This window comes from Roseobacter sp. OBYS 0001 (assembly GCF_019654895.1).
In the GTDB taxonomy this organism is placed as follows: Bacteria; Pseudomonadota; Alphaproteobacteria; order Rhodobacterales; family Rhodobacteraceae; genus Roseobacter; species Roseobacter litoralis.
The window spans coordinates 171055-286397 of sequence record NZ_BPES01000004.1; the positions used below are offsets into that span (position 1 = coordinate 171055).

A 115343-nucleotide genomic window follows, 5' to 3' on the forward strand; every position below is an offset into this window, starting at 1 on the left:
GCGCAACTCGGCGCGGTTGGCTACACGCGCGTGCCCATTCTGGCGATCGCCCCGGCGAGCGAAGGCAACGCGGGGCTTGCGGTTTTTCGCGTGCGCATGGCGGCGGCCGAACACATCCTGAACGTGCTGCCGGGCGATACCGGCGGCTTTGCGGTGGCGGTCACGACGGGCGCGCGATCTGCCATCAGCCAGCAGGCGCTCGATGATCTCAGGGCATCGAATCTTGCGCACTTGCTGGCAATTTCGGGGTTGCACATGGGGCTGTTGACAGCCTTCGTCTTTGGTCTCATCCGAAGCATTCTGGCACTGATCCCGCCGATTGCGCTGCGCTGGCCGACGCGTAAACTCGCGGCGGGTGGCGCGTTGATTGTCGCCAGCGGATACCTCGCCCTGTCCGGTGGCAATGTCGCGACCGAGCGTGCCTTTGTCATGGTCGCCGTGGCGCTCTGTGCCATCATGGTCAACCGGCGCGCGATCAGCCTGCGCTCCGTCGCGATTGCGGCAATCATCGTGCTAGTTCTGCGCCCCGAAGCCTTGCTGGGGCCGGGTTTTCAGATGTCATTCGCCGCGACCACGGCGCTGGTGGCTGTCTTTGGCTTTATGCGGGATTACAAGATCATGATCGGGCCGAAATGGGTGCAGCCGGTCGTGGCCGTTTTGCTGGCATCGGGCATTTCAGGACTGGCCACAGCGCCCGTTGGCGCGGCGCATTTCAACACGATTTCACACTATGGGTTGATCGCGAACCTGCTGTCCGTCCCGGTGATGGGCAGCGTCGTGGTCCCGGCTGCGGTTCTGGCACTGTGCCTTGCACCGCTTGGATTGGATTGGCTGGGCCTGTGGATCATGGGCGTTGGGCTACGCTGGATCCTTGAAGTCGGCGCTTTCGTGGCGGCGCTTGATGGCGCGCGCTCATATGTTGCTGGTCCCGGAGCCGTCGTGCTGCCGATGATCGCGCTGGGGTTCTTGTGGCTGGTTCTGTGGCAGGGACGCGCCCGGCTGATCGGTGTCGTCCCGGTGATCCTCGCCTTTTTGCTCTGGCAGGGGACCGTGCGTCCGATGGGCCTGATCGCGGAAAACGGCACCCTTGTCGGTGTCATGACCGTAAACGGCCGCGCGCTCAGCAAACCAAAGGGGGCAGGGTTCATTGCGCGCAACTGGCTGGAAAACGATGGCGATGCGACTGGGCAGGTGGATGCCGCCGGGCGTTGGAATTCCGGCGCGGCGGGCCTGTTGCCGGACGGGGGTAAGTTAATGCACCTTTCAGGCAAACGGGCCGCAGCCGCATTTGAGGGATGTGGCAAACAGGATATCCTCGTCAGCTCAGTTGAATTAAGCCCATCCTCGTTCGATTGTGATGTGTTTGACCCCATACGCCTGCGCAGTGTCGGAGCCGTCGCCATCCACCATGACAAGGCCGGTTTGCGCCTTGTCTCGGTTCGGGATGTCACGGGCACGCGCCTCTGGACCAGATGGCGCGCACCCAAGGAGCGTAATCAGTAGGTGCGGATCAGACCGACCAGTTTACCCTGCACTTTTACTTTGTCTTCGGTAAATACGCGCGTCTCATAGGCCGGGTTGGCGGCTTCGAGCGCAATAGAACTGCCCCGGCGCATATAACGTTTCAGCGTCGCCTCGTGGTCCTCGATCAGGGCCACAACAATGTCGCCGTTATCGGCTGCGGAGGTTTCGCGAATAACCACCACATCGCCGTCATTGATCCCGGCGTCGATCATCGAATCGCCTTTGACCTCAAGCGCATAGTGATCGCCCTTGCCCGAAAGCATCTGGCCCGGAACGGCCACGCTGGCGGAATTCTGGTTGATCGCCTCAATCGGTAAACCGGCCGCAATGCGACCCACCAGAGGCAGGGACACCGCGTCTGCGCTGCTCACGGCCTGCGCACCTGCGGGCAGTGGCGCATCGGGTTTGTCGCCTTCGATCACCCGTGGGGTAAATCCGCCTTGCGCCGCTCCGCCCAAGGCTTCGGGCAGTTTCACGATCTCAATCGCGCGGGCACGGTGGGCGAGGCGGCGGATAAAGCCGCGTTCTTCAAGGGCGGTGATCAAACGGTGAATGCCGGATTTGGACCGCAGGTCCAGCGCCTCTTTCATTTCGTCAAAACTTGGGGGAACGCCGTCCCGCTGCACGCGTTTGTGAATGAATTCCAGCAAATCCAACTGCTTCTTGGTGAGCATCTTCTTTGGTCCTCCGAGGCCTGATTTGCTTTTGTTCTATTCATGTTCCTGTTTTGTGTCAACAAAACCTTTACAGATCGATGTACTCCACAAGAGCACCTATTGGCTGTGCCGGCGCATGCGGGGGCCTGACCAACAAGGCATCCGCGCTCGACAGAATGCTCAACAGGGAGCTGTCTTGCCGGTCAAATGCGATCAACCCTTCGGCAGTTATGCAGGCGCGCATATAATGCTCGCGTGGCCCGTTGGGCGAAAGCGCTTGTGCAAGCTGCATGCGGCGTCGCGGGGCCGCTGCACGACCCAGCCCAAGCATGGCGCGCAGAAGGGGTACGACAAAAATCGTGCCGCACACCATCGCTGACACCGGGTTTCCGGGCAAACCAACCATCGCCGCCGCGCCAAGCCGTCCGGCCATCAGCGGTTTACCGGGGCGCATGGCGACTTTGTAAAAGGCGCGTTCCATGCCCATTTTCTCCGCCACCGGCGCAACCAGATCATGATCGCCGACAGACGCGCCGCCAATGGTGATGATCAGATCAGCGGATGCAGCAAGCTCAAGGACTGCCGTCAGGCTTTCCTCAGTGTCTCGCGCAATTGGCAACAGGCGGCATGTCGCACCATGTTTTTCCAGCAAAGCGGCCAGCCCATAGCTGTTTGAGGCGATGATCTGATCCGGGCCGGGGTCCTCGCCGGGGGCGACCAGTTCATCGCCCGTCGCAACGATCGCCACCGTGGGCGCGCGCGCCACCGGCACCTCAGCGATGTTCATCGACGCGAGCAATGCAATGTCGGAGGGGGACAGCACACGCGGCGCCTTCAGCGTGTCGCCGGTTTCGAAATCACCACCCGCAGGTCGGATGTTGGATTTCGCCTCCACCTTGTGGCCCAGCGTGATCAGATCGCCGCGCCGGGTCACATCCTCTTGCAGGACGACCTGATCTGCCCCTTCGGGAACGGGCGCACCAGTAAAAATGCGCGCACATTGGCCGGGTCCGACGCGACCATCAAACGCATGTCCCGCCGCCGCTTCACCGATGACCTTGAACATGGCGTCCGGTTCAACTTCAGTCGCGCGCAGGGCATAGCCATCCATGGCGGAGGCGGCAAACGGAGGCTGCGTGCGCGCCGCGACGGCGTCCTTGGCCAGCACCCTGCCAGCAGCGTTGCGCAGCGGTACGATCTCGCTGTCGACCTCTTCCACCAGCGCGAACAACTGCTCCAGCGCCTCAGCGACAGAGATCATGGTGCCTCGTATCGGCCGGATTTGCCGCCATCTTTCAAAACGACATGCAGACCACCGATCTCCATGCCCTTATCAACCGCCTTGCACATGTCATAGACGGTGAGGGCGGCGATATTGGCGGCGGTCAGCGCCTCCATTTCGACGCCGGTCTGTCCCGTTGTTTTGACGGTAGCCTCAATCTGCACGCCCGGCAATTGCGCATCAGGCATAAGCTCCACGGCAACCTTGGTGATCGGCAGCGGATGGCACAGGGGGATCAGGTCAGATGTCCGTTTGGCCGCCATGATCCCTGCCAAACGCGCGACCCCGAGCACATCGCCTTTCTTTGCGCGTCCTTCTGTAATAATATCATGGGTTTCCGGCTTCATCTTAATGTAGCAAGATGCCACCGCAATGCGATCTGTGACTGCCTTATCCCCGACATCCACCATTTGGGCATCGCCCTTCCCATCAAAATGGGTCAGCTTGCCGGTCACGCTACATTCCCCCCGCCATTGCGGGTCTTTCGAGCAGCTTTTTCGTTGCCAGCGCAACATCATCCTGCCGCATCAGGCTTTCCCCAATCAGGAAGATACGCGCGCCATAACGTGCGATATCGGCCAGCTCTTCGGGCGTGTTCAGCCCAGACTCAGACACGATCAACCGGTCGGCCGGAACTGATTTCGACAACTGCCGCGTTGTGTCCAGAGAGGTTTCAAAGGTCTTGAGATCGCGGTTGTTGATGCCCATCAACCGGCTTTTCAGAAAGCTCGCGCGTTCGAGCTCTTCGGCGTCGTGCACCTCAAGCAGGCAATCCATGCCCCATTCCGATGCGGCATCCTCAAGTTCCTGCGCCTGCGCATCACTGACAGAGGCAAGGATGATCAAAATGCAATCGGCACCCAGACTGCGCGCTTCGGCCACCTGATAAGGGTCATACATGAAATCCTTGCGCAGCACCGGCAAATCGCAAGCCGCGCGCGCCGCCACAAGATATTCCTTGGCCCCTTGAAAACTTGGCGTATCCGTCAGAACGGACAAACAGGTTGCCCCGCCTTCTGCATATGCAGCCGCGAGCACGGCGGGATCAAAATCAGCCCGGATCAGTCCCTTGGAGGGGCTGGCCTTTTTGATCTCGGCGATCAATCCATAGCCTTCGGTCGAGGCCCGAAAAAGAGCCTCGGCAAAGGGTCTGACAGGGCTGGCCTCGCGGGCCATGGCCTCCACGGCTTCAAGCGGTGTTTCGGCCTTGTCACTGGCGATCTCTTCGAGTTTGTAGGCTTTGATTTTATCAAGGATGGTCTGGGTCATGGTGCCTCCGGCGGATTGCTCCAGTTTATGGCCTGATGGCCCTGCGCCTGCAACCAGTCATTCACGCGACTGAAGGGACGTGAGCCGAAAAAGCCACGCCGCGCAGACAGGGGCGAGGGATGCGCGGTCTCTAGCTTCAGATGACGGATCGGATCAACATCGCGCGCCGCTTTTTGCGCATGCGCGCCCCAGAGCAGAAAAGCGCGCGGCTGATCATCAAGATGTGCGAGCACCTGTTGCGTCAGGATATGCCATCCGATTCTTGCATGTGACCCGGCATCATGGGCGCGGACGCTCAGCGCCGTGTTCAAAAGCAAAACGCCCTGATCGGCCCAAAACCTCAGATCGGCATGCGGGGGCGCGGCACCGAGGTCCGCTTCCATCTCTTTGAAAATGTTGGACAGCGATCTGGGCAAGGGGCGCGTCCGGGCGCTGGCGGAAAAGGCAAACCCATGGGCGTGACCGGGTGTCGGATAGGGGTCCTGCCCAAGGATCACGACGCGCGTTTGCTGCGGCTGGGTGCGCGCAAAAGCGGCAAAGGTGTCATCTGCAGGCGGTAATACCGGCGCGGTCTCATTCTTGAGAACGTCGCATATGTCCGGCCATGTATCTGTAAAAAAGGGCAGCGCGCGCCATGCCCCCAGTCTCTTCAAGGAACGCTCGCTCACGCGGCTTGCGTGATCTTTGCGACGGCGTCGATCTTTTGCGCAGCGGCACCGCTGTCGATAGATGTCGCGGCCATTTCAACACCGTCTTTCAGGTTGTTTGCCACGTCAGCCACCACCAGTGCCGCAGCTGCATTCAGCAAGACCGCATCGCGATACGCGGATGCTTTTCCTGCAAGCAGTGCTTTGAAATCCGCTGCATTCTCTGCGGGCGTTCCGCCAACAATAGCTTCGAACGGATGGACGGGCAGGCCAGCATCCTCCGGGTGAACTTCCATCTCTGTCACGGTGCCATCCAGACCGAGTGCCGCAACCCAGCTCACGCCTGTAATGGTCAACTCATCGGTCCCATCGGATCCATGCACCAGCCACGCCTTGTCCGATCCCAACTCTCCCAGCGTCTGCGCCATGGGGCGGATCAGGTCGCGTGAGAAGGCACCCGTCAGCTGGCGTTTGACACCTGCGGGGTTTGTCAGCGGACCAAGGATATTAAAGATGGTGCGGGTGCCAAGTTCGGCGCGCGTCGGCATCACATGTGCGATGGCCGGGTGATGCATGGGGGCCATCATGAAACCGATGCCAGCCTCGGCCAGCGCTTTTTCAACGACATCCGGGCCGACCATGACGTTCAGGCCCATCTGGGTCAACGCATCCGCCGCACCGGATTTGGAACTGAGGTTGCGATTGCCATGTTTGGCCACCACGACGCCCGCGCCTGCCACGACAAAGGCCGTCGCAGTTGAAATATTGAGGGTTCCCTTGCCATCACCGCCCGTGCCGACGATGTCCATAGCTCCATCAGGGGCTTTGACCGCGTGGCATTTTGCGCGCATCACGGAGGCCGCAGCTGCGTATTCGGCAACGGTTTCGCCACGCGTGCGCAGCGCCATCAGAAACCCGCCAATCTGGCTGGGTGTTGCTTCGCCCTCGAACAGGATCTTGAAGGCTTCTTCCGCTTCGCTGCGGCTCAGGGCCCGGTCCGCCGCAGCCCCGATCAACGGTTTCAATGCATCGCTCATGCCGGAACCTTCATGTCATTCAAAAAGTTCTGCAACAGCGCATGCCCGTGTTCGGACCGTATGGATTCGGGGTGAAACTGCACGCCGTGAATGGGCAGTTCGCGATGTTGCAGCCCCATGATCGTGCCATCGCTGAGCGCTGCCGTTACCATCAGGCTGTCGGGCAGGCTGTCCTTCTCAACGACCAGCGAATGATACCGGGTCGCAGCAAAAGGGGTCGGCAGCCCCTGAAATAGACCCTTGCCGGTGTGCTTGATTTCACCCAGTTTGCCATGCACGATTTCGTCGGCGCGCACGACCTTGCCGCCAAAGGCCTGCCCGATCGTTTGATGGCCCAGACAAACACCCATGAGCGGCGTTTTTGTTTCGGCGGCTGCAAGCGTCAAGGCGAGACAGATTCCCGCCTGATCCGGGTCGCAAGGACCGGGCGATAAGAGGATTCCCGCCGGATTCATCGCCATTGCGTCCTGAACAGTCAGCGCATCGTTGCGCCTGATCTCGACATCGGCGCCTAAACTGCCCAAATAGTGCAATAAATTGTAGGTAAAACTGTCGTAGTTGTCGATCAGCAGCAACATGGTCAAAACTTTGCAATCAGGGCTGGAGACCTCGGCCTCGCGCGCGGTATATGTCGGGCATACTTGTTCAGGGTTGGCTGGCTGCGTCAAGAGGCAGCGACAGGGCCGATGACTGAGATGACCGCTTTGGCCGGCCAATGAGCTGGATCAGAGCGCGTTTAGCAAAGAGGGTGGGCACAGATTGGCCAGAGGGTTTATCAAGGGCGTGGTGTCGGGGGCTGGTGTGAGCCTTGGTGCGGTGGCGGTGCTTTCCATCATGAGCGACTTGCCGGGAACGGTGTCGCAGCAGGATGCAGGTTTGGCAGGCGGCCCAAGTGTAACGCCCGAGGTGATCGCACCGCAATCAGGCGCCACCACGACAGCTGCGACCGGATTGATACCGCCCGATCTTGAAGGGCCGACGCCGGATACATTGACGGGGCTGCTGCCAGATATGATGGCCCCTGCGGCTGTGCCACAAACCGGGTCTATTGCGGATATGCAAGCGGCACAGGCCCCGGATGCCTTGTCCGAAACGGGCATTCAACCGCCCCGGACCGCGACACCGCGAACGGCATTGGGGCAGGGCGGTTCCTTGCAGGCCCCCTTGGCAGAAACGGGTGTTTCGGTGAGCACCGACCCCGCGCCACAATCGAGCGTGGCACAAGGGGAACCCGCGCGCGCGCCGCAAGATACGGCAGCGGCGGATGTTCGCGATCAGGCGCCCGACGTCACGACAGATATTATTGCGTTGGAGGCACCTGTGCTGGTCGGGCCGCAGGGGACGATTTCCAGTGATCCTGCCCAGCCGCCGATCCCGGATATCCCGCACACATCCGGGGCCTTTGGACCGGATGCCGGGCTTGAACGTGACGCGAAAGAATCGGACGCGGCCGCGGCCGTCCCCCAGCCAACCCCTGCCAATACGTCCCAAAAGAGTGCGCAACAGCCGCCAGAGGTCGCGCCCGCGCCGACCCAGCCCGCCCAGACAGCCGTGGTTTCAAACGCGCCTGATCTGGTCAGCCCGCAGGCGGATCACAGTGTCGATACAACGGGTGCCGAGGGTTTGCAAAAACCGGAACCGCAACGCCGCGCGACGCTGCCGGGCGATAGTGCGGACGCTCAGGTGGACGCAGATCAGTCAGTTGAGGCACCCGCGCGCGTCGCTCTCCCTGAAAACACTGTGGCAGTGCCGCTATCAATAAAACCTGTCCCAATGCCCTCCAATGTGCAGCCTTTGGAGGGTGTGGCACTGGCGGACAGTGCTGCGATGGTGTCCGAGACACCCGCGCCACCAGCCAAAGCGCGCTTCGGACAAGATGTTCGTGTGAACCAGTTGCCATCTCTCGGGGCGGCACCACAGGAGGTGGAGACAAAGACCCCTGACGGGACTGCGCCGGAACCGGAAACAATAGCACCCGAAGCAGCGCTGACACCCTTTGAGATGTTCGCCACGGATTTTGAGAACCCGGATGCGAAACCGCTGATGGCGGTCGTCCTGATGGACACAGGGTCTGATCTGACGTCTGGCGCGGCGGGACTTGCCGCTTTGAAGCAGCTGCCCTTTCCTGTCAGTTTTGCAGTGGATGCGCTGCGCCCGGATGCGGCAGCCCGTATGAAGGCCTTTCGCGAGGCTGGTTTCGAAGTGCTTGCAGCCGTGAACCTGCCGTCCGGGGCAACCGCTGCGGATGCCGAGGTAAACCTCTCGGTGGCATTACAAACCCTGCCGGAGGTGCTGGGTGTTCTGGAAGGGGTCGACACCGGCGTGCAGACGACTGTGGATGCCGGGCGGCAGGTGGCTCGGATCCTCGCCCAGACGGGACATGGATTTGTTACACAAAACCGGGGTCTCAACACGGTACAGAAACTTGCGGCCCGCGAAGGTGTGCCTTCGGGCGTCGTTTTTCGTGACTTTGATGCGGAAGATCAGAGTGCCTTGTTGATACGGCGTTTTCTGGATCAGGCCGCTTTTCGGGCGGCACAGGAGGGTGAGGTTATCATGCTGGGCCGTATGAGAGAAGAAACGCTGGCCGCTCTGATGAAGTGGACACTGCAAGACCGGGCGTCGACCGTAGCCATGGCCCCTGTGTCGGCTGTGTTGGCGATCAAGTGAACAGAGCTATGGGTTTCAGCCAGCACGCTTTTGCTGCGCGGTATATTCATTGTACCATTCAATCAACGCCTGCTGCGGCATTGGCCTGCCAATACCGAAACCCTGAACCACATCACAGCCCAGTCGCTTAACGGTTTCGAAATGTGCAGGTGTTTCGACCCCTTCGGCGACCACTCTCATGTTCAAATTGCTCGACAGGGTGACCAGCGCTGAAATAATACTATCCGCTCTTGGCTCAGGCACAGGCAAAACCAGAGACTGGTCGAGCTTGATGCCATTGAGCCGCAGCCGCGACAGGTTCGACATCGAAGCATAGCCGGTCCCAAAATCATCCAGCACCACTGAAAAACCAGCCTCAGACAGGTTCTCGATGGTGAGCAGCGCCACATCGTCATCGTTTTCAATCAATGTGCTCTCGAGCACTTCGACAGTCAAAACGCTGGGTGGTAAATGCCGCGCATGCACAGCCTGCAAAAGCCGGTCTGTCAAATGTGGGTCGCGCAGCGTGGGCGGCGAGGCATTCACAGAGATTGCCGGTACGTTCATGCCCAATTCCATGAACACCTCAAGCGCATCGAGACCTTTTTCAACCATGATCTGATCAATCTGGTGGATCATACCCGCTTCTTCGGCAGCGGCGATAAAGGTCGCAGGGGGCACGATCCCGCGTTCAGGGTGGCGCCACCGTGCAAGAACCTCGCAGCCATAGATTTCGCCGGTTTCAGTGTAGACCTGAGGCTGAAAATAGGGCTCGAACTGATCCTCTTCCAAGGCGGCGTTTATCTCGTTGAACAGAATTCTTCGCGTCTCGATTTCTTCTGCCAATGCATTCGAATAGGCGCAGACCTGGCTGCGCCCGCCACGTTTGGCTTCATAAAGGGCGAGGTCAGCCTCGATCAGCAACTGATCCGGCGTGGCATCTGATGATGCAGCAATCGTGAACCCGATACTGGCCCCGATTTTTGTCTGGATCCTATCCAATTCGATTGGTTTGCCAACAGCTGTGACGATCCGTTGCGCCAAGTCCTGGATCATCTTCAGGTCCTTGGGGTTATCGATGAGGATCACGAATTCGTCGCCACCGATACGGCCGACGAAATCACCCGGTCGTGTCAATTCCTGTAGAATTTTTGCCACACGCACCAGAACGCGGTCACCCGCATCATGCCCGAGGCTGTCATTGACCTGCTTGAAAAGATCCAGATCGAGTTTCAGAATACACCGGGTAAAGTCACCGCCTTGCGCCGAATTGCCGGAACCACTCATGTGCTCATAGACCGCGCGCCGGTTGAAAAGCCCGGTGAGCGCGTCGTGATTGGCCGCGCGCATCAATGCCTGGCGGGCGGCTACAAGTTCATCGTTTTTTGCCCGAAGTGTTTTCATCGAAGTTTTGAGCCGCTTTTTACTGCGTTCAAGGCGGTGGATCGTCCGGTTGACGGATAGCTGCGCGGGCAAGAAAATCAGAATTGCCTCGATCAACAACACGGTCAACGCCGAGATCAACGTCGCTTTTTGAATGATTTGCAACCGTTTGATCCGCGCTTCGGAGCTTTGCCGGAACAAATCAGAAGCAGTCGCCAGAGAGGTCAGCAATTCATGCGTGCCCCAACGGGTGAGGACCTCGTGCAATTCTTCGGCCTGTTCACCCTGCGCACTTGACGCAATTCCCACCATCTGCACGAATCGCCGCGAGAAGGCGTCCAGCGAGATTGGTTTCTTCTCAAAATAGAGCGCTTGCAACTCCGGGGATAAATCCTCGCGTGATACCAATGCGTTATGTGACGCCTCAAACACATCCAATGCGTCTTCGAGACTGCTTTCGATGTGAGCGTCGTGGCCGTGGCTTGCCTCCGTCATCAGGAACATGATGCGTTGGCTCAGCATCCTTTGTCGGCTGCTGACAGACAGGACTTCTGCATCATCCTCGGCGGCAGTGATGGTTGCGAGAGACGCCCAATGCGATACGGAAATGGTTGCAAAGATGAAGATAAAGCCGAGGATATACCGCTTCCAAAGTGCCTGAGGGCGGCTGATGCAAAACCGATGCATCGCGCGGAGCATGCGTTTTCTGAGTGATCCCATAAGTGCGCAATCCAGTTGGCGTCGCAGGCCGAGAATGTTCGAGCCGCTTGAACCACGCAGATCACAATCCACGCAGCGCTCATCCAAGATGCAGGAAATGGTTTAAGAGAGTGTGTGAAAGCCACCATCTTCCGACATTCACGCCATGTTTGTCGTGACAATTTATCGGACATCTGCTGAAAATTTGTCGAAACCACCGCTCGAATCCGGGCGTCAGATAATTTCGTCCTCATCGAAAAGCGGGTCGGTTTCCAGTTGCAGCGCAAGGCCTTCAACCGTGTCCTCGGCGGCTTCCGGGCTGAGTTGTGCAAGGTGAAAAACCGCATCACCTTCGTTGACGACGGGCAAAATCGCCCTGCCAATCAGGATACCGGATGAGGGCGAGATGATATCCGTCTCAACCTCGCCAAAGGGGTCAGACACGCATGCAAGGGTTTCGCCTTTTTCGACAGTTTCCCCTTCGGCGCGGAAGGTTCTGAGCAACCCACCCGCAGGTGCGCGCACCCATGACGAGGATTTGCACATGTAGGGCGCAACCCTGGCCTTGGCGATCCCTTTGGCAGGCAGCATGCCAAGGCTGCGCATGACGCGCAGAATACCGGCAACACCGGCGCGCACGGCAAGTTCGTCAAACCGCAGACCCTCACCCGCCTCATACAATAAAACAGAAGTGCCCCGCTCGGCGGCTTCAGCGCGCAGCGACCCTGCCCGCAGGGAGGATTGCAGCACAACCGGTGTTCCGAATGCGATGGCCATGGCGCGCGTCGCTGGATCACCGGATGAGATGCGGATCTGTGGCAGATTGGTGCGGTGAATGGCCGCCGAATGCAGGTCAATGCCGGTATCACAGCGCAAGACCACATCGTGCAGAAAGATATGCGCAAGCCGCGCACCCAAGGACCCCGATCGATGCCCCGGAAAGCACCGGTTCAGATCCCGTCGATCCGGCAGATACCGCGAGCGGTTCAGAAAGCCAAAGGCGTTGACAATCGGAACCACCAAGAGCGTCCCCCGCAAGGCCGACAGTTGCGGCGCACGCAGCAGACGCCGCACGATCTCCACACCGATGACCTCATCCCCATGCACGGCGGCCGAGACAAACATCGTTGGGCCGGCACGTTTACCGTGATGGACCTGAACCGACAGGGTAACGGGCGTGTGATCGGGCAGGATCGAGACCGGCAAATGAACGGTTTGCGAGGTCCCGGCAAGGACCGTTTTCCCCGCAATTTCAAAAGGCGCGCGGGGCATTCCCTATCTGTTACCTTCGCCGCTAAAGCGCGCAGCATCCGCCGCCGCCCGTCGGATCGCGTTCGATTTATGAACCGTTTCCTGATATTCCGCCTCGGGGTCGCTGTCATAGACAACGCCGCCTCCGGCCTGAATGTATAGCTTTTGGTCCTGCACGACGGCGGTCCGCAGGGCGATGCACATGTCCATATCGCCCCCGGCGCTGAAATAGCCGACACCGCCGCCATAGACGCCGCGTTTTTCAGGCTCCAGCTCGTCAATGATTTCCATCGCGCGCACTTTGGGTGCCCCCGACACGGTGCCCGCGGGCATGCCTGCGAAGAACGCATCCAGCGCATCCGCGTCTTCCCGCAACTCACCCACCACATTGGACACGATATGCATCACGTGGCTGTAACGCTCGACAATGAACTCTTCGGTGGGGCGGACAGTGCCGATCTTGGCCACGCGGCCCACGTCGTTGCGGCCCAGATCAAGCAGCATCAGATGTTCTGCCAGTTCTTTCTTGTCGGCCAGCAGGTCCGCTTCGAGCGCGTTGTCCTCTTCCGGCGTTTTTCCACGGGGACGGGTGCCTGCGATGGGGCGGATCGTGACCTCATTGCCAAAGACGCGCACGAGGATTTCGGGGCTGGCCCCGATCACCTGAAAACCGCCAAAATTGAAATAGAACATGAAAGGCGAGGGGTTCGTGCGCCGCAGACTGCGGTAAAGCGCGAAAGGGTCCTGCGCGAAATCCTGCGTCCAGCGCTGTGCCGGGACCACCTGAAAAATATCACCCGCACAGATGTAATCGCGCGCCTTTTCCACGGCGGCCTTGTAGCCTTCGTGGGTGAAGTTGCTGACCGGCGCGCCGGGTGCATCCGCGTCACCCAGATCGCGGGTGGCCATGGGCATCGCGCGTTCCAGATCGCGCACGGCGTCCATCACGCGTTCGGCGGCCTGCGCATAAGCCGCGCGGGCGGTTTGTCCGTCAGACACCCAAGCGGGCGATACCACCGTGACCTCGCCCTTGACGCCGTCCAGCACCGCAATCACGGAAGGGCGCAGCATGATCGCATCAGGCAGGCCCAGCGGGTCGGGGTTGATGTCGGGCAGATGTTCGACCAGCCGCACCATATCATAGCCGAGATAGCCGAACAGACCCGCAGCAGCCTGCGGTAAATCAAGCGGCAGGTCGATCTTGCTCTCTGCGATCAGATCACGCAGCCTGTCCAGCGGGTTGCCCTCCAGCGGCTCAAACGCATCAGCGTCATAGCGCGCGGCGCGGTTTATCTCGCTGGTCTTGCCCTGACAGCGCCAGATCAGATCGGGTTTCATCCCGATGATCGAATAGCGCCCGCGCACCTCGCCTCCGGTCACGGATTCCAGCACAAAGGCATCTTTCTGCGCGCCCGTCAGCTTGAGCATCAGGGAGACCGGCGTGTCGAGGTCAGCCGCCAGTCTGGTGTAAACGATCTGGTTCAGGCCCGTGCTATAGGCCTGCTCAAATGCATCAAAATCAGGTGTGAGTGCCATGGCGGATCAGGGGAAATTCACATGCACCGCTTGCAGCGCCTGTTGGTTGATCTGCGGGTCTGCGCGCAAGACGACATCATTCGCGAAAACCTCAAAGACATCGCGCGCCAATTGCTGGCTGGCCTGTTGCTCAAGCTGCGCGCGCAGGGCTGCCGCATCGCCATCCGCTGCGGGCGGGGCGATGGCATCCAGCCGCACAAGGATCACGGCGGCGTCACTTTCGATGACCTGCGCCTTGCCCACTTCCATGTCGAAAACCTCTTCCAAAAAGCCCGGTGGGGTGCGTGGCACAAAGCCCGAACGGATCAGGTTTTCCTCAACGATGGCATCCAGACCAAGGTCGGCAAAGCTGCTGCCGTTTTCCAGCAGGCCCACTTGGCCTGCAACCTGCTCGGCCAGACGTTTCGCGGTCTCGGCGGCCTCCCAATGGGCAATGATCTCTTCACGTATCTCGTCAAAGGGGGCCGGGCGGGGCGGCAGGACCGTATCGAGGCGCAGCGCAAACAACCCGCCATCATCCAGTGACGCGATCTCGGGGAAATCACGCGGCCCGACAGAGGCGGCCGCCTGACGGAAAGTGGGGTAGGCGGCGATCTCCTCGGTGCTCCCGGCGGTCCAGTCGATTTGTGCCACGACCATATCCGTCTCGGACGCCAGATCTTCGAGGGTGGCACCCCCGGCGAGCAGATCATCAAAACTCTCCGCCTGTGCTGCGACCAGACGGCTGGCGCGGTCGGCGGCAAGTTGGGGGCGCAGCACGTCGATGGCTTCTTCAAACGGGGTTTCCTGTGCGGCCAGGACGGCGTTCACACGAAACAGCGCCGGGCCAAGCGTGCTGGGGAAGGGGCCGACAACCGCACCCACATCCGCCGCAAAAACACCCGCGCCCGCCGCGCCCAGTTCCGCTTCGCTCACATCGCCCAGATCGATATCCTCAAGCGCCAGCCCGCGCCCGCGCACCAGATCATCAAAGGAATCGCCCGCCGCCAGCGCATCCGCCGCCTGCTGCGCGCTTTGTGTGTCCAGAAACGCGAGGCGTTCCACAAGGCGGCGTTCGGGCTGGTTGAACTCGGCGGACTGTTCGGCATAGGCCTCGCGCAGCGCTTCCTCATCGACCTCTACCGAGTCAAGCAACATATCCGGCGTGAGCCAGGCATAGGTAATCTGCTTGGTTTCGGGCAGCGTAAAGACATCGATGTTGTCATCATAATGCGCGCGCAAAACCGCATCATCCGGCGCGCCCAGAGGCGTGGCAAGGTCGCTCGCATCCAGCAGCGACCACGTGAAACTTCGCTGCTCGCCGATGTAATTCACCAAGGTATCCACATAGGTTTCAGGCATCGCGATCCCGCCCAGAACCGCGCCCTGAACGATGGTGCGCGCCACTTCTTCGCGCAGTTGCGTTTCGAATTCCGCTTCGCTCAGGCCGGTCTGTTCCAGCGCAAAACGGTATCCCTCGCGGTCAAATTCGCCGTTGATCCCCTGAAACGCGCTGATCTGCAGGATACGCGTGCGTAGTTCCTCGTCCCCAATGGACAGGCCCAGTTCGGACGTTTCGTGATCCAGTGAGCGCGTCGCCACAAGGCGCTGCAGCACGGCGCGGTCCAGACCCATTTGCTGCGCCTGCTGAAAGGGCAGCACTTCGCGGGTTTGCTGTTCCACCGCGCGGATTTCCTGCTGCAGCTGGCGGAAGTAATCATCGACCGGGATAGGTTTGTCCCCGGCGGTTCCGATGGTGCGGATGTTGCCCGACAAATTCGTGGCCCCGAACCCGGCGAGGCCAAGGATCAGCAGACCCATCAAAATCCAGATTGCCGTCTTGGAGAGGCTGAAACCTTTGATCATGATCGTCCCTTGTATCGCGCTATGTTAAATTGGTTTCAGCTTATCTATGCGGTGGCGCGCGCAGGAGCAAGAGCCAGCGCACCCTAGCCAGAGATCGCCGCGAGCCGCTTGAAAAGCACGCCAATCCCATCCGCGTCCAGATTGGCAAATGCGATGCGCAATTGTCGCGCGCCCGTGGGGTCATCATCGGGCGTGAACATCGTGCCGGGCAGGCATAAAATTCCACTGTCTGCGACCATGCGCTTGGCCAGATCGGCTGAGCTTTCCGCAAAGGGATGCTGGAAATATGCAAAATAGGCCCCCAGTCCCAAAAGCTGCCAGCCTTGAAGTTGCGGCGCTCCCGCAGCGATTGCGCCGCGTCTGGTCAGAATTTCCGCGCGTTCCCCGGCAAGCCAGCCATCAAGATTCTCTATCCCCCAAAGCGCACCGTGCTGGCCCAGCTGACCGGGGCAGATCGCCACCGTGTCAAGGAATTTCTCAACCTCCGCCAACCGCGCAGCAGAGGTGATGATCGCACCAACCCGGTGCCCCGTCAGACGATAGGCTTTGGAAAAGGAATAAAGATGGATCAGCGTGTCGTGCCAGTCCGGGTCCTGAAACAGCACATGCGGCGGGCCGGGCTGGCTGTGAAAATCGCGGTAGGTCTCATCCACAATCAGCGCGATTCCATGCGCGCGCGCCAGCGCCATGAAGGCGGAAATCAGCTCTGACGGATACTCCACACCGGCGGGGTTGTTCGGGGTGACCAGCGCAATGGCGCGGGTGCGGGGGGTGATGCTTTGGCGTGCTACTTCCGGGTCGGGCAAGAGGTCCGGCCCCGTCGGCAGGGGGACGGCAGCAACACCAGCCATGTCCAGCCACATCTTGTGATTGAAATACCATGGCGTGGGCAGAATTACCTCGTCGCCTTCGGAACACAACGTGGCGATGGCGGCGGCAAAGGCTTGATTGCAGCCCGAGGTGATCGCGACCTGATCGGGGCTCACAGTGCCACCATAAATCTGCGAGGTGCGCCGTGCCAGTGCGGTGCGCAGGTCCGGCAGGCCCAGCACCGGCCCGTATAGATGCACGTCATCGCGGGTCAGTGCTGCATCCGCCAGCGCACGGCGCAACCCGTCTGGGGGTGGGTCTACCGGGGCGGCCTGACTGACATTGATCAAGGGTCGTTCGGGCGGAAAGGTCACATCCGCCAACCAGCGTCGCGCCTCCATCACCGGGGGCATGAAGGTCATTTCCGTGCGTGTTGGGCTCATCTGACTGTCATCCCGTCCAGCTTCCAGTTTTTTCCGTCGGTAGAGACACGCACCCGCGCCTCAATCCGTGCCGCGATAAGGTTCCACATATTGCAGCGCCATATCCCAGGGAAAGAATATCCAAGTGTCTTGGCTCACCCCGGTGATGAACGTGTTCACCTGCGGCTCGCCCTGCGGCTTGGCATAGACGGTGGCGAAATGCGCATTCGGGTATTGCGCGCGCACCAGTTCCAATGTCTTGCCGCTGTCCACCAGATCATCGACGATCAGAATGCCCGTCCCGTCGCCCATCATTTCCGCATCCGGTGCCTTGAGCACCTTTGCATCGCGGCGCTGATCGGCCTTGCCGCCGCCCGAATGATAGGAGACCACAGAAATCGTATCGACGACGCGGATGTCCAACTCGCGCGCGACGATCATCGCAGGAGCCATGCCGCCGCGCGTGATCGCGACAACCGCCCGCCATGCGCCCTCATCGGGGCCTTGCCCATCCAGTCGCCACGCAAGCGCGCGACTGTCGCGGTGGATCTGATCCCAGCTGATATGGAACCCCTTTTCATGGGGCAGGCGGCTTTGGTCTTTGGAACTCATGTTCGTTACCTTTCGAAAAGCAGGCGCATCCCAAGCGCGCCCAGCACAGCAGCGGCGATACGATCCGCCCAAGACTTGATGCGCACATAGGCCGCACGGGCAGGGGCCGTCGACAACCCGAAGGCCATTGCTGCATAGACGCAAAGCTCAACCGCCAGATGGTTGGCGACGATCAGCACGCTGTCCGTCAGTGACAACCCCGCCGGAAAGATCACAACGATCACGGCTCCGGCAAAGAGGACGGATTTCGGATTGGTCAGGTTGACCAGCAGCCCTGCGCGAAAGGCGCGCCGACTGGCGTGATCGGATGCCGCCTTGAGAGGCTGCGCCGCCCCGCGCCACATACCCCATGCCAGATAGATCAGGTAGAGCGCACCGATGGTCTTCATCGCGGCATAGGCCCAGGGCACAAGATCGAAAAGTGCGGCCAGCCCGGCAAGCGCCGCCGCCGTCCAGATCGCGGCCATCACGCCCAGACCCACACCGGTCATGACACCCGCGCGCCGTCCAAGCGCGATGCTGTTGCGCAACACCAGCAGAAACGCCGGACCCGGTGCCGCCATCGCCACCAAAAGTGTGATGTTGAAAGCGGCAAGCTGGGCCCAGGACAGATCGCTCACCGCGTTATTCCTTGCTCATGTCGGGGGCGTCCACCGCCTTCATGCCGACCACATGATAGCCCGCATCCACATGCAGGTTCTCTCCCGTGGTGCCGGAGCCGAGGTCAGACAACAGGAACAAGGCCGCCTTGCCCACGTCATCAATCGTCACATTGCGCCGCAGGGGTGAGTTATACTCGTTCCATTTCATGATATAGCGGAAATCGCCAATTCCGCTCGCGGCCAGCGTCTTGATGGGCCCGGCGGAAATCGCATTCACGCGAATGCCATCCTTGCCAAGGTCTTCGGCCAGATACTGCACCGATGCCTCAAGCGCCGCCTTGGCCACACCCATGACGTTATAATGCGGCATGACTTTTTCCGCGCCATAATAGGTCATCGTCAGGCAGGACCCGCCCGGGTTCATCATCTTTTCCGCGCGTTGCACGACCGAGGTGAAGGAATAGACCGAAATATCCATCGTCATCGCGAAATTGCCGCGCGTGGTGTCCACATAGCGCCCGCGCAATTCACCCTTGTCGGAAAAACCGATGGCATGGACGATAAAATCCAGCGTGCCCCATTTTTCCTTGAGCGCGTCAAACAGCGCATCCATCGAGGCTTCATCGCTCACATCGCAGGGCAGGACGATATCACTGCCCAGCTTTTCCGCCAGCGGGCCGACCCGTTTCTTCAGTGCCTCCCCCTGATAGGAAAAGGCAAGTTCCGCCCCGGCATCGGCACAGGTCTTGGCAATACCCCAGGCGATGGACTTGTCGTTGGCAAGACCCATGATAAGGCCGCGTTTTCCCGCCAGAAGCTCGTTTCCCATGAAAATTCCCTTGGTAACTGAATGGTTGCTCTCTCGCCTTTGGTCTTTAGGCGATTGCGCGATGGCCATCAAGGCTGCTCGCGGCAGTCAACTTGCGCAGTCCCTCTTGACCTTTGGCGTCTTTCGGCCACCTGTGCCAGTATCGGGACAAAGCTAAAGGTGCATCATGACGGAACGGACGGGAAAATTCGCGGGTGACAACCCCTTCAGGATTGCCGAAAGCTGGCTCGCCGAAGCGCAGGACGCCGAAACCAATGATCCCAACGCCATCGCACTCAGCACCGTGGACGCCGATGGGATGCCCAACGCGCGTATGGTTCTGCTCAAAGGCGTGGAGGCGGATGCCTTCGTCTTTTACACAAACTACGAAAGTGCGAAGGCGCGCGAACTGGACAACGCGGGCAAAGCCGCCTTTGTAATGCATTGGAAAAGCCTGCGCCGTCAGGTCCGGGTGCGGGGACACGTCAGTCGTGAAGATGGCGATGCGGCCGATGCCTATTATGCCTCGCGCTCACTGAAAAGCCGCCTCGGGGCGTGGGCGTCCAAGCAATCGCGCCCGCTCAGCAGCCGCGCCGCGCTCATGGCCGAGGTGGCCAAGATGACGGCAACGCATGGAACGAATCCCAAGCGCCCGCCGTTTTGGGGGGGATTCCGGATTACACCTATCGAGATCGAATTTTGGGCAGACGGCGACTTCAGGTTGCACGATCGATTTGTGTGGCGCCGAGAGACTCCGTTATCCGAGTGGAGCGTCACCAGACTTAACCCCTAGGCTGCGCAAAAGTGTAAAAAATAAGTTAAAATCTCCTGTTAATTCTTGCACAGGCCCTGTGCATCAGATATGTTTGCGCATATATTTCAACTGCTTATTGCAACTATTAGCCAAGAAAAGCGCCATTGAACTACACTCTATTCATCGTGATACTGCTTCAATGCGCGTACGGTCTGATCAAAACGCTAAACATGAGATTTCTCAATCTTTTGGCTTGATTAGGGAAGGCATGATCGCGCAAGAGTGTTTAGGGATGTTTTGGGATCCGGGTTATAAAGTACGTGAACGATACTTCTGAGATAACAGACCCAGTGATCGGGGTTGTAAAGTGGTTTGACCCTGTTAAGGGATTTGGCTTCGTCGTCGCGGATGCGGGCGGACCTGATATTCTATTACATGTCAATGTGTTGCGAAATTTCGGGCAAAGCTCGGTCGCCGATGGTGCGCGGGTTGAACTGGAAGTTCAGCGCACCGACCGGGGCGTTCAGGCAACGCAGGTTTTGTCATTGCTCCCACCCGACAGCGATGATTCCGTTGGTCTGTCCGATATTGCGGCACTGGATCCAAAGATCGTGGCAGAGGCACCGCTGGAACCTGCACGCGTCAAATGGTTCGACAAAGGCAAGGGTTTTGGCTTTGCGAATGTTTTCGGGCGTCGGGACGACATATTCTTGCACATGGAGGTGCTGCGCCGCTCCGGTCTGTCTGATCTGGCGCCGGGCGAGGCACTTGCATTGCGCGTGATTGAGGGGAAGCGCGGCCATATGGCTGCGGAGGTTTTTGCATGGGAAGCCGCACTCGAACCCCTGGATACATGAAAGCGCTGCTCGCCGTTGTTCTCGCAGTCTTCGCACAGGGGGCTGTTGCCCAAGGCTGTGACGAAAACGCGGTCTATCTCAAGGGCGACTGGGGTCAGGCGCGGTTTTCTGTCGAAATTGCCGATGATGCCGAAGAGCGCGCCCGCGGCCTGATGCACCGTACTGAAATGGCCAGTTCCGCCGGCATGCTTTTTGTGTACCCGCGCCCGCAGGCCCTGTCGTTCTGGATGCGTAACACGCTGATCGAGCTGGATATGCTGTTCATCGACCCCGAAGGGGTGGTGCAGCACGTGCATCACCGGGCGAAACCGCTCGATGAAACCCCTGTTTTTGGCGGGCGTGATTTGACCCATGTGCTGGAAATCAACGGCGGTCTGTCGGAAAAGCTGGGAATTGATGCAGGAACGGTGCTGAAACACTCAAGTTTTTCGCAAGCTGAGGCGGCTTGGCCCTGTTAAGGGGTTTTCAAACCCAAAAAGGCGGTCTAAAGAGGCGCAAGTCGGAGCGTGGCGCAGCCTGGTAGCGCACCTGTTTTGGGTACAGGGGGTCGGAGGTTCGAATCCTCTCGCTCCGACCACTTTCATCACCAATATCAAGATCGTGTCGGTTTGATTTGCCCTGTGTGGGGCGTCACGCCATGGATGCTGGTCGGACCGCGCGCACGGCGCATCTGAACTGAGTCGCGCCATGCACCATATTCAGTGTATCCGCACAGTTTCTCGCCCACTACATTTAGTGGACCAATCGGCCGATGCGGGCGTTCCCTCCCCATATATAGCGATGCAGCTGTGCTCTTATGGGTACGTTTCAGCCGCGCGTGCCCCCTCGAATGAAAAATAATCATCGTCCGGGCAGTCACATTGTTTTCGCAGCACGTAGCAGCGTTAATCTTGATGAATTCTCGTGTGACACCTCAGGTTTTTGGTCTAAATTCCTCTATCCATTCATGTTTCGAGTTTTGCGGTGTCGCGGCGCTTTCCCCGCTGGCCTGTGGATATTAACCGCTGGTTAATCTCTTGAATCACCTGCGCGCCGACAGCCTTCAAAAATACCCGCCCGTCAAGATGAATACTGGTAAAAAAAGTATAAAAACAGCGTTGACCGAATAGGTGGAAATACGTCACTTTGTATGAGCCGACAGTGACGCCACAAGATGTAGTGGTTAAACGCTCCAAAGGGCGTCACGACGGGACAGAGGCAAACGACGGTCACATATATGATCCGAATGCAGATGTGAAAGGCGCAGACGCGGTTTTCACATACGCATATTTCTCTCTGCCCTTGGGCAAGTAGCGGGGGCGGTGCTGCAATGACAGCCTGCTTCATAAGTGACAAAGCTGAATATGAGGCAGCGAAAATGAAAATTGAACGCAAATTCACCAAAGCCGACCAAGACGCCTATGCTGATCTCGACTTTATCACCACCGTGTCGGAAATCCGGAACCCGGATGGCACAGTTGTGTTCAAGCTGGACAATGTCGAAGTGCCCAATTCGTGGAGCCAGGTTGCCAGCGACGTCATCGCACAGAAATATTTCCGCAAAGCCGGCGTGCCCACCAAAACCCGTCGGGTAAAAGAAAAAGGCGTTCCGGAATTCCTGTGGCGCTCGGTCCCGGCGGAAGGGGCCGAGATGATCGGCGAAACCTCCTCCAAACAGGTCTTTGACCGTTTGGCCGGTGCCTGGACCTACTGGGGTTGGAAGGGTGGATATTTCACCACCGAAGAAGACGCCGCTGCCTATTTCGACGAAATGCGCCACATGCTGGCCAGCCAGCGCGCGGCCCCCAACAGCCCGCAGTGGTTCAACACGGGCCTGCACTGGGCCTACGGCATCGACGGCCCGGCACAGGGTCACCACTATGTGGATTACAAGACCGGCAAACTGACACGGTCGAAATCCTCCTACGAGCATCCACAGCCACACGCCTGCTTCATCCAGTCGGTCTCCGATGATCTGGTGAACGAAGGTGGCATCATGGATCTCTGGGTGCGCGAAGCACGCCTGTTCAAATACGGCTCCGGCACCGGCACCAACTTTTCCAGCCTGCGCGCGGCGGGCGAGGGGCTTTCGGGTGGTGGTAAATCTTCCGGCCTCATGGGCTTTTTGAAGATCGGCGACCGGGCGGCCGGTGCGATCAAATCGGGCGGCACCACACGGCGTGCAGCCAAGATGGTCATCGTTGATGCAGATCACCCCGACATCGAGGATTTCATCAACTGGAAAGTGGTCGAAGAGCAAAAGGTCGCCAGCATCGTCGCAGGCTCCAAGATGCACGAGCAAAAACTGAACCTGCTGTTTGATGCGATCAAAACATGGGACGGCGCCGAGGAAGACGCCTACGACCCCAGCAAGAACGCAGCCCTCAAGCAAGCCATTCGCGAAGCAAAAAAGGTCGCGATCCCCGAAACCTATGTCAAACGTGTGCTCGATTACGCAAAGCAGGGCCATACATCGATCGAATTCCCGACCTATGACACGGACTGGGATTCCGAGGCCTATAGCTCCGTCTCCGGTCAGAACTCGAACAATTCGATCCGCGTCACCAACGCTTTCCTCAAGGCGGTCGAGGATGACGCCGACTGGGAATTGATCAACCGCGTGGATGGCAAGGTCACCAAGACCATCAAGGCGCGCGATCTGTGGGAAAAAGTCGGCCACGCGGCATGGGCCTGCGCGGATCCGGGCATCCAGTACCACGACACGGTCAACGACTGGCACACTTGCCCGGCGGATGGCGCAATTCGCGGCTCCAACCCCTGCTCGGAATATATGTTCCTTGATGATACGGCCTGTAACCTCGCGTCGATGAACCTGCTGACCTTCCTCAAGGACGGTGAGTTCCAGATCGAAGACTACATGCATGCGTCACGTCTCTGGACCGTGACGCTGGAAATCTCGGTGATGATGGCGCAATTCCCCTCCAAGGAAATCGCACAACGCTCCTATGACTTCCGCACGCTGGGTCTGGGCTATGCCAATATCGGCGGTCTGCTGATGAACATGGGCTACAGCTACGACAGCACCGAGGGCCGTGCCATCTGCGGGGCGCTTACAGCGATCATGACCGGTGTGTCCTATGCGACCTCTGCCGAAATGGCGGGCGAACTTGGACCCTTCCCGGGCTATGCGAAAAACGCCGACAACATGCTGCGGGTGATCCGCAACCACCGCACTGCCGCCTATGGCAAGGTCGGTGGCTACGAAGACCTCGCCGTGAACCCTGTGCCGCTGGATTACAAAAGCTGCCCGGACGCGCGGATGATCGACGTGGCACGCGGGGCCTGGGATCAGGCGCTGGAACTCGGCCAACGTCATGGCTATCGCAACGCGCAAGCCACGGTGATTGCGCCGACAGGCACCATCGGTCTGGTGATGGATTGTGACACCACCGGTATCGAGCCCGATTTCGCGCTGGTGAAATTCAAGAAACTCGCTGGCGGTGGGTACTTCAAGATCATCAACCAATCCGTCCCCGGTGCGCTTGAAAAACTCGGCTATGGCTCAGCCCAGATCGAGGAAATCGTGTCCTATGCGGTCGGTCACGCCACCATCGGCAACGCACCCGGCATCAACCACACCTCGCTGGCGGGTCACGGGTTTGGCCCGAACGAACTGGCCAAGGTGGACGCGGCATTGGCCTCGGCCTTTGACATCCGCTTTGTCTTCAACCAGTGGACGCTGGGCGAAGAGTTCTGCACGCAGGTTCTGGGTATCCCGGCTGAAAAGCTGAATGATCCGTCCTTTGATCTGCTGCGTCACCTTGGGTTCTCCAAAAAGGACATCGACGCGGCCAACGATCACGTCTGTGGCACCATGACCCTCGAAGGGGCGCCTTTCCTCAAGGACGAGCATCTGTCGATCTTCGACTGTGCCAACCCCTGCGGCAAGAAAGGCAAACGTTTCCTCTCCGTGGACAGCCACATCCATATGATGGCGGCAGCGCAATCCTTCATCTCGGGTGCGATCTCCAAAACGATCAACATGCCCAACGATGCCACCATCGAGGACTGCCAGAAGGCCTATGAACTCAGCTGGTCGCTCGGGGTGAAAGCCAACGCGCTCTATCGTGACGGCTCGAAACTCAGCCAGCCGCTGGCCGCATCTCTGGTCGAAGACGACGAGGAAGCCGCCGATATTCTGGAAAGCGGCAACGCCCATGAAAAGGCAACTGTGCTGGCCGAAAAGATCGTCGAAAAGATCATCGTCAAGGAGATCGTGAAGTCGCATCGTGAAAAGATGCCGCAACGCCGCAAGGGCTACACCCAGAAAGCCATCGTGGGCGGGCACAAGGTCTATCTGCGCACCGGCGAGTATGAAGACGGCAAGATCGGCGAAATCTTCATCGACATGCACAAAGAGGGTGCGGGTTTCCGGGCGATGATGAACAACTTTGCCATCGCGGTATCGGTGGGCCTGCAATACGGGGTCCCGCTGGAGGAATTCGTGGATGCCTTCACCTTCACCAAGTTCGAACCCGCAGGCATGGTGCAGGGCAACGAGACGATCAAGAACGCAACTTCGATCCTTGATTACGTGTTCCGCGAACTGGCCGTGTCCTATCTGGACCGGACGGACCTCGCACATGTCCAACCGGCAGGTCACAGCTTTGACGATCTGGGCGCGGGCGAGAAAGAAGGCGTCAGCGATGTATCAGAACTGAGCGAAACGGCCGCGTCCAAATCCCTCGAAGTGCTGAAACAAATCAGCTCGACAGGCTATCTGCGCAACCGCATGCCACAGGAACTGGTCGTGTTGCAGGGCGGGCAGGCCTCGGCCATCGCCTATGACAACATCGCGCCCCTTGAGGGTGGCGGGAACGTTGCGGTCGCCATGGCCTCAACGGCAGTGACCTCCGGCACGGTCGAAATGGACGCGCGCACCAAAGCCAAGATGCAAGGCTACGAGGGCGAAGCCTGCGGTGAATGCGGCAACTACACCCTCGTGCGCAACGGCACCTGCATGAAGTGCAACACCTGCGGCGGGACATCTGGCTGTAGCTGAGGAGATTGAGGGTTGGGGATCAGCGCTGCAACGCTGATCCCCGCTCGCCCCAAGCCTAAACAGCGTGGGCAAAGGGCAAAGCTGTTCGGTCCAAAATGGCCGATGAAAGGAGCAAATACACGGAACGCGACGGCAATCAACGACGCGCTGCTAACTCACAGGAAATACATGGTTTATCCACGAGCTGCCTGTGGAAAAGAGGAGTGATACACATGTCACGACGCAAGAATTCGGAGGTTACAAGTGCGAAGGCTGCATCTGCTGCATCAAAAGTGCTTAGAAACCCGAAGTCCTCGAAAGCTGCTAAAACCGCAGCCGCGTCGGCGCTAACACAGCGACCGAACAGGAAGAAGTAACAGTCTTCCATGAAAACGCGCCCCCAAGGGGTGTGTAGGGGTCGCGGTCTGCTCAGGCAGGCCGCACCCCGACGAGACAGCGAGCAGCCGGATGTATCGGCTTCTCAAAAACAAGCGGGTGAGACTCCGCAGAAAACGAAGATGTTTTCCGCTCTGTCTCACGCGTCGGAAATCCACAGGATTTCCAACGAAATTGGGGACGGGCAGGGTGGGACCTTGGCCTCTCTGATATCCGGAACGGATGCGTTCGTTCCAGACGACGTTCAGGCCGCAGGCAAAAAAATACCGAGCGGTTAACAAACTGAGCCTGAACATCGAAACTAACAGGGGTCCTTCGGGGCCCCTTTTTTCTGTCGGCTTGCACGGTAACGCATGCGTTGACCATCGAAGTACAGCAGGTTTACCCTCTCGCGACCGGGCGGGGGAAAAACAGTGATCAGCCAGTTTGTCATCAGGAAAGCGCGCAAAGAAGATGAAACCGCTGTCCGACACTGTGCGGAACACGCCTATGCACAATATGTGGCGGCCATCGGAAAGAAGCCCGCGCCGATGGTTGCGGATTTTTCGTCTTTGATCACGTTGGGCCGGGTGCATGTTGCGATTGATGCCAAAGACCGCTTTTGCGGTTTCATTGTCTTTTATGAAAAGGGCGACTGTTTCTTTCTGGAAAATGTGGCCGTGCACCCGGACATGGCAGGCAAGGGTATCGGAAAACAATTGATCCTGTTTTGTGAGCGCATGGCAAAACACGCAGATACGACATCCGTCAGGCTTTACACAAACGCGAAAATGACGGCGAACCTGTCGCTCTACCCCCATCTGGGATATCGCGAAACAGAACGCAGACATGAAGACGGATTCGATCGTGTCTTTTTGGAAAGCCCGTGTGAGAAAGCCACGTGTGGCCCGCACACAATGCCGGGCGGCCAAGATCGGCGGTATAGTGCCTCATCCATCGGCGGATCGGTCACAGACCGCCGAAAACACGCTCAGCGGGATTTTGCCCGGCAGAGACTCACCTACGCAAAAGCCCCATTTGTGCGTTGAAGTGCCCGTTTCTGGCCCAAGACATCAGGGGTGATGGCTTTCGTTTCCGGGCATGTCATCCCTGTTCTTGCGGAGATGTTCCGCTTTTACTTGGGAGTAAGAAAATGACTAAAGTTAGCCTACCTGCAATTCTCTTCACTGTTGCTTTTGCCGGTGCCGTTTCAGCCGCCACAGCTGCGGATGTGAATGGCGATGGCGTTCTGACCATTGATGAGGTTCAAGCCGTGATGCCGGACATCACAGCTGAAGACTTCAGCGCAATGGATCTGAACTCCGATGGCGCGCTCGACGAAGCAGAAGTGCAATCTGCGCAAGACGCGGGCCTGATGCCGGCCTAACGTCACCTGCCTGAGCGGAGCAATGCCCTGGCTCCGCTCAGGCACCTCACCAACGTTGTGCACATCCGGCGCTATGCAGGCAGATGGATGGTAAAGCGCGCTCGGATCCGGGCATCCAGTTCCGGATCAAAACGCGCAGCTGAGCGTTGGCTCAAAATCTCTTCCTTACGTGCCTTGGCCTTGGCGATCAGATTGGGTTTGCCCTTCTCCTCCCACTCTTTAGGGGAACTGCGATCGCCAAGGGTGGGGTACACATGATCTGCCTCCATCCGGCCCAGTGTCTGCTGCGTGCCCAGATAATGCCCCGGACCGTCCATGCAGACTGCGCGCATCTGATCCAGCGCCATGGTTTCGTCCGTGACCTCGATCCCACGCACGCAGCGCATGGCCTGTCCCAGCAAATCATCCCCTAAAATCAGCGATTCGTGACAGAACCCCAGCAGCGAGGCATGCATCCCCGCGGCCTCATAAACCATGTTCAACCCCGCAAGCCCGGCCATCACGTTGGAGCACATCTGCTCCCAGCCCGCCTGCATGTCAGGCAGCTTGCTGTCGGCGATCCCTGCGGCTGCCCCACCGGGCAGGTCGTAGAATTTGTGCATCTGCGCGCATCCAGCCGTCAGCAACGCCTGCTCTCCGGAGCCTCCCGTCATGGCCCCACTGCGCAGATCGAGCCCAAAGGGCCAGGTGCCAAAGACCACGGGATGTCCCGGTTTGATCGCCTGAACATAGACCAGACCGGCCAGACATTCCGCCGTGGCCTGCACAATCGCGCCCGCAACCGTAGAGGGCGCGGTTGCCCCTGCCATCCCCGCAGACAGGAGCAGAACAGGCATGCCGTGTTTGATGCACTCTTCCATGACCTGACAGGATTCAGTGGCGAACTTCATGGGCGGGACAACAAAACAGTTTGAGTTCAGCACGAAGGGCCGCGCGCGCCATGCGGCTTCACCCCCCGCGATCATATGCAGCATTTCTATGGCCGGGGCGACATGGGCCGGATCGGTAAAGGATGTGCCGATATGCTTGGTCGTGCCCGAGCAGGTCGCATAGATCGTATTGAGGTCCATCTCAAGGTTGTCGGCAATATCGCGGCACACCATGGGGCGTTGCAGGAAATGGATGTTTTGCAGCACATCCGTGATGCGCGCCGCGTCATGCAAATCCTGCACGCCACATTCGCGGTAGTTGCACCCTTCGGCGTCTACCAGATGGACCGCTGCGCCTGCGGTTCCATAATGCACACGCGTCCCCGTCAGATCCAGATCATGTGCCGGGTCGCGCGCACACAGCGTCACCGTGCGGTTGGCAGAGGCGATCACATCTTCGACCAGCGCGCGCGGGAACCGGATGCGGCCATCCGCCCCCAGAACCGCGCCCGCCTTCGTAAGATACGCCACACCGCTGTCGGGGGCATCTGCCAGACCGATGGTTTCAAGCGCCTCAAGGGCGGCGTTGTGAATGCGATCCACGTCCGTTGGGCTGAGCGGCTCATAGCGTCCACCCTCCATACCGGGACGTATGGGGCGCAGATGATCCGCAAGTGGCGCAGCGCGTGCCGCGCGCCGGGCAGAGCGGCCACCGGCTCGAATTTTGGTTTTTTGTGTCATGGTTCAGATCCTGAAAATAGCAATAGAAAAGGGCTCTATCGCCTTTCAGGTCGGCCACGCGCCGCACGTCCGCGTTCAGCACCGATTGTGCGGATTACCAGATTTATCTTGATCCGGTCTGCTTTCATGCGTCCTCCGTTTTACCGGATCGTGCAAACCAATCAGCCCCGCGTCTGTCTCATTTGCGACGGGGGGTCGTTTTCGAGCAATCGCGGGTGTCGGGCTTACTGCGCCGCCGCGCGCTCAGCGGAGCGCAGGGCCGCATGGTCCAAAAGTGTCCGCAGGGCGTGGGCGAAAACGTCATCCGCAACCGTCATGGCAACGCGGATATGTCCCGTGGCTGAGGCGCCAAAGCTCTCTCCTGGCATCACGGCGATATGATGGCTCTCAAGCAGATCATAGGCAAACGCTTTGCCGGTCATCCCCGTCGCGCGCATGTCCAGCATCAGATACATCGCCCCCTGCGCGGGAACGAGACCGACGATATTCTGCCCTGCAAATATGTCCTGTGCCAATGCGCGGCGCCGCCGGAAAGGGGCTGCGACCTCTTCTTCAAAGGCATCGCCCTGCGCCAACGCAAAGCAGCTTGCATCCTGAATGAAACCGGGCACGCCATAGGTCGTATGTGTCGCAAGGTTGGTCAGATGCGCAATCGCGTCTTGGGGCCCAATGATCCAGCCACAGCGCGACCCGGTCATCGCATGGGATTTCGACATCGACCCCACCACCAAGGTCCGCTCGGCCATGCCGGGCAGGGCGCGCGGGCTCAGATGCGCACCTTCCCAGACCTGCGTGTCATAGACCTCATCCGAAATCAGCCACATGTCTTCTGCGATGCAAAGGCTGGCGATGCCCTCCAGTGTGGCGCGGGAATAGACGACGCCTGTTGGATTGTTGGGCGTATTGATCAACAGCGACCGCGCCTTGCCCGCGTGGGGTGCGATATCCTCAACACGCGGCTGGAACGCGTCTTCGGCGTGCGTGCCAATGACCTGCGGGATCGCCCCCGCACCGCGCAGTGTTCCGGGGTAGGTGGCATAATAAGGGTCAACATATAGCGCGATGTCGCCGGGATCACAGACCGCCATATGGGCTGCAAACAGGGCCGCCTGACCGCCGGGTGTGATCAACACGTTGTCCCTTGTGGTTGCAACACCCGTGCGCGCCGCAACCCGGGCCGCCACCCTATCGCGCAGCGCATCCGTGCCGGGCACGGCGGCATATCCGGTGTGACCGCCAAGCGCTGTGCGGTGCATCTCCTGCAGAACGGGCGCTGCGGTGCGGATGTCATGCTCGCCAATGGTCAGCTCCGTGACCGCGACCCCTTGCGCAATCATCCGACGTGCCTTCAAGAATACGTCCCACCCGTCTGAGCCGCCGCCCGTGATGCCCGTGATACGCTCGGAGAGTTGCATGGCCGTTCCTCTGTCTGACTGTCCGCAGAGAGGTCAGAGGGCACCTGATTCGTCAATCACCCTTGACGCAAGGCCGCTGAACCGCGTAGGTCTGGCCTATGACCCAAATACCGCCCCTTTGCTGTATTATTTGCTGATCCCCACCTGCGGGCGCACTTAGGTCGTTTTCATCCCTGATCGAGATTGCTATGCCCGCGCCATCCCTGCGCAAGGACGCCTGTCATGACGATCAAGCTTTACAACACCAAGACCCGCCGCAAAGAGGACTTTGAGCCGATCAACAAAGACGACGTGCGCATGTATGTCTGCGGCCCCACTGTCTATGACCGCGCGCATCTGGGCAATGCGCGGCCCGTGATCGTCTTTGACGTGCTCTATCGGTTGCTGCGCCACACATATGGGCCGGAACATGTGACGTATGTGCGCAATTTCACGGATGTGGATGACAAGATCAACGCGCGCGCCGCCGAAAGCGGGCGTTCCATCGGCGAGATCACCGCCGAGACGACGCAGTGGTTTCTCGATGACATGGCGGCGGTCGGCGCGCTGGAACCCTCCATCAAGGACAGGGATCATCAACGCGCGATGCCCCGCGCCACGCAGTATATCGCGCAGATGGTCACGATGATCGAAGACCTGATCGCCAAGGGGCACGCCTATGCCGCAGAGGGCCATGTGCTCTTTGCGGTGGAGAGTTATTCGAAATATGGCGCGCTCTCGGGTCGCTCGATTGACGACATGATTGCAGGCGCGCGGGTTGAGGTCGCCCCCTACAAACGCAACCCCATGGATTTTGTGCTGTGGAAGCCCTCTGATGATGCGACACCGGGCTGGGCAGGGCCGGTCGTGGGAGGCAAAAGTATTGGCAGGGGCCGTCCCGGCTGGCACATCGAATGCTCCGCCATGGCGCATGATCTGCTGGGCGCGACGTTTGATATCCACGGCGGCGGCAACGACCTGATGTTCCCCCATCACGAAAACGAAATCGCCCAAAGCACCTGCGCAGGCCATGATTTCGCCAACGTCTGGATGCACAACGAGATGCTGCAGGTCGAAGGCAAGAAGATGTCCAAGTCCTTGGGCAATTTCTTCACCGTCCGCGATCTGCTCGACCAGGGCGTGCCGGGCGAAGTGATCCGTTTCGTGATGCTGAGCACCCACTACCGCAAACCGATGGACTGGACAGGGAAGAAGTCATTAGAAGCCAATAGAACGCTCAGAAAGTGGTTCGACCTCACCGAAGACGCTGACAGTGCGGAGGTGCTTCCCAAAGCACTGGTTGACGCGATAGCCGATGACCTAAATTCCCCCAACGCGATATCAGTACTACACGAACTAGCCAAACGCGGTGCATATACTGACCTAAAGGCTGGGGCTCAATTCCTCGGTTTGTTGTCACCAAAAACGTCGGACTGGGTGAGACGCCCTGGCCAGTTATTGGACGCTCTGACCCAGAAACTGTCTGAGTTGCGAAAAGAGGCAGTTCAGACCAAGGATTTTTCGAAGGTGGATGACCTAAAGGTACAGCTACAAGCGGCCGGTGTGGAAGTTCAGATTAGTAGAGAAGGTATAGTTCTGGGCGCAGGGCCGGAAGTTGACGACGCCAAACTGGAAGCACTCAAATGATCCGGTTCCCAACACAGGACAGCGCCCGAGCCTGGGGGGGCGTGAAGCGCCCTCCCGGGGGGAGGGTCGGGCGCAGTCCGGGCCGCAAGCGACCCGGACCGGATCAAGCTGCGCCGGGGCCGTTCAAAACCGTCACGACACCGCCTGATGCGCGATGCTACGACGGTTACCACAGTGTCACCCGACCGCGCGCCACGCACCGACGTGATACCGACACGATACCGACGCCCTGCCGACGTGCCAAAACAGCGGAATTTCACCTATGACCCGTGAGCGCCTTTACCTCTATGACACCACCCTGCGCGACGGGCAGCAGACGCAGGGCGTGCAGTTTTCGACCGAGGAAAAACGCACCATCGCCGAAAGCCTCGACGCGCTGGGCGTGGATTATATCGAGGGCGGCTGGCCCGGTACCAACCCCACCGACAGCGCGTTTTTCGACACCGCCCCCAAGACCCGCGCGACCATGACCGCCTTTGGCATGACCAAGCGCGCGGGCCTCTCGGCTGAAAACGACGACGTGCTCGCCGCCGTTTTGAACGCGGGCACATCCGCCGTCTGTCTGGTCGGCAAAACCCATGATTTCCACGTGCGCGCCGCCCTCGGGATCAGCCTTGAGGACAACCTCGATAACATTTCGAAATCCGTCAAACACCTTAAAAACATGGGCCGTGAGGCGCTGTTTGATGCCGAACACTACTTTGACGGCTACCGTGCCAACCCTGATTATGCGCTGCAGGCCGTGCGTGCGGCCTATGAGGCGGGCGCGCGCTGGGTGGTGCTCTGCGACACCAATGGCGGGACGATGCCCGAAGAGGTGCGCCGCATCACGACCGAGACAATCGCGGCGGGCATTCCGGGGGATTACCTCGGCATTCACACCCATAACGACACCGAAAACGCCGTCGCCTGCAGCCTCGCCGCCGTGGATGCTGGCGCGCGGCAAATTCAGGGCACGCTGAACGGGCTGGGCGAACGCTGCGGCAACGCCAACCTGACCACGCTGATCCCGATCCTGCTGCTCAAGGAACCCTACGCCAGCGCCTATGAAACGGGCATCACCCACGCGGCCCTCAAGACGCTGACCCGCACCAGCCGGATGCTCGATGAAATCCTCAACCGCGTGCCGTTTCGCCAGGCCGCTTTCGTGGGCTCTTCGGCCTTTGCGCATAAGGCCGGGCTGCATGCTTCCGCCATCCTCAAGGACCCTACGACCTACGAACACATCGACCCCGCAACCGTCGGAAACGCAAGGATAATTCCGATGTCCAACCAAGCGGGGCAATCCAATCTGCGCGAACGTTTGCAGGGCGCGGGCCTCACCGTGCAAAAGGGCGATCCGGCCTTGGGTCTGATCCTAGATCGCATCAAGGAACGCGAGGCTTTGGGCTATTCCTATGACACCGCGCAGGCCAGTTTCGAACTGCTGGCGCGGGACGCTTTGGGCCAGATGCCCGCCTTTTTCGAGGTCAAACGCTACCGGGTGACGGTCGAGCGGCGCAAGAACAAATACAACCAGATGGTCAGCCTGTCCGAGGCGGTGGTGGTGGTCAAAGTCGGCGGCACCAAAAAGCTCTCCGTCTCTGAATCGATGGATGAAACGGGCAGCGATCGTGGCCCCGTCAACGCATTAGCCAAGGCGCTGTCCAAGGACCTTGGCCCGTATCAGACGATCATTGATGACATGCGCCTCGTTGATTTCAAAGTCAGAATCACGCAGGGCGGCACCGAGGCTGTCACCCGCGTGATCATCGACAGCGAAGATGGTGAGGGGCGGCGCTGGTCCACGGTTGGTGTTTCGGCAAACATAGTGGATGCATCGTTCGAGGCCTTGCTGGATGCGATCCGCTGGAAACTGACGCGCGATTGGAAAGCCACATGACGCAGGCCTACTGGGACGCGTTTTTCCAATTACACCGCGGCCTGCCCCGCGAAGGACCGGGGGAGGCGCAGGAGGTTGCATGGGCGGCAGAAGTTGCAGGCGTTAAACCGGATGCTCGGATCTGCGACGCCGCCTGCGGCCCCGGCGCGGATATCCCGGCGTTGCTTAAGGCCGCCCCGCGGGGACATGTGAGCGCACTCGATAAGGTGGACGCGTTTGTGCAGCAAGCGCAGGACAGCCACGGTGACGACCCCCGCACAACGATCTTTTGCGGCGATATGACCGCGCTGACCGGCCCGTTTGATTTCATCTGGTGCGCCGGTGCGGTTTACTTTCTGGGCGTGACCAAAGCGCTGGAGGCGTGGCGCACGGCCCTCGCTCCGGGCGGCGCAATCGCGTTTTCGCAGGGCTATTGGCGCACAGATACCCCGTCAGCAGCGGCGCAAGAGGGCTGGGCAGACTACCCCGAAATGACCGATGAGGCAGGTCTCAGGGCGCAGATTGATGCCGCAGGCTATGACTGCGTGGCAACACGGCATGTCTCTGACAAGGCTTGGGAAGACTACTATGGCCCCCTAGATCAGCGGATCAGTCAATTGCGACCCAACGCGTCAGGCGCGCTGAAGGATGTGCTGGATGAAGCAGAGGCCGAAGCGGCGCTGTGGCGCGCGGCAAGACATGAATTTGGCTATTTGCTGTCTGTGGTGCGCCCGCGATGAGCTTTGATGCGGATGTGACCGCCTGCGCCGCTATCGTGGAAAAGGCAGACCCGGACCGGTTCGCTGCCGTCATGGCCAGCCCGGTTGCGGCGCGCGCCGTCCTCTTTGTGCTTTATGCCTTCAACGTCGAGGTTTCGCGCGCCCCTTGGCTGACGCAAGAGACCATGATTGCCGAGATGCGCCTGCAATGGTGGCGGGATGTGCTTGAGGAAATCGGGCAGGGCGCGCAGGTCCGCCGCCATGAGGTCGTCACCCCGCTGAGCGGTTTTCTGTCAGAACCGGCAACGCAGGTGCTTGACCGGCTCGTCGCGGCCCGGCGCTGGGATATCTACAAGGATGCCTTTGAGGACGCTGCACATTTTGACAATTACCTCAACGAAACGGCTGCCGGTTTGATGTGGGTTGCGGCCTGCGCGCTCGACCCGGACCTGACCCCGCAGGGCGATGCGGAAACCATGGTAAGGGCCTGCGGTCGCGCCACGGGGCTTGCGCGGTTTTTGCAGGCCGTGCCCGCGTTGGAATCGCACAGTCGCATTCCCTTGGTTGATGGCCGCGCGGAGGCAATCGCCGATCTTGCGCGCGCAGCACTTGATGCGCTGCCTGCACCAAAGCTGCTGAAACGCACCTTGGGGGATGCGGCGAAACCTGCCATCACCGAGGCGTTTGTTACCCGGAGCCTTCTGAAACAGGTGGTACAGGATCCGCGACGCGTGGCGGTTGGGGACCTGCAGGTTCACCCGATGCGGCGCGCAGCACTTTTATGGCGCTGGTCCTGATTTCAGCCTATGCGCGCTCAGGCGGCTTGGGTTTTGGGGCGCATCATCAACCAGATCAGGGATGCGCCTGCCAAAGCGATAAAAGGCACCATCGCGATATTGACCGCCATCCAGCCTTCCTGTGGCGATCCGCCGGAACAGTTCATTAACCCACCCGAGGACAGCGATGCCAGCGTGACCCCGCCAAACAGGATCAGGTCATTCAGCCCCTGCATCCGTCCGCGCTCCTCCACGCTGTGCTCCTCAGAAAGCATCGTGGTTGCGCCGATAAAGCCGAAGTTCCAGCCCAACCCCAACAGGATGAGCGCGACAAAGAAGTTCCCAAGCGCCACACCTGCCAGAGCCACGCCACCGGCAACCGCCAGAATGAACAACCCGATCGCCATGATCCGCTGCGTCCCAAAGCGCGCGATCAGATGTCCGGTAAAGAACGAGGGCACATACATCGCCAGCACATGCGCCGTGACCACATCGGCCGCATTGCCCGTCGTATACCCGCAGCCGACAACGGCCAGCGGGGTGGATGTCATCACAAGGTTCATCAACGCATAGGTCACCGTGGCACAGATGACCGCCACAGCGATCCGCGGTGTGGTGATCAGCTCCCACCTTGTGCGGCCTGCCGGGCTGTCAGCGCGCGGGGCAGGGGGCGTGGGGATATCCAGCGCGAAAAACAGCAGCGACCCGACCACGTTCAACACGATGATCGCGCCATAGGTGCCCATAAACGGGATCACATAGGCGTCCGCGGTGACTTTGACCAACTGTGGCCCGATGATCGCGGCGGCCAACCCGCCCGCCATCACATAGGAAATCGCCTTGGGGCGGTATGCATCCGAGGCCGTGTCCGCAGCCGCAAAGCGGTAAAACCCATGTGCGGACATATAGATGCCCGTGATAAAGCTGCCCAGCAGGAAAATCGGAAAGGACGCGGTGTAAAGCCCATAGGCCCCGATGGCACCGCCCGCTGCACCCGCACAGGCCCCGACCATGAACCCGGCGCGCCGCCCATATCGTTGCATAATGCCGGAAATCGGCGTCGCAGCAACCATCGAGCCCAGCACGATCAGCGTAATCGGCAAGGTCGCAAAACAGACGTTGGAGGCCAGCGATTGCCCGGCCAGCCCACCGATGATGAACAGCATCGGCATTTGCGCGCCGAGCACCGCTTGCGCCAGTACCAGCACGACAACATTGCGCTTTGCGCGATTTTCCAACGTGGCTTCCATGGCCCTTGCGTACTGCTAAATCATTGCGTTGGGCAAGCCCCTTGCTCACCTGCGCCATAGTCGTAAAGTCGCAGCCATGAGGCATGAATCCACAACACTTGTCATGGCGGGCGCACGGGAAGCGCATGCTGTTGTCAACGGCCTTTTGGCCCGAGGGCGGCGGGTGGTCGCAAGCCTGCCGGAAGAAGAACGCATTTTTGATGCCTTGCGCGTGCCCACCAGACTGGGCCGGTTCCAAAGCGCGGACGCCTTATGGGGCTGGATGCAAGACCAGCGGGTTGGCACGGTTATTGACGCAAGCCACGCCTTTGATGATGACATAAGCAGCATGGCAAGCGAGGTCTGCGTCACAGAAGGGGTCAGATATCTGCGGCTGTTGCGCCCGCCCTGGCAAGCCACTCTGCGGGATCGCTGGATCTCTTTCCCCTCCGTTGAGGCGGCGGCCCCCTCCGTCCCGCCAACCGCGCGCGTCTTCAGCAACACAGGGTGGCTGAGCCTGCCCGCCTATGAGACGTTCAGCGGGCATCGGCTCTATATGCGCCAAACACACAGCGTTTCCGCACCACCCCCTTTTGCCTTTGTGACTTTCGTACCCGGCACCCCGCCGTTTTCACAGTTTCAGGAGGAAAACCAGTTCGCTGAATTGCGCATCACGCATCTGATCTGTCGTAACGTCGGGGGCGCGGCCAGCATGTCCAAACTGCTGGCGGCCCGCGCGCGCAGCCTGCCGGTTCTGATGATCGAACGGCCCGCTTGCCCCGCGCACGTAGCGCAGGTCGAGACCGTGGTTGAGGCGCTGGCCTGGGAGGCGGATCAGGGATGACTGGCCGATTGATTGAAACAGACAGGGATGTGGCCGAGGGCGCCCTTTGGCTGTCAAAGGCTTGCCCGCGTCTGGCCTATGCATTGGCGCAGACCGGCCCCTTGCCGCTGCGACGCCGCCCCGATGGTTTCGCGCAACTGCTGAGTGCGATTGTCAGCCAGCAGGTCAGCGTCGCCTCAGCACGGGCGATCTGGTCCAAACTGGAAGCGGCGGGGATGGTTGATCCGGCCACTGTGCAGGCCTCTCGCGAAGATGATCTGCGCGCACTTGGTCTCAGCCGACAAAAGATCCGCTATGCCCATGCGCTGGCCGGTGCCGACATCAACTACGATGCTTTGCGCAGCTTGCCCGACAGTGACGTGATCAAGACGCTTGTGGCGGTGCCCGGCATCGGAAACTGGACGGCGGAAATCTACGCGATGTTCAGCCTTGGGCGCGCGGATGTTTTCGCGCCGGGCGATCTGGCCCTGCAGGAAGCGGCGCGCAGCCTTTATGCTCTTGAGGCGCGCCCCAAGGAACGCGCGCTGCGCGAGATGGCTGATGCATGGTCGCCCTGGCGGTCGGTTGCAGCGCGGCTCTTGTTTGCGTACTACCGCGTGGTCAAGCAACGTGAAGGGATCACATGACACGGGTTTTAAACGCAGAACGTCGCGCCGCTGCCTCTGGCGAAACACGCTCAATCGTGGTCTTTTTGCACGGTTACGGGGCCAATGGTGCAGACCTTTTGGGGCTGGCCGATCCGCTGAGCGAACATCTGCCGGATACGCTCTTTGTGGCGCCGGATGCGCCCGAGGCCTGTGCGGGCGCGCCTTTCGGGTTTCAGTGGTTTCCGATTCCCTGGATTGATGGGTCCTCCGAGGAGGAATCAATGCGCGGGATGGCGCAGGCCGTCGAGGATCTGAACGCGTTTCTGGACGCGCTGATGGTAGACGAAGACGTGCTGCCCGAACAGGTCGTGCTGTTCGGCTTTTCGCAAGGGTCGATGATGGCGCTGCATGTGGCCCCGCGCAGAGAAGATGAAATTGCCGGTATCGTCGCCTTTTCCGGCCGCTTGCTGGCCCCTGAGACGCTCGCGGATGAGGCGCTGGTGCGTCCACCGGTGCTGCTGGTGCATGGCGATGCAGATGACGTCGTGCCGCCGCAGTCGCTGCCGCAAGCTGCCGAAGCCCTGCAGGAGGCCGGGTGGAAAGATGTTTTCGCCCATATTATGAAAGGCACAGGGCACGGTATCGCGCCGGATGGTCTGTCGGTGGCCTTGGCGTTCATGCGCGACAAACTGAACCTTTAAGCTTTCGTCTCGCTCCAGATGGCCATTTCGCTGCCGCCGGGTTCAATGAACTGAAATCGGCGTCCACCGGGAAAGTCAAAGATGTCGGCGGTTATTTGAGCACCTGCCTTTTTGACGACCCCCAACATGCCTTCAAGGTCGTCGGTCTTAAGCACCGGAAGGGGCGCGCGCAAAGCACCCCGCTCAATGCCGCCGCCGATCCCGGCGCCCTGAATGTCGCGGTAATCATCGCCGTAGTCCACAAACTGCCACCCGAAGGCATCGGCGAAAAACGCCTGCGTCTTTTCCAGCTCGGGCGATGTGAATTCGATGTAGTCCAGTGTCACGCGCGCGTCGTTTTCCATCATAACCTGCCAATTGTGTATTTCCTGCCTGCGCAACCGTAAACAAAAGTGGGCTTTGAGCAAGATCATGCTCCGCAGCCATTGCCGAATATCGCATTCCGGACGTTGCAACGAGGCCTGTGGATAACTGTCATCTGCCTGTGACATAAGCATCGTAAGAAAACTGCGACATATTGTGGTGCAGGAAGGGCTTGTCAGACAAAAACCACGAGATATAGTCAGCCTATCGGTGGGACTGGCCTGCCGGACCGGACGCGGAACGGCAAAGGTGCAGTAGATTTATGGACGGCGATTTCAGAGTAGAATTCACACGTAACCCGGCGAGCCTCAAACACAGGCCAGCATTGGTGCTCAATGCGGATTACCGACCGCTCAGCTATTATCCTCTGTCGCTCTGGCCTTGGCAGGATGCTGTCAAAGCAGCGTGGCTGGATCGCGTCGACATCGTGGCTGAATACGACGACATCGTAAGATCGCCGAGTACCGAAATACGCATACCCTCCGTCGTGGTCCTCAAAGACTACGTGAAACCTCAAAAGCGCGTGGCCTTCACGCGCTTTAATTTATTTCTGAGGGATGAATTCAGGTGCCAATACTGCGGTGCGCGGGGCGACCTGACCTTTGACCACGTGGTGCCGCGCGCCTCCGGTGGGGTGACAAGCTGGCAGAATGTTGTCGCAGCCTGCAGCCCGTGCAACCTGAAAAAAGGGGCGAAACCGCTGCATCGCACGGGGTTGTCACTGCGCAAACCACCGCGCCAGCCCGGCGCCGAAGAATTACGCAACATGGGCCGCAAATTCCCGCCGAACCACTTGCATGAAAGCTGGATGGACTTTCTGTATTGGGATGCCGAACTGCAGGCCTGACCCGCTTTCGAAACTGCGAAGCAATAGATGTCGTGGGCTCCGCCGGGTGGGCAGGGCGATGCTGGTGGACGCGGGAACCCGTTCTCTGCATGATGGTTCTATTGCAAATGCAGTATGATTAAGGTGGGAGTATCTAATGTCTTTGATGAACACGGTCACGAAAATGGCCATCGGCTTTGCCGTCGCGAAAGGGATGGAAGCGGTGCAAAAGCAGGGTGGAATCGGATCCATGATGAAAAGCCTTGGCGGAGGTGGCGCGAATAATGCGGGCGGCTTGGGCGATCTGTTGGGTCAATTGGGGGGCGGCAGCGGTCTTGGTGGGGCATCGGGCGGCCTTGGGGACATTCTGGGTCAACTAACGGGCGGCGGTGGAGCATCGGCCGCTGGCGCTGCTGGTGGCCTAGGGGGCTTGGGGGGTCTGCTGGGCAGTCTGGCTGGCGCGCGCGGTGGTGATGCGGCTGGCGGCTTCGAAAGTCTGATCAATCAGGACAACCCCGCGACGGAGCCGGACGAAGAGGAGGTCGCGCGCCTGATGTTGCGGGCAATGACGCAGGCCGCCCGCGCAGATGGGGATATTGACGCCGACGAAAAAGCCAAGCTGCTGGACGCTCTGCAAGATGGTGATCCGTCTGACATGGAAGTGGTGCAGAAAATCCTCGCAGAACCGGTCAGCGCGCAGGCGCTCGCATCTGACACGCCGCGCGGGTTGGAAACTCAGGTTTATACGATGTCGCTCAACGCGATCAGCCCTGACAATCAGGCTGAGGGGCAATACCTTCATGCCCTCGCAGAAGGGTTAGGCATCACGCCTGACACGGCCAATAAAATCCATGACAGCCTTGGTGTGCCGCGGCTCTATACCTGATCAGGCGGCCAGATCGATCCAGACGGGAACGTGGTCAGAGGGCTTGTCCCGACCTCTTACGTCCTTGTCGATCTGGCAATCCACCAGCATGTCCGCCGCCTGCGGGCTAAGCAGCAGGTGGTCAATGCGGATACCATTGTTGCGGTTCCACGCCCCCGCCTGATAGTCCCAGAAGCTGTAGTGTCCGGGGCCCGCCGTCCGGGCGCGGAAGGCCTCCGTCAGGCCCAGGTTGATCAGTTTGCGAAACGCGGTCCGGCTTTCCAGCCGGAACAGCGCGTCATCGCGCCAGCTCTCCGGTTTGGCCGCATCCTCGGCTTGCGGAATGATATTGTAGTCCCCCGCCATCACAAATGTGGTTTCATCGGCCAATAGCGCTTTGGCGCGATCATATAGCCGCGACATCCAGTCCAGTTTGTAATCGTATTTCGGTCCGGGTGCCGGGTTTCCGTTGGGCAGATACAACTCGCAGACACGCACCGGCGCGGTGTCCCCCATGACGGTCGCCTCAATATAGCGCGCCTGCTCATCCGATTCATCGCCAGGCAGGCCCCGTGTGACATCCTCGAGCGGCAGTTTGGACAGGATCGCGACCCCGTTGAAACTTTTCTGACCGTGGGTTTCAAGGTTGTAGCCCATGTCCTCGAACACCGAGCGCGGGAAGGCCTCGTCCACGGACTTGATTTCCTGCAACAGGGCGACGTCGGGCTGCGCTTCTTTCAACCATGCGGGCAGGGCATCGATGCGTGCTTTGATGCCGTTGATGTTGAACGTTGCGATTTTCATGGAGGCCCCCGCTTGCTACACGTTTCTGATATCCCTGAAGTGACGTCCCGGGGCAAGGGCGTTGTGCCGGTCCGCCCAATCACCTGCGCGTGTGATTCTCGTTAACCATTTTTCTGCAACGGGGCATGAATGGTTAATATCCACAGAGTTATCCTTTGTGGATAAATGTTTTTTTAACAAAGGTTACCGTCTGGGCACAGATTGTATCGATTAGAAATTCACATCAGCATCCCTGTGGATAACCAATGGTTAAGGCAATCTTAACGTGAATTTTTCTTTAAAACTCTCCCTAAAAGGGTGACCGTTTGGAGGTTATCGAAACTTTCAAATGGACGGGATATACCATGAAAACGCTTACCAAAATTTCCATTCACCAAGCCGCAGCTCTACCTCTGGAAACTGCTGATATCCACGGCGGTGACGCAACTGGGCTGTTCACCACATCAATGACATCTCAGCACGGTGACATGATGACGGGGGAGCAAACGGCGCTCTACACGACCTCGATGTCGCCCGAAGGCTCTGCGCTGGCAGGGGTACACACGGGCCTTTACACCACGAGCATGACGACTGGCAAAAATGCGCATTCCGGTGAAGCGACAGGCCTCTTCACCACAAGCATGTCGCCCAAAGTCTGATCCTCGGCGCGATGGCCTGCTGGCTTTCGGGCTGCGGGCCATCCGTGCACTCTCACATCAAAAACGGCTGTATCATGTCAAATGTCATCTCACTCGGCGTGCCGAAACGTCCCAACCTGGCGCAACGGCAATCAACGCTGTTAAGCAGTTTCGCACAGCATCGACGCAGCGCCGAAGATGTTTTCTGGCTTAAGGAAAACGCTGAGATACTCAATATTCTGGCAAGCAGTGGCGCGCAACTGACCCCACATGCGCTGGACGTCTACGCTGCTTTTTACGACGGTCTCGAAGAACGCATGCGGTTTTTCCCGCAATATTACAGGTTTCTTCTGTCGATGTGTCTTGATCTTGAGGACCTTGGCCTTGACGGCGACACGGGCAGAAGGCTGTGCGAAACGGTGCATGCCGCTGATCTGGTTGCCTGTGAGCTGTCCGATTTACAGCGCGCCGAAGCGCAATACCTTTTGGCGCGTCGCGGCGTGGGGGAGATGACGCCCAATCTGAGGGCACGATTGTTGGATTTCGCGTCTGAGCCACGCACGTTTTCTGTGCCGAACAAAAAAGCAGTTTATGAGCTGACCCATATTGTCTTTTATCTGACAAGCTACGGTGCCGCGCAGACAGAACTGCCGGAGGCCACTGTGACCAGCCTCGAATACGCCGGTCTTTTGGCATTTTTGGATCAGGATGTGGATCTGCTGGCAGAGATTTGCGTTGCATTGCGTTTTGCCGGCCAATGCCCAAGCGAAATCTGGGAAGATTGGCTGGCGCATGAGATGGGATCGTTCACGCTGGTCCCGGCCCCTGAGGGATCAGTAAATGATGCCTACCATGAATATCTGGTGACCAGCTGGTGGGCCGGTATCGCAGGCATGACAGGTTTTTCCGGACGCCCCCCACAGGGAAATGTTGAAATTTTCAGGCATCGCGCAGGGCCGGGGCCGCTGCGGGCGATATCGTCGCTGTTATATCAGCTTGGACCTGCACGCAGTGGGGACTGGGGGCATATGCGGTCCATTTTCGCGCGCTCCCTCGCACACGACCAGAACGCAATTCTGGAAGGCGCCGCACAATCGTCAGCGCATTTCGATCGTTTCTTTGAACGGTTTTCGAGGTCGAATTACATTTCAACCCAACCGCTTGCGGGCTTGACTTAAAGCTACATCGAAAAGGATGTACCACACCCGCATGAGCTGGAGGCATTCGGGTTGTTGATCACAAACCGCGCCCCGATAAGCTCTTCGGTAAAATCGATCACGGCATCTGCGAGAAACGGCAGGGACACCGCGTCGATCACCACTTTTTGCCCGACACCCTCCAGAACAAGGTCATCATCTTTGGGCTCGTCCAGATCGATTTCGTATTGAAACCCTGAACATCCCCCGCCCTCAACGGCGACGCGCAGGGCCTTGCCATCATCAGATGCACCGATCTCTGCGAGTCTCTCGAAAGCGCGCGGGGTGACTTTGGGTGGAAGTTGCATGGCAGTGCTCCGTCAAACGGGTTTATTAATCTGTTAGGATCAATATATAACTTCTGATGACAGGCGACAAGGACCGGCGACATGACAGCACCCTATGCTTCCGATCCGCAGCGCGCCCGAGGGCGTCGCGTGCAGGAGGAGGAGAGCACGTTCCGCTCGTCTTTTCAGCGAGACCGCGACAGAATTATTCACGCAAGTGCGTTTCGACGGCTCAAGCACAAGACGCAAGTGTTCATCGAGCATGAGGGCGATTATTACCGCACGCGGCTCACACATTCCATAGAGGTGGCACAGGTTGCACGCACCATAGCGGGGGCGCTGAACCTCAATCAGGAGCTGACCGAGGCTGTCGCCCTGGCCCATGATCTGGGCCACACACCGTTTGGCCACACGGGCGAGGATGCGCTGTCCGACATGATGGCGCCTTTTGGCGGCTTTGATCACAACGCGCAGGCCATTCGCATCGTCACGCATCTTGAGCGGCACTATGCCGATTTTGACGGGCTGAACCTGACATGGGAAACCCTTGAGGGGCTGGCAAAACACAATGGTCCTGTGACGGGCGACATTCCATGGGCGCTGAAGGCCTATAACGACACGCATGATCTTGAACTCGGCACATTCGCAAGCGCCGAGGCGCAGGTCGCAGCCATCGCGGATGATGTGGCCTATAATCACCACGATTTGCATGATGGTCTGCGCGCAGAGCTTTTTTCGACCGATGAATTGGCCGAATTACCCATTCTGAACATGTGCTTTGCCGAGGTGGACCGGCTCTATCCCGGTCTGAACTATTACCGGCGACGGCATGAAGCGTTGCGGCGGTTCTTTGGCGTTCTGGTCGAAGATGTCATCCAACTTGCGCAGGCGCGGCTCATGACGCTGCAACCCAAATCCGTTAGCGATATCCGGTCTGCTGATCGTGCGATCATCCGGTTTTCAGACGACGTTTTTGACGATTTGAAAGTCATCCGCAGCTTTCTGTTTGATCGCATGTACCGTGCGCCCAGCGTGGTTGTGATGCGGGCCAAGGTGACGCGGGTTGTCGAAGAGCTTTTCCCCTATTTCATGGCGCATCCGGACCAACTGCCCAAACAATGGCGCAAGGATGTCGAGGCCATAAATTCTGAAACCGAACTGGCGCGGATCGTGTCCGACTATATATCCGGCATGACGGATCGTTTTGCCCTGCAAGAACATGCGCGTTTGTTGTCGGGAACCCCGCAGGCGGAAATGGCATCTTGAGCAGGCTGCAAGTACGACATGTTACCCAAACTCCAGGAGGTGTTGTTGGCAACACCGCTTGATGGCCGCTTTTGACCGTTTTGTCGCTCAGCCGTGATTGTCTTTCTGCGGTAAACTGCCGAGGGGTTTCCTCCTGATACGCTGGGCAAAGGTTGACCCGGCTTTCGGGCGTGATACACCGCGCATATGCTCTGAGATAGGACCGCTTGATGAACCTTTTTGCCGAAATGCGCGCGCTTGTGCTTGCCTGTCTGGACCAGATGGTCACCGCCGGGCATTTGCCTGCTGACCTGAACATGGCCAACGTGACGGTTGAACCGCCGCGCGATGCGTCGCATGGCGATATGGCGACCAATGCAGCGATGGTATTGGCCAAGCCTGCGGGCAAAAAACCGCGTGAGATCGCAGAGGCTTTGGCGGCCTATTTGGTCGCTGATCCGCGGATTACATCGGCCGAGGTGGCGGGGCCGGGGTTTTTGAACCTGCGGATTGCGCCCGACGCATGGCGCGCGGTTTTGCTCTCGGTGCTCGGCGCGGGTACGGATTTCGGGCGCGCGACCCTTGGTGCGGGTCAGAAGGTGAATGTCGAATATGTGTCGGCCAATCCGACAGGTCCTTTGCATGTCGGCCATACCCGTGGTGCGGTTTTCGGGGATGCATTGGCGTCTTTGCTCGATTACGCAGGCTTTGATGTGACGCGCGAATACTACATCAACGATGGCGGTGCGCAGGTCGATGTGCTCGCCCGGTCAGTATATTTGCGCTATCTGGAAGCGCACGGTCAGGAGGTGGCCTTCCCCGATGGCACCTATCCCGGCGATTATCTGATCCCGGTGGGTCAACAGCTGAAAGATCTCAAAGGCGACAGCTATGTGGGCCAGCCCGAAGAGGCATGGCTGCAGGACATTCGCACATTCGCCACCGATGCGATGATGGACTTGATCCGGGCTGATCTGAAATCGCTCGGTGTCGAGATGGACGTGTTCTATTCGGAAAAATCGCTCTATGGCACCGGACGGATCGAAGCCGCGATTGAGGACCTCAAAAGCAAGGGGTTGATCTATGACGGTGTGCTGGAGCCGCCGAAAGGCAAAAAGCCCGAAGACTGGGAGCCGCGCGAGCAGACGCTGTTCAAATCGACTGAACATGGCGATGACGTCGACCGCCCGGTGATGAAATCCGACGGCAGCTGGACCTATTTCGCGCCCGATATCGCCTATCACTACGATAAGGTCAGCCGAGGGTATGACGCCTTGATCGACGTCTTTGGCGCAGACCACGGCGGCTATGTCAAACGGATGAAGGCGGCGGTGTCTGCTCTGTCAGATGGTAAAGTGCCGCTGGATATCAAGCTGACGCAGCTGGTGAAACTGTTCAAAAACGGCGAGCCTTTCAAGATGTCCAAGCGGGCAGGGACCTTTGTGACTCTGCGCGATGTGGTGGATCAGGTGGGTCCGGATGTGGCGCGTTTCGTGATGCTGACGCGCAAGAACGACGCCATGCTTGATTTCGATTTCGACAAGGTGATGGAGCAAAGCCGCGAAAACCCGGTGTTTTACGTGCAATATGCCCATGCGAGGGTCGCGTCAGTCATGCGCAAGGCCGAAGCGGCAGGCATTGCCGTCGACATGGACACGCTGAAGGCTGCGGATTTGTCGCTGCTGGATCATGAGGCCGAACTGGGCCTGATTGCCAAACTGTCCGAGTGGCCGCGTCTGGTTGAAACAGCGGCGCGCAGCAACGAGCCGCACCGCGTTGCCTTCTATCTCTATGAGCTCTCGGGCGTGTTTCACGCGTTGTGGAACCGGGGTAATGATGTGCCGGAATTACGTTTCGTGCAGGATGATCCAAAAGTCACACAAGCGAAAATTGCCCTCGCACGTGCCTGCAGCGTTGTAATTGCGGCCGGTCTTGGTATTCTCGGCGTCACACCGGCACAGGAAATGCGTTGATATAAAACGCGACCCGTGCCTGAGCAGTAATTCGTAAGACAGACTTTTGGGGCAACGTATCCCAAAGGCGGTGAGGCACAAATGGCGGATTTTGAACGCACCCATTATCGGGGCGACTATGGTCATGGTACGCAGGGGCAGGACCCCGAAGGCGCACAATCGGTTTCAATTGCAACGCTGACTAATATGGCGGGTGCGGTTGTTTCAATTGCGTTGATCGCGGGTATCGGTGTCTGGGGCTACAAGCTCATGGTGCGCGATGTCAGTGGCATCCCTGTCGTGCGCGCGGCAGAGGGTGAGATGCGCGTGCGCCCGGAAGACCCGGGGGGGCAACTGGCCCGCCATCAGGGTCTGGCGGTGAATGAAATTGCCGCGCGCGGTTCTGCGTCAGGACCGGTTGATCGCGTGGTGCTTGCACCGCCGGCAACACAGCTGGCTGATGAGGATCAACCCATTGCCGCAAAAAGAGAAGAACCCGTCATACAGCCAAAGCCGCTCGCGCCGGCGCATGAATCGCTGATCACGGCAGAGGCTGCCGTTGCCCCCACGACCGATCGCGGGCAGCAAAGTGCTATTGACGCGGTTGTGGCAGAATTGGCGGGGGATGGCGCGCAAATAGCGGCAACGTCCGATCTGACGCCGCAACCTGCTGTGCTGCTCACACAGGTCATAGATGCCCCCGGAGCGCGGGCGTCTCTGCGCCCCCGTATTCGTCCGGCTGACATTCAACAAACCGTGCAGCGCGTTGCCTACACCCCTGAGCAAAGCGTTGAGGTCGCCGCTGCGGATATTCCCTCCGGAACACGCCTTGCCCAGCTTGGCGCCTTTGACAGCCCCGAGGTGGCGCGCGCGGAATGGACACGCATTCAGGCCAAATTCGGCCAGATGATCGACGGCAAATCGCGGGTTGTACAAGAAGTGCAATCGGGGGGGCGTACTTTTTACCGGTTGCGCGCCATGGGGTTTGTGAGCCTCAGCGATACGCGGCGCTTTTGCTCTGCCATCAAGGCGGAGGGCGTCGATTGCATCCCGGTGCAGGTCAAATAGAGCGTGGCACGGTTCGGGGCCACTATCCTTGATGCCGAAGGGCTTCGTCTGACAGCGGATGAAAAGGCGTTCTTCAGGGCCGCCAACCCCTATGGGTTCATCCTGTTTGCTCGCAACATCGACTCCCCGGATCAGGTGCGCGCCCTGTGCACGGAAATGCGGGATTGTGTCGGGCGTGATGCGCCCATCACCATTGATCAGGAAGGCGGGCGCGTTCAACGGTTGCGTGGCCCGGTCTGGACAGAATGGCTGCCTCCGCTGGATTTCGTGGCCAAGGCCGGCCCGCGCGCCAAAGAGGCGATGTATCTGCGTTTTCGCCTGATCGCGGCTGAGTTGCATGATCTCGGCATCGACTGCAATTGCGCACCGATGGTGGATATCGCCAGCGCCGATACCCATGATTTCCTGCGCAACCGATGTTATGGCACGGACGCGAATAGCGTGGCGATGCTGGGGCGCGCGGCGTCCGAGGGGATGCTGGCAGGCGGGGTCATCCCGGTCCTCAAACACATTCCGGGACACGGGCGTGCGACCTTGGACAGTCACTACGATTTGCCAAATGTCACAGCATCGGTGGCTGATTTGCGCGCTCAGGATTTTGCCCCGTTCAAAGCGTTGAACGACCTGCCCATGGGGATGACCGCGCATCTTGTCTATGAGGCGCTGGACAGCGCGCCCGCAACGCTCTCGCCCAAGGTGATGAAGCTCATCCGCGAGGACATCGGGTTTGACAACCTGATCATGACCGATGACATCTCGATGAAGGCGCTGTCGGGCAGTCTGACCCAGATCGCGCAGTCCGCCCTTGTGGCGGGTTGCGACGTGGTCTTGCATTGCAACGGATCGCTTGCCGACCGCCATGAAGTGGCTGAGGCTGCGGGCGAAATGAGTTTTGCTGCGCAGACCCGCGCATTACGCGCCCTGAATGTGCGGATCGCCCCTGATGATATTGACATTCCTGCCGCGCAGGCTCAGCTTGGGGCGCTGTTGAATAAGGCGTGAAAGTCGATATCGGACATGGCTGAAATTCCCTTCGAAGAGGACAAGCTGTCTGTTGCCGATCGCATGGCCGCCGAAGCACTCATCGTGGATGTAGATGGTTTTGAGGGTCCGCTGGACGTTTTGTTGACGCTGAGCCGGACGCAAAAAGTAGACCTGCGCAAAATTTCCGTCCTTGCACTGGCCAAACAATACCTGACTTTTGTGGAACGCGCCAAGGCGCTGCGCCTTGAACTGGCTGCGGATTATCTGGTGATGGCCGCATGGCTTGCCTTTCTCAAGTCTCGCTTGCTTTTGCCCCCTGACCCGACCGAAGAGGGGCCAAGCGGCGAAGAGCTTGCAGCGCATCTTGCCTTCCAGCTTGAGCGGTTGCAGGCGATGCGTGATGCCGCCGCACGGTTGATGGGGCGCGATCGGCTTGGGCGTGATTTCTTTGCGCGCGGCCAGACCCACGAGGTCACCCGCACCCGCAACATCCAATATACCGCCACATTGCTGGACCTGATGCAGGGCTATGCCCGTATTCGGACGCGTGATGAATTTCGCCCGTTTGTCATGGACCGCGATGCTGTCTTCACAATGGAGCAGGCATTGGAACGCATGCGCGGTCTGATGGGCTATGCAGGCGACTGGACGGATATCTCAAGCTATCTGCCCGAAGGGTGGGAACTCGACCCGGTGCGCCGCAGGTCCGCGACTGCCGCGACCTTTGCTGCGTCGCTTGAGCTTGTGAAAGAGGGTCACCTTGAGATACGTCAATCCGACACATTCGCACCGATTGAACTGCGCAAAAGGGACAGACCTCAGTGAGTGACGACACCACCCCCACAGCGTCCGACGAAAACGAACAAAGCCTGTTCGAGGCCCCGCCCATGGGCGAGCAGGAACGTATGGTCGAAGCGATCCTCTTTGCCTCAGCAGAGCCTGTATCTGTCAAGGAACTTGCCGCGCGCATGCCGCATGGGTCCGACCCGGCCGAAGCGTTGGTCTATCTGCGCAAGAGATACGAGGGCAGGGGTGTCAGACTGTGCCATATCGGCGATGCATGGGCGATGCGGACCGCACCCGATTTGGGCTTTCTGATGCAGCGCGAAACCATCGAGACGCGCAAACTCAGCCGCGCCGCTGTTGAGACGCTGGCGATCATCGCCTACCACCAACCCGTCACACGCGCGGAGATCGAAGAAATCCGCGGCGTGTCGGTGTCGCGCGGCACGGTGGATCAACTGCTTGAAATGGAATGGATCCGCTTTGGGCGTCGGAAAATGACACCGGGTCGCCCTGTGACATTCGTCGTGACGGCTGAATTTCTGGATCACTTTGGTCTTGAGAACGCGCGCGATCTGCCGGGGTTGAAGGAACTGCGCGCTGCAGGGTTGCTTGAAAACCGACCGCCGCCCGGAGCCATCAGCCTCAACTCCGAGGAAGACGAGCCGGACGAGAGCGCAGAAGGGCAAAGCGAGCTGTTTGAGGATTAAACCACGACGTGACACAACCACGGTGTCAGAGGTCGCGCGGGGTGACGCTAAGGCGTCTTAAAGTGTTTCGACAGCTTCAGACCTTGCCCCTGATAGTTCGAGGCGATGCCCGCCCCATAAAGCTGCGTTGGGGCCTCTTCCATGCGCTCATAAACAAGGCGGCCAACCACCTGACCATGTTCAAGCACGAAGGGCGCTTCGTGACAGCGCACCTCCAGAACCCCGCGCGATCCCGCCCCGCCTGCCGGTGCAAAGCCGAAACCGGGGTCGAAAAAGCCGGCGTAATGCACCCGGAATTCACCCACCATTGCCAGATAGGGGGCCATTTCAGCGGCGTAATTAGGAGGAATCGTTACGGCTTCGCGGCTGACGAGAATATAGAACGCGCCCGGGTCGAGAATGATCTGACCGTTCTGCGTATGGACTTCCTCCCAATACTCAGATGCGTCGTATCGGTTGATCTGTTCCAGATCGATGACGCCCGTATGCGGTTTCGCCCGATAGCCAACCAGCGTGGTATCCTTCAGCTTCAGGTCAACAGAAAACCCCAACCCTTCGTCGATGACCGCATCGCCGTTCACGAGCGGAATTTCCTGATGCAGGCTTTTCAGCGCGGCGTCATCCAGAACCGCATGTCCGGCGCGAAAACGGATTTGGTTCAGCCGCATACCGGGCCGGACCAGAACGGAAAACGAGCGCGGGCAGATCTCTGCATAAAGCGGGCCGTGATACCCCGGCGCGATCCGGTCAAACTCGGTGCCCCCGTCGGTGATCGTGCGGGTCAACAGGTCAAGACGCCCGGTGGAGCTTTTAGCGTTTGCCACGGCCTGCACGTCGCCGGGCAGGGCGAGAGACTCCATCAAAGGCACGACATAAACGCATCCCTTTTCGAGAACGGCGCCTTGCGAGAGGTCGACGCGGTGCATCTCAAACTCGCGCAAACGATCCATGACCCGCGCGCCGTGACCGGCCAGAAAAGAGGCGCGCACCCGAAAGGCGACGCTGCCAAGGCGCAGGTCCAGACTTGCAGGCTGGATTTGTCCCTCAACGAGGTTGCGCGTTGCAGCGATCTGGTTTTCCGCGACCATCCGTTCGATGGCTTGGTTTGGCAGCACGCCGCTCATATATCCGCTCCCGAAAGCACAAAGGCCCGCACTGCAAGAGTACGGGCGCTTGGTGTAGATTTTATGTTGGTCGGGCTAGCAGGACTCGAACCTGCGACCTTCCGTCCCCCAGACGGACGCGCTACCAGGCTGCGCCATAGCCCGACTTGACGCGCTTCATACCCGATCTGGGCGTCGTGGCAAGAGAGAAATACCACCTGTCAGTCTTTGTGGATTTCTTTGCGGGGGGTTGCCATGCTGGCGCGCAGGCGGGTCAGCCGCGCAAGTAAGGGCTTGATCTCCTGCGCCTGTTCTGGTGTCAGCGATTTTACCTGCGCTAACGCGGACAAAGCGGACGGATCCACCGCAATCTGCGAGATTGCCGGCACCGGGGGCAGATCGACGACTCTCGGTTTGGGTGCCTCGTTGGAGGTCTCAGGCGGCGATACGGGTGCAGCACTGTCCTGAATCGTCGGCTCAGCTTGGGGAGGTGTGGGTGTCTCCTGCGGAGCGGCGGGTGCCGGTGTGGGTTCAGTGGGTACGATCGCCTCTGCATCGGCGCTGCGGGGACGGGCGCGAAAACTCGGCATCGCCTGTGCCGCGTCCTGCGACGTCTGTGGCTGCTCAGGTTCAGCACTGGCAGGGTCGCTTGGCACCGTTTCAGCTGCAACCGGTTCATCCGCCAGGAGCGTCATCGGTGAGGGCTCGACCTCTTGCGGTGCGGGCTCGATCTCTTGCGGTGCGGGCTCGGGCTCTTGCGGCGCGGGCTCGACCTCTTGCGGTGCAGACACATCATCTTGCTCTGCAGGTGGCGCCGTCAGAGCAGTTTCAGATGGGGCGAGCACATCGGACGCATCCGCAGGCACGACCGCCTGCGGGACGGGCTCCGGATCAGGTTCACTTGCCACCAATGGCGCTGTTTCTGGCGTCTGCGTGCTCAGATCGGGTTCCGGCGTGCTGGCTATCACTTCGGGTTCGGTCGGTGTGCTTGCAAGCACCTCCGGCTCTGGCATGGCGGGGGCTTCAGGGGTCACAGGTGCAGGTGGTTCGTCAAGGACCTGAGCCGCTGGGGCCGCGGGGCTTTCCTCGGGCATGGCATCAGGGACGACCGCCTCCTGCAGATCGGAAACCTCGTCGTCAGATCCGGCCGTACTCCCCTCGATCACCGCAATTGTCAGGTCGTCCAGTGGTTGCGACATATCCGCGACATAAGGCACGCCGTTTTCACGCAACAGTTTCTGCGCGCCCTTGATGGTCAGGCCGTCCTCATGCAGCAACTGCTTTATGCCACCCAGCAGCAGCATATCCGCTGGTCTGTAATAGCGCCTGCCACCTGCGCGTTTTATAGGTTTGACTTGGCTGAATTTGCTTTCCCAAAAGCGCAGCACATGCGCCTGCACGCCCAACCAGTCGGCGACCTCTGAGATCGTGCGGAACGCGTCAGGTGATTTGGGCATGCGTTCAGGACTTGTTGCCGTCGGCCACACGATCTTTCATCAGGTGAGAGGGCCTGAACGTTAACACACGGCGTGGGTTGATCGGAACCTCTTCGCCGGTCTTTGGGTTGCGTCCCACACGGGCTGATTTATCGCGCACCGAAAAGGTGCCAAACGAGGAGATCTTGACCTGCTCGCCACTTACCAGCGCATCGGAGAGATGCTCCAATACCGATTCGACCAATTGTGCGCTTTCATTTCGAGACAGGCCAACCTCGCGAAAAACCGCCTCGCTCAGGTCCATTCTTGTCAACGTTTTCTCGGCCATCTCTGTCCCTTTCGTTTTCAACGACTGTACGTCCATGCATTTTTACGAGTCAATATCAATGACTTGCTCAACGCCGGATGAGCGAAAATAACCCCGTTTACCAGCGCAGTACGACCGCGCCCCAAGCCAATCCACCGCCGATGGCCTCGGTGACCACCAGATCGCCCTGTTTGATTTGCCCGCGCGCATGCCCCACGGAGAGTGCGAGGGGAATCGATGCAGCCGAGGTGTTACCGTGATCCTGTACTGTCACCACGACCCGGTCCATCGACACGCCCAGCTTCTTGGCTGTTCCTTGAATGATACGGATATTCGCCTGATGCGGTACAACCCAATCGACATCCGCCGCTGTCACCCCTGCGCGCTCAAGGGCGGTGGTGGCGGTGGAGGCGAGCTTTTCGACCGCATGGCGGAATACCTGATTGCCCTGCATCCGAAGATACCCGGTTGTCCCAGTAGAAACGCCGCCATCAACGTACAAGAGATCCTTGTGCCGCCCGTCGGAGTTCAGATCGGTGGAGAGGATGCCGCGGTCCGCTGAGGTGCCGGTGCCGTTCTGAACTTCGAGCAGAACAGCGCCCGCACCGTCGCCAAACAGAACGCAGGTTGAGCGATCCGTCCAGTCCATGATGCGGCTGAAAGTTTCGGCACCGATCACCAATACTCTTCTCGCCTGACCGGACAGAATCAGCGCATTGGCGTTGCTCAGGGCAAAGACAAACCCCGCGCAGACGGCTTGCACATCAAAGGCAAACCCGCGTGTCATACCAAGTTCGGCCTGCACCATTGTCGCCGCCGAGGGAAACGTCAAATCGGCCGTGGAAGTTGCGACAATGATTGCATCGACGTCCTGTGGCTCGACCCCGGCCATCGCGAGTGCTGCGCGACTGGCGGCACTGGCCATGCTCGCGGTTGTTTCACCTTCGGCTGCAAAGTGTCTGCGTTCAATGCCAGAGCGCGCACGTATCCACTCGTCATTGGTATCGAGGGTTTTTTCAAACTCGGAATTTGGCACGACACGATCGGGCAGATAATGTCCGACACCCGTTACAACGGCACGCAGGGTCACTGGGCTTTCTCCTCTGCGGGCAGGCCGGCAACGCGGGCTGCAAGTTTGTCGGTAAACTGGATATGCGCCAGTTGTGCGGCCAGCTTAATCGCGGATGACACGCCGGTTGCGTCAGCGGAGCCGTGTGATTTCACAACTGTCCCATTCAACCCAAGAAAAACGCCGCCATTTACACGGCGGGGGTCGATCTTTTTCTTCAGGCGGCGTAGCGACGGATAGGCCAAGAGCGAGGCCAGCCGTGACAAGGGCGTGTAACGGAATGCCTCACGCAGACGGTTGCCGACAAGATTTGCCGTGCCCTCACCAGTCTTGATCGCGACATTGCCCGTAAAACCATCCGTCACGATTACATCACACAGATCACCCGAAATATCGCCGCCTTCCACGAAGCCGACAAAATCAAATCCCGCCGGATCCTGTTGCTCCTTGATCAGATCAAAGGCTTCCTTGAGTTCGGTGCGGCCCTTGTGTTCCTCGGTGCCCACGTTGAGCAACCCGACACGAGGGCGCGGCAGATCAAGCCCGTTACGTGCATAAGACATGCCCATCAGCGCATAGCGCAGCAAATCATCCGCATCCGCCTTGATGTCTGCCCCCACGTCGAGCAGCACATTGAAGCCCTGCTGGTTGGAGGAGGGATAGAGCACGGCAATCGCGGGACGGTTCACACCGGGTAGTTTGCGCAGTCGGATCATGGAAAGGGCCATGAGCGCGCCGGTGTTGCCGCAGGAAACGGCGACTGACGCACTGCCATCGCGCACGGCTTCAATGGCGGACCACATGGAGGTGCCTTTGCTGTTGCGCACAACCTGACTGGGTTTGTCGTCCATCGTAACGACATCGGTCGCATCGCGGACTTCGCAGCGACCCTGCAATGATTTGCGGCGGGCGACGAGAGCGGAAATTTCCGCCTCCGGCCCATGCAGGATGAAAAACACGTCAGGGTTTTTGCGCGCTGACACGTCGCAGCCCGCAACAATAGCGGCGGGACCCTCGTCCCCCCCCATCGCATCTACCGAGATGATGATGCGTTCATCGTGTGATTGCGTCTGACCGGTCTGCGCCGTCATAAAGCGACTGCCCCCAAACCCTGCTGCCCGTATTCGTTAAGGCACAGGTTTAGGCTGCGTCGTCTTCCAGATCAATCTCTTCTGACAGTGCCACGACTTCTTTGTCGTCATAGTGACCGCAGGCGGCACAGATATGGTGGGGGCGTTTCAGCTCGCCACAGTTGGTGCATTCATTTGGGTTTGCTGCGACCAGCGAATCGTGCGCGCGACGGTTGTTGCGGCGCGATTTGGAGACTTTGTTCTGTTGAACAGCCATTGTCTTGGGCCTTTTGTCGTTCGGGGCTCAGCGCTGGTGATATCGCGCGAAAAGCCGAGTTTCGTGAATAGATGTCCCATTCGTGGGTGTGACGTGCGTTTAGGCGCAAGCCGTCGCTTTGTCCAACCCTATTTGGAAGAGCCACGCAAAATACTGTGATAAGCGGCGCGTGCAAGCTCTTTTTGTTCGGATGCCGCTGCCGGACGCGCATACACGCTGCAGATTCGGGGCATCAGTCGTCTTTCAGTTGCTCTTTGAGTGCTGCCAGCCCTGCAAAGGGGCGCGCATCTTCGTCCGTCATTGGGCGCACTCCGGGTTCACTCACGCTGAGTACGCCGAGTTCTGCGTCCGGCGCGCGTGGATAGAGTGGCAGATGCAACACGAGGGCTTCAATCATGACGTCTGCCGGGTCTATCCAGGTAGACAAAGGCTCAACAGCGTCGTCGTCGGGGATTTCCGCCTCGGGTGCATCCACGTCGATGAAGTCTTTTTGATAGACGCGCCGGACAGGCACATCGATTCGCGTCGTGACCGGTTCAACCGTGACGGCACATGGCTGCACAACGGTTGCACCCAAGGTTGCGTCAAGTTGCCAATCGGCAGCCCCAAGTGACGTAATTTGGCCTGTAAACGATAATTTACGCAAACCCAGAAGATCCATTTGCGTGGCCAATTCAGTCCGCTGAGCCTTTGCCGGGCGTAGATCAAAGGGTGTGGCAGTGTTCTGTGACAAGCCACTGACACGCAAAGCGGTAGGTGAGGGCGGTGTTTGCGACATTGATGCTGCTTTCGTTTCTTGAACCATGGCACGTGCATGGTGTAAGCGAGATAGAAGCCATGGAGCACAAGGGCAAGGGCCAGCGTTATGAGTATGCGAATACCGCAGGGATACCGGTTTTCCAAAACGGCACGGACCTTTGTCTTGGCAGTTGTTCTGTTCGGGCTGGTTGCGTGTGGTCCGACATATCGCAATCATGGATATGTGCCGCCGCAGGAAGACCTTGACCAGATCGTGGTCGGCATCGATACGCGGTCGTCCGTCGAAGAGACGCTTGGCACATCCGGATCCACTTCGGTGCTGGAAGATGATGCCTTGTATTTTGTGCGCAGCCGCATGCGCACCGTCGCTATGCTGGACCCCGAAGTGATTGAACGTCAGGTAGTTGCCGTCAGTTTCGATGCCAATGGAATCGTCGAGAATGTGGAGAGTTTCGGGCTGGAGCGGGGGCAGATCGTCAGTTTGACCCGGCGTGTGACTGATTCCAGTGTCGCAGGTAAATCCTTCCTGCGTCAGCTTGTCGGTAACATTGGCAGCTTTACACCGAATGGTCTCGGCCTATAGATCACGACATTAGAGCGCGCTGATGAAACGGGGCCGCTATCAGGCAACAGTCGCGACATCGGGGCCCTTGATCCTGCATGCGCAGTCTTTTCGGGCGGCGTGTTTTGGCTTGGAAGTGACGCACGATTGCGACGCGTATGATTCACGCTGCACCCATGTGCTTATCGCAGATACAACCAGCGGCGCACCGGTCTGCTGTTTTCGCATGCTTCATCTGAAACCTGCCCAAATCACGCAAAGCTATTCAGCGCAATTCTATGACCTTTCACCGCTTGAGGTGTTTCATGGCCATATGCTTGAGGTCGGGCGGTTTTGCATGGACGCCGGGTGCCATGACCCGGATGTGCTGCGCCTTGCCTGGGCTGTGTTGACGGCGCAGGTGGATGCTTTGAAGATCGCTTTGCTCTTTGGGTGTTCGTCCTTTCAGGGGATGGTGCCAGCCCTGTATGAAGACGCCTTTGCAATGTTGGCGCATCGTCATATCGCGCCGCGCAAATGGTCCCCCGGTGCGAAAGCCGCAGAGCGTGTGTCGCTCGACGGGTATGTTAATGCCACGCCAGACCTCCAACGCGCCATGACGCAGACACCGCCACTGCTGCGCAGCTACCTGCGTCTCGGGGGCTGGGTCAGCGATCACGCGGTGATCGACCGGCAGATGGGAACGATGCATGTTTTTACCGGGGTTGAGGTGGCCCTGATCCCGCCCGCGCGCAAAAAAGCGCTGCGCTTTTTACTTGGGGCGCATTGATCGCAATCTGTGGCTCGTGCAGCTTTCTGCATTGACGAGATCGGGTGGGCAGCATAGCTGCGCGTCATGGCCCGTATACCTCTTTTACAACTCAATGATATTTCTCTGACCTTTGGGGGGGATCCGGTTTTCGACGGGCTTAGCCTTGTCACGCAACCCGGCGACCGTGTGGCGTTGGTGGGGCGCAATGGGTCGGGCAAATCGACCCTGATGAAGGTTATGGCCGGTAATGTTGAAGTCGACCGGGGTGATGTGATCACCGGTCCCGGCATATCCGTTGGTTATATGGAGCAGGACCCCGACCTCAGCGGGTTCACAACGCTGGGCGATTTCGCAGCGCATGAGCTTGATGCATCCGAGATGTATAAGGTTGAACGCGCGGGGGCGGGGCTCAAGTTTGATCCGGCACGCCCGGTTGAAACAGCCAGCGGCGGAGAGCGGCGGCGTGCAGCGCTTGCGCGGATCATGGCGGATGAGCCGGACCTGATGCTGCTCGACGAGCCGACAAACCACCTTGATATCGAAGCAATCGCCTGGCTTGAAGAAGAGCTCAAGCAGAGCCGCAAGAGCTATGTGATCATCAGCCACGACCGGGCGTTCCTGCGCGCCTTGACGCGGGCCACGTTGTGGATTGATCGCGGTGCGGTACGGCGGCAGGAAAAAGGGTTTGATGCCTTTGAGACGTGGCGCGACACTGTCTGGGAAGAAGAAGACACCCAGCGTCACAAGCTTAACCGCAAGATCAAGGCAGAGGCCCGCTGGGCTGTCGAAGGTATCTCCGCGCGGCGCAAGCGCAATCAGGGCCGGGTACGCGCGTTGCAGGACCTGCGCGCCCAACGCGCGTCGCAGATCAACCGCCAAGGCACCGCCGCCATGGCATTTGAAGCCGGGCCCAAATCTGGCCGAAAGGTCATTGAAGCAACTAACATCACCAAAGCTTTCGGGGACAGAACCATTCTGTCGCCATTTTCGCTGACCATCCAGCGGGGGGATCGCATCGCTTTTGTCGGACCGAACGGCGTGGGCAAGACAACCTTGCTCAACATGTTGATCGGGCGCGAGACCCCGGATGCGGGTGATGTAAAACTGGGCACCAATCTGGACATTGCGCTGTTTGATCAGGCGCGCGCACAGCTTGATGGCGATATGAGCCTGTGGGACAGCCTGACGGGCGATCCGGAGATGCGTGTCTCAGGCAAGGCCGATCAGGTCATGGTGCGCGGGCAGCCCAAACATGTGGTCGGTTATCTCAAGGAATTCCTGTTTGATGAGGCGCAGGCGCGCGCACCCGTCCGGTCGCTGTCGGGTGGGGAAAAAGCACGTCTGCTGCTGGCCAAGCTGATGGCGCGCCCGAGCAACCTTCTGGTTCTCGATGAGCCGACCAATGATCTGGACGTCGAAAGCCTCGATTTGTTGCAAGAGCTGCTGGAAACCTATGACGGCACGGTTCTGCTGGTCAGCCACGACCGTGATTTTCTGGACCGGGTTGCCGCCACCACCATCGCGATGGAAGGGGATGGCCGTGCCACGGTCTATGCCGGCGGGTGGAGCGATTACATTTCGCAGCGCCAGACGGATAAAATCACCACGCCTGCAAAGCTGAAAGCAAGCGAACCTGCGTCTTCAAAGGGGAAATCCAAGCCGAAATCGGGATTGAGCTTTACGGAACAACACCGGCTTGACGCCTTGCCGGATGAGATGGCGCGCCTCGAGGCAGAGATTGCAAAACTGGTTGAGGTGCTCAGCGATGCGGAGCTTTTCACGGAAAACCCAGTCAAATTCCAAAAAGCGACGGATGCCTTGGTTGCGCGTCAAGCTATGCTGGATGACGCCGAAGAAGAATGGCTGATGCTTGAGGAAAAGGCACAGGGTTAGGGCTGCGCGACCTGCACTTTGTATCCCGCCTGCAAAACCTGCACCATCGGCGCGGGTGTCAGCACCGTAACGGTGCCTCGTGCGGGACGGTGGATCGGCTGGCCATACCCTGAAGGGGTGTAGGGCAACATCTTGTCCTCCCACAGCAGATGCGCAGCACCGGTTTCGGACAAAATAAAGACACCGTCTGGCAACTCCGCGATGTCAGCGGTGTAGCGCACTTGTTCATAGCGGCGTGGCACGGCGCGCTGGGCGTGCAGGATGGCGTCATAAGCGGCAATGGGTGTGGTTACTTCAGCGGCTGCGCGGAACTGATTGTAATCCGCTCTGCGGCACTCCCCGCAGGGGCGGTGCCCGGCCGCAAAAGCGACGGCCTCGTCCAGAAAGAACAGCTCTGTGTAGTTGTGGGGGCGCATCAAGGCGCGGTGGCGCCCTTTGAACGATAACACACAAGTCACCCAGGCCTTGTGCCGCCAACGCGCTTTGCCCAAACGCTGGTCTGAGTCATGCAGGATACCGCGATTGCCCATAAACTGCCCCCGCGCCGGGTGGGCGATGATCTCTCCGGTGGGTTGGACGCGGTTTTGCAGCGGCATCAGCGCATCCGCAGCGCGCCATCAATGCGGATGACTTCGCCGTTCAGGTACCCGGCCTCGACAATGAAACCTGCCAGCTGCGCAAACTCTTCGGGGTCTCCCAACCTGCGGGGGCAGGGAACGTCGGCGGCGAGTTCAGCCTGTATTTCATCGCTGAGCCCCGCAAGCATCGGCGTCATGAAGATACCCGGCGCGATGGTCATCACACGCACGCCCGTCTGCGCCAGATCGCGCGCCATTGGCAGGCACATGGCCACCACGCCTCCCTTGGAAGCGGCATAGGCGGTCTGACCCTTTTGCCCGTCAAAGGCGGCAATCGACGCGGTGTTGATGATAACACCGCGTGCGCCATCCAGTTCGGGGTCGTTTTCGGCCATCGCCTCGGCGGCCAGCCGCGCCACATTGAACGTCCCGACAAGGTTCACATCGAGCGTGCGCGAAAACGGCGCGAGGGGATGGGGGCCATCCCGGCCCACGGTCTTGATCCCATAAACGATCCCGGCACAGTTCACCGCTGCCGTGATGCCGTTCATCTGTTCCTTGGCGGTGGCGATGGCCGCCTTGACCGATGCTTCATCCGTCACGTCTGTTTCAACAAACCGCGCACCGATCTCACGCGCGACAGCCTGTCCCCGGTCCGCATCGCGGTCCAGCAGGGTCACCTGTGCGCCGTGCTGTGCAAAGTGGCGTGCTGTCGCTTCGCCAAGGCCAGAGGCCGCCCCGGTGACAACAGCAGCGGTTGTTGCAAGTTTCATCGGCGCGACTCCTTTGGTTTCAGGTTTTTACTGTCAGGACAGTTGCACCATAGCGTGACGCTTTTTACCAGCACTCAGCTTGATCGGCGACTGCAACGCAGCGGCGTCGATCATCAACCCTGCGTTGGTCAACGGTGCGTCATCCAGTTTGGCACCATTTTCTGCAATCAGGCGTTTAGCCTCTTTGCCTGAACTGGCAAGGCCCGATTTGACGATCAGCTGCACGATGGAAATACCCTGCGCGACGTCTTCTGCGCTTAGCGTCAGGGTGGGCAGATCATCCCCAACCCCGCCTTTTTCAAAGACGTCACGCGCGGTCTGTGCGGCCGTCGCAGCCGCCTCAGCGCCGTGCAAAAGCGTTGTGATCTCGTTCGCCAGCGTGATCTTGGCGGCATTGATCTCGGAGCCTGGGAGCGCTCCCAGACGCTCACATTCATCCAAGGGGAGTTCGGTATAGAGCTTCAGAAACCGCCCGACATCGGCATCCGTCGTATTGCGCCAGAACTGCCAGAACTCGTAAGGAGAGAACATATCGGCATTCAGCCAAACCGCGCCGGATTGGGATTTACCCATTTTCTTGCCATCGGATGTCGTCAGCAAAGGCGAAGTCAGCCCATAGACCTCGCCATCAATGACACGGCGGGTCAGGTCAATACCGTTGACGATATTGCCCCATTGATCCGATCCGCCAAGCTGCAGGATACAGCCGTAACGGCGATGCAGTTCCATGAAATCATAGGCCTGCAGGATCATGTAATTGAATTCGAGAAACGACAAGGATTGTTCCCGGTCGAGCCGCGATTTCACACTCTCAAAGCTAAGCATACGGTTGATCGAGAAATGCCGCCCGATGTCGCGCAGGAAATCGAGGTAGTTGAGATTGTCCAGCCATTCGGCGTTGTTCAGCATCAAAGCCCCGGTGGGCGCATCCGAATAATCAATGTAGGCTGAGAACACCTGCTTGATCCCGGCGATATTGTCGTCAATTGCCTCCGGCCCCAACAACGGGCGTTCGTCCGCGCGAAAGCTTGGATCACCCACTTTGGTGGTCCCACCCCCCATGAGCGTCAGCGGCTTGTGCCCGGTTTTCTGGAACCAGCGCAGCATCATGATCTGGATCAGCGACCCGACATGCAGCGATTTCGCCGTGGCATCAAACCCGATATAGGCCGATTGCACGCCCTTGAGCAGTGCTTCATCCAGCCCCTGATAATCCGTGCAATCGGCCATAAAGCCGCGCTCCATCATCACAGCCATGAAATCGGATTTCGGGGTGTAGGTCATTGGTCTTGCTCTCTGCTTGCAATGCGCTCACTCTATAGGTGCTGTGCAGACAAAGGAAAAGGCTTTGGAACAAGCCATCGAAAAAACAGGACCGATCACGGCTTTGGGCGCGATGAGCGGCACCTCATTGGACGGTGTGGATGCCGCGATCGTCGTCACGGATGGCGTAACGATTGATCGCTTTGGGGCGACAGCATACAAATCCTACAGCGCCGAAGAACGCGCCGTTTTGGCCAGTGCGCTAGGTCACTGGCAAGGCACCGAAGTTGATGCCGCGACTGCAGTGATCGAGCACGTGCACAGGGCCGTGCTTGCGGATTTTCCAGAGGCCGATGTCATCGGCTTTCACGGTCAGACGCTGGCACATGCGCCGCACACACGCGGCACCTTGCAGGTTGGCGATGGGGCGTGGCTTGCCACCGCTTTGGACCGGCCAGTGGTCTGGGATTTTCGCACGGCGGATGTTGAAATGGGCGGGGAGGGCGCACCTCTGGCGCCGTTTTTCCACTTTGCCTGCGCAAAGTACATCGGTGCCACGCGGCCGCTCGCGTTTCTGAACCTCGGAGGGGTTGGCAATCTGACCTATGTTGATCCGTCCTTTGATCAACCGGAAGCGGCGGGCGCCTTGCTCGCCTTTGATACCGGGCCTGCCAATGCGCCAATTAATGATCTGGTTCAGGCGCGCCTTGGGTTGCCTTATGACAGGGACGGGCAGATCGCGCGCGAAGGTTCTGTGGAGATAAACGCGCTGGATCGGTTCCTTGCTGAGCCTTACTTTGCGCGTATTCCACCTAAATCCTTGGACCGGAACGATTTCTCACAAATGATGGACCAGGTGGGCGATTTGCAGGACGCTGACGCTGCGGCCACCTTGACGGCCATGTCAGCGGCAGCTGTGCGCGAGGGGCTGCGTTATTGCCCGCAAACGCCGACGCAGCTTTTGGTGACGGGCGGTGGGCGCAATAACCCGGTGCTTATGGAGATGTTGCGCAGCACGCTCGCGTGCCCGGTAAAGCCCGTGGAAGACGTCGGCCTTGATGGCGACATGCTCGAAGCGCAGGCGTTTGCCTATCTCAGCGTGCGCGTCGCGCGGGGCTTACCGACGTCCTGCCCCGGCACGACAGGAGTGCGGACGCCGGTCGCAGGTGGGACCATCAGCTACCCGAACGCAGCTGCAGTGGCTGTGCACAATCGCTAAGCCTTCAGGACGACAAACCTTTCCGGGGGCAAGTTCAAAGTTATCAAACGTAAAGTGAGGCGAGACCTTGCATCTGACCTGAGTATACGCGCGGACGGCCAGTCTTGGTTGTGCACGATGATCTGAGGGCGCCGCGATGACGACTTGTGCCGCTACATCGGCAAGTTAGTCTGCCATAGATCATCCGCCAAAAGGAGAGATATGTGAAAGTCATCATAGTAGGGGCAGGTATCATTGGTGCGCTCACCGCATTTCATCTGGCGCGCCGCGGTGCTGACGTCACGGTGATAGAGGCGGGTCAACCGGCAGGTGCCGCATCCGGTGCCTCATTTGGATGGATCAACGCCAGCTTTTTCCTTGATCGAAACCATTTTGACCTGCGCTGTGCCGCAATGTCCGCGCACCGCCGTTTGGCTGACACTCTGACGTCCCGTGCCACGCTCTGGCAGGGATGTTTGTCTTGGGAAGACCCCGCAGGTCTTGAGGCACATCACGATATGCTCGAAAGCTACGGGTATGCGGTCTCGATCCTTGGAAAAGACGAAATTGCTGCCTTGGAACCTGCCATTTCAGCACCCGACCGGGCGATGCTCATGCACCGCGAAGGTGCTGTAGATTTGGCGACGCTTGCCCGTGATGCGCTGACAGCGGCCACGGCACTCGGAGCACATGTGATTGCCGGGTTGGCCGTCACCGGATTGGTGCATCAACAGGCAAAGGTGCAGGGTGTGCGCTGGTCTGGCGGGACACTTCCTGCCGATGCGGTCGTGCTGGCAACGGGCGTGGCCACGCAGGGGTTGCTGGCAGGTGTGGGCCAGTCTTTGCCGATGCTGACACGCCCGGCACTTATTGTCCGCTCCACGCCCGTGCCACCGGTCATTTCGCATATTCTGGTGACGCCGGGGCAGGAGGTGCGTCAGGACCCCACTGGCCGCATATTGGCACCGACCTCTGCCGCGCATCAAAGCGATCGTGCAGATGCGATTGACGAAAACCCGGAACAGCTGGCGGATAAGGCAATCGGGCGGGTGGAACGGTTGCTGGACAGATCGCTGTCATGGGAGCAAGTGACGCTGGCGCATCGTCCGATGCCGCAGGACGGATTTCCGGTTGTCGGGGCTTGCACCTTAGAGGGCCTTTACGTCAGCACCATGCATTCGGGTGCGACGCTCGCGCCTCTGGTGTCTGAAATCGCTGCGAAAGAGGTTCTAGCGCAAGCGCTCAGCAATGAAGAATCCTCACTGATCGCGCCTTACCGGCCGCAGCGATTTACAGATTGAGTTCGTAAAACACCAGCATGGGCAGCACTGCCTCCGGGATGTCACTATAGGGTGCGCGTTGCTGAAATCCGAGTTTTTCATAAAGACGACGCGCGCCCGTGAAACTGGCATTGGTATCGAGCAATATGCGTTTTGCACCGTCGCGTCGCGCCTGATCGATCAAGGCCTGTGACAGCTTTTCACCCGCACCGGTTCCACGCGCCCGCGCCTGAACAAACACGCGCTTGATTTCCACATCCTGGTCATTCAGGGGGTGTATCATGGCGCAGCCGACAGACTGTCCATCCAGCGCTGCGATCAGAATTTCCCCCTGCGGGCGCGCGTGCTTCAGCGCCAGATCCTTCATGAGCGCTGTGTAGGCATCTTCGGGATAGAAGACATTGACGATTTCCTGCATGTAATCGTCGAATGCCAGCAAATAATCCCGGTATTCCCAGCAAAGCTGGCGCACGTCGTCAATATCCTCAGGCGTACGGGCGGCGCGAATGGTGATCGCAGCCGTCACCGCAAAATTGACCGGCCTGCATATTCAGCGGTTTCCCCCAGGGCTTCTTCGATGCGGATCAATTGGTTATATTTCGCCAGCCTGTCAGAGCGGGCAAGCGACCCGGTTTTAATCTGACCACAGTTTGTAGCTACTGCGAGATCTGCAATCGTGGCGTCTTCGGTCTCTCCCGAGCGGTGCGACATCACGTTGGTGAACCCGGCGCGATGGGCCATATCCACGGCCTTGAGCGTCTCGGTCAGGGTGCCGATCTGGTTCACTTTGACCAGCATCGAATTGGCCGAACCGCGTTCAATGCCCATGGCCAGACGTTCGGGGTTGGTGACGAACAGATCATCCCCGACCAACTGTATCTTGTCGCCCAAAGCATCCGTCAGGGCCTTCCATCCGTCCCAGTCATCCTCGGACATGCCGTCTTCGATGGAGATGATGGGGTAATCCGCGACCAGTGCCGCCAGATAGGCGACGTTTTCCTCAGAAGTCAGCGATTTGCCTTCGCCCGCCAATTCGTATTTGCCATTCTTGAAATACTCTGTGGCCGCGCAATCCATCGCGAGATAGATTTCCTCACCGGGTTTGTAACCAGCTTTCTCAATGGATTTCAAAATGAAATCAAGCGCGTCGCGGGTAGAGTTGATGTTGGGTGCAAAGCCACCTTCATCGCCGATACCCGTGGACAGACCCGCCGCCGAAAGCTCTTTTTTCAATGTATGGAAGACTTCCGAGCCCATGCGTACGGCCTCGCGAATGTTGTCTGCCGCCACCGGCATGATCATGAATTCCTGAATGTCGATCGGGTTGTCCGCATGCTCGCCGCCGTTGATGATGTTCATCATGGGTACGGGCAGGAGACGCGCCGATGTACCACCGACATAGCGGTACAGGGGTTGCGTGCAGTAATCCGCAGCGGCCTTTGCGGCGGCCAGTGACACGCCCAGAATGGCGTTCGCGCCAAGGCGGGATTTGTTCGCCGTGCCGTCCAGTTCAATCATGCTTGCATCGATGTCGACCTGCTCAGTGGCGTCCAGACCAACGAGCGCATCCGCGATTTCGCCGTTTACAGCGGCGCAGGCTTCCAGCACGCCCTTGCCCATATAACGGGCTTTGTCCCCGTCACGGCGTTCCACCGCCTCATAAGCGCCGGTCGAAGCACCGGAGGGGACGGCGGCGCGCCCCGTCGTGCCATCTTCGAGGATCACATCAACTTCGACGGTTGGATTGCCACGGCTGTCCAGAATTTCGCGGGCGTGAATGTCGATGATCGTGCTCATGAGTATGGGCTCCTGCAAATGAATTTGCCGAGGTGATAGCCCGACCGCTCAAAGATGGAAAGGCCTAGTGCGCGACGCCCCGGACCCGGCGTTCGCGCCACAACGTGTAAAGACCGGAGGCGACAATGATTGCAGCCCCCAGCAATGTCAGCGCATCGGGACGCTCGCCAAAGATGCTGATGCCTATCACCAGCGCAAAGAGAATACGGGAATAGCGAAAGGGTGTTACAAAGCTGATTTCGCCCACGCGCATGGCTGCGACGATGCAGTAATAGGCGAAAATACCGATCAACAGCGCGGCCCCAAGGTAAAATAACGTGGAGGGTGGCGGCGTGATCAGCGTGGTGTCGTTGAACCACATCATGATTGCGGCCGAGGGGATGAGCACCAGAAACGCCCAGAAACTGAGTTGCAGCGATGATGTCTCCGGCGGAACGCGCCGGGTTGCAAGATCGCGAATGCCAAGGCCGATGACGCCCTGCACGGCAAAAAGCGACAGCCAGCTGAACCCTTCAAGTCCGGGCCGGATGATCAGCATAACCCCCATGAACCCCACAATGATCGCTGTCCAGCGGCGCCAGCCAACGGCTTCCTGTAAAAACAGAGCCGCCCCCAAGGTCACAAAAAGCGGCGTTGCCTGCAGGATTGCCGAGGCCGTCGACAGCGGGATCAAGGCGATGGCCGTCACAAAACCTATGGTGCCGACCAGTTCCCCGATGGCGCGCAGCATGATAGCGGGTGTGAAGAGGGCGGCAGTGAACAGCGCTTGCCGTTGTATTTTGAGCAGGATCGCCAGCAACACGGCACTGCCCACACCCAACATGCCCACGATCTGACCGATTGGCAGATCGACCGCGAGCAGTTTGATCAGCATATCTTCCAACGCGAAGAGAAGCATCGCCAGAACCATAAGGGCCGCGCCGCGCAAATTATCCATCGGGGGTTTTTCCTGCTAAAAGGGATGCCAGTCCCTTAGGCCGCGCAGTTGCAGATGTCCACGCCGCGCGCTGGCATCACTCTTTTTTCATCGGCACGCCATAGAGTTCCAGACGGTGCCCCCGTAACTCATACCCAAGCTTGTTGGCGATCCGTTCCTGCAAGGCTTCGATTTCGGCATCCACGAATTCAATAACTTCGCCTGAATTCATATCGATCAGATGATCATGATGGTCGCGTTCGGCGTCCTCGTAGCGTGCCCGTCCGTCGCCGAACTCCAGCTTGTCCAGAATGCCCGCCTCTTCAAACAGCTTGACCGTCCGGTATACGGTTGCAATCGAAATACCGTTATCAATTGCGACGGCGCGGGCATATAGTTCCTCAACGTCGGGGTGATCCGCACTGTCTTCGAGGACCTGCGCGATGACACGCCGTTGGCCGGTCATGCGCAGCCCCTTCGCCTCGCAGCGTTTGATGATTGGTTTGCTCATGCGGTGGCCCCCGTAACGTAGCTCCGGTTTTTAGCCGCCTTTGCGCATGGGTTCCAGCCAAGTTTTTGTGTTTCGGTTGACTTATGCGCCAACAAGGCGCATGTGGGTGACAGGTGATGCCTTCTGCCGCGTGAGCAGAGTTGTAGCGAGACGCCCATAAAGCGTCTGTTTCAGCCGATAAGTCCCACCTATGTTCCCAAAATCACGCGTGGGTCCGAGCGCAATGGACAGTGCCAGGTATGTTGCCTGCGATCTGTGATCCCTTGCGCATCCTGCGATGGCCGTCTTGTAGAACGGCTGCGATTTTTGCGTGGGCAACAGCCTGCGAGAGGATAAAAATGAGCGATTTCGAAATGATGAACCTGCCACCGGAACTGGTGGCACGACTGGGCCGTATGGGCCTGAATGATCCGACTCCGATCCAGAAACAGGCGATCCCGCATGCGATGAATGGGCGGGACGTTATGGGGCTGGCCCAGACCGGCACCGGTAAAACGGCCGCGTTCGGCGTACCTCTGGTGGCGCAGATGCTGGAACTTGACGGGCGGCCTGCGCCCAAATCCGTGCGCGGGCTGGTTCTGGCACCGACGCGCGAATTAGCCACACAAATCAGCGTCAACCTGCGCTCGTTTGCCGAGAACACCAAGGTGAAGGTTGCAATGGTTGTGGGCGGTCAGTCCATAAACAATCAAATCAAGCGGTTGGAGCGTGGTGTGGACCTGTTGGTCGCGACACCGGGACGTCTGCTCGACCTGATGGACCGCCGCGCTGTGCGGCTGGATGAAACGGTTTTCCTGGTGCTCGATGAAGCGGACCAGATGCTGGACATGGGATTTATCCATGACTTGCGCAAGATCGCCAGCGTGATCCCCAAAGAGCGTCAGACGATGCTGTTTTCGGCGACCATGCCGAAACAGATGAACGAGCTGGCCAACAGCTATTTGCGCAGCCCGATCCGGGTTGAAGTTTCCCCGCCCGGCAAGGCCGCCGATAAGGTGACGCAAGAAGTCCACTTTATCGCCAAGTCGGAAAAATCCGCCTTGCTGATCGAGATGCTGGACAAGCACCGTGAAGAGCGAGCACTGGTTTTTGGCCGCACGAAACACGGGTCGGAAAAACTGATGAAGTCACTGGTCAAAGCAGGCTATGCGGCAGGGTCCATTCACGGCAACAAAAGCCAGGGCCAGCGTGACCGCGCGATTGCAGCCTTCAAATCCGGCGAGATCAAGGTTCTGGTGGCAACGGATGTCGCCGCACGGGGCCTTGATATTCCAGATGTCAAACATGTGTACAATTATGATCTGCCAAATGTGCCGGAAAACTATGTTCACCGGATCGGGCGGACCGCACGTGCGGGTAAGGATGGCGCGGCGATCGCCTTTTGTGCCCCCGATGAGATGGGTGAGTTGAAGGCGATCCAGAAAACCATGAGCATCTCGATCCCCGTGGGCTCGGGCAGACCGTGGGAGGCTGCAGACATTCCACCCGGTGACAAAACCAAGGGCCGGGGTCGCGGTCGTGGCGGCAGACCACCACAGGGCGGTAAGCCCGCAGGCGGCAGACCGGGCGGGGCCCGGAAACGGCCCGGCGCGCGCAACCGGGGCGGCAAGCCCGCTGCGGCGGGTGGCGCCAACCACTGAAGCACGCGGTGTTTCAGCAAAGGCCAGATTGACATCTGCTGATCGGCGCGCCTTTGTGCGCTGATGGATCGTAAATCAAATATGGACGCTGTCGGCGCGGCTGCGCTGATCGCATTCGCGCTGCATCTGGCGTTTAATCAAGTGGTGATCAAGGTCACAGTCGATGGGTTTGGGCCTGTTTTCGCAGCGGGGCTCAGGTCAGCCGGCGCTGTGATTGTGCTGCTCATCTGGATGCGGTTGCGTGGTATCTCTATGATGGTGCCGCGCGCTGCCGTGCCGGCCGGTATCCTGTGTGGTCTGTTGTTCGCGCTGGAGTTCATGGTTCTTTTCACGGCGCTGGATTTCACCACGGTGAGCCGGGCGTCGGTCATTTTTTATTCCATGCCCGTCTGGCTGGCCATCGCGAGCCACTTCCTGCTGCCGGGTGATCCGATGACGCGCCTCAAGGCGGTGGGGCTTTTGCTGGCCATGTCCGGCGTGGCCCTCGCACTGCTGGATCGAAGCGATGCAACGGCCAGTCTCGTGGGTGATCTTATGGCGCTTACATCCGCGATTTGCTGGGCTGGCATCGCGCTTTGCGTGAAAATCACACCGCTGAGCCGTGTAGAGCCTGCGCAGCAATTGATGTTTCAGGTGGCGATTTCAACACCGATCCTGTTGTTTGTTGCAATGCTGACGGGGGATCTGATGCGGGATCCACAACCCATCCATTATGCCGGGCTGCTGTTTCAGATTATCGCTGTGGCGAGCCTGGGGTTTCTGGTGTGGTTCTGGCTGCTCACGATTTATCCGGCGTCTTCTGTCGCCTCCTTCAGCTTTCTGTCACCGGTTTTTGCCGTCATTCTTGGCTGGCTTTTACTGAGTGAAGACGTCGGCATTCAGGTCTGGATGGCGCTGGCGCTTGTGTCGTTGGGCATTTATCTGATCAACCGAAAACCGCGCGCAGCTTAGGTGCCGCAGAAGGTGGCTGGCACAATTTCGTCCTTGGTTGGAGGGCGCATCAAATCGGTGTCATCGGTTCCAAACGGATCAGTGCAGGCAGCCATCAGCCGCTCAAATGGGGCGTAATCGCCCTGCACAGCCGCGGCAATCATCTCTTCAACCCGGTGGTTGCGCGGGATCACACGCGGCGAGGCGGCCTGCATCACCGAATTAGGGTCGGATTCCTGTGAAATGCGATTGCGCCACTCGCTTGACCACTGATCAAAGGCGTCACGATCCAGAAACTGATCGCGCGCGTCCGAGCGTGCCAGCGCATCGAACGTGTTGGTGAAATCGGCCTGTTGATCCTGCATGAGTTTCAGCAAGGCTTCGATCAGTGGGGTGTCTTCGGGTGTGGCCTTGGCGATGCCGATCTTTTTGCCCATCCTGTCGAGCCATGCGGCTTCAATCTGCGCGGGCATGGCATGGACGATCTGCGTGGCTTCTTCGACGGCTGCTTCGGGGTCGTCCATCTGCTGCAACAGGGACGTTGCCAATTGCGCCATGTTCCAGACCGCGATCCGGGGTTGGTTGGAATAGGCATAACGGCCGGTCTGATCAATGGAGCTGAACACGGTGTCGGGGTGATAGTCATCCATAAAAGCGCAGGGGCCGTAATCGATGGTTTCCCCCGAAATCGCGCTGTTGTCCGTATTCATCACGCCGTGAATAAAACCCAGCGACATCCAACCCGCGATCAATTCGGCCTGCGCGGCACAGACCGCGCGCAAGAGCCCCAGCGGCCCGTCTGCATCGGGTGCATGGCGCGTGATGGCGTACGCCGTCAGTTCCCTAAGCGCATCGATCTGTCCCCGGTGGGCGAAGATCTGAAAGGTACCAACCCGCAGATGGCTTGCGGCCACGCGCGTCAGAACGGCACCGGGCAGAACGGTCTCGCGCAAAACGTCTTCACCGGTAAGGGTTGCCGCCAGTGCGCGGGTGGTTGGCACGCCAAGCGCATGCATGGCCTCAGAGACGACATATTCACGCAGCACCGGACCGAGCCAGGCGCGCCCGTCGCCCATACGCGAATAGGGCGTGGGGCCGGACCCTTTGAGCTGCAAATCGTAGCGATTGCCGTCCGTGCCGACGACTTCGCCCAGCAAGATAGCCCTGCCATCGCCTAATTGCGGATTGAAATTGCCAAACTGGTGGCCCGCATAAAGCTGTGCCAAGGGTGTCGCCCCGTCTGGCACTTTCGCGCCTGAAAAAACAGCCGCGCGATCTGTTTCACTCGCTGGTGAGATGCCCAGTATTTTCCCAAGGGGTTCATTGTAAGCAACCAGAGAGGGGTTGCGCACGGGGGTCGGATTGAGGCGGGTGTAAAACACAGCCGGCAGCCGCGCATAGCTGTTATCGAAGGGGGCGGTAACTGTCATGTCAGTTATATAAGCGCCTTTGCATGCCTCTGCCACCCGCAGGGTCAGAAGGTTTTGGTCATTAACATATAATTGTCGCGCGATTTGAACCCGGCGCGCTGATACAAACGTTGTTTATCCTCAGCGCTGCGCTCGACCTCGAGGTGCAGTGCTTTCAGACCGGCGCCCGCCAGTGCGCGGGGCAGGGCCAGCAGGGTTTCCGATGCTATCCCGCGCCCTCTCACGCCCGGCCGCACAAAGATTTCGTCAATGAAACCGTCAAGCCCGCCGAATTCCAGCGACCAGCCAAAGGTGATTACAAGATAGCCGATGGGTGCGCGGGGTGGGCCGATCAGATAGGCGGCACCATGCGGACTGCCCTCAAGCAACGGCAGAATACCAGTGCGCCGCGCCTCCGCCCCGAGGGTGATCCCGGCCTCCTGATGAAATGCAGCCACCAATGCGTCAAGCTTTTCAAGGTGATCGGGTGCCGCGAGGGTCAGGGCCGCACTCATAGCCGGGCAAGCCGTTCTGTCAGCAGATCAAAAAACCCATCCGCATCCAGATCCCCGATAAACAGCGCGTTTTTTGGCCGATCCGTCACGCCCCACCAATCTGCGACGGTCATGCCCATGGTCAATTCGGATATGGTTTCAATTTCCACATTGACCCGGCGCCCCGTGAACAGATCTGGGCGCAGCAGATAAGCGGTGACACACGGGTCGTGCAAGGGTGCCCCGGCAGAGCCGTATTTCTCCTTGTCGAACCGTTCGAAAAAATCCGTCATCTGGGCGACAGCAATGCCAACGGGCGTGCTCAAAGCGCGAAAGGCGTCGTTACGCGGGGCGGTGACGAGTGCTTTGTGTGTGACATCGAGTGGCAGAACCACGATATCAACGCCAGATTTGAACGTTATTTCAGCGGCTTGCGGGTCGACATAAATGTTGAATTCCGCTGTGGGGGTGATATTCCCAACCTCGAAATACGCCCCGCCCATCAAGACGATCTGTTGCACGCGCTGCACGATGTCCGGCGCCTTCTGGAAGGCCGTGGCGACATTGGTCAGCGGCCCCAGCGGGCACAGAGTGACCGTGCCCGACGGCTCTGCGCGCAGGGTATCAATGATGAAATCAACTGCGTGCTGGTCTTGCAGAGGCATCTCAGGGTCCGGCAGGTCAGGGCCATCAAGGCCTGTTTTGCCATGAACATGCTCGGCGGTCACGAGATCACGGCCAAGCGGTCTGTCACAGCCTGCAAAGACCAGCGTATCGGGTTTGCCTGCCAATTCGCAGATGATGCGTGCGTTTTTGGTGGTCAGATCAAGGGGGACATTCCCGGCCACGCAGGTGACGCCCAAAACATCGAGTTCTTCAGGGCTGGAAAGCGCCAAAAGGATCGCCACTGCGTCGTCCTGACCGGGGTCGGTATCAATGATAATTTTACGTGCTGTCATATGCTCTCTTTGACTGTGTCGCGAATAAGAGTCCAGCAGGTATCAGTGACAAACCGCTGCGGTATTCGGTGTTGGATGCAGCATGGTGAAACTGGTAATTTGTGGACCGCGGTCAAAGGTGTCGCACGTTAGGGCGTCTGGCGAAATTCGAAACGCGGGTTTGCCATTATGCACTGTCACCGTTTTATGTCTAATGCCGGTTGCAGGATGGTAGATATACGCTTGTTTTTATTGTAAATATGCTTCTAGATACCGTTTTCGATCCGTGGCGCCACGGTCTAGTGACTGATGATAGCACCAGCTCTGTTTATCTCGCGGAGGGTTTGAAGCGACAAAGCAATCCACCCAACGCAGAACAGAAAAACACGATTTTTTCCGGCAATATTCCGCCAAAGCCGCACCGTGCCCGAACGCGCGGTTACCATGATGCGGCATCGAATATGCTCTAGTCTTTCCGCGCCTCTGCTTTGACCTGATCCCATAGCGCATCCATCTCTGCCAGATCGCTGTCTGCGGGTGTCTTGCCCAAGGCGGCCAGCTTGGCTTCGACCGCTTCGAAGCGTCGGGTGAATTTCGCGTTGGCGGCGCGCAGGGCGGCTTCGGGATCAAGGCCGAGGTGACGGCCCAGATTTGCCATCACGAACAGCAGATCGCCGAATTCCTCTTCGACTTCCGTCTGGGTCAGACGGTCGCGCGCCTCCACCAGTTCTGCGGCCTCTTCGGTGATTTTGTCCAAGACCTCATCGGTGGAGGGCCAGTCAAATCCGACCCGCGCTGCGCGTTTTTGCAGCTTGAGCGCGCGCAGCAGGGCAGGCAGACCAATGGCCACACCATCCAGCGTGCCTTGTTGCGCGTTGTCTGCACGTTCGCGGGCCTTTATCTTTTCCCAATCGGCGGTTTGCTGGTCCGCTGATTTGTCGCGGCTCTCATCGCCAAAAACATGCGGGTGGCGCGCCACCATCTTGTCGCTGATCTTGCGCACCACCGACTGAAAGGTGAAGTGACCGCCTTCCGCACCCATGGCCGTATGATAAACGGTTTGCAGCAGCAGATCGCCCAGCTCCCCCTCAAGATCGCGCCAGTCCTTGCGTGCGATGGCATCTGCGACCTCATAGGCCTCTTCGATTGTGTAGGGGGCAATGCTGTCGAAATCCTGCTCTATGTCCCACGGGCAGCCCGTTTCCGGGTCGCGCAGGCGGCGCATGATCTCAAGCAGGCGTTCAATTCCCGCATCAGGGTCGTGGATCAGTTCATCTGCCATTGCAGCCGCTCCCGCTTCGGTGTCAGATGCACCTGACAAAACATTCGACAAGGAGTCCAGAGCATGCCCGTCGTTAATCGGATCGCTGACATGAGCGCGGATATGACTGCCTGGCGGCGTCACCTGCACACCATTCCCGAACTTGGGCTGGAATGCCATAAAACCTCCGCCTTTGTGGCGGAGCGGCTGCGCGAATTCGGGATGGATGAAATCCATGAAGGGATCGCCAAGACGGGTATTGTCGCCATCATCAACGGGCAGGGCGCAGGGCCGACGATCGGGTTGCGCGCCGACATGGATGCGCTGCCGATAGAGGAGGAAACAGGCGTTGACTATGCCTCGACCCATGCGGGTAAAATGCATGCCTGCGGTCATGACGGGCATACGGCCATGTTACTTGGCGCGGCCAAATATCTGGCCGAGACGCGGAATTTTTCCGGGCGTGTCGCGCTGATCTTTCAGCCTGCCGAGGAATTTGGCGGGGGCGGTGAGGTGATGGTCGAGGAGGGCATCATGACGACCTTCGACATCGCGCAAGTTTATGCGATCCACAACGCGCCGGGCAAGGATTTCGGCAGTTTCAACACCTGCGCGGGGCCGATCATGGCGGCGGCGGATACCTTCTCGATCCATATCGAGGGCAAGGGCGGACATGCCGCGCGCCCGCATGACTCCGTTGATCCTGTCGTCGCGGCCTGTTCCATCGTGCAGGCCCTGCAGACCATCGTCAGCAGGAACCGCAACCCGCGCGATTCGCTGGTGATTTCCACCACGCAGATACACACGGGCACCACGGATAACGTGATCCCCGAGACGTGTTATATAAACGGGACGGTGCGCACCTTTGACAAAGCGGTGCAGGCCATGGTCTTGCAGCGTATGGAGGAGATCGTGCAGGGGCAGGCGGCCAGTTTCGGGGTAAAGGCCCGTCTTGAGTTCGAGTTTGGCTATCCTCCCACGGTCAATGATGCGGATAAAGCCGCCTTTGCCGTGCACGTGGCCCGTGAAATTGCAGGGGATGGGGCGGTAAATAGCGCGACAGAGCCGGTGATGGGGGCTGAGGATTTTTCCTACATGCTGGAAAAACGGCCGGGTGCCTACCTCATGCTGGGGCAGGGGGAGGGCGCGGGTGTGCATCACCCCAAGTACAATTTCAACGATGAGATCGCCCCGATTGGCGCGTCGTTCTTTGCGCGCCTTGTCGAGCATGCACAGCCGGTTTCAGGTGCCTGACACATGGGACTGGAAGATGCCAAGACCGAAATAGACCACGCCTTTACGCGCGATGATCTCAAGGGTGCGAGTTTTGAGAATGCATTCGGCGGGGCCACGTCATTTCTGCGCCGTAAATACACCAAGGATCTGTCGCTTGCCGATATCGCAATAACGGGCGTGCCCTTTGATCAGGCGGTGACCAATCGCCCGGGCACCCGTCTGGGGCCGCGCGCCATCCGCGAGGCCAGCGCGCTGCAACCCTACGATCCGCCCTACGGGTGGCCATTTGATGTGCTGAGCGAATTTGCGATCATTGATTACGGCGATATGGCCTTTGACTATGGGAATGTCGCGGCCTTTCCCGAAACGCTGAAGGCGCATATCGGCACCATTCTCGCAGCAGATGTGCCGACCGTCACGCTGGGGGGGGATCACTATGTGACCTATCCGATCCTCAAGGCCTATGCAGAGAAATACGGCCCCATCAGCCTGTTGCAGTTTGATGCCCATTCAGACAGCTGGCCGGATGACGAGGAAAGCCGCATTGATCACGGTACTTTCGTCTACAAAGCCATCAAGCAAGGCATCGTCGATCCGGCCACGTCGGTGCAGGTGGGTATCCGCACCACCAATGAAGACACGCTTGGGGTAACAACGATTGATGCGCGCGAAGTTCACCGCATCGGACCGGAAGCCACCGTCGCGAAAATCAAAGAGGTGCTGGGGGATAATCCCGCCTATCTGACCTTCGATATCGACGCGCTTGATCCGGCCTACGCGCCGGGCACAGGCACGCCCGTGTGGGGTGGGCTGACCTCGGCGCAGGCGGCCGCCATTCTGCGTGATCTGGCGGGTATAAACATCGTTGGCGGCGATATTGTAGAGGTTTCACCGCCCTTTGACACCACAGGGGCAACCGCTATAGCAGGCGCGCATGTGGCAACAGAAATACTGTGCCTTTTGGGCTGGAAAATGCGAGGCGGTGCGTGATGGCAGAAAAAAACCAACCGATCAGCGGGAACGATCTGGCGCGCTTTTCCGGCCCGAACAGTTTTATGCGCTTGCCCATGGTCAATGATCTCAAGGGGCTGGATGTGGCCATTGTTGGTATTCCGATGGATATCGGCACATCCTGGCGGTCGGGCACGCGGTTTGGGCCCAAAGAGGTGCGCGCCGAAAGCGCGATGATACGGCCCTATAACATGGGAACGGGCGCGGCCCCCTTTGACAGCCTGCAGGTGGCAGATATCGGCGATCTGGCCATCAATACGTTCTCGCTGGCCAAGAGCCTCAAGATCGTTGAGGAAAGCTACCATGCCATCCTGAACTATGACGCGATGCCAGTGGCCATCGGTGGGGATCATTCGATCACATTGCCGATCTTGCGGGCCATGCATAAGCGTCATGGCCCCGTCGCCCTTATTCACGTGGATGCCCATGCCGATGTAAACGATGAAATGTTTGGCGAAAGGGAAACCCATGGCACCGTCTTTCGCCGCGCCTACGAAGAAGGCCTGATCCTGCCCGAAAAAACCTATCAGGTCGGCTTGCGTGGCACGGGGTACACGGCAGATGATTTTGCCGAGGCGCAGGGGTGGGGCTTTCAGCAGTTTCCGGCACAGGAGCTTTGGCACCGCAGCCTCACCGGTCTGGGCGGTGAGATCCGCCGCGACATTGGATCGAAAACACCTGTCTACGTCACCTATGACATCGACAGTCTGGACCCGGCCTTTGCGCCCGGCACGGGCACGCCTGAGATCGGCGGTCTTACAACCCCGCAAGCCATGGAACTGATCCGGGCGTTGAGGGGGCTGAATATCGTCGGCTGTGACCTTGTGGAGGTCTCGCCGCCCTATGATGCCAGCGGCAATACCGCGTTGGTGGGCGCAAATCTTCTTTTCGAGCTTATATGTGTTTTGCCCGGCGTCGACTATCGCTGAGGGTATAGGCTTCGAGCCGAGGTAGAAAAGAGGGAAGATATGCGCATGTTTTTAGGGTTTGGCCTGATCATCGTTGTCTGTGCGCTGGCATACGTGCGCCTGTCGCAGGGCGATATAAGCAACTGGCATGTGCCGGTAGCGGGCACTCAGGACGCTGACGGTGCAGGGGATGCTTTGCGCGTGATCGCAGCGACGCCCGAGACATTCGCCGCAGCGGATGCCTATATGGCTGCTTTGCCGCGCACCAAGGCGCTTGCGGGGTCATTGGACGAGGGGCGCATCACCTACATTACGCGTTCGCAGGTCTTTGGGTTTCCCGACTACACCACAGTGGAATATGCGGACGGCTCGTTGAAAGCCCACGCCCGCCTGCGATATGGCCAATCAGATTTGGGGGTCAACCGGGAACGACTGGAGGGGCTGATCGCCGCGCTCCAGTGAAGAGGACAGGCATCCCTGTTCAACCTCGCGCCACATCGGCACATTCAGCGACATCTGACACTGCGCCATGAACATGCGCCCATCGACCTGCAAGCAAATCGTCTCGCCCAGTTCGATGCGTGCGCCACCGCGATCGGTACAATAGCAATCCACTGTTTTACCGCTGGGATAAGTGATATCAGCACCGGCGGGCAGGGCTAAAAACGCAAGAGCGAAAGCAAATCGTATCATGGCGATAATCTATCATGAAAACGGGCCTTGACCAATAGCATTCAATATCGGATTTCAGCACGATGATCCCGCTTGACAGACTTCGCCAGATTACCGAACGGTTCCAATATCTGGAAGCCGCCATGTCCACAGGGGATGGTGGCGGCGATATCGCGACGCTGGCCAAAGAGTATTCGGATCTGCGCCCTGTTGTTGAACAGATCAGCGCCTATCAGCAATTACTGAACGATCTGGAAGATGCGGCCGAGATGCTGGGGGATCCCGATATGGCGCCGCTGGCCGAAGAAGAAATTCCGCGGCTCAAATCCGCCCTGCCGCAGGCTGAGGCTGCGCTGCAACTGGCGCTCTTGCCCAAGGACAAGGCCGATGCAAAACCGGCCATGCTTGAAATCCGGCCGGGCACCGGCGGGGATGAGGCGGCCTTGTTCGCCGGTGATCTGTTTCGCATGTACCAACGCTATGCCGAGACGCAGGGTTGGAAGGTCGATGTGATCGAATTGCAGGAAACCGAACTTGGCGGGATCAAGGAGGTAGTCGCGCATATCAAAGGCGCGGATGTCTTTGCCCGGCTGAAATACGAAAGCGGCGTGCACCGGGTGCAGCGGGTGCCGAGCACGGAAAGCGGCGGGCGTATTCACACGTCGGCGGCAACGGTCGCTGTCCTGCCGGAAGCCGAAGACGTCGACATTCATATCGAGGCGAACGATCTGCGGATCGACACCATGCGCTCGTCCGGTGCGGGGGGACAGCATGTGAACACCACGGATTCTGCCGTGCGCATTACCCATCTGCCCACCGGGCTGGTGGTCACGAGTTCCGAAAAGTCGCAACACCGCAACCGCGAAATCGCGATGCAGGTGCTCAAAGCGCGCCTTTACGATCTTGAGCGCAGCCGCGTGGATGATGAACGCTCGGCGGATCGGGCGGCACAGGTCGGCTCCGGCGATCGGTCGGAACGCATCCGGACCTATAATTTCCCGCAGGGGCGCATGACGGATCATCGCATCAATCTGACGCTTTATCGGCTCGATGCCATTCTGCAAGGCGATCTGGATGAAATCATCGATGCTTTGACGGCGCATGCGCAGGCGCAGCTGATGGCGGACATGGGACAATGACCGCCGCAGAGGCGATGGTGGCTGCCATGGCACGTCTGCGGGCAGCTGGTGTGCCGGATCCGGCCCGGGATGCGCGTGTGCTACTGGCCCATGCCGCGCAGGTGGATGCCGCGCGCGTGACGCTGATTGCACCGGAAGACATGGCCGCAGATATCATTGACCGCTACGATCATCTGGTGTCATTGCGTGCAGTGCGTGTGCCCGTATCCCAATTGATCGGATCGCGTGAATTCTACGGACGCCGCTTTAACATCACGCGTGAAGTGCTTGATCCAAGGCCAGAAACTGAAAGCCTGATTGAGGCGGCGCTGTCTGCGCCCTTCAGTGATGTGCTGGATCTGGGCGTCGGGTCGGGGTGCCTGATCGTGACGCTTTTGGCGGAACGACCTGATGCAAAGGGCGTTGCCATCGACATCAGTGAGGCTGCGTGCCTGCAAGCCAGTGCGAACGCGGTGCTGCATGAGGTTGCGGATCGTGTTCGGGTGCTGAAATCGGACTGGTTTGACGCGGTGGAGGGCCGGTTTGACTTGATCGTTTCCAACCCGCCATATCTCGCAGCGAGTGAAATGTCGCAGGTGCAACCAGAGTTGCGTGATCACGAACCGCGCTTGGCTCTGACGGACGAAGCAGATGGGTTGACGGCGTACCGCGTGATCGCCGCCGAGGCACAGGGATACCTGAGCGCGGAAGGTCGCGTGCTGGTAGAAACCGGGTGGCAACAGGCGTCGTCCGTGCGTGACATTTTCGAAGCGCAGGGGTGGGGTGAGTTATCGATTCTCCCTGATCTTGGGGGACGTGACAGGATTGTCAGCGCGTCAAAACCTGGGTGAATTCCGCCAGAACTGTACCAAAACTGACGAAATTTTAGGTTTTTCGGGTTTTACTCTTGCAGGGACGCGCTTGTCGTGGTTATTCAAAGACGTTGCAGCGGTGGATGCTTTGTTATGGCGGTCCCGCGCGGCATTATGCCCAACATATCGAAATCCCGGATTTGAGAAACTCCATAAGCACATCCGGCCCTACGATTAACAGCACGAAGGCTGAGCAAACTTCATGAAATCATCGCGATCACGCTCCCGTTCAAAGGGCAACCGCAACAGGTCCAGTAATCAGGGCGGCAACGTCGTCAACCGCGTCTTTGACAGCTCTGGTCCAGAGGGTAAGGTACGCGGCACGCCCCAGCAGATCATCGAAAAATACAATCAGCTGACGCGGGATGCACAATTGAGCAACGACCGGGTTGCGGCGGAGAATTTTCAACAGCACGCCGAACACTACACACGTATGCTCAGCGAGGCGCAGCGCGAGATCGACGCGCGGCGTGAAGAGCAGGAGCGTCAGAACAGAGAACGGCAGGCCGAGCGCGATCGTGAACGTGCCGAGCGGCAGGAACGGGATGCTGCAAATGCCGCTGCTGTGGTCGAACAGCCGGTGGTTGAAGCGCCGGAACAGGAAGTTGAGAGCGGCTTGGTTGAGACACCGGAAAGCCAGCCCAAGCCGAAACGCGCGCCACGTCGCAAGCCACGTGCAAAACCTGCACCTGCAACGGATGAAAGCAGCGAAAGCACACCGCCTGCATCTGGCGGAGATGACGCGCCAAAGGCCGCAGAATAACCTGTGACCTTTGGTTACTTGGCAGCCACGGCGCGGGCCAATGCACAAAACCCTTCCAGGCTGACGCGTTCTGCGCGTTCGGTAGGTTTGATGCCTGCCGCCTGAAGCCTGTCCTCAATATCCGGGCCCAACCCCTTTAACGCCGCGCGCAGCATTTTGCGCCGCTGATTGAAGGCCATCGCGACCACTTTGCTCAAAACATTCGGATCCGCAGGATATCGTGGCGCGGGCAGGGCGGTGATATGCACAACGCTGCTCGAAACTTTCGGCGGCGGTGTAAAGGCTTCGGGTGGCAGTTGCATCACAATCTGAGCATCCGCGCGCCATTGCGCTAGAATGGCAAGGCGCCCATAGGCTTTGCTGCCGGGTTTTGCGACAATACGTTCGGCCACCTCACGCTGGAACATCAGCGTCAGGCTCTGCCAATAGGGTGGCCATGTTTCTGGCGTAAGCCAGCGCACCAAAAGCTCCGTGCCCACGTTATAAGGCAGGTTGGCGGCTACGCGGATGGGCGGGGTCAAAGCACTCAGCGGGTCGATCTCAAGGGCATCCCCGTTCACGACCTCCAGCCGCCCGGGATAGGCCGCGGCGATTTCCGCAAGAGCAGGCAGGCAGCGGGCGTCTTTCTCAATCGCGAGCACACGTCGCGCACCCTGCGCCAAAAGCCCGCGCGTCAGACCACCGGGCCCCGGGCCGATCTCCAACACATCGCAGGCGCTCAGATCGCCGGCCTGACGCGCAATCTTGGCCGTCAGGTTCAAATCCAGCAGAAAATTCTGTCCCATTGATTTGCGCGCCGACAGATCATGATCACGGATCACGCTGCGCAAGGGGGGCAGGTTGTCTATCGTGGTCATAGGTGGGCGCGCCCACCGCGCAGGGTCTCAGACATGTTGGCCCGCCATATGCGCGGCCAGCTTGATCGCTTCGATCATACTTGTCGGGTTGGCGATGCCCTTGCCCGCAATGTCAAAGGCCGTCCCATGATCTGGTGACGTGCGGATAAAAGGCAGGCCGAGCGTGACATTGACGCCGCGATCAAAATCGAGCGTCTTGATCGGAATGAGCGCCTGATCATGATACATCGCGACTGCGACGTCGTACCCCTCGCGGGCGCGGGCATGAAACATCGTGTCTGCGGGCAGGGGGCCGCGGATGTTCATCCCGGTTGCGGCAAGCGTGTCGATCACATCGCCAATCCAGTCCTGTTCCTGCATGCCCATCGCGCCACCTTCGCCCGCGTGCGGGTTCAGGCCAGCAACTGCGATCCGTGGCGTTTTTATGCCGAATTGTGAGCGCAGCGCGTTGTGCGTGATGGTAATCGTTTCGCGGAGCAACTCTGGTGTCAGGGCTTGGGGGACGTCTTCAAGGGCAATATGGATTGTTGTCGGCACCACACGCAGCGTATCACTGGCCAGCATCATGACCGCGCGTGACGTGCCGCCTGCCAGCGCCTGTAAAAGCTCCGTATGTCCGGGGTGTTGGAAATCAGCGCCATCAATCAGCGCCTTTTTGTGAATAGGGGCGGTGCACAGGGCTGCGGCAGCCCCATCCTGTACCCACCCGACGCAGGCCGCGATCACGTCGATCACGCCTTGCGCATTGGCAGGGTCGGGGCGGCCCGGGGTCGTCGGTGCGGCAAATGTATGGACCAGAACGGGCAGCGCATGCGCGTCGACCTCGGCAATCTCGCGCGGGTGTGTGATTGCCGTAAACCGCGTGCCCGCAGGCAGGTGGCGTGGATCACCCATCCATGCCAGTGGGATTGTCCCCTTGAGGGCGTCCCATGCAGCTACCGCAATTTCCGGACCAATCCCGGCCGGTTCACCGCAACTCATCAGCACGGGGCCCGTCACGGGGGTCATTGGACGCGAATTCTGGCGTCCGCGCGCAGCTGTTCCAGAAAGCTCTCTGCAATCGCGTTAAGTCTGCCGCCGCGCAAAGCATTTGCCGCCTCGTCACGACCGACATCTTCATTGGCGGCAGCCGTTCGACCGCACATCATCAAAAAGAGCAGCGTTTGACCCTCTGACCGCGTCAGGGCGATCGAGGTCTCTCCGGGATCAAGCTTGCTGAGTTCAAGCGCGATGTCCGTCGGTATCTCAGACGGTGGTTTGCTGCCCCGTTCTAGGACCTCCGGCGGCTGGCCCTGTGCCACGCCATATAGGTCGTCACAAACATCGACCTGCGCCTCGATTTTGGCCGCTTGCGCAAGGCCTGACGGAGTGCGCCCGCCCGCAATGTAATAGACCGCATAGTCGATTGCGGCATACTCAGGCGTTGACGCACCGGTCTCGCGAATGTCACGCAGTTGAAACAATGCCACAGCTTCAGGGATGTTCAGCGGTTCCGTAACTTCGCCCGGCGCCAGACCCAACAGCAGCGGACGCAGGCTTGGCGGCAGATTGCTGAGCGCTTGCCATTCCAACCGTCCGCCCTGATCGCGCGTGGCCGTCGCTGAAAACCGCCGCGCATAATCGGAGAATTCTTCCACTGAGGTCGTGGTGGCGATCTGCTCTGCCACTTCCTGTACTTCGAGGGCGCGTGCGGGCGGTGCGGGGATGATGATTTCGGACACCAGCACCTGAATGTTACTGGCCCCATTGGTGCTGCCAAGCGCCTGATCGATTTCTTCTTCAGAGACCTGCAAACGCGGGCCAAAGCGGGCAGCGATGAAATCGCGCCATGACACCCCGAAACGAACGAAATCTTCGAAGGTTGTGGCGGCGATCCCGTTTTCCTCAAGCACGGTCTTGAATTCATCCACGCCAAGGTTCACCCGACCCGCGAATTCAATCATGCCGTCCTGCATTGCAGCGTCCGAGAGTTCCAGACCCGCGTTTGCAACGGCCTGCGCGCGCAGGCGTTCGTTGATCAGTTCTTCAATCACGGCTTGCCGGCTTGAGCCTGGCGCATTCAATAATATCAGAAACTGCTGACGCTGCTCGATTTCAAACTCGGTGATGACTCCATCATTGACCTCAATGACCGGACTGAACAGACTTTGCGCGCCGAGCGGTACAGCAAAACTGCATGTAGCGCAGACCATCAGCACGGTACAAAACTCTTTTATTCGGATCATCTGTCTGTCACCCGCATGTTTTGGCATAAGTGTCCGTTCCCCGTTTGGCCGAAAAACCCGACAGACCGATGGATAAGCCGAAACTGGTAGAAGGCTCAATACCTGTTGAGGAGGTATATCGGCGGCGCACGGAAAAGTCGATTTCCACGCATTCGTTAAAGTAAGTCAGGCTAAGCCCTGCGTTCGAGGCGCGATCGGCAATCAGGTCATAGCGCCAATCCGCTTTGGCACGCCAATTGCGGTCCACGATGAAGGAGCCATCAAGGAACAGTTCCGACGTATCGATGAAGCGGCTTTCCTGCGCGTCACGCGTCAGCCACAGATAGCTGCCGCCGACATCGCCGAGCCTGTGATCGAAAGACCCGCGCACCTCGGCCTTGCTGAAGTTGAAACTATCGTCAAAAAGTGTGCGCGCGGTGACGGCCCACCCGTTGAGCGTTTTGATTTGTCCGGCCACGAGGTAATCTGACTGCAGCCCAGAAAGACCCGAGGCATCGGTGAAGTTTTCGTCTTCGTCGTTGCGCATCACCTGGCCCACGGTCAGCGCGCTCTCCCAGCCTGACAGCGCAAAGCGGGACCAGTTCACGCCATAGGCACCCACCCCGCCGCGCTCGCGCCGGTCGGGGCTTGGGAAGCGGGACAGAGCCAGAAGGTTGCCGTCATCAAAATCTACCAGCGTGCTTTCTTCATTGGGAATGTCCAGCTGGGTGGAGCCTGTCCATGCAAGCTGTGCGATGGGTTCAAGAAACTGTGTGGCCCCACTGTTATCCACGCGGGTCATCGGATAGCGCAAAGCCACCGTGCTGAAGGGGGAAACCTGCGATTGGTTCTGATTTGTGCTGCTGTCTTGCGTGATGTTGAAGATATCGGCGGCAACCCCCAACCGGGTTTCCGCACGCAAGCCGCCGGGCAGGGACCAGCCCCGCAGCCATTCGGCCTCTGTGTTCACGCGGGAGACGTCGCGCCCGATGATGTCCCTGTCCGAATATCTGATGTGGTTGTGCCCATTGACGGTAAAGCGCAACTCGCCTCCGGTGGCTGCCGGAAAAAACCGCCGCTGGTAGAAAATATCGCCGACAATGGTGGGTATGGTCGAATTCTGTTCGTTGTCGCGCAGGGATTTGTAGCCGATAAGGCTCGCCGCGGTGTATTCGTCTTTTCTGGCGCGGCTGACGCTGATCTGGCTGTCCAACCGGTCTTTGCCGGAATACCCATAGTCCTGCAGATAGTCGTCGTCCGATGTAAGCTCGATGTCGAAGTTTAGTTTGAAATCATTGCGAAGGTCAAAGGACCCGTCGCCAAACAGGTAGGCGCGCGTCTCTCCGGGCCTTTCATCGTCGCGGCTGATGGCCCAGTCAAATTCGATGTCACCGTTTACGAATGCCTGCCTGTAGCGCATCTCAACTGTTCGCGTTCTGCTTGAGACATAGGGCGTTATGGTCAGATCGCGGTCATCTTCCAGCGCGATGAAATAGGGGACCTTTATGCCCAGCCCCAGTTCTGATGTGCTGACCAGCGACGGGATCAAGAAACCGGTGGCGCGTTCAACCGTTGGGTCCGGTAGCCGCAGGCGCGGAAAATAGAACACCGGCACGTTGCGGATGCGAAACTGCGCGTCTTCAAAATAGATCTGGCGTTCCTGACGGTCATGGATCACGCGCCGCGCTCTGATCTGCCAAAGGGGTGGTTTGCCGTCATCACAGACATCGCAGGAGGTGACGGCGGTGCGATACAACTGGCTGTAGCGCTCATTGACGCGCTCCATTTGCCCGCTGGCCAGCTGGAGTTGTTGATTGATCACCATCCGCGCCCCGCTCAGCAGTCCGGTCTGGAGCGTGGCGTCCAATTCAGCCGCATTGGCGAGGACGGTGATGCTGTCGCCGTCCTGTATTCGAATGGGGCCGACAATGGTCAGCGCACCGGTGACGCGATCATAGCGGATTTCGTCCGCCTGCAGGCGGGTTTGCCCCTGTAGCGCTTCGACGTTGCCACGTGCGATCAATTCGCGGTCGGCGGCAATGAATATCTCATCGGCAACCAGTGTGGCAGGGCGTGGTGTTTCTGCCCGCTGAGCGGTCGCAAGGCAGGGCAACAGCGCCAAAACGAGAGTGAGTAAAACGCGTCGCATCATCCATCCTCTGCATGTAGCAGCGGCCCGAAGGCGAGTAAAACCGACGCAATCGGCGGTGCCCATGCGGCGAGGTAAACAGGCAACTGGCCGTTCTCGCCAAGGATCAGCCCGAAACTGCGCACGAAATAGAGCGCAAAGCCCAGCAGCACCGCCGCAAGAACAGCAACCCCGGTGCCGCCAAATCTGGTATGGCGCATGGTGAATGCACTTGCGATCAGCACCATGGCGACCAGAAACAGGGGCCGGGCCAATTCCGATTGCAGCCAGACGCGGTGTTGCAGCGACGAGAACCCGGCCTGGTTCAGCTGTTTGATAAAATCGTTCATCTCCCAGATCGAAATCGTACTGGGGTGCCCGAAACTTTCGCGAATACGCTCAACCGTCAGGCTGGACGGGATCGTGAGGCTCCGGTGTTCTGTCGCATTGCCTTCTGAATTGATGCCGCGCGCCAAAGGCCAGTCTTTGACGTTGCGCAACAGCCACGCGCCGTCTTTCAGCTCCGCGCTATCGGCGTGAATGCGGCGCACCGGGGTGCCGATCACTTCATACGCCAGAAACGTGACGTCAAACAGAACCGAAGCATCCGGGTTTGATCGCCATGCCCTGATCACCATCTGTCCGTCATCTGTTCCCTGACGCAGCCACAGCCCTTCGGTAGAAATGGAAAAGGTTGACCCGCCGCCCGTCCTGTAGGTCTGCGATAACTCGTTGTATTTTTTGGAGGTGGCGGCCACGATGGGGTTCAGGGTTGTGGTGGCCAGCGTGCCCAGCACAATCACAACGCCAACCGGCGCGATCAAGGCCCCCATCGCGGAGCGGCCAGAGGCCCGCGTGGCAATCAGTTCGGAAGAGCGTGCAAGGCTCAGGAAAAACGCGACGGTGGCCAGCAGGACGATCAAGGGCAAGATCTGGCTGATCGTTTGCGGGGTGTTGAGGATGACGAGTTCGAAAATGCCGGTCGCACTAACACCCCGATCTGCGAAACGTCGTGTTTGATCCACCAGATCCACCAAGGCGATCAGCGCAAAGAGCGCGATAAATGCGATCATCAGCCAAGATGCAAAGCGGCGCGCGAAATATAGATGGAGGATCATGCGCGCCTCCGCAGAAGGCGCAGGAAAGCGCCCCGTGGCCGGGCGGCAATCCACAGCATCGCAATCACGAGCAGCGCGCTGATGAAAGTGGGCAAATAGAGCAGGGGCCAGAGTTCCGGGTCCCGCCGCACCGGGCTTTGCAGCGTGCTGCGCACCCCGTCGATCGCGACAAGCAGCACGAAGGCAAAAGCGACTTCGCGCCAGACGCCAAAGCGCGAGAACCCGCCGATCATCAGGGTCGAAAACCCGATCAGGGCGGCAACGATACAAAACAGCGGGTCTGCGATGCGCGCGTGAAAGCTCTGACTGATTGTGCCGATACTGCGCCCTGTTTCTCGTGACAATTGATCCCACGGGGTCAGCAACTGGAAAGTCGTCATCCTGTCGGGATCGAGCCGTTGGCTGACATCATTTTGCACCAGCGCTGAGATATCAAAGGAAAAATCCCGGAAGTTCGCCGTGGCCAGACGATCCGTTGCGGTCGTCAACCGCTGCGCGAGGCCATCCACCATGATCAACGATGTGCGGTCTTCATCTCGGATCAGGTACGCGTGGGCTGCGGTGTAAATAACTCCCTCTTCAGCGCGTCGCCGGTCCGACAAAAACACGTCCCGCAAAACACCGTCGTCATCGATCTGCTGCGTGTAAAAAGTAACGCCCTCAGACGGATGCAGAAACCGCCCTTCGGTCAAAAGCCGAGAGGTCGCATTCTGTGCGATTTCGTTTTGCCGATGGCCCAATTGCTGTTGGGCCAGGGGCATCAGCACATGATGCAAAACAGAGGCCATCAAAAACACGATCACTCCAAAAACAAGAACCGGGCGGGCCAGTCGCACAGGGCCGGAACCCGTGGCCTGTAACACCGTCAACTCGCTTTCGTTGTTCATGCGGTTGGTGACATAAACTGCGGCGGCAAAAGTCGCGATGGGCAGCACCGTCGTGATCAATTTCGGCAACCCCAATGCGGTGAATTCAAGGAAAACAAGGGCAGATTGCCCGTCGCTGATCAGTTGGTCAAACAGGGATACGCCGCGATTGATCCAGAGAATGGCAACCAGCACCAGCGCAAAGAAGCCAAATAGAACCAGAAGTTGCGACAGCATGTATCTGTCGAGTCTGACCACTCCGATTCCCTCTTACGCGTTTTGAATTCTTGGCGTCACGTTAGACCAAAGCGCGCTGCGGTAAAACTGCTATCTGGTCTTTGCGGGTCAGGCGCGCTACGTCCTTGAGCGTAATCCATGAAAAGAAGGCTAATGATATGACGACGCCCACCCCTGTGACCTTTTTTGAAACTGATATTGAGCGTTTGGCCGATCATGCCGGGCGTGTCTCGATCATTGTTGACGACACCGGGCGCATGGATGTGGCGGGGCGTCGTGTGAATCGTCTGACCAAAGGGGCGCTGAAGCGCGCACTGGAGGCCAAGGCCGAGGCAGGTTTGAAACCGGGCAGTGTTTTTACGCTGGCCTATCCGGCGGGCATGGCCGCAGAGGCGGTGGATGTCATGTGTGTTCCGCGCTCAACAACTGTGCACAAGGCGCGCGCAGCGGGTGCCGCAATCGGGCGCAACCGGGGCAAGGCAGAGGTATTGCTGGCGACAGGAAACTCGAAGTGGGCCGCAGAAATCATGCTGGGTGCTGTACTGCGCGATTATCGGTTTCAGGATCACAAGACCGGCGCCGATGCGAAAGCAGGCAGCATCCATGTGATGTGCAACGATCCGGCGGCTGTATCCGCGGCGGCTCAGCCGTTGCTGGCGATCGCGGAGGGGACCTTCTTTACCCGTGATCTGGTCAGCGAGCCTGCCAATGTTTTGACCACCACGGAGTTTGCAGACCGCCTTGCGGCAATGGAAAGCATCGGTCTAAAGGTCGAAGTGCTTGAAGAAGATGAACTGGCGAAACTGGGCATGCGCACGCTGCTTGCCGTTGGTCAGGGTTCGGACAGCCCCTCCAAGGTCGTTGTGATGCAATGGAATGGCGGGGCAAAAGGGGATGCCCCCCTGGCGCTGGTCGGCAAGGGCGTGGTGTTTGACACCGGTGGCATCAGCCTCAAGCCGGCAGCAGGCATGGAAGATATGACGATGGACATGGGCGGTGCGGGCACCGTGGCGGGTGTCATGCGCGCACTGGCATTGCGTAAAGCCAAGGCCAATGTGGTGGGCATCGTCGGTCTTGTGGAAAATATGCCGTCGGGGAATGCGATCCGTCCCGGTGATGTTGTTACCTCGATGAAAGGCGATACTGTGGAAATCCTCAACACCGATGCCGAGGGGCGCTTGGTGCTGTGTGACGCGATATGGTATACGCAGGAACGGTTTGAACCGGCTGCAATGATTGATCTGGCGACCCTGACCGGGGCGATCATCGTCGGGTTGGGTCACGAAAATGCGGGCGTGTTTTCCAATGATGACACGCTGTGCAACGCGTTCCTGAAATCGGCCGAGGCAGAGGGCGAAGGCGCGTGGCGGATGCCCTTGGGGCAGGCCTATGACGATATGTTGAAATCGCCCATTGCGGACATGAAAAATATCGGGGGCCGCGCGGCCGGGTCGGTAACAGCGGCGCAGTTCATTCAGCGTTTTGTCAAAGACGGTGTGCCGTGGATTCACCTTGATATTGCGGGTGTCGCCTCCGTCAAATCCGAAACGGACTATGCGCCCAAAGGGGCCACGGGCTGGGGTGTGCGCGCGCTCGACCGTCTGGTCGCGGATCGTTTCGAAGGAGAGTAACTCCGTGGGCAAGGCCATGTTCTATCATTTGACGCGGCGTCCCATGGAAGACACGCTGATGATGTTGCTTGGCAAAGCAACAGGTGCGGGTTGGCGTGTGGTCGTGCGCGGCACGCGGCCTGACCGGATGGCATTGCTGGATGAAAAACTGTGGCAGGGGGCGGACGACAGCTTTCTGCCGCATGGTCTGGCGGGCGGTGCGCATGATGCGCGTCAGCCAATTCTGCTGAGCACGACGCTGGACATTCCGAATGCGGCCACCTGCGTCATGTCGGTTGACGGGGCCGATGTCGCAGCGGATGAGGTCGCACAATTGGACCGCGTTTGCGTGCTGTTTGATGGCAACGATCCGCAGGCGCTTGACATCGCACGGGGCCAGTGGAGCACGTTGAAAAAGGCCGGAGCCGCTGCGGAATACTGGTCCGAGGAAAGTGGGTCTTGGCAGAAAAAGGCCGAAACCAAAGCCGGTTAACGCATCAGCGTCAGCATGTTATCCGCGATCTGGATTTTGCCCCATTTCTGCAAATAGGTCATGCCAAGCAGCGAATTGTTCATCTCGCCCTCATTCACAACCGCCACGACGTCTCTGTCGGTCACATGCCCCAGCTTCATAGTGTCGAGCCGGACAGGGGCGGTGCGCACTTCGCCGTTTGCAGTCATAGCGCGGCCATAATAGGTCAGTTCATCGCGCAACAAACCGGCGGCTTCTGCATCTTTCTGGGTCAGGACAAGTGACGTGGCACCCGTATCCAGAACGAAGCGCACAGGGGCGCCGTTGACCTCTGCTTCGATGTAGTAGTGCCCGTTCGGACTGCGCGGCACGACGATCCGGTTTTCATCCGCAAAGACCGATTGCTGCGGCAGGACGGTGCGCGAGATATCATCCCACAGCCCGTAAGCAACAATCGCACCGCCGAAAATGAACGCCCAGGCGGCGGCCTGCTGCAGTGTCTTGTTCCACGACCCGCGACCTTGCATGAAAAACCACCCGCTAACCATGAGGCCCAGCAAGATCAGATAAATAAGCTGCCCGGTATCGAAGCTGTCCACTGACATTCTCCCAATGCGTTAGATCTGTATATAAGCCTTGGTTGGAAATTGTCAGCCCGGTCCGGGGCCAAAGCCGAATGCCGCAAGACCCTCCAGCACGAATTGAACGGACAGGGCCGCGAGCAGCATGCCCAGCAGACGCGTGACTACCGTGATACCCGTTTTACCCAGTGCCCGCCCAATCGGGCCGCTGATCATGAAAAACGCCAGCACGATCAGCATCACGAGACCGGTTGCGCCAAGGACCATCACCGCGCCTTCCAGCCCTGGGCGCTGGCCCATCAACAGGATAACCGACGCGATAGAACCCGGCCCTGCGATCAGGGGAATTGCCAGTGGGAAAACGGAAGGATCGTCGCTGTCGTCTTCTTCGGAGCGATCCTCGCGCCGCTTTGTGCGCCGCTCAAACAACATGTCCAGCGCGGTGAGGAACAAGAGCACACCCCCTGCAACACGGAAGGCAGGCATGGAAATGCCGATAAAATTCAACAGGGCTTCGCCAAAGGCTGCGAAAGCCAGCAAAATGACGACAGCGATAATTGTAGCCCGCAGCGCGATCCTGCGCCTCGCCTGATCCGACATGCCATGTGTCAGCGCAACGAAAAGTGGGGCCAGACCAATCGGATCAATGACCACGAACATGGTGACAAAAGCGGTAATCAGAAAAGCTGTATCAACAATCATGCGAGCGCCCCAAAACCGTAACCGTCGCGATCCCTACGGGAGTCGCGCCGTGAAAGCAAAGGAACATGTGACGCGAAACCGAAATTCGGGGATCAATGACACCGACTTGATCCATGTCATTCAGGCTGTGCCGGGACGGTGTAAAATGCTGCCCATGCATCAGGTGACAGACCGACGTGCACCGCTTGCGGGATTGGGGCACGTTTGGTTTGGCCATCTGTCGCTTCGCAAACCGGAGGATATCCATGGCTGACATGTCTGTTAACGAGCCACTGAGAAAGTCGCCGCGCATCGGGCCCAATGCGATTTTGCAATTGGAAGAGCCGCTTGATCGTATGTTGGGGCAGGGCGCGTTGGCGCAGATACTGAAGATAACCCGTGTGGCGATGCCATCGGGTAAAGAAATGGTGCCGCAAGAGGATGTTGGGCGCGTGCATCATACGATGTGGCGACTCTTCCCCGAGCAGGCAGGAACACTGTCAGACCGGGCCGGGGTCGGCACCGCGCGCTACATTGCGGCAAACCGTATCCCCAAGGCCGCTCGGGTTATGCTGCGTATCCTGCCACGCGTTTGGGCGGAAAGAATGCTGACCAAAGCCATCTCAGACCATGCATGGACATTTTGCGGTTCAGGCGCGCTTGATACCAGACGTGAGAATGGAGAAATCGATTTTTTACTGCGTGAAAACCCACTTGCGGATAAGGTCACACAGCCACCACATCGGTGCATTTGGCACGCCGCAGTATTTGCCGAACTGTTCAGCTTGGTCCTTGGTCGCCCCTATTATTGCAAAGAGGTTTCATGCTGCGCGCTTGGAGCCGAACTGTGCCATTTTGTGGTGAGCCGCGACAGACCGACGGGCCATTTCAAAGGGCTGCAACTTTAGGCAGCACCTGTCTTTTCCAATTTTTCGAGGGCGGCCATCCACATGCCTTCGGCGCGTTCCAACGCGTCCATCACCTCAGCGTATTTCTTGTTCCAGACTGCCAGTTCACCGCGCTTTGCGTCCTCATAAAGATCGGGGTCGGCGAGTTTCTTGGCGAGCTTGTCGCGCATATCATTCAGCTTTTCAACGCGGGCTTCGGATTTGCGCGCGTCGGCACGCAGGGCCAGCATTTCGTCGCGCGACAATCCTTTGGTCGCCGGGGCGGCGGTTGGTTTTTTTGAAGTCTTGCTGACGGGTTTCGTAGGTGTCAGCAGCATCTTGCGATAGCTGTCGAGGTCGTCGTCATAGGGCGTCACGGTTCCGTCTGACACCAGCCAGAGGCGATCCGCGACCATCGACAGCAAATGCATGTCGTGGCTGACCAGAATAACAGCGCCGGAATAAGCAGTCAGCGCCTCCACGAGCGCTTCGCGGCTTTCGATGTCGAGGTGGTTCGTTGGTTCGTCGAGGATCAGCAAATGCGGTGCATCAAGTGTTGCCAAAAGCAGCGAGAGCCGCGCCTTTTGACCACCTGACAGGCGACCGACTTCGGTTTCCGCCTGCTCGGGGCCCAGGCCAAACCCTGCCATCTGCGCGCGCAGTTTCGAGTGCAGAATGCCGGGACGGGCCGAAATCATATGTTGCAGCGGTGTTTCCTTGACATGCAACTCTTCGACCTGATGCTGCGCGAAAAACCCGATCCGCAGCTTGTTGGCCTTGACCGCTTTGCCCTGCATCAGCACCAGCCGATCAGACAAAAGCTTCGACAGCGTCGATTTACCCTGTCCATTCCGGCCCAAAAGCGCGATCCGGTCATCCTGATCAATGCGCAGGTTCAGACGGTTGAGCACAGGCGTATCGGTATAGCCCACCGCACCGCCTTCGATGGAAATGATTGGCGGCGACAGCTCTTCGGGTTCAGGGAAGGTAAAGACCCGCTTGGCCACCTGTTCGGGGCTTGCGATCATATCCATTTTTTCAATCATTTTCAGACGGGACTGCGCCTGTTTGGCCTTTGAGGCCTTTGCTTTGAACCTGTCGACAAAGGATTGCATGTGGTCACGGCGCGCTTGCTGTTTCTTGGCCATGGCCGCTTGCAGGGCACGCTGTTCGGCGCGTTGGCGGGCAAACTGATCGTAGGGGCCCTGATAAAACGTCAGCTTGCGTTCATCCAGATGCAGGATAGCGCCCACCGCCCGGTTCAACAGACCCCGGTCGTGGCTGATGATGATGACCGTATGCGGGTATTTGGCCAGATAGGCCTCCAGCCACAGCGCGCCTTCGAGATCCAGATAGTTCGTCGGCTCATCGAGCAGCAACAGATCGGGTTGGGCAAATAAAACCGCCGCCAGTGCGACACGCATCCGCCAGCCACCGGAAAAATCGGAACAGGGTTTCAGTTGCTCATCGTCATCAAAACCCAACCCCTTGAGGATCGTTGCCGCGCGCCCTTCGGCGGACCAGGCATCAATATCGGCCAGACGCGTCTGGATTTCCGAGATACGGGTCGGGTCGCTGGCCTCTTCCGCTTCGTGCAGCAGGGCCGCGCGTTCGGTATCGGCTTCGAGCACGGTGTTCAAAAGCGATGTCTCAGACGAAGGGACTTCTTGAGCAACGCCGCCGATCTTCGCGCGCGTGGGCAGCGACAGATCACCTCCATCCAACGAAAGTTCACCGCGGATTAGTTTGAACAATGTCGTTTTGCCAGCCCCGTTTCGTCCGACAAGGCCCACCTTGTGACCATTGGGAATGACGGCGCTGGCCCCGTCGAAAAGAGGGCGACCCTCAATCGAATAGCTGATGTCGTTTATACGTAACATGCGCCTTGCACTGAACGACTGTCGCGGGCATGTCAATGTGCCTCCTGCAATCAGGGGACACAGACTGAATTAAGGTCTTTTCGGCAAGCAGGGCGCGTGATAGATGCGCCGCAAATCAAACCCCTTGCAGGAGACCTATCATGGCCCTTGAGCGCACATTTTCGATCATCAAACCGGACGCGACACGCCGCAACCTCACCGGAAAGATCAATGCAAAATTTGAAGATGCGGGACTGCGCATCGTTGCACAAAAACGCATCCACATGACCAAGGCGCAGGCCGGCGTGTTCTATGCAGTGCATTCCGAGCGCCCGTTTTATGATGAATTGTGCGAATTCATGGCGTCAGAGCCGGTTGTCGTGCAGGTTTTGGAAGGCGAAGGGGCCATTGCCAAAAACCGCGAAGTCATGGGGGCCACAAACCCTGCGGATGCAGCGCCCGGCACCATCCGCGCGGAGTTCGCCGAAAGCGTTGGCGAAAATTCGGTACACGGATCAGACGCACCTGAAACGGCCGCAGAAGAGATTGCGTATTTCTTTTCCGGCATGGAATTGGTTGGCTAAACCGCCCGGCTTATTCAGCGACAAGGGTCAGCGCGTGCGCTGGCCCTTTTTTGTGGGCTTCAGCACGCCAATTTGATTCATCTGCCGTTCAAACTCGGCGCCGCCCTGATCAAATGCCTCGGCTTTGATGGCGTCAAACCGGGCGCGCAAAGCTTTTTTCTCAGCACCCTTGCAGTCATTCCATGGGCGATCCTGAAGCCCCATGACCAACACGTAATATCCGATGAAATGGGGTTGCGTTCCCGCGCGCAACAGTGCGGCATAGGTTGCATCTGCCCCAAGTGCCCGGACCTGTTCGGCGGTGTGAATGCCTGCTCTCGCGCAGCCAGCCTCGAAGGCGGGGCCGAGGTTTCTGATGGATGAGATCGGGGAAGTCATTGCAGGATACTACCGGCAATTGGCCGCAGGCGCTATGGTCGCAGAACGTCAAATACTGGCGTAATCAGTAATCGGCGGTGGTGGTGGCGGCGTGCTTCCCGTGGTGGGGGGCGGTGTTTGCGGTTGTTTTGGTTCGGTCGGCATGAAACTGATTCCCATCGTTAACACAACAAAGATACCGCCACAGACTTAACGTCAGGTTTGCCAATCGAGCGTCAGGTCTGTGTTCAGACTGTGGCGATTTGGTTCAATTCGTCCCAAATGCGATAGGTGGTTTTTTGCCGGTATGTTTCACCCACGCGTAGAATAATGCTGGGAAAGGCGCTGTGCCGTGGCGCGTCAGGCCAGGCTTGCGGTTCTAATGCGATACCTGAGAAGGGTTGCAAAACCCGTTGATCATGCAGAGAAATTTTGATATCATTTAGCCCGCTTCCATTGTACACCTGCAAGCCGGGTTCGGTCGTATCGATCTGTAGCATCAGCCCGGATGGCCCGCTCAGGCGCGCTGCTGGTGTGGGGTGGTCTCGCCGCGTTTCGGCAAGACATAAATTTGCATCCAGCGTTTGACCTGTCGGGACAAGTCGCCCCATTTGAAAATCATATGCCGTGCCCGAGACAGGTGAGATCTCTCCCGTCGGCAGGGTGTGCGCATCCACGGGCAGGTATTTATCTGCATAGATCGTCAGACGGTGATCTTTCACCGTTTCGCAAGTGCCAAGGTTCCAATAGGGGTGATGTGCGAGGTTGATGCCCGTTGTGCGGTCGCTGCTCGCAGTCATTTCCAGAATGAGATGGCCTGCATCCGTCAGGCTGTAGTCCACATTGACCGTCCGATTGCCCGGCAACCCGTTTGCCCCATCACGCAGAAAGCACCGCAATGAGACAGCAGAAGGGGATTGCCGGACGACCGTCCAGTCGCGCGCATGCAGCCCGTCGGCCCCGCTGTGCAGACAACTGCTGCCTTCATTCGGCTCCATCTTGCAGGTGGCACTATCGATGCAAAGCGTAGCGCCGGAAATCCGGTTGGCGATGGGGCCGATCACGGCGCCGAAATAGCGCAGTTTCTCCGCATATGCATCTGCGTCGGTTGAACCGATCACAAGACTGTGCGGGTGCCCATTGTACCAAAGTCCCGCCAACGTCGCACCGAAGGGCAGGACTTGAGCGGACAGGGATGCGGAGCGCAAAGTTATCATGTGGCGAGCCTCTCATGCGGTCACGCCTGAAGTCTATGCGTTGTGCAAATCAGATACCACGCCTCATGCGTTGGAGCGTCATCTGATCATCCAGCCCTGATCCATGTCGGATAGATATGCGCGGTCTCTCAGGGCATTGTCGCGGTCCACACTTGCATTTGAAATGAAGCGTTTGAGCAATTCCGTCTGAAACTCGAATTCCATCGCCTTGTCGCTGATTGCCTTGGCAAATGCCCGGTCCTGCGTCGTGTTGAGCATGTCGAAGGCGCGACACAGATTCAGGATCGGCAGGCAGATCTCCTCCAGAATGTTGACCGCAAGTTTCTCACTGTGTGTCGCATAGGGTTCGCTAAACCCGATATCCAGTTTGAAGGCATTATTGATTGTGCCCATGAACTCAGTGAACCGGAAGATCGCATTGCGTACGCCGTCCTTCGCTTCCATGACCATGACATGAGCGCCCGCAAGCGCGAGACCGGGCAGTTCAATCAGAAAGTCCGGAAGCGACAGGACCTGTGCCCCTGCCGAAAGGGTTTTCAGGCTTGATTTGATGGCATCGCTGAGCCGGTGTACGAGAATGTCGCCCAATTCGCTTGTCTCTTGAAACGAGACCCGGTTTCGAAAATTCCGGCCAATCACTTCGCAGGATCGTACGGACACTTCTTCAGCGGTTTTTAAAGTCAAATTCAGTGTTAGCGTTCGATCTGACAGATCAGACCGGATCGATTGAATCTCAGGTAAAGTTTCCATGAACTTGCACCTCTCTTTTTCATAAATTTATGGGGTTAATATGCGTGGCTGGCATGCAGGGAGTGTAAACGCACCGTACGGTGCCTGTTGCGTGTGGGCCAAGGCGCTGAATTTACAGGTATAAAAATACTCTGTAGTAGTTGAGCGGCAGTGCTTCGCAACTTTAAGTTGCCGATTGCAGGGCGGCATCCGTTAACATATGACTAAATAGCCTAACGGCCAAAAGGACTTGCGGGGACACGAAACGTGACAGACGACAATAAAGAAATAACTATCATCGGGATCGGGTCTTCGGCCGGTGGTCTCGAAGCGATACGCGAGCTTGTCGCAACATTGCCAACAAAAATGAAAGTGGCCTATGTGGTGGTGCAACACATGTCACCCCATCACAAAAGCCTGATGACAGAATTGGTTGCGCGCCAGACAAGTCTGATCGTCAAAGACGTCAAGGACAGCATTCTGCCAGAGCCGAATGTCATCTACATCACGCCCCCCAATACCGATATTATCTATGATGAGGGCAAGTTGCGTCTTGTCGAACCCAGCCATGAGGTGGCATCGCCGAAACCATCCGTTGACCGGTTTCTGCTGAGCCTCGCGGATCAACATGGTGAAAAATCCATGGCTATTATCTTGTCCGGCACAGGCACCGATGGCGCCTATGGTGTGCAGGCGATCCGTGAGGCGGGCGGGATTACGATTGCACAAGACACCGAAAGTGCAAAATATGACGGCATGCCAATGTCTGCGATGCAAACGGGCTGCGTTGATCTGGTGTTGCGCCCCTTCGAAATCGGGACGCATCTGCAAAAGATCCTGTCGTCTGCACGCGACTTTGACGCCTTCCGCCAGGAAACGTCCGAGACCAGCCCGGCATTGGATCTGTTGCAAATCCTGCTTGCAAGGACGCGGGTGGATTTTCGCGAGTACAAGCAAACCACGATCAACCGGCGGATTGAGCGCCGCATGGTGGCCTTGGGGATCGAAAGCCATGCGGAATATACGCAGTTTTGTCGCGTAAACCCGAACGCTGTGGATGCACTGTTCAAAGATCTGCTGATTTCTGTCACGCGGTTCTTTCGCGACAAATCGGAGTTTGAGCAACTCAAGGAGATGCTGCCGGCGCTGCTGAAGAAAAAGTCAAACCCACCGTTCAGGGTCTGGATCGCGGGATGTGCGACCGGGGAAGAAGCCTATTCGATTGCGATCCTACTGTCCGAAGCTCTCGGTGGCCCTACGGTAAATTTGAAAGACCACGTCCAGATCTTTGCGACTGACATTGACAAAGACGCCTTGGACGTCGCGCGCAAGGGCGTCTATGGCATGGCCGCGCTGAACGACATCCCCAAAAGCCTGTCTGATCGCTATTTCATGACCCAGAACGACGGCATCCGGGTCATCGATTCCCTGCGCTCCGCCATTTTGTTTTCTGATCACAATGTCTGTCAGGACCCGCCCTTTCAAAAGGTAGATTTGCTCTGCTGTCGTAACCTGTTGATATATTTTGGAAACGCCTTGCAGCACAAGGTCATGTCACGGTTTCACTACGCCATGACTGACAACTCCCTGATGTTCCTGGGGACGGCGGAAACGGTCGCTGGCTCGGACGAAATGTTCGTACAGGACAGCCATTCGGCCCATATCTACAGACGCCGCTCGATCCGGCGAACGGATCAGAACGTGTTTTCCAACCCGCGCAACCTGCCAAAATCGCGCAGCAAGGTGCCGATGCAGATCAAACAGGGGCAGGATCCGGGGCAATCCACGGACCGGCAAATGTTCGAGGCGCTGGCACTGGCTCTGGGCAAGAATTCGGTGTTGGTGACGGATGACTACGGGATCATCAGGGTCTACGGAAACGTCAGCCCGTTCATCGAGATGAACGAAACCAGTAACCTGAAGATGCACATTGATCTGCTGCGCAGACCGTTTCGTGAAGAAGCGCGCAGCCTCGTCACACTTGCCTTGAAGCATGGCGAACACCGCAGCGGCGTGCGCCATCTGCTCGCGGAAGACGACGACGCCGAAATCAGGCTCGACGTTTACCCCATCATAGCACGCGACATAAACGAGCGCGCGGCCTTGGTGGTCTTTACCGAGGTGCAGGTCGATCGCAGCAAAGCCTCCGGTGCTTCGGAAGTCGATGAGGACTCGATTTTTGAAAGTGACAGAATACGCTTGCTCGAAGATGAAGTGGCGACAACCAGAGAAGCGCTGCAGCAGACCATCGAGGAGTTGGAAACTTCCAATGAGGAACTGCAATCCCTGAATGAGGAATTGCAATCCACAAATGAAGAACTGCAGGCAACCAACGAAGAGTTGGAAACATCCAACGAAGAATTGCAGTCCACCAACGAAGAGCTGATCACTGTCAACGAAGAGCTTCAGGTCACGGCGGCGGAATTGAGCGGTCGCACGGGCGAACTGATGTCAGTGCTGGAAACCGCGCCACTGTCGATCATGGTGCTCGATACCGCCTTGCAGATATCACAAGCGACCAATGCCGCCTGCGACATGTTCAATTTGACGCGTCCCGTGTCAAATCCGCATATCAGCCAATGCGTCCTGCCCAATAGTTTTCCGCCCTTGGCGCCGATCTGCAATGAAACACTCAAACTGGGCGAGCCCATTACAAAGGAATTCAATTCGGGTGGTTCGCGATACAAGCTGACAAGTTCGCCGTTTTTTGACATGCGCGGTCAAATGAAAGGGGTTACGATGGTTGTCTCGGCCTTTCCGGGGCTGGCGCAGGAGTTGGACCTCATTCTGGATCATGGCGAAATCTACATGCTGAACCGCGCGCAGGATGGCACCATTTTGCGGATCAGCGAAAAGTCAGCGCGGTTTTTCGGCACCACGCGTCACAAGGCGGAAGGTGCCAATTTCTACAATCTGGTTTCGAGAAGTATTTCCAATACCATTCGGGAACATGATGCCCAACTATTGAAAACCAATGATGGTCACCTGCAGGATATGCTGCGGCTCCGGTCTGTTGAGGATAAAAAGGAAGTCTGCCTGAATTCAGAGAACTTTCTGTTTCCTGACCCGTCGGGAGACGACGCTTCGATTTACACGATCGGGCAGGATATCTCCGAAGTCATAGAAACGCGCGATAAGGCCGAGGATGCGCTTGCACAACTCATATTGTTGCAAGAAATAGCGCGCATTGGGTTTTGGTCGCTGGATTTGGAAGATGAAACGGTTTTCTGGTCCGAAGAGGTGTACCGCATCCATGGCAAAGATCCTGATACCTTTTCCCCAAAGCTGGAAGATGGGTTGTCGTTCTATCACCCCGAAGACCGCGAAACCGTGCAAGCTGAAGTGGAAAGAGTGCGCACACAAGGCGGAGAGTTTCATTTTAAACTGCGCATCATCAACGAGGATGGTGAAACGATCCCGATTGAGTCGTTCGGCTTGGCCCGCCAAGACGTGAACGGCAACATTGGCAAGATCATCGGTGTGTTTCGTGTCAGCGAGGACAACACCAGCACCGTACACTGACGCGTTGACAGTAGTCGCCATGCCCGCTCAGCGGTCCTGCGGGCGACGCGCGGCAAAAAGAAACCGGGCGTTCGGGGATATTGTCGCGCACCCGGTTTGCTTCTGAAGCGTCAAGCATTTAACCTTGCTCGTCCAGATCGGTGCCGATGAATTGAAACCGGCCAAGCGCAGACACCGTGCGCTGCCTGTGTCTGTTGTGCGTGCGCGCCAGTCGCCAGAATGCTGTATTCAGCATAGGGATGCGTCTTTCTGAAAGCGATTTGCCGGATCAACACCGCTCAGGTGGTGGTTTTGATGAACATTTCAGCATCGAACGCCATGGATGAAAAAATCTTGCCAATTTCCATTTTTTACCGTTTGATAAAATTTTAAACCATGCAATGCTGACGATATAACAAAACCCGACGGAGTAGCCATGATAAGCCAACGCACACCGGGCATCGTTGCCGAAAGGCTGAACGCAGAAGAGCTGGCCGCAAATTTTGCCGACCTCCATGCGCCCTTGGAGCCACATGAAGCAGCGGTTGCTGCGGATCGCTGTTATTTCTGCCATGACGCGCCTTGCGTGACGGCCTGTCCCACGGAAATCGACATCCCGCTTTTTATCCGCCAGATCAGCACGGGCACCCCCGAAGCAGCGGCCAAGACGATTTTTGACCAGAACATACTGGGCGGTATGTGCGCGCGGGTCTGTCCCACTGAAGATCTATGCGAACAGGCCTGCGTGCGCGAAATGGCCGAGGGCAAACCGGTCGAAATCGGGCGTCTGCAACGCTATGCGACCGATACGCTGATGCAGCGTGACATCCACCCCTATACCCGCGCGGCGGCCACGGGAAAGCGGATCGCGGTTGTGGGCGCGGGGCCTGCTGGCTTGTCTTGTGCGCACAGGCTTGCATTGCTTGGGAATGATGTTGTGATCTATGATGGCCACGCCAAACCGGGCGGTCTGAACGAATATGGGATCGCGGCCTATAAATCCACGGATGATTTTGCCGCCCGCGAGGTGGCGTGGCTGTTGGATATCGGTGGCATCACGGTCGAAACCGGCAAGGCGTTGGGCGGTGATTTGACCCTCGATAGTTTGTCGGCGCAGTATGATGCGGTTTTTCTGGCCGTGGGTCTGGGCGGTGTGAATGCGCTCAACCTTGAGGGGGACGATAAATCAGGCGTGGCAGATGCGGTGTCCTTCATTGAGACGCTGCGCCAGTCGGACGATCTGAGCAAATTGCCGGTGGGCCGCAACGTCGTGGTCATCGGTGGGGGCATGACGGCTGTGGACGCCGCAGTCCAGTCCAAGCTGCTGGGCGCGGAGAATGTCACGATCGCCTATCGGCGTGACCGTGCAGTGATGAGTGCCAGCCGCTACGAACAGGACCTCGCCGCATCCCATGGCGTCAAGCTGATGTTCAATGTGCAGCCCGTCGCCATACATGGCAACGGGGCAGCGGCTGAGATTGAACTGGAATATACCGCATCGGTTGATGGCCGCCTTGCCGGGACCGGTGAAAAGACACGCGTTTTGGCCGATCAGGTTTTCCGTGCCATCGGGCAGACGCTGACGATGGATGAGTCCCTTGAAACCGAGAGCGGCAAAATTGCCGTGTCTGGTGCGGGGCGCACCAGTCTGGACCAGGTCTGGGCCGGCGGCGATTGTGCCCATGGTGGCGATGATCTGACCGTGACTGCCGTAGCCGAGGGACGCGACGCGGCAATGGATATTCATGCAACATTGAACGGGAGCGTATAATGGCTGATCTGACTTCGGAATTTCTGGGCATTACGTCCCCCAATCCGTTTTGGCTGGCCTCTGCGCCGCCCACTGACAAGGAATACAACGTGCGCCGCGCCTTTGAGGCGGGGTGGGGCGGTGTCGTGTGGAAGACGCTTGGTGCTGAAGGGCCGCCGGTGGTGAATGTCAACGGCCCGCGCTACGGCGTGATCCACGGTGCCGACCGGCGGGTGCTGGGGATGAACAACATCGAGCTCATCACCGACCGCTCGCTTGAGATCAACCTCGAAGAGATCACGCGCGTGAAAAAGGACTATCCGGATCGCGCCATGATCGTCTCCATCATGGTGCCCTGTGAAGAACAGGCGTGGAAAGACATTCTGCCCAAGGTCGAAGCGACGGGCGCGGATGGGATCGAGCTGAACTTCGGCTGCCCGCACGGTATGTCAGAGCGTGGCATGGGGGCCGCCGTCGGGCAGGTGCCTGAATACATCGAAATGGTCACGCGCTGGTGCAAACAGTATTACAGCAAGCCGGTGATCGTGAAACTCACGCCCAATATCACCGATGTCCGCAAACCAGCAGCCGCCGCCAAACGCGGTGGGGCGGATGCGGTGTCGCTGATCAACACGATCAATTCCATCGTATCGGTCGACCTCGATACGATGAGCCCACACCCCTCAATTGACGGTAAGGGCACCCACGGCGGCTATTGCGGCCCGGCTGTGAAACCTATCGCGCTGAGCATGGTGTCCGAGATTGCGCGGGACGCGGAAACCCGCGGCATGCCGATCTCCGGCATCGGTGGGGTCACCACATGGCGCGATGCTGCTGAATATATCACCATGGGCTGCGGCAATGTGCAGGTGTGCACGGCGGCCATGACCTACGGGTTCAAGGTGGTGCAGGAAATGATTTCCGGCCTATCCCAATGGATGGATGAAAAAGGGCATACGGATATTCGTGACTTCATGGGTGCCGCCATACCGAACACGACAGACTGGCAGTACCTCAATCTCAATTACATCGCCAAGGCGCAGATCAATCAGGCCGATTGCATCAGTTGCGGGCGGTGCTATGCGGCCTGCGAGGATACATCCCATCAGGCCATCGCCATGTCCGAAGACCGGGTGTTCAGCGTCATCGACGAGGAATGCGTCGCCTGCAACCTGTGCGTTGAGGTCTGCCCGGTTGAAAACTGCATCACCATGGTCCCGATGGAGCAGGGCAAGGTCGATCCGCGCACCGGCAAAGTTGTGGAAAAAGACTACGCCAACTGGACCACGCACCCCAACAACCCCGGCGCAGTTGCCGCCGAATAATCCACGATAATCGTTTCTCCCCGGCTGCCGGAGTACTCATCCTGAGTGCTTCGGCAGTTAGGTTTGAGGGGTCAGCATCCGCCGGAGCATGTCTTCAAGGTGCTGCTCGGCCCCCGGAAACGGGTCTTGATCCGGCAGGATGGCGCGCACTTGAACGTCAAAATCCGCATAGTGTTGCGTCATGGACCAGATTGAGAAAATCAGGTGATGCGGATCCACAGGCTGGATGCGACCCTCGCGGATCCAGCCATCGATGATCGCAGCGATCTTGTTGACAACGCGACGCAACTCACCGCTGAGGGCGTCGCCGATGCGCGGCGCGCCCTGTATCACCTCATTGGCAAACAGGCGGCTTTCACGCGGGTAATCCCGGCTCATCTCAAGCTTGCGGCGGGCATAGGACAGCAGCTCTTCGACCGGGTCCCCGCTGGCATCTATCTCGTAAATGGGCTGCAGCCATTCGTCCAGCAAACGCGTTAAAAGCGCGCGATAAATCGCGTCCTTTGAGGCGAAATAATATAGTATGTTCGGCTTTGACAGGCCTGCTTCAGCGGCGATCTGATCCAGAGTGGATCCGCGAAATCCGTATTGCGAAAACACCTTCAATCCAGCCGTCATGATGGCTGCTTGATTCTTTTTCTGTATGCGCGTTTCAGTCTTTGTCATCTGCTGCGCCCGTATTGGTGGAGTATCTTTGATTGCGATGCCTGCCCGTTGTGCGACAGCACGATGATACCCTTGATATGTCAAGCATACGCCTTGACTCGTCCGAACCCTCTGGTAGCGTTGCTTTTACCAGTTGGTCAAATAAAAACTGAAGAGCCAGCACGCCAGATTGCCAAGGAGAACGCGCAATGCCAGCCATCGGGGAAAACCTGCGGATCAACAGCGAACGGCTGTGGGGCAGCCTGATGGAAATGGCAGAGATCGGACCGGGTGTGGCGGGCGGTAACAACCGTCAGACGCTCACCGATGAAGACAGCGAAGGGCGGCACCTGTTTCAAAAATGGTGCGAGGCGGCGGGCTGCACCATGGGGCTGGACCAGATGGGCAATATGTTTGCGACCCGCGCAGGCACGGACCCCGACGCGCTGCCGGTCTATGTGGGATCACATCTTGATACGCAGCCGACCGGCGGTAAATACGATGGCGTATTGGGGGTGTTGAGCGGTTTGGAACTGCTGCGCACGCTCAATGACCTGGATATTAAAACCAGGCATCCGATCGTGGTCACGAACTGGACGAATGAAGAGGGCACGCGCTATGCGCCCGCGATGCTGTCCTCCGGCGTTTTTGCGGGGCTGCACACGCAGGACTGGGCATATGCGCGTACAGATGCGGAGGGCAAGACATTCGGCGATGAGTTGCAGCGCATTGGCTGGCGCGGCGAAGAGGAAGTCGGCCAACGCAAGATGCATGCGTTTTTCGAGCTTCACATCGAACAGGGCCCCATTCTGGAAGCTGAAGGCAAGGAAATTGGCGTCGTGACTCATGGTCAGGGCTTGTCGTGGACGCAAATCACCATCACCGGAAAAGACGCGCATACCGGCTCAACGCCGATGCCGATGCGCAAGAATGCGGGGCTTGCCATGGCGCGGGTGCTCGAAAAGGTGGATGAAATCGCCCTGTCCCATGCGCCCCATGCAGTGGGCGCTGCAGGGCACATCGACGTCTATCCCAATTCTCGCAATGTGATCCCCGGCAAGGTGGTTTTCACCGTGGACCTGCGCTCGCCTGATCTGGATGTGATCACCGATATGGAAACACGCCTCAGGACCGAGGCGCAGGCGATTGTCGATGCCATGGGGCTTGAGATCGAATTTGAAAAGGTAGGCGGGTTTGATCCTGTCACCTTTGACGAGGGCTGCGTGAGCGCTGTGCGCACCGCGGCGGAGCGTCTGGGCTACAGCCACATGAACCTGATTTCTGGTGCCGGTCATGATGCCTGCTGGATCAATCGCGTGGCCCCAACGGCAATGATCATGTGCCCTTGCGTAGATGGTCTGAGCCACAATGAGGCCGAAGAAATCAGCCCTGAATGGGCCGCTGCGGGCACGGATGTGCTGTTGCATGCGGTCTTGGAAACGGCCGAAGTGGTATCATGATCCCACCCTTTCAAGGAGTTCACTTATGTCTACTGTGATCAAAAACGGCACTGTGGTGACGCATGATCTGACCTACAAGGCGGACGTGTTGATCGACGCGGGCACCATCATCGAGATTGGCCCGAACCTGAGCGGTGATGAGGAACTGGATGCCACGGGCTGCTATGTCATGCCGGGCGGTATTGATCCGCATACGCATCTGGAAATGCCCTTCATGGGCACCTATTCCTCTGACGATTTCGAAAGCGGGACGCGCGCGGCACTGGCGGGCGGCACGACGATGGTCATTGATTTTGCGCTGCCATCTCCGGGGCAGGGGCTGCATGATGCGCTGAAAATGTGGGACAATAAATCGACCCGTGCCAATTGCGACTATTCCTTCCATATGGCCGTCACATGGTGGGGGGAGCAGGTTTTTGACGAGATGAAATCCGTCATTGAGGATCGCGGGATCAACACTTTCAAACACTTCCTTGCCTATAAAGGCGCGCTCATGGTCAACGATGATGAGCTCTATGCCTCCTTCAACCGCTTGGCTGAACTGGGCGGCATCGCCATGGTGCATGCGGAAAACGGCGATGTGGTGGCGGAACTCTCTGCCAAATTGCTGGCCGAGGGCAACACCGGCCCCGAGGCACATGCCTATTCCCGCCCGCCACAGGTTGAGGGGGAGGCCACAAACCGCGCCATCATGATCGCAGATATGGCGGGCGTGCCGCTCTATGTGGTGCACACCTCTTGTGAGGAGGCACATGAAGCCATCCGTCGCGCGCGCCAGCAGGGCAAACGTGTCTGGGGCGAGCCGCTGATCCAGCACCTCACCTTGGATGAAAGTGAGTATTTCAACAAGGATTGGGACCACGCCGCACGCCGTGTGATGTCACCACCATTTCGCAACAAGCAGCATCAGGATAGCCTCTGGGCCGGGTTGCAATCCGGGTCTCTGTCTGTCGTGGCGACCGATCACTGTGCCTTCACTACGGAGCAAAAACGTTTTGGCGTGGGCGACTTCACCAAAATTCCCAATGGCACCGGAGGTTTGGAAGACCGCATGCCCATGCTCTGGACGCATGGGGTGGCCACGGGGCGTCTGACGCCGAATGAGTTTGTCGCGGTCACCTCCACCAATATCGCCAAAATTCTCAACTGCTATCCGAAGAAGGGCGCGGTTCTGGTGGGGGCCGATGCCGATCTTGTCGTGTGGGATCCACAAAAGGAAAAGACGATTGCAGCGAGCACCCAGCAATCTGCCATTGATTACAACGTGTTCGAGGGGCAAACGGTCAAAGGCCTGCCGCGCTATACCCTGACACGAGGTCATGTGGCCATACATGACGGTGAAATCCGCACGCAGGAAGGACATGGCAAATTCGTCAAACGCGACGGCAACGGCGTGACCAACAAAGCCTTGTCCACCTGGAAAGAACTGACTGCCCCGCGCCCGGTTGAGCGCAGCGGCATTCCCGCCACCGGCGTCTGAAACCTGAACCTGAAAGCCCGAGCGTGACCCAAGAAACGATTATCCATGCGCAGGGTCTTGATCTGACCTTTGAAACCAATGACGGTCCGGTCCATGCGCTCAAGGACGTGAACCTTGAGATCAAGAAGGGCGAATTCGTCAGTTTCATCGGCCCCTCGGGCTGCGGCAAGACGACCTTTCTGCGCTGCATTGCCGGGCTGGAAACCCCCACATCCGGCGACATCAGCGTGAATGGCATGACACCGGATCAAGCGCGTCAGGCGCGCGCCTATGGCTATGTGTTTCAGGCCGCAGGGCTTTACCCGTGGCGCACGATCGGCGGCAACATCCGCCTGCCGCTTGAGATCATGGGGTTCTCAAAGTCTGAACAGGCGGAACGTGTCGCGCGTGTTCTGGACCTTGTCGACCTGAATGGGTTTGACCGCAAATTTCCGTGGCAATTGTCGGGTGGCATGCAGCAGCGCGCCTCCATCGCGCGCGCTCTGGCCTTTGATGCCGATATTTTGCTGATGGATGAACCCTTTGGCGCGCTGGATGAGATCGTGCGCGACCACCTCAACGAGCAGCTCTTGCAGCTTTGGGCGCGTACCGAAAAGACCATCGGCTTTGTGACCCATTCGATCCCTGAAGCGGTTTATCTGTCCACGAAAATCGTGGTGATGAGCCCGCGCCCGGGCCGTATTTCGGATGTCATCGACAGCCCGCTGCCCAAGGAGCGCCCGCTGGACATCCGTGACAGTGCAGAGTTCATTGAGATCGCCCACCGTGTGCGCGATGGGCTGCGCGCGGGTCACATAGATGAATAAACTGGCCAGCATCGTGCCGGCCCTCGTTGTGGTGGCGGTCATAATCGCCTTCTGGACCATGGCCGTTGTGCCGATGAACGCGCATCTGACCGCAGATCAGGCGCAGCGGGACGGATTGACCATTGCGCCAGAGGCCCCGGCGGAGCGGCAGGAATATTCGGGCCTCGCGCTTGCGCTGAAAAACCCGCAGATCATACCGCTGACCTACAGTCAGGTGCGCCCTCGCTTGCCCTCGCCGCATCAGGTCACCTCCGAACTTTACGACAGTATATTCACCAAGAAAATCACGTCGAAGCGCAGCCTTGTGTACCATGGTTGGGTCACGCTTTCGGCGACGCTGTTGGGGTTTATCATAGGGACAGGTCTGGGCATTCTGCTGGCCGTTGGCATCGTGTATAGCCGTACGATGGACAAATCCGTGATGCCATGGGCGATTACTTCTCAGACCATTCCCATACTGGCGCTGGCACCGATGATCATCGTCATGCTGGGCGCTATTGGCATTCAGGGGCTTTTGCCCAAATCGGTCATTTCCGCATACCTGAGCTTTTTCCCCGTGGTCGTGGGCATGGTCAAGGGGCTGCGCAGCCCCGATGCGATGCAGCTTGATTTGCTGCGCACCTATAGCGCCAGCCCGTCACAGGGGTTCTGGAAGCTGCGCCTGCCTGCTTCGGTGCCCTATCTGTTTGCATCGCTCAAGATCGGTATTTCCGCCGCGTTGGTGGGTGCTATCGTGGGCGAATTGCCGACTGGCGCGCGGGCAGGTTTTGGCGCGCGTATGTTGGTCGGGGATCAATACGGCCAGCCGATGGTGACATGGGCCGCCCTGTTTGCGGCGGCGATTACGGCGGCACTATTGGTTGCCATTCTGACACTGGTTGAGCGTCAGACGCTCAGGCGCATGGGGATGGAGGCAGCATGATGGCCTATGTGCTGGCGTTGATCGTTTGGGGGCTGGGCTGGTGGCTGAACATCAAACTGTCGCATTCGCCGCGCGCGGACACGCGTTTGTTCAGCTTGCTGATCCCCGTGATATTCGGGGTCACAATTGTGGTGATGTGGGAAATTCTGGTTCAGATGCTGGGCATCAGCGGGGTGATCCTGCCGCCTCCCTCTGCGATCGCGGCGCGTTTTGCGGTCTCCACGCATCTGCTTTGGGCTGATTTTGAACAAACGATCCTCAAGGGGGCGATGACCGGGTATGTCTTGGGGGCAATTGCGGCCTTTGCCGTGGCCATCCTTGCGGATCGCTCGCCTTTTTTGACCAAGGGTATACTGCCAGTTGGGGCGTTCATGGCCGCGCTTCCGATTGTCGGCACCGCGCCGATCTTTGTGCGGTGGCTGGGCAGTGACTGGCACTCCAAGGCGGCGGTTGTCGGGGTCATGGTGTTTTTTCCCATTCTGGTGAATACAGTCGCGGGATTAAAAGGCAGCAGCGCGATGCAGCGTGACCTGATGCGGACCTACGGTGCCAATTACTGGACCACGCTTTTCAAGCTACGGCTGCCTGCTGCGATGCCCTTTGTGTTCAACGGGTTGAAAATTGCCACAACGCTTGCGCTGATCGGTGCGATTGTTGCTGAATTTTTCGGCTCTCCGACCGTGGGGATGGGCTTTCGGATATCAACCTCGGTGGGTCAGCTTGCCATGGATATGGTCTGGGCAGAGATTATCGTTGCAGCCCTTGCGGGCTCGGCGTTTTACGGGCTTATCGCCCTGATAGAGAAGCGGGTGACTTTCTGGCATCCGTCACAACGATAAAGCGGGCGAAAGACCCGCTTTCAATACTGACAAGGAGATATGGAAGATGAAAAAACTGATGATATCCGCGGCCTTTGCGGCCGGTCTGGGAACGGCGGCTTATGCCGATGATGCCAATTCTGTGACGTTGCAATTGCAGTGGGTCACGCAGGCGCAGTTTGCGGGTTACTATGTGGCGCTGGACAAGGGGTTTTACGAAGAAGAGGGGCTTGACGTTACAATCCTGCCCGGCGGGCCGGATATTGCCCCCCCGCAGGTGCTGGCTGGCGGCGGCGCTGATGTGATGCTCAACTGGATGCCGTCGGCACTGGCCGCGCGCGAAAAGGGCTTGCCGGTCGTCAATATCGCGCAGCCCTTCAAAACATCGGGCCTGATGCTGACCTGTTGGAAAGACACCGGCATCACCTCTGTTGAGGATTTCAAGGGCAAGACCATCGGTGTGTGGTTCTTTGGCAATGAATACCCCTTCCTGAGCTGGATGTCACAGGCGGGTATCTCCACCGATGGGGGCGAGGACGGTGTGACTGTGCTCAAGCAAGGGTTCAATGTCGATCCGCTGTTACAGCGTCAGGCCGACTGCATTTCCACCATGACATACAACGAATACGGTCAGGTGCTCGATGCGGGCGTGTCACCGGATGAGCTTGTAACCTTCAAATACGAAGATCAGGGCGTCGCCACATTGGAAGACGGTATCTATGCGCTTGAAGAGAACCTAAGCGATCCGGTGTTTCAGGACAAAATGGTCCGCTTTGTGCGCGCATCGATGAAAGGCTGGGAATACGCTGGGGCCAACCCCGATGAGGCTGCGGGTATTGTTCTGGACAATGATGAAACCGGCGCCCAGACCGAGTCGCATCAGGTCCGGATGATGGGTGAAATCGCCAAGCTGATCGAAGGCTCGGACGGGTCGCTGGATGTGGCCGATTACGAGCGCACGGTGGCGACACTGCTGGCCGGTGGCTCTGATCCGGTGATCTCCAAAGCGCCCGATGGCGCATGGACGAGCGCTATTACGGATGCCGCGCTGAAATAAAGCGTCCAAGAAAAAAAGTCGCGCGGCGGTGCACCGATCCGCGCGACTTTGGCTGACATTTTGGTGTCATGCCAGCTTTTTAGAACCTTTCGGATACGCCGTTATGACCGTGCGCCGGCGCTTTGTGGTCTTTGAGACAGGCAAATTGTGACGGTAGTGCAGCGCACGACAACTACTGTTTTGAAGTATCCCACCTAGTGCTGACGAAAACATAGAAATTGAGTATCCTTGCGGGTGTTTTGACTGGCGTTGCTACCTTTTTGTGAGGCCGCCGGACGGTGCATTCTCCTTAACCCAAATAGCGCGCTGACCCCCTGTGAAATCCAAGCGCGCCATGGACTAAGCGAAATCTGACCTATCATCTACACAGGTACATCACTGTGTGCGCCTTGGGCTGGCGGGTGCTCGGAGAAAGAAGGATTGTTAAATGCGTTGTGGCGAAGACGTAAGCTGATGGTTGCAAATCTGGTTTCATTTCGTGCGCTGCTATGGGCCTTGGCTGCTGTATGTGTTTCTGCAGCGATTTTCAGTCTTGAGAGCGAACGCGCGACCGTCAGTGAGCGCATTATTGACACGGATGTCGGACGGGTATCCCTCTACACCGACCCTTCGGGCTTGCCGGGGCCTCTTGTCATTGTGACGCATGGGTTTGCCGGTTCGCGCCAGATGATGCAGTATATCTCGCGTGATCTGGCACGGGCTGGCTTTATGGTCGCGTCTTTTGATTTCTATGGCCATGGGCGCAACCCTGAACGCATGTCCTCTGATGTCACCCGGATCGAAGGAACAACGCAGCAACTGGTGGCGCAGACACGCGCCGTTCTGCAAGCTGTGCAGGCCGAGATCGGCACAGTGACCCCGGTTGGCATGCTGGGCCATTCCATGGCGACGGATATCGTCATTCGCGCGGCAAAAGCATCGCCAGAGGTATCCGCCATCGTTGCCATTTCGATGTATTCGGATGCGGTCACGGCAGATTTCCCGCAGAGATTGCTGGTGCTTTCGGGTGAATATGAGGGGCGACTGCGCGATGTGGCCCGCCAGTCCGTCGCACTTGTCGCAGGTGAACCTGTTGAGGGCGAAACCGTATCCGACGGGCCAGTCAGCAGGCGCGCGGTCGCCATCCCCAATACAGAACATGTGGCTGTTCTCTTTGCCGCTGAAACGATGCGGGAAACGCGCGACTGGCTGATGTCCGCGTTCGAAATACGCGGGCAGGGGCGGGCTATGCCGCAGGGCCTTGCGATCACCGCGGTATTGGTGGGTCTGGTTGTCCTCTTTTGGCCGTTCACCCGCCTGTTGCCACAGTCCCGGTCCCCCGCCACCCCCGTGGGTCCAAAGGTTTTCTGGGCCGCGCTGCTGGCACCGGTTCTGCCCGCCATCGGCTTGTCGCTCGGCCTTGGGGGTGGGCTTTTCCAAACTGCGGCCTTTGGCGCTTTGGCTGTGTTCTTTGCCACATGGGGTCTTGTGGTGCTCGCTGTGCTGCGGGCGGCGGGTCACCGTTTGACCTTGCCGAAACCCTCCGGTGTTTTGCTTTTGACCTTTTGGTGCCTGTGCGTTTTCGCTGTGGCGCTTGACAGATACGCAGCGGCCTTTCTGCCCAGTGGTCCGCGCTTGCCAATCATGTGCGTACTTCTGCTTGGTACGGTGCCCTTCGTGGTTGCCGATCGTGTCCTGCTGGACGGTGCAGCGCTTTGGCAGCGGGTTGTGGCACGCATGGTCCCTGTTGCATCCTTATCGGCAAGCATGATCCTGTTTTCACAAAGCCTGGGGCTTTTGTTTACCGTTTTGCCTGTGATGGTGCTGTTTTATCTGGTGTATGGCACGATGGCACGCCCCGTCGCGCTCCGGCAGGGGGCAGAGACGGCGGGCGTAGGCTCCGGCATTGTTCTGGCGTGGTCTATTGCGGCCAGTTCGCCGCTGTTTCTCGCCTGATTGCCGCTCATATGTCTTCACTGGGTATTTAGCTATGGCGGCCTAAGATGCTAAGGACAGCGTATGGATAATGCCAGCTCTTTCATGATGACCCTCTTTCGCAAAGCCCGCCGCTATGCGCGCAAGCTCTGGGTGCGGGTGGTGCTGATCGGCTTGCTGGCTGTGCTTGCCGTGGCCCTCAGCCAATGGGTTGAGCTTTATGTGCCCGATACCCTGTCCAGAAGCCTTGATGGCGCGGCGGCAGACCGCCTGTTGCAACTGATTGCCAGCGCCATGCTTGCGGTGACGATCTTTTCGATCACGGTCATGGTCTCGGTCTATCAATCCTCCTCCACGCAATGGACGCCGCGTGTGCACCGCTTGATCATGCAGGACAGGACCACCCAGAACACGCTTGCCGTCTTTATCGGGGCCTATGTCTATGCCTTGCTGGGGATCATCCTGCGCGAACTTGGCGTTTACGATGACGACCATGCCTTCGTGCTGTTCTGGATGACGGTCTTTGTTCTGGCGATCATTGTGGTCTATCTGATCCGCTGGGTTCTGCATTTGCAGGGGTTTGGTCAGTTGACCAATACAACCCGTCAGGTGGAGGCCGTGACCCGCGCCCGGTTCAATGAGCGTTTGCAGACGCCCTGTCTGGGTGCCATGCCGCTCGTACATGACGCACCTGAGAGCGCCAAGACGCTGAACGCATGGGACAGCGGTTATATTCAATGCATTTATCCCGAAGCGATGAATACGCTGGCAAAGGAGTGCGACGTCACACTCTACATGACACGCGACATTGGCAGCTACGTCTTTGCAGAGTCCCCAGTGCTTTATGTGGACCGGGCGGACAATATCCGTGATTGGGAGTCGTTTTGTGAGCAAATACGCGAGATGCTCGTCCTTTCTGATTTGCGCAGCTATGATCAGGACCCGCGCTTTGGCCTGCTGGTATTGGGAGAGATCGGGTCAAAGGCCCTGTCGCCGGGGATCAATGATCCGGGCACGGCGATTGACATTATCACGCGCATCGGGCGCATCTTGTCCGCCTATAAAGATGAGCAAAACGCAACGCCTGATACCCCGCTGGATCACCTGTATGTCGCACCACTTGATCCGATTGATCTGATGCGCGACGGTTTTGGAACGCTCGCGCGCGACGGGGTTGCGGTTGTCGAGGTGCAACAGATGCTTCAGCAAACGCTTGACAATCTCATCGGGAATCCTGATCCCAAATTATCCGCCGCCGCATGTGATTTTGCGCAGGAAAGTCTGGCGCGTGCGCTGAAAGCGACTGCATTTGAACCGGATCGCGACCGCATTTGTGCCAGCGCGCATCCGGAGGTGCGCGGGGAAAATAAATAGACCCGCCTTGTATGCGCGCGACGACAGATGTCGCAAATCGGCTAACAGTGCGGGCGATGGCAGGTCAGGTTGGCCCTGTTACACGCCATCATCGGGGTCTCAACCATGCGTACTCATGCCCAAGCCGTTGTCATCGGAGGCGGCGTCATCGGCTGCTCGATCCTGTATCATCTGACCAAACTGGGCTGGACAGATGTGGTGCTGCTGGAGCGTGACGAACTCACCAGCGGCTCGACCTGGCATGCGGCGGCAAATATCCATGGTCTGCATGACAACAACAACATCACGCGCATTCAGAACTATACGATGGATCTCTATAACGCCTTGGAAGCCGAAACAGGGCAGTCCTGCGGCGTGTTCCAGCCCGGCTCGCTCTATCTGGCGCAGACCGAGGCGCGCGAACACCAACTGCGCCTGCAGGCGGCCAAGGCGAAATACTACGGGCTGAATTTTCACGAAGTCAGCCGGGATGAGGCTGAACGCCTGCATCCGCTGGTCGATTTTGACGGTATCCGCTGCATCATGTTTGAACCCTCTGGCGGCAATGTGGACCCATCCGGTGTCACCAATGCTTATGCTGCTGGCGCACGCCAGAATGGTGCCGAAATCATCCGCTTTTGCCCGGTGACGGCCACGGAGCAGCAGCCGGATGGCA

At 58.7% G+C, this 115343-nt stretch carries 109 protein-coding genes and 2 tRNA genes (2 of these 111 only partly in view); 57 read left to right on the forward strand and 54 right to left on the reverse strand.

Annotation, left to right across the window (positions count from 1 at the left end; all coding sequences use genetic code 11):
• Positions 1-1503, forward strand: the 3' portion of a protein-coding gene (locus K5Q35_RS10740) for a ComEC/Rec2 family competence protein (protein ID WP_220799559.1). The gene continues 609 nt to the left of window position 1, outside the view; the window shows 1503 of its 2112 coding nt (coding positions 610-2112); its start codon lies off the left edge, out of view; its stop codon occupies positions 1501-1503.
• Here K5Q35_RS10740 and lexA read toward each other — a convergent pair.
• The 7 genes from lexA to K5Q35_RS10775 form a co-directional block, all read right to left on the reverse strand.
• Positions 1497-2198, reverse strand: a complete 702-nt coding sequence (gene lexA, locus K5Q35_RS10745; RefSeq protein ID WP_220799560.1) for a transcriptional repressor LexA — start codon at positions 2196-2198, stop codon at positions 1497-1499. The two genes, K5Q35_RS10740 and lexA, sit on opposite strands and share 7 nt — an antisense overlap.
• 70 nt (positions 2199-2268) lie before the next feature.
• Positions 2269-3441, reverse strand: coding sequence for a gephyrin-like molybdotransferase Glp (glp, locus tag K5Q35_RS10750; RefSeq protein ID WP_220799561.1), 1173 nt, complete (start codon positions 3439-3441; stop codon positions 2269-2271).
• Complete coding sequence (gene moaC, locus K5Q35_RS10755; RefSeq protein ID WP_220799562.1) at positions 3438-3917, reverse strand: cyclic pyranopterin monophosphate synthase MoaC; 480 nt, start codon at positions 3915-3917, stop codon at positions 3438-3440. The genes glp and moaC overlap by 4 nt, the downstream gene beginning before the upstream one ends.
• Before the next feature lies 1 nt (position 3918).
• The gene (trpC, locus tag K5Q35_RS10760) at positions 3919-4731 is read right to left on the reverse strand and encodes an indole-3-glycerol phosphate synthase TrpC (protein WP_220799563.1); all 813 of its coding nucleotides are present in this window, start codon (positions 4729-4731) and stop codon (positions 3919-3921) included.
• The gene (locus K5Q35_RS10765; protein ID WP_259650521.1) at positions 4728-5399 is read right to left on the reverse strand and encodes a uracil-DNA glycosylase; all 672 of its coding nucleotides are present in this window, start codon (positions 5397-5399) and stop codon (positions 4728-4730) included. Before K5Q35_RS10765 ends, trpC begins: the two co-directional genes overlap by 4 nt.
• Positions 5396-6415: an anthranilate phosphoribosyltransferase gene (gene trpD, locus K5Q35_RS10770; protein ID WP_220799564.1), complete on the reverse strand. Its 1020-nt coding sequence runs from the start codon at positions 6413-6415 to the stop codon at positions 5396-5398. Before trpD ends, K5Q35_RS10765 begins: the two co-directional genes overlap by 4 nt.
• Positions 6412-6993 carry an aminodeoxychorismate/anthranilate synthase component II gene (locus K5Q35_RS10775; protein ID WP_220799565.1) on the reverse strand — a complete coding sequence of 194 codons (582 nt, stop codon included), beginning with the start codon at positions 6991-6993 and terminating at the stop codon, positions 6412-6414. Before K5Q35_RS10775 ends, trpD begins: the two co-directional genes overlap by 4 nt.
• Before the next feature lie 181 nt (positions 6994-7174).
• Here K5Q35_RS10775 and K5Q35_RS10780 point away from each other — a divergent pair, with 181 nt between their 5' ends.
• The gene (locus tag K5Q35_RS10780; protein WP_220799566.1) at positions 7175-9085 is read left to right on the forward strand and encodes a divergent polysaccharide deacetylase family protein; all 1911 of its coding nucleotides are present in this window, start codon (positions 7175-7177) and stop codon (positions 9083-9085) included.
• Positions 9086-9100: 15 nt separating this feature from the next.
• On the opposite strand, the gene K5Q35_RS10785 is transcribed toward K5Q35_RS10780, so the two are convergent.
• The 8 genes from K5Q35_RS10785 to fabI form a co-directional block, all read right to left on the reverse strand.
• Positions 9101-11146, reverse strand: coding sequence for a bifunctional diguanylate cyclase/phosphodiesterase (locus K5Q35_RS10785; RefSeq protein ID WP_259650522.1), 2046 nt, complete (start codon positions 11144-11146; stop codon positions 9101-9103).
• Positions 11147-11380: 234 nt separating this feature from the next.
• Positions 11381-12418 (reverse strand): succinylglutamate desuccinylase/aspartoacylase family protein, encoded by a 1038-nt coding sequence (locus K5Q35_RS10790; RefSeq protein WP_220799568.1) that lies wholly within the window; start codon positions 12416-12418, stop codon positions 11381-11383.
• 3 nt (positions 12419-12421) lie between these two features.
• On the reverse strand, positions 12422-13933 hold the full coding sequence (trpE, locus tag K5Q35_RS10795) for an anthranilate synthase component I (RefSeq protein ID WP_013962317.1): 1512 nt from the start codon (positions 13931-13933) through the stop codon (positions 12422-12424).
• 6 nt (positions 13934-13939) lie between these two features.
• Positions 13940-15778 carry a peptidyl-prolyl cis-trans isomerase gene (locus tag K5Q35_RS10800; protein ID WP_220799569.1) on the reverse strand — a complete coding sequence of 613 codons (1839 nt, stop codon included), beginning with the start codon at positions 15776-15778 and terminating at the stop codon, positions 13940-13942.
• An 83-nt stretch (positions 15779-15861) separates the two neighbouring features.
• Positions 15862-17031, reverse strand: a complete 1170-nt coding sequence (locus tag K5Q35_RS10805) for an aminotransferase (RefSeq protein ID WP_013962315.1) — start codon at positions 17029-17031, stop codon at positions 15862-15864.
• A 60-nt stretch (positions 17032-17091) separates the two neighbouring features.
• Complete coding sequence (gpt, locus tag K5Q35_RS10810) at positions 17092-17622, reverse strand: xanthine phosphoribosyltransferase (RefSeq protein WP_220799570.1); 531 nt, start codon at positions 17620-17622, stop codon at positions 17092-17094.
• 5 nt (positions 17623-17627) lie between these two features.
• A complete protein-coding gene (locus K5Q35_RS10815; RefSeq protein ID WP_013962313.1) occupies positions 17628-18242 on the reverse strand; it encodes a LysE family translocator in 615 nt (204 codons plus the stop codon).
• Positions 18243-18246: 4 nt separating this feature from the next.
• Complete coding sequence (fabI, locus tag K5Q35_RS10820; protein ID WP_220799571.1) at positions 18247-19053, reverse strand: enoyl-ACP reductase FabI; 807 nt, start codon at positions 19051-19053, stop codon at positions 18247-18249.
• Between the two features lie 166 nt (positions 19054-19219).
• Here fabI and pdxH point away from each other — a divergent pair, with 166 nt between their 5' ends.
• The 7 genes from pdxH (at position 19220) to K5Q35_RS10855 (ending at position 27386) form a co-directional block, all read left to right on the forward strand.
• Complete coding sequence (pdxH, locus tag K5Q35_RS10825) at positions 19220-19825, forward strand: pyridoxamine 5'-phosphate oxidase (RefSeq protein ID WP_013962311.1); 606 nt, start codon at positions 19220-19222, stop codon at positions 19823-19825.
• Between the two features lie 281 nt (positions 19826-20106).
• Positions 20107-20643: a cold-shock protein gene (locus K5Q35_RS10830; RefSeq protein ID WP_220799572.1), complete on the forward strand. Its 537-nt coding sequence runs from the start codon at positions 20107-20109 to the stop codon at positions 20641-20643.
• Positions 20640-21101, forward strand: a complete 462-nt coding sequence (locus K5Q35_RS10835; protein WP_013962309.1) for a DUF192 domain-containing protein — start codon at positions 20640-20642, stop codon at positions 21099-21101. Before K5Q35_RS10830 ends, K5Q35_RS10835 begins: the two co-directional genes overlap by 4 nt.
• Before the next feature lie 42 nt (positions 21102-21143).
• Positions 21144-21220, forward strand: a tRNA-Pro gene (locus K5Q35_RS10840).
• 780 nt (positions 21221-22000) lie between these two features.
• Positions 22001-25645, forward strand: a complete 3645-nt coding sequence (locus K5Q35_RS10845) for a vitamin B12-dependent ribonucleotide reductase (RefSeq protein WP_013962307.1) — start codon at positions 22001-22003, stop codon at positions 25643-25645.
• A 788-nt stretch (positions 25646-26433) separates the two neighbouring features.
• Complete coding sequence (locus tag K5Q35_RS10850) at positions 26434-27048, forward strand: GNAT family N-acetyltransferase (protein ID WP_259650523.1); 615 nt, start codon at positions 26434-26436, stop codon at positions 27046-27048.
• A 104-nt stretch (positions 27049-27152) separates the two neighbouring features.
• The gene (locus K5Q35_RS10855) at positions 27153-27386 is read left to right on the forward strand and encodes a hypothetical protein (RefSeq protein ID WP_013962304.1); all 234 of its coding nucleotides are present in this window, start codon (positions 27153-27155) and stop codon (positions 27384-27386) included.
• A gap of 71 nt (positions 27387-27457) precedes the next feature.
• Here K5Q35_RS10855 and K5Q35_RS10860 read toward each other — a convergent pair whose 3' ends face one another.
• Both K5Q35_RS10860 and K5Q35_RS10865 read right to left on the reverse strand, forming a co-directional pair.
• On the reverse strand, positions 27458-28996 hold the full coding sequence (locus K5Q35_RS10860) for a trimethylamine methyltransferase family protein (RefSeq protein ID WP_220799573.1): 1539 nt from the start codon (positions 28994-28996) through the stop codon (positions 27458-27460).
• Between the two features lie 224 nt (positions 28997-29220).
• Entirely contained in the window at positions 29221-30411 is a 1191-nt protein-coding gene (locus K5Q35_RS10865) for a pyridoxal phosphate-dependent aminotransferase (protein ID WP_220799574.1), read from the reverse strand.
• A gap of 222 nt (positions 30412-30633) precedes the next feature.
• On the opposite strand from K5Q35_RS10865, the gene cysS reads away from it, so the two are divergent.
• The 4 genes from cysS to K5Q35_RS10885 all read left to right on the forward strand — a co-directional run bounded on the left by cysS (position 30634) and on the right by K5Q35_RS10885 (position 35414).
• Entirely contained in the window at positions 30634-32037 is a 1404-nt protein-coding gene (gene cysS / locus K5Q35_RS10870) for a cysteine--tRNA ligase (RefSeq protein ID WP_220799575.1), read from the forward strand.
• Between the two features lie 262 nt (positions 32038-32299).
• A complete protein-coding gene (gene cimA / locus K5Q35_RS10875) occupies positions 32300-33919 on the forward strand; it encodes a citramalate synthase (RefSeq protein WP_220799576.1) in 1620 nt (539 codons plus the stop codon).
• Positions 33916-34638 (forward strand): trans-aconitate 2-methyltransferase, encoded by a 723-nt coding sequence (locus K5Q35_RS10880; RefSeq protein ID WP_220799577.1) that lies wholly within the window; start codon positions 33916-33918, stop codon positions 34636-34638. Before cimA ends, K5Q35_RS10880 begins: the two co-directional genes overlap by 4 nt.
• Positions 34635-35414, forward strand: coding sequence for a squalene/phytoene synthase family protein (locus K5Q35_RS10885; protein ID WP_220799578.1), 780 nt, complete (start codon positions 34635-34637; stop codon positions 35412-35414). The genes K5Q35_RS10880 and K5Q35_RS10885 overlap by 4 nt, the downstream gene beginning before the upstream one ends.
• Before the next feature lie 17 nt (positions 35415-35431).
• Here K5Q35_RS10885 and K5Q35_RS10890 read toward each other — a convergent pair whose 3' ends face one another.
• Positions 35432-36643: an MFS transporter gene (locus K5Q35_RS10890; RefSeq protein ID WP_220799579.1), complete on the reverse strand. Its 1212-nt coding sequence runs from the start codon at positions 36641-36643 to the stop codon at positions 35432-35434.
• A 76-nt stretch (positions 36644-36719) separates the two neighbouring features.
• On the opposite strand from K5Q35_RS10890, the gene K5Q35_RS10895 reads away from it, so the two are divergent.
• From K5Q35_RS10895 to K5Q35_RS10905, 3 genes are read left to right on the forward strand one after another with little or no spacing between them, the layout of a single operon-like run.
• Positions 36720-37466 carry a precorrin-6A/cobalt-precorrin-6A reductase gene (locus tag K5Q35_RS10895; protein ID WP_220799580.1) on the forward strand — a complete coding sequence of 249 codons (747 nt, stop codon included), beginning with the start codon at positions 36720-36722 and terminating at the stop codon, positions 37464-37466.
• A complete protein-coding gene (locus tag K5Q35_RS10900) occupies positions 37463-38092 on the forward strand; it encodes a DNA-3-methyladenine glycosylase (RefSeq protein ID WP_220799581.1) in 630 nt (209 codons plus the stop codon). Before K5Q35_RS10895 ends, K5Q35_RS10900 begins: the two co-directional genes overlap by 4 nt.
• Positions 38089-38754, forward strand: coding sequence for an alpha/beta hydrolase (locus K5Q35_RS10905; RefSeq protein WP_013962294.1), 666 nt, complete (start codon positions 38089-38091; stop codon positions 38752-38754). The genes K5Q35_RS10900 and K5Q35_RS10905 overlap by 4 nt, the downstream gene beginning before the upstream one ends.
• Here K5Q35_RS10905 and K5Q35_RS10910 read toward each other — a convergent pair.
• Positions 38751-39098 (reverse strand): glyoxalase, encoded by a 348-nt coding sequence (locus K5Q35_RS10910; protein ID WP_013962293.1) that lies wholly within the window; start codon positions 39096-39098, stop codon positions 38751-38753. The two genes, K5Q35_RS10905 and K5Q35_RS10910, sit on opposite strands and share 4 nt — an antisense overlap.
• 281 nt (positions 39099-39379) lie before the next feature.
• On the opposite strand from K5Q35_RS10910, the gene K5Q35_RS10915 reads away from it, so the two are divergent.
• Both K5Q35_RS10915 and K5Q35_RS10920 read left to right on the forward strand, forming a co-directional pair.
• Positions 39380-39964, forward strand: coding sequence for an HNH endonuclease (locus K5Q35_RS10915; protein ID WP_013962292.1), 585 nt, complete (start codon positions 39380-39382; stop codon positions 39962-39964).
• 136 nt (positions 39965-40100) lie between these two features.
• A complete protein-coding gene (locus tag K5Q35_RS10920; protein WP_220799582.1) occupies positions 40101-40829 on the forward strand; it encodes a DUF533 domain-containing protein in 729 nt (242 codons plus the stop codon).
• On the opposite strand, the gene xth is transcribed toward K5Q35_RS10920, so the two are convergent.
• A complete protein-coding gene (gene xth, locus K5Q35_RS10925) occupies positions 40830-41612 on the reverse strand; it encodes an exodeoxyribonuclease III (RefSeq protein ID WP_220799583.1) in 783 nt (260 codons plus the stop codon).
• A gap of 344 nt (positions 41613-41956) precedes the next feature.
• Between xth and K5Q35_RS10930 the strand changes: the two genes are divergently transcribed.
• Both K5Q35_RS10930 and K5Q35_RS10935 read left to right on the forward strand, forming a co-directional pair.
• A complete protein-coding gene (locus K5Q35_RS10930) occupies positions 41957-42250 on the forward strand; it encodes a DUF6749 family protein (RefSeq protein WP_220799584.1) in 294 nt (97 codons plus the stop codon).
• A gap of 74 nt (positions 42251-42324) precedes the next feature.
• A complete protein-coding gene (locus tag K5Q35_RS10935; RefSeq protein WP_259650524.1) occupies positions 42325-43407 on the forward strand; it encodes a DUF6902 family protein in 1083 nt (360 codons plus the stop codon).
• 2 nt (positions 43408-43409) lie between these two features.
• Here K5Q35_RS10935 and K5Q35_RS10940 read toward each other — a convergent pair whose 3' ends face one another.
• Positions 43410-43733 (reverse strand): iron-sulfur cluster assembly accessory protein, encoded by a 324-nt coding sequence (locus K5Q35_RS10940; protein ID WP_013962287.1) that lies wholly within the window; start codon positions 43731-43733, stop codon positions 43410-43412.
• An 81-nt stretch (positions 43734-43814) separates the two neighbouring features.
• Between K5Q35_RS10940 and K5Q35_RS10945 the strand changes: the two genes are divergently transcribed.
• The 6 genes from K5Q35_RS10945 (at position 43815) to scpB (ending at position 50454) form a co-directional block, all read left to right on the forward strand.
• On the forward strand, positions 43815-44978 hold the full coding sequence (locus K5Q35_RS10945) for a deoxyguanosinetriphosphate triphosphohydrolase (protein WP_013962286.1): 1164 nt from the start codon (positions 43815-43817) through the stop codon (positions 44976-44978).
• A 209-nt stretch (positions 44979-45187) separates the two neighbouring features.
• Positions 45188-46930: an arginine--tRNA ligase gene (gene argS, locus K5Q35_RS10950; RefSeq protein WP_220799586.1), complete on the forward strand. Its 1743-nt coding sequence runs from the start codon at positions 45188-45190 to the stop codon at positions 46928-46930.
• Positions 46931-47011: 81 nt separating this feature from the next.
• Positions 47012-47977 (forward strand): SPOR domain-containing protein, encoded by a 966-nt coding sequence (locus K5Q35_RS10955; RefSeq protein ID WP_220799587.1) that lies wholly within the window; start codon positions 47012-47014, stop codon positions 47975-47977.
• 3 nt (positions 47978-47980) lie between these two features.
• Positions 47981-48979, forward strand: coding sequence for a beta-N-acetylhexosaminidase (gene nagZ, locus K5Q35_RS10960; RefSeq protein ID WP_220799588.1), 999 nt, complete (start codon positions 47981-47983; stop codon positions 48977-48979).
• Positions 48980-48994: 15 nt separating this feature from the next.
• Positions 48995-49786 (forward strand): ScpA family protein, encoded by a 792-nt coding sequence (locus tag K5Q35_RS10965; protein WP_220799589.1) that lies wholly within the window; start codon positions 48995-48997, stop codon positions 49784-49786.
• A gap of 62 nt (positions 49787-49848) precedes the next feature.
• Positions 49849-50454, forward strand: a complete 606-nt coding sequence (scpB, locus tag K5Q35_RS10970; protein WP_148264474.1) for an SMC-Scp complex subunit ScpB — start codon at positions 49849-49851, stop codon at positions 50452-50454.
• A 47-nt stretch (positions 50455-50501) separates the two neighbouring features.
• Here the strand turns inward: scpB and K5Q35_RS10975 are convergent, their stop codons facing one another.
• The 8 genes from K5Q35_RS10975 to K5Q35_RS11010 form a co-directional block, all read right to left on the reverse strand.
• Entirely contained in the window at positions 50502-51578 is a 1077-nt protein-coding gene (locus K5Q35_RS10975; protein ID WP_013962280.1) for a 2'-deoxycytidine 5'-triphosphate deaminase, read from the reverse strand.
• Between the two features lie 67 nt (positions 51579-51645).
• A tRNA-Pro gene (locus tag K5Q35_RS10980) sits at positions 51646-51722 on the reverse strand.
• Positions 51723-51778: 56 nt separating this feature from the next.
• Complete coding sequence (locus K5Q35_RS10985; RefSeq protein WP_220799590.1) at positions 51779-53014, reverse strand: MerR family transcriptional regulator; 1236 nt, start codon at positions 53012-53014, stop codon at positions 51779-51781.
• Positions 53015-53018: 4 nt separating this feature from the next.
• Positions 53019-53321, reverse strand: coding sequence for an integration host factor subunit alpha (gene ihfA, locus K5Q35_RS10990; RefSeq protein ID WP_013962278.1), 303 nt, complete (start codon positions 53319-53321; stop codon positions 53019-53021).
• A gap of 97 nt (positions 53322-53418) precedes the next feature.
• Positions 53419-54390, reverse strand: coding sequence for a beta-ketoacyl-ACP synthase III (locus K5Q35_RS10995; RefSeq protein ID WP_220799591.1), 972 nt, complete (start codon positions 54388-54390; stop codon positions 53419-53421).
• Complete coding sequence (plsX, locus tag K5Q35_RS11000; RefSeq protein WP_220799592.1) at positions 54387-55460, reverse strand: phosphate acyltransferase PlsX; 1074 nt, start codon at positions 55458-55460, stop codon at positions 54387-54389. Before plsX ends, K5Q35_RS10995 begins: the two co-directional genes overlap by 4 nt.
• A gap of 49 nt (positions 55461-55509) precedes the next feature.
• Positions 55510-55716 (reverse strand): 50S ribosomal protein L32, encoded by a 207-nt coding sequence (gene rpmF, locus K5Q35_RS11005; protein ID WP_013962275.1) that lies wholly within the window; start codon positions 55714-55716, stop codon positions 55510-55512.
• Positions 55717-55948: 232 nt separating this feature from the next.
• A complete protein-coding gene (locus K5Q35_RS11010; RefSeq protein ID WP_148264351.1) occupies positions 55949-56494 on the reverse strand; it encodes a DUF177 domain-containing protein in 546 nt (181 codons plus the stop codon).
• An 87-nt stretch (positions 56495-56581) separates the two neighbouring features.
• Here K5Q35_RS11010 and K5Q35_RS11015 point away from each other — a divergent pair, with 87 nt between their 5' ends.
• From K5Q35_RS11015 to K5Q35_RS11025, 3 genes are all read left to right on the forward strand, one after another.
• Positions 56582-57058 (forward strand): outer membrane protein assembly factor BamE, encoded by a 477-nt coding sequence (locus K5Q35_RS11015; protein WP_220799593.1) that lies wholly within the window; start codon positions 56582-56584, stop codon positions 57056-57058.
• Between the two features lie 22 nt (positions 57059-57080).
• Entirely contained in the window at positions 57081-57806 is a 726-nt protein-coding gene (locus K5Q35_RS11020; RefSeq protein ID WP_013962272.1) for a GNAT family N-acetyltransferase, read from the forward strand.
• Positions 57807-57872: 66 nt separating this feature from the next.
• A complete protein-coding gene (locus K5Q35_RS11025) occupies positions 57873-59681 on the forward strand; it encodes an ABC-F family ATP-binding cassette domain-containing protein (RefSeq protein WP_220799594.1) in 1809 nt (602 codons plus the stop codon).
• Here K5Q35_RS11025 and K5Q35_RS11030 read toward each other — a convergent pair.
• Genes K5Q35_RS11030 through tyrS form a run of 3 tightly spaced genes read right to left on the reverse strand, consistent with a single transcriptional unit; the run spans position 59678 to position 62316 of the window.
• Positions 59678-60277, reverse strand: coding sequence for a hypothetical protein (locus K5Q35_RS11030; protein ID WP_013962270.1), 600 nt, complete (start codon positions 60275-60277; stop codon positions 59678-59680). The two genes, K5Q35_RS11025 and K5Q35_RS11030, sit on opposite strands and share 4 nt — an antisense overlap.
• On the reverse strand, positions 60277-61032 hold the full coding sequence (locus K5Q35_RS11035) for an SDR family NAD(P)-dependent oxidoreductase (RefSeq protein ID WP_220799595.1): 756 nt from the start codon (positions 61030-61032) through the stop codon (positions 60277-60279). Before K5Q35_RS11035 ends, K5Q35_RS11030 begins: the two co-directional genes overlap by 1 nt.
• A gap of 33 nt (positions 61033-61065) precedes the next feature.
• A complete protein-coding gene (gene tyrS, locus K5Q35_RS11040) occupies positions 61066-62316 on the reverse strand; it encodes a tyrosine--tRNA ligase (protein WP_220799596.1) in 1251 nt (416 codons plus the stop codon).
• A 64-nt stretch (positions 62317-62380) separates the two neighbouring features.
• On the opposite strand from tyrS, the gene K5Q35_RS11045 reads away from it, so the two are divergent.
• The gene (locus K5Q35_RS11045) at positions 62381-63514 is read left to right on the forward strand and encodes an anhydro-N-acetylmuramic acid kinase (RefSeq protein WP_220799597.1); all 1134 of its coding nucleotides are present in this window, start codon (positions 62381-62383) and stop codon (positions 63512-63514) included.
• A gap of 203 nt (positions 63515-63717) precedes the next feature.
• Positions 63718-64794 carry an FAD-binding oxidoreductase gene (locus K5Q35_RS11050; protein ID WP_220799598.1) on the forward strand — a complete coding sequence of 359 codons (1077 nt, stop codon included), beginning with the start codon at positions 63718-63720 and terminating at the stop codon, positions 64792-64794.
• On the opposite strand, the gene K5Q35_RS11055 is transcribed toward K5Q35_RS11050, so the two are convergent.
• From K5Q35_RS11055 to K5Q35_RS11070, 4 genes are all read right to left on the reverse strand, one after another.
• Positions 64784-65299 (reverse strand): GNAT family N-acetyltransferase, encoded by a 516-nt coding sequence (locus K5Q35_RS11055; protein ID WP_220799599.1) that lies wholly within the window; start codon positions 65297-65299, stop codon positions 64784-64786. The two genes, K5Q35_RS11050 and K5Q35_RS11055, sit on opposite strands and share 11 nt — an antisense overlap.
• A complete protein-coding gene (gene eno / locus K5Q35_RS11060) occupies positions 65296-66570 on the reverse strand; it encodes a phosphopyruvate hydratase (RefSeq protein WP_220799600.1) in 1275 nt (424 codons plus the stop codon). Before eno ends, K5Q35_RS11055 begins: the two co-directional genes overlap by 4 nt.
• Before the next feature lie 64 nt (positions 66571-66634).
• Positions 66635-67507 (reverse strand): DMT family transporter, encoded by an 873-nt coding sequence (locus K5Q35_RS11065; protein ID WP_013962263.1) that lies wholly within the window; start codon positions 67505-67507, stop codon positions 66635-66637.
• 76 nt (positions 67508-67583) lie between these two features.
• A complete protein-coding gene (locus K5Q35_RS11070) occupies positions 67584-67997 on the reverse strand; it encodes a Fur family transcriptional regulator (RefSeq protein WP_220799601.1) in 414 nt (137 codons plus the stop codon).
• Positions 67998-68335: 338 nt separating this feature from the next.
• Between K5Q35_RS11070 and K5Q35_RS11075 the strand changes: the two genes are divergently transcribed.
• Entirely contained in the window at positions 68336-69637 is a 1302-nt protein-coding gene (locus K5Q35_RS11075; RefSeq protein ID WP_013962261.1) for a DEAD/DEAH box helicase, read from the forward strand.
• A 63-nt stretch (positions 69638-69700) separates the two neighbouring features.
• A complete protein-coding gene (locus K5Q35_RS11080) occupies positions 69701-70588 on the forward strand; it encodes a DMT family transporter (protein ID WP_013962260.1) in 888 nt (295 codons plus the stop codon).
• On the opposite strand, the gene K5Q35_RS11085 is transcribed toward K5Q35_RS11080, so the two are convergent.
• The 4 genes from K5Q35_RS11085 to mazG form a co-directional block, all read right to left on the reverse strand.
• Positions 70585-71997 (reverse strand): YdiU family protein, encoded by a 1413-nt coding sequence (locus K5Q35_RS11085; RefSeq protein WP_220799602.1) that lies wholly within the window; start codon positions 71995-71997, stop codon positions 70585-70587. The genes K5Q35_RS11080 and K5Q35_RS11085 overlap by 4 nt on opposite strands.
• Positions 71998-72041: 44 nt before the next feature.
• The gene (locus K5Q35_RS11090; RefSeq protein ID WP_220799603.1) at positions 72042-72491 is read right to left on the reverse strand and encodes an N-acetyltransferase; all 450 of its coding nucleotides are present in this window, start codon (positions 72489-72491) and stop codon (positions 72042-72044) included.
• Positions 72488-73429, reverse strand: a complete 942-nt coding sequence (locus tag K5Q35_RS11095; RefSeq protein WP_220799604.1) for a nucleoside hydrolase — start codon at positions 73427-73429, stop codon at positions 72488-72490. The genes K5Q35_RS11090 and K5Q35_RS11095 overlap by 4 nt, the downstream gene beginning before the upstream one ends.
• A gap of 445 nt (positions 73430-73874) precedes the next feature.
• Positions 73875-74690, reverse strand: a complete 816-nt coding sequence (gene mazG / locus K5Q35_RS11100; RefSeq protein WP_220799605.1) for a nucleoside triphosphate pyrophosphohydrolase — start codon at positions 74688-74690, stop codon at positions 73875-73877.
• 63 nt (positions 74691-74753) lie between these two features.
• On the opposite strand from mazG, the gene K5Q35_RS11105 reads away from it, so the two are divergent.
• The 4 genes from K5Q35_RS11105 to K5Q35_RS11120 are packed head-to-tail and all read left to right on the forward strand — an operon-like array spanning position 74754 to position 78286.
• A complete protein-coding gene (locus K5Q35_RS11105; protein WP_220799606.1) occupies positions 74754-75923 on the forward strand; it encodes a M20 aminoacylase family protein in 1170 nt (389 codons plus the stop codon).
• Positions 75924-75926: 3 nt separating this feature from the next.
• The gene (speB, locus tag K5Q35_RS11110) at positions 75927-76895 is read left to right on the forward strand and encodes an agmatinase (RefSeq protein ID WP_220799607.1); all 969 of its coding nucleotides are present in this window, start codon (positions 75927-75929) and stop codon (positions 76893-76895) included.
• The gene (gene speB / locus K5Q35_RS11115; RefSeq protein ID WP_220799608.1) at positions 76895-77845 is read left to right on the forward strand and encodes an agmatinase; all 951 of its coding nucleotides are present in this window, start codon (positions 76895-76897) and stop codon (positions 77843-77845) included. The genes speB (K5Q35_RS11110) and speB (K5Q35_RS11115) overlap by 1 nt, the downstream gene beginning before the upstream one ends.
• A 39-nt stretch (positions 77846-77884) precedes the next feature.
• Entirely contained in the window at positions 77885-78286 is a 402-nt protein-coding gene (locus tag K5Q35_RS11120; protein ID WP_220799609.1) for a DUF1499 domain-containing protein, read from the forward strand.
• Here K5Q35_RS11120 and K5Q35_RS11125 read toward each other — a convergent pair.
• Complete coding sequence (locus tag K5Q35_RS11125; RefSeq protein ID WP_220799610.1) at positions 78230-78517, reverse strand: hypothetical protein; 288 nt, start codon at positions 78515-78517, stop codon at positions 78230-78232. The genes K5Q35_RS11120 and K5Q35_RS11125 overlap by 57 nt on opposite strands.
• Positions 78518-78579: 62 nt before the next feature.
• Between K5Q35_RS11125 and prfA the strand changes: the two genes are divergently transcribed.
• The 3 genes from prfA (at position 78580) to K5Q35_RS11140 (ending at position 81249) form a co-directional block, all read left to right on the forward strand.
• The gene (gene prfA, locus K5Q35_RS11130) at positions 78580-79635 is read left to right on the forward strand and encodes a peptide chain release factor 1 (RefSeq protein WP_013962250.1); all 1056 of its coding nucleotides are present in this window, start codon (positions 78580-78582) and stop codon (positions 79633-79635) included.
• Entirely contained in the window at positions 79632-80465 is an 834-nt protein-coding gene (gene prmC, locus K5Q35_RS11135) for a peptide chain release factor N(5)-glutamine methyltransferase (RefSeq protein ID WP_259650525.1), read from the forward strand. The genes prfA and prmC overlap by 4 nt, the downstream gene beginning before the upstream one ends.
• A 223-nt stretch (positions 80466-80688) precedes the next feature.
• Positions 80689-81249 (forward strand): DUF4167 domain-containing protein, encoded by a 561-nt coding sequence (locus K5Q35_RS11140; RefSeq protein WP_220799611.1) that lies wholly within the window; start codon positions 80689-80691, stop codon positions 81247-81249.
• 14 nt (positions 81250-81263) lie between these two features.
• Here K5Q35_RS11140 and rsmA read toward each other — a convergent pair whose 3' ends face one another.
• From rsmA to lptF, 6 genes are read right to left on the reverse strand one after another with little or no spacing between them, the layout of a single operon-like run.
• Entirely contained in the window at positions 81264-82106 is an 843-nt protein-coding gene (gene rsmA, locus K5Q35_RS11145) for a 16S rRNA (adenine(1518)-N(6)/adenine(1519)-N(6))-dimethyltransferase RsmA (RefSeq protein ID WP_220799612.1), read from the reverse strand.
• Positions 82107-82133: 27 nt separating this feature from the next.
• Complete coding sequence (pdxA, locus tag K5Q35_RS11150) at positions 82134-83114, reverse strand: 4-hydroxythreonine-4-phosphate dehydrogenase PdxA (RefSeq protein ID WP_220799613.1); 981 nt, start codon at positions 83112-83114, stop codon at positions 82134-82136.
• Positions 83111-84331, reverse strand: a complete 1221-nt coding sequence (locus tag K5Q35_RS11155; RefSeq protein WP_220799614.1) for a peptidylprolyl isomerase — start codon at positions 84329-84331, stop codon at positions 83111-83113. Before K5Q35_RS11155 ends, pdxA begins: the two co-directional genes overlap by 4 nt.
• Positions 84332-84338: 7 nt before the next feature.
• Positions 84339-86462, reverse strand: a complete 2124-nt coding sequence (locus K5Q35_RS11160; protein WP_220799615.1) for an LPS-assembly protein LptD — start codon at positions 86460-86462, stop codon at positions 84339-84341.
• The gene (lptG, locus tag K5Q35_RS11165) at positions 86459-87556 is read right to left on the reverse strand and encodes an LPS export ABC transporter permease LptG (RefSeq protein WP_220799616.1); all 1098 of its coding nucleotides are present in this window, start codon (positions 87554-87556) and stop codon (positions 86459-86461) included. Before lptG ends, K5Q35_RS11160 begins: the two co-directional genes overlap by 4 nt.
• The gene (gene lptF / locus K5Q35_RS11170) at positions 87553-88680 is read right to left on the reverse strand and encodes an LPS export ABC transporter permease LptF (protein WP_220799617.1); all 1128 of its coding nucleotides are present in this window, start codon (positions 88678-88680) and stop codon (positions 87553-87555) included. Before lptF ends, lptG begins: the two co-directional genes overlap by 4 nt.
• Positions 88681-88817: 137 nt before the next feature.
• Between lptF and K5Q35_RS11175 the strand changes: the two genes are divergently transcribed.
• Entirely contained in the window at positions 88818-90290 is a 1473-nt protein-coding gene (locus K5Q35_RS11175) for a leucyl aminopeptidase (RefSeq protein WP_220799618.1), read from the forward strand.
• A 4-nt stretch (positions 90291-90294) separates the two neighbouring features.
• Complete coding sequence (locus K5Q35_RS11180) at positions 90295-90762, forward strand: DNA polymerase III subunit chi (RefSeq protein ID WP_220799619.1); 468 nt, start codon at positions 90295-90297, stop codon at positions 90760-90762.
• On the opposite strand, the gene K5Q35_RS11185 is transcribed toward K5Q35_RS11180, so the two are convergent.
• Positions 90759-91340 carry a TIGR02281 family clan AA aspartic protease gene (locus K5Q35_RS11185; protein WP_220799620.1) on the reverse strand — a complete coding sequence of 194 codons (582 nt, stop codon included), beginning with the start codon at positions 91338-91340 and terminating at the stop codon, positions 90759-90761. The two genes, K5Q35_RS11180 and K5Q35_RS11185, sit on opposite strands and share 4 nt — an antisense overlap.
• A gap of 51 nt (positions 91341-91391) precedes the next feature.
• The gene (locus K5Q35_RS11190) at positions 91392-92024 is read right to left on the reverse strand and encodes a MarC family protein (protein WP_013962237.1); all 633 of its coding nucleotides are present in this window, start codon (positions 92022-92024) and stop codon (positions 91392-91394) included.
• A 49-nt stretch (positions 92025-92073) separates the two neighbouring features.
• On the opposite strand from K5Q35_RS11190, the gene K5Q35_RS11195 reads away from it, so the two are divergent.
• On the forward strand, positions 92074-92277 hold the full coding sequence (locus tag K5Q35_RS11195; protein WP_148264350.1) for a hypothetical protein: 204 nt from the start codon (positions 92074-92076) through the stop codon (positions 92275-92277).
• On the forward strand, positions 92270-92911 hold the full coding sequence (bchJ, locus tag K5Q35_RS11200) for a bacteriochlorophyll 4-vinyl reductase (protein WP_220799621.1): 642 nt from the start codon (positions 92270-92272) through the stop codon (positions 92909-92911). Before K5Q35_RS11195 ends, bchJ begins: the two co-directional genes overlap by 8 nt.
• Here bchJ and K5Q35_RS11205 read toward each other — a convergent pair.
• A complete protein-coding gene (locus tag K5Q35_RS11205) occupies positions 92908-94770 on the reverse strand; it encodes an ABC-F family ATP-binding cassette domain-containing protein (RefSeq protein WP_220799622.1) in 1863 nt (620 codons plus the stop codon). The genes bchJ and K5Q35_RS11205 overlap by 4 nt on opposite strands.
• 140 nt (positions 94771-94910) lie before the next feature.
• Here K5Q35_RS11205 and ndk point away from each other — a divergent pair, with 140 nt between their 5' ends.
• Positions 94911-95333, forward strand: coding sequence for a nucleoside-diphosphate kinase (gene ndk / locus K5Q35_RS11210; RefSeq protein ID WP_220799623.1), 423 nt, complete (start codon positions 94911-94913; stop codon positions 95331-95333).
• Between the two features lie 27 nt (positions 95334-95360).
• Here ndk and K5Q35_RS11215 read toward each other — a convergent pair whose 3' ends face one another.
• The 3 genes from K5Q35_RS11215 to K5Q35_RS11225 all read right to left on the reverse strand — a co-directional run bounded on the left by K5Q35_RS11215 (position 95361) and on the right by K5Q35_RS11225 (position 97657).
• Entirely contained in the window at positions 95361-95711 is a 351-nt protein-coding gene (locus K5Q35_RS11215) for a TfoX/Sxy family DNA transformation protein (protein WP_013962232.1), read from the reverse strand.
• Positions 95712-95938: 227 nt separating this feature from the next.
• On the reverse strand, positions 95939-96907 hold the full coding sequence (locus K5Q35_RS11220; protein ID WP_220799624.1) for an aldose epimerase family protein: 969 nt from the start codon (positions 96905-96907) through the stop codon (positions 95939-95941).
• A gap of 78 nt (positions 96908-96985) precedes the next feature.
• On the reverse strand, positions 96986-97657 hold the full coding sequence (locus tag K5Q35_RS11225) for a hypothetical protein (protein ID WP_013962230.1): 672 nt from the start codon (positions 97655-97657) through the stop codon (positions 96986-96988).
• Between the two features lie 246 nt (positions 97658-97903).
• Here K5Q35_RS11225 and K5Q35_RS11230 point away from each other — a divergent pair, with 246 nt between their 5' ends.
• The 3 genes from K5Q35_RS11230 (at position 97904) to preA (ending at position 104212) form a co-directional block, all read left to right on the forward strand.
• Positions 97904-101158 carry a chemotaxis protein CheB gene (locus K5Q35_RS11230; RefSeq protein ID WP_013962229.1) on the forward strand — a complete coding sequence of 1085 codons (3255 nt, stop codon included), beginning with the start codon at positions 97904-97906 and terminating at the stop codon, positions 101156-101158.
• Between the two features lie 415 nt (positions 101159-101573).
• Complete coding sequence (locus K5Q35_RS11235; protein ID WP_220799625.1) at positions 101574-102908, forward strand: NAD(P)-dependent oxidoreductase; 1335 nt, start codon at positions 101574-101576, stop codon at positions 102906-102908.
• Positions 102908-104212: an NAD-dependent dihydropyrimidine dehydrogenase subunit PreA gene (gene preA / locus K5Q35_RS11240; RefSeq protein ID WP_013962227.1), complete on the forward strand. Its 1305-nt coding sequence runs from the start codon at positions 102908-102910 to the stop codon at positions 104210-104212. Before K5Q35_RS11235 ends, preA begins: the two co-directional genes overlap by 1 nt.
• Before the next feature lie 57 nt (positions 104213-104269).
• Here the strand turns inward: preA and K5Q35_RS11245 are convergent, their stop codons facing one another.
• On the reverse strand, positions 104270-104878 hold the full coding sequence (locus K5Q35_RS11245; RefSeq protein WP_013962226.1) for a TetR family transcriptional regulator C-terminal domain-containing protein: 609 nt from the start codon (positions 104876-104878) through the stop codon (positions 104270-104272).
• A gap of 188 nt (positions 104879-105066) precedes the next feature.
• Here K5Q35_RS11245 and K5Q35_RS11250 point away from each other — a divergent pair, with 188 nt between their 5' ends.
• The 9 genes from K5Q35_RS11250 to K5Q35_RS11290 form a co-directional block, all read left to right on the forward strand.
• Positions 105067-106317 (forward strand): Zn-dependent hydrolase, encoded by a 1251-nt coding sequence (locus K5Q35_RS11250; RefSeq protein WP_220799626.1) that lies wholly within the window; start codon positions 105067-105069, stop codon positions 106315-106317.
• 25 nt (positions 106318-106342) lie between these two features.
• Positions 106343-107797: a dihydropyrimidinase gene (gene hydA, locus K5Q35_RS11255; RefSeq protein ID WP_013962224.1), complete on the forward strand. Its 1455-nt coding sequence runs from the start codon at positions 106343-106345 to the stop codon at positions 107795-107797.
• A 23-nt stretch (positions 107798-107820) separates the two neighbouring features.
• Positions 107821-108603 carry an ABC transporter ATP-binding protein gene (locus tag K5Q35_RS11260; protein ID WP_220799627.1) on the forward strand — a complete coding sequence of 261 codons (783 nt, stop codon included), beginning with the start codon at positions 107821-107823 and terminating at the stop codon, positions 108601-108603.
• Positions 108596-109525: an ABC transporter permease gene (locus tag K5Q35_RS11265; RefSeq protein WP_220799628.1), complete on the forward strand. Its 930-nt coding sequence runs from the start codon at positions 108596-108598 to the stop codon at positions 109523-109525. The genes K5Q35_RS11260 and K5Q35_RS11265 overlap by 8 nt, the downstream gene beginning before the upstream one ends.
• Positions 109522-110364, forward strand: coding sequence for an ABC transporter permease (locus K5Q35_RS11270; RefSeq protein ID WP_013962221.1), 843 nt, complete (start codon positions 109522-109524; stop codon positions 110362-110364). The genes K5Q35_RS11265 and K5Q35_RS11270 overlap by 4 nt, the downstream gene beginning before the upstream one ends.
• Positions 110365-110410: 46 nt before the next feature.
• Positions 110411-111400, forward strand: coding sequence for an ABC transporter substrate-binding protein (locus K5Q35_RS11275; protein ID WP_220799629.1), 990 nt, complete (start codon positions 110411-110413; stop codon positions 111398-111400).
• A 453-nt stretch (positions 111401-111853) separates the two neighbouring features.
• Positions 111854-113335 (forward strand): alpha/beta hydrolase, encoded by a 1482-nt coding sequence (locus tag K5Q35_RS11280; protein ID WP_259650526.1) that lies wholly within the window; start codon positions 111854-111856, stop codon positions 113333-113335.
• 63 nt (positions 113336-113398) lie between these two features.
• Positions 113399-114688, forward strand: a complete 1290-nt coding sequence (locus K5Q35_RS11285) for a DUF2254 domain-containing protein (RefSeq protein WP_220799631.1) — start codon at positions 113399-113401, stop codon at positions 114686-114688.
• Positions 114689-114793: 105 nt separating this feature from the next.
• Positions 114794-115343, forward strand: partial view of an FAD-dependent oxidoreductase gene (locus tag K5Q35_RS11290; RefSeq protein WP_220799632.1) — the 5' end (the start) only. 1874 nt of this gene lie beyond the right edge of the window; the window shows 550 of its 2424 coding nt (coding positions 1-550); it begins with the start codon at positions 114794-114796; its stop codon lies off the right edge, out of view.

Excerpts from the sequence above, each read along its gene's own strand:
- lexA (WP_220799560.1), bottom strand. The coding sequence starts at position 2,198 with ATGCTCACCAAGAAGCAGTTGGATTTGCTGGAATTCATTCACAAACGC.
- glp (WP_220799561.1), bottom strand. The coding sequence starts at position 3,441 with ATGATCTCTGTCGCTGAGGCGCTGGAGCAGTTGTTCGCGCTGGTGGAA.
- trpC (WP_220799563.1), bottom strand. The coding sequence starts at position 4,731 with ATGACCCAGACCATCCTTGATAAAATCAAAGCCTACAAACTCGAAGAG.
- trpD (WP_220799564.1), bottom strand. The coding sequence starts at position 6,415 with ATGAGCGATGCATTGAAACCGTTGATCGGGGCTGCGGCGGACCGGGCC.
- K5Q35_RS10775 (WP_220799565.1), bottom strand. The coding sequence starts at position 6,993 with ATGTTGCTGCTGATCGACAACTACGACAGTTTTACCTACAATTTATTG.
- K5Q35_RS10785 (WP_259650522.1), bottom strand. The coding sequence starts at position 11,146 with ATGCTCCGCGCGATGCATCGGTTTTGCATCAGCCGCCCTCAGGCACTT.
- K5Q35_RS10790 (WP_220799568.1), bottom strand. The coding sequence starts at position 12,418 with ATGCCCCGCGCGCCTTTTGAAATTGCGGGGAAAACGGTCCTTGCCGGG.
- trpE (WP_013962317.1), bottom strand. The coding sequence starts at position 13,933 with ATGGCACTCACACCTGATTTTGATGCATTTGAGCAGGCCTATAGCACG.
- K5Q35_RS10800 (WP_220799569.1), bottom strand. The coding sequence starts at position 15,778 with ATGATCAAAGGTTTCAGCCTCTCCAAGACGGCAATCTGGATTTTGATG.
- K5Q35_RS10805 (WP_013962315.1), bottom strand. The coding sequence starts at position 17,031 with ATGAGCCCAACACGCACGGAAATGACCTTCATGCCCCCGGTGATGGAG.
- gpt (WP_220799570.1), bottom strand. The coding sequence starts at position 17,622 with ATGAGTTCCAAAGACCAAAGCCGCCTGCCCCATGAAAAGGGGTTCCAT.
- fabI (WP_220799571.1), bottom strand. The coding sequence starts at position 19,053 with ATGGGAAACGAGCTTCTGGCGGGAAAACGCGGCCTTATCATGGGTCTT.
- pdxH (WP_013962311.1), top strand. The coding sequence starts at position 19,220 with ATGACGGAACGGACGGGAAAATTCGCGGGTGACAACCCCTTCAGGATT.
- K5Q35_RS10835 (WP_013962309.1), top strand. The coding sequence starts at position 20,640 with ATGAAAGCGCTGCTCGCCGTTGTTCTCGCAGTCTTCGCACAGGGGGCT.
- K5Q35_RS10845 (WP_013962307.1), top strand. The coding sequence starts at position 22,001 with ATGAAAATTGAACGCAAATTCACCAAAGCCGACCAAGACGCCTATGCT.
- K5Q35_RS10855 (WP_013962304.1), top strand. The coding sequence starts at position 27,153 with ATGACTAAAGTTAGCCTACCTGCAATTCTCTTCACTGTTGCTTTTGCC.
- K5Q35_RS10860 (WP_220799573.1), bottom strand. The coding sequence starts at position 28,996 with ATGACACAAAAAACCAAAATTCGAGCCGGTGGCCGCTCTGCCCGGCGC.
- K5Q35_RS10865 (WP_220799574.1), bottom strand. The coding sequence starts at position 30,411 with ATGCAACTCTCCGAGCGTATCACGGGCATCACGGGCGGCGGCTCAGAC.
- cysS (WP_220799575.1), top strand. The coding sequence starts at position 30,634 with ATGACGATCAAGCTTTACAACACCAAGACCCGCCGCAAAGAGGACTTT.
- cimA (WP_220799576.1), top strand. The coding sequence starts at position 32,300 with ATGACCCGTGAGCGCCTTTACCTCTATGACACCACCCTGCGCGACGGG.
- K5Q35_RS10880 (WP_220799577.1), top strand. The coding sequence starts at position 33,916 with ATGACGCAGGCCTACTGGGACGCGTTTTTCCAATTACACCGCGGCCTG.
- K5Q35_RS10885 (WP_220799578.1), top strand. The coding sequence starts at position 34,635 with ATGAGCTTTGATGCGGATGTGACCGCCTGCGCCGCTATCGTGGAAAAG.
- K5Q35_RS10890 (WP_220799579.1), bottom strand. The coding sequence starts at position 36,643 with ATGGAAGCCACGTTGGAAAATCGCGCAAAGCGCAATGTTGTCGTGCTG.
- K5Q35_RS10895 (WP_220799580.1), top strand. The coding sequence starts at position 36,720 with ATGAGGCATGAATCCACAACACTTGTCATGGCGGGCGCACGGGAAGCG.
- K5Q35_RS10900 (WP_220799581.1), top strand. The coding sequence starts at position 37,463 with ATGACTGGCCGATTGATTGAAACAGACAGGGATGTGGCCGAGGGCGCC.
- K5Q35_RS10905 (WP_013962294.1), top strand. The coding sequence starts at position 38,089 with ATGACACGGGTTTTAAACGCAGAACGTCGCGCCGCTGCCTCTGGCGAA.
- K5Q35_RS10910 (WP_013962293.1), bottom strand. The coding sequence starts at position 39,098 with ATGGAAAACGACGCGCGCGTGACACTGGACTACATCGAATTCACATCG.
- K5Q35_RS10915 (WP_013962292.1), top strand. The coding sequence starts at position 39,380 with ATGGACGGCGATTTCAGAGTAGAATTCACACGTAACCCGGCGAGCCTC.
- K5Q35_RS10920 (WP_220799582.1), top strand. The coding sequence starts at position 40,101 with ATGTCTTTGATGAACACGGTCACGAAAATGGCCATCGGCTTTGCCGTC.
- xth (WP_220799583.1), bottom strand. The coding sequence starts at position 41,612 with ATGAAAATCGCAACGTTCAACATCAACGGCATCAAAGCACGCATCGAT.
- K5Q35_RS10930 (WP_220799584.1), top strand. The coding sequence starts at position 41,957 with ATGAAAACGCTTACCAAAATTTCCATTCACCAAGCCGCAGCTCTACCT.
- K5Q35_RS10935 (WP_259650524.1), top strand. The coding sequence starts at position 42,325 with ATGTCAAATGTCATCTCACTCGGCGTGCCGAAACGTCCCAACCTGGCG.
- K5Q35_RS10940 (WP_013962287.1), bottom strand. The coding sequence starts at position 43,733 with ATGCAACTTCCACCCAAAGTCACCCCGCGCGCTTTCGAGAGACTCGCA.
- K5Q35_RS10945 (WP_013962286.1), top strand. The coding sequence starts at position 43,815 with ATGACAGCACCCTATGCTTCCGATCCGCAGCGCGCCCGAGGGCGTCGC.
- argS (WP_220799586.1), top strand. The coding sequence starts at position 45,188 with ATGAACCTTTTTGCCGAAATGCGCGCGCTTGTGCTTGCCTGTCTGGAC.
- K5Q35_RS10955 (WP_220799587.1), top strand. The coding sequence starts at position 47,012 with ATGGCGGATTTTGAACGCACCCATTATCGGGGCGACTATGGTCATGGT.
- K5Q35_RS10965 (WP_220799589.1), top strand. The coding sequence starts at position 48,995 with ATGGCTGAAATTCCCTTCGAAGAGGACAAGCTGTCTGTTGCCGATCGC.
- scpB (WP_148264474.1), top strand. The coding sequence starts at position 49,849 with ATGGGCGAGCAGGAACGTATGGTCGAAGCGATCCTCTTTGCCTCAGCA.
- K5Q35_RS10975 (WP_013962280.1), bottom strand. The coding sequence starts at position 51,578 with ATGAGCGGCGTGCTGCCAAACCAAGCCATCGAACGGATGGTCGCGGAA.
- K5Q35_RS10985 (WP_220799590.1), bottom strand. The coding sequence starts at position 53,014 with ATGCCCAAATCACCTGACGCGTTCCGCACGATCTCAGAGGTCGCCGAC.
- ihfA (WP_013962278.1), bottom strand. The coding sequence starts at position 53,321 with ATGGCCGAGAAAACGTTGACAAGAATGGACCTGAGCGAGGCGGTTTTT.
- plsX (WP_220799592.1), bottom strand. The coding sequence starts at position 55,460 with ATGACGGCGCAGACCGGTCAGACGCAATCACACGATGAACGCATCATC.
- rpmF (WP_013962275.1), bottom strand. The coding sequence starts at position 55,716 with ATGGCTGTTCAACAGAACAAAGTCTCCAAATCGCGCCGCAACAACCGT.
- K5Q35_RS11010 (WP_148264351.1), bottom strand. The coding sequence starts at position 56,494 with ATGTCGCAAACACCGCCCTCACCTACCGCTTTGCGTGTCAGTGGCTTG.
- K5Q35_RS11015 (WP_220799593.1), top strand. The coding sequence starts at position 56,582 with ATGAGTATGCGAATACCGCAGGGATACCGGTTTTCCAAAACGGCACGG.
- K5Q35_RS11020 (WP_013962272.1), top strand. The coding sequence starts at position 57,081 with ATGAAACGGGGCCGCTATCAGGCAACAGTCGCGACATCGGGGCCCTTG.
- K5Q35_RS11025 (WP_220799594.1), top strand. The coding sequence starts at position 57,873 with ATGGCCCGTATACCTCTTTTACAACTCAATGATATTTCTCTGACCTTT.
- K5Q35_RS11030 (WP_013962270.1), bottom strand. The coding sequence starts at position 60,277 with ATGCCGCTGCAAAACCGCGTCCAACCCACCGGAGAGATCATCGCCCAC.
- K5Q35_RS11035 (WP_220799595.1), bottom strand. The coding sequence starts at position 61,032 with ATGAAACTTGCAACAACCGCTGCTGTTGTCACCGGGGCGGCCTCTGGC.
- tyrS (WP_220799596.1), bottom strand. The coding sequence starts at position 62,316 with ATGACCTACACCCCGAAATCCGATTTCATGGCTGTGATGATGGAGCGC.
- eno (WP_220799600.1), bottom strand. The coding sequence starts at position 66,570 with ATGAGCACGATCATCGACATTCACGCCCGCGAAATTCTGGACAGCCGT.
- K5Q35_RS11065 (WP_013962263.1), bottom strand. The coding sequence starts at position 67,507 with ATGGATAATTTGCGCGGCGCGGCCCTTATGGTTCTGGCGATGCTTCTC.
- K5Q35_RS11070 (WP_220799601.1), bottom strand. The coding sequence starts at position 67,997 with ATGAGCAAACCAATCATCAAACGCTGCGAGGCGAAGGGGCTGCGCATG.
- K5Q35_RS11075 (WP_013962261.1), top strand. The coding sequence starts at position 68,336 with ATGAGCGATTTCGAAATGATGAACCTGCCACCGGAACTGGTGGCACGA.
- K5Q35_RS11080 (WP_013962260.1), top strand. The coding sequence starts at position 69,701 with ATGGATCGTAAATCAAATATGGACGCTGTCGGCGCGGCTGCGCTGATC.
- K5Q35_RS11085 (WP_220799602.1), bottom strand. The coding sequence starts at position 71,997 with ATGACAGTTACCGCCCCCTTCGATAACAGCTATGCGCGGCTGCCGGCT.
- K5Q35_RS11090 (WP_220799603.1), bottom strand. The coding sequence starts at position 72,491 with ATGAGTGCGGCCCTGACCCTCGCGGCACCCGATCACCTTGAAAAGCTT.
- K5Q35_RS11095 (WP_220799604.1), bottom strand. The coding sequence starts at position 73,429 with ATGACAGCACGTAAAATTATCATTGATACCGACCCCGGTCAGGACGAC.
- mazG (WP_220799605.1), bottom strand. The coding sequence starts at position 74,690 with ATGGCAGATGAACTGATCCACGACCCTGATGCGGGAATTGAACGCCTG.
- K5Q35_RS11105 (WP_220799606.1), top strand. The coding sequence starts at position 74,754 with ATGCCCGTCGTTAATCGGATCGCTGACATGAGCGCGGATATGACTGCC.
- speB (WP_220799607.1), top strand. The coding sequence starts at position 75,927 with ATGGGACTGGAAGATGCCAAGACCGAAATAGACCACGCCTTTACGCGC.
- speB (WP_220799608.1), top strand. The coding sequence starts at position 76,895 with ATGGCAGAAAAAAACCAACCGATCAGCGGGAACGATCTGGCGCGCTTT.
- K5Q35_RS11120 (WP_220799609.1), top strand. The coding sequence starts at position 77,885 with ATGCGCATGTTTTTAGGGTTTGGCCTGATCATCGTTGTCTGTGCGCTG.
- K5Q35_RS11125 (WP_220799610.1), bottom strand. The coding sequence starts at position 78,517 with ATGATACGATTTGCTTTCGCTCTTGCGTTTTTAGCCCTGCCCGCCGGT.
- prfA (WP_013962250.1), top strand. The coding sequence starts at position 78,580 with ATGATCCCGCTTGACAGACTTCGCCAGATTACCGAACGGTTCCAATAT.
- prmC (WP_259650525.1), top strand. The coding sequence starts at position 79,632 with ATGACCGCCGCAGAGGCGATGGTGGCTGCCATGGCACGTCTGCGGGCA.
- K5Q35_RS11140 (WP_220799611.1), top strand. The coding sequence starts at position 80,689 with ATGAAATCATCGCGATCACGCTCCCGTTCAAAGGGCAACCGCAACAGG.
- rsmA (WP_220799612.1), bottom strand. The coding sequence starts at position 82,106 with ATGACCACGATAGACAACCTGCCCCCCTTGCGCAGCGTGATCCGTGAT.
- pdxA (WP_220799613.1), bottom strand. The coding sequence starts at position 83,114 with ATGACCCCCGTGACGGGCCCCGTGCTGATGAGTTGCGGTGAACCGGCC.
- K5Q35_RS11155 (WP_220799614.1), bottom strand. The coding sequence starts at position 84,331 with ATGATCCGAATAAAAGAGTTTTGTACCGTGCTGATGGTCTGCGCTACA.
- K5Q35_RS11160 (WP_220799615.1), bottom strand. The coding sequence starts at position 86,462 with ATGATGCGACGCGTTTTACTCACTCTCGTTTTGGCGCTGTTGCCCTGC.
- lptG (WP_220799616.1), bottom strand. The coding sequence starts at position 87,556 with ATGATCCTCCATCTATATTTCGCGCGCCGCTTTGCATCTTGGCTGATG.
- K5Q35_RS11175 (WP_220799618.1), top strand. The coding sequence starts at position 88,818 with ATGACGACGCCCACCCCTGTGACCTTTTTTGAAACTGATATTGAGCGT.
- K5Q35_RS11190 (WP_013962237.1), bottom strand. The coding sequence starts at position 92,024 with ATGATTGTTGATACAGCTTTTCTGATTACCGCTTTTGTCACCATGTTC.
- bchJ (WP_220799621.1), top strand. The coding sequence starts at position 92,270 with ATGGCTGACATGTCTGTTAACGAGCCACTGAGAAAGTCGCCGCGCATC.
- K5Q35_RS11205 (WP_220799622.1), bottom strand. The coding sequence starts at position 94,770 with ATGTTACGTATAAACGACATCAGCTATTCGATTGAGGGTCGCCCTCTT.
- ndk (WP_220799623.1), top strand. The coding sequence starts at position 94,911 with ATGGCCCTTGAGCGCACATTTTCGATCATCAAACCGGACGCGACACGC.
- K5Q35_RS11215 (WP_013962232.1), bottom strand. The coding sequence starts at position 95,711 with ATGACTTCCCCGATCTCATCCATCAGAAACCTCGGCCCCGCCTTCGAG.
- K5Q35_RS11220 (WP_220799624.1), bottom strand. The coding sequence starts at position 96,907 with ATGATAACTTTGCGCTCCGCATCCCTGTCCGCTCAAGTCCTGCCCTTC.
- K5Q35_RS11225 (WP_013962230.1), bottom strand. The coding sequence starts at position 97,657 with ATGGAAACTTTACCTGAGATTCAATCGATCCGGTCTGATCTGTCAGAT.
- K5Q35_RS11235 (WP_220799625.1), top strand. The coding sequence starts at position 101,574 with ATGATAAGCCAACGCACACCGGGCATCGTTGCCGAAAGGCTGAACGCA.
- preA (WP_013962227.1), top strand. The coding sequence starts at position 102,908 with ATGGCTGATCTGACTTCGGAATTTCTGGGCATTACGTCCCCCAATCCG.
- K5Q35_RS11245 (WP_013962226.1), bottom strand. The coding sequence starts at position 104,878 with ATGACAAAGACTGAAACGCGCATACAGAAAAAGAATCAAGCAGCCATC.
- K5Q35_RS11250 (WP_220799626.1), top strand. The coding sequence starts at position 105,067 with ATGCCAGCCATCGGGGAAAACCTGCGGATCAACAGCGAACGGCTGTGG.
- hydA (WP_013962224.1), top strand. The coding sequence starts at position 106,343 with ATGTCTACTGTGATCAAAAACGGCACTGTGGTGACGCATGATCTGACC.
- K5Q35_RS11265 (WP_220799628.1), top strand. The coding sequence starts at position 108,596 with ATGAATAAACTGGCCAGCATCGTGCCGGCCCTCGTTGTGGTGGCGGTC.
- K5Q35_RS11270 (WP_013962221.1), top strand. The coding sequence starts at position 109,522 with ATGATGGCCTATGTGCTGGCGTTGATCGTTTGGGGGCTGGGCTGGTGG.
- K5Q35_RS11275 (WP_220799629.1), top strand. The coding sequence starts at position 110,411 with ATGAAAAAACTGATGATATCCGCGGCCTTTGCGGCCGGTCTGGGAACG.
- K5Q35_RS11280 (WP_259650526.1), top strand. The coding sequence starts at position 111,854 with ATGGTTGCAAATCTGGTTTCATTTCGTGCGCTGCTATGGGCCTTGGCT.
- K5Q35_RS11285 (WP_220799631.1), top strand. The coding sequence starts at position 113,399 with ATGGATAATGCCAGCTCTTTCATGATGACCCTCTTTCGCAAAGCCCGC.